The organism is Pseudomonas oryzihabitans (assembly GCF_006384975.1).
GTDB lineage: Bacteria > Pseudomonadota > Gammaproteobacteria > Pseudomonadales > Pseudomonadaceae > Chryseomonas > Chryseomonas psychrotolerans_B.
On record NZ_CP021645.1, the window covers coordinates 1574495 to 1689837 of the forward strand.

The following is a 115343-nucleotide window of genomic DNA, read 5'->3' on the forward strand; positions in this document are numbered from 1 at the left end:
CCGCCAGGGTGGTGCCGGTGCCGGCGGCGAGCCACAGTTGCTGGCAGTCGGGCCAGTCCAAGCCGGCGAGCCCCTGATGCAGCTCAGCGACGATCCCACCGCAGGCATTGGCCGCCGCTGCATCGCAGCCGCCTTCGGGAATGGCCAACAAATCGGGGTAGCGTGCCTGCCAGGGCTGCCAGAAATCCGCGTCATGGCGCCGGCGATAACCGCCGTAACCCAGCCAGTGCAGGGTCATCCCGCAGTCCTGCATATCCTGGACGGTGGGCGTGGCGCAAGGCTCGCCGCGCAACAGGCCGACGGTGGCGAAGCCCTCTTCGCGGCCGGCGGCGGCCAGGGCATGCAGATGATTGGAATGGGCGCCGCCGAGGCTGATGAGCCCCCGGCCTTCGCCGCGGCGCAGGCGCTCGCGCCAAGGCTGCAGCTTGTAGCCCTTGTTGCCGTTCAGGCCCGGCGGACGCTGGTCCAGGCGCAGCACGGCCAGCCGCAGGCCGCGCGCGCCCAGCAGGGGCAGCTGCACCTCCTGGAGCGCGGCGGGTGGAAAGGACGTCATGGAAGTGGCAACGGTGCTCGATCAGAGATTGGCGACGTCGCCATCGGTGTCATCGCCCCGGTGCTCGGCGCAGAGGGTCGAGCGCTGCGGATCGAACTGGGCGGGGTGTTCCACCCGCACCACCGGCCGGCCACAGCGCTCGCCTTCCACCTCGGCCTGGCACACCGGCTGCTGGTGATGCTCCAGCCAACGTTGGTACTGCTCGCGGCTGACCTTGCAGTGGGCGGCGACGAAGCCCAGGGGATCGGCGCTAAAGCGCGGCACGTCCTGGCGGCCGAGGATCAGATGACCCGCGCCGGGCTGGAAGGTGACGAAGAGGATGCCCTGGCGCGCCAGGCGCTCTAGCTGGCCTTCGTTGCTATCGGCGACCAGCTGGGCGCAGCGCTCGCGCAACTGGCGGATGTCTTCCTGGAGTTGGCCATCCAGCTCGTCGCGGTACTTGAGTTCCACCTCGCGGATCGACAGCTGGTTCTTCAGCTCATTCACCGCGGCGGCCACGCGGGCCTCGCTTTCGGCCTCGGCCTGGATGCGCAGCGCCTCGATCTTGTACAGGGCGTTCCTTTCCAGGGTACGCATCTGTTCGTTGAGTTCCTCACGCTGCTGCCGGGCCAGGTCGTTCTGCTGTTCCAGATGCTGGGCGAGCGCCGCGTAGCGCACTTCCAAGTCGGCCTTGGCGGTGCGCAGTTCGTCCGCGTCGCGCTGCAGGCGCGCCAGGTCTTCCTGGTGCTGGCGGGTCAGGGTGAGCAGCCGGGTACGCTGGCCGGCGATCAGCTTGTCCAGTGCCTCCTGGTGTTCTTGGGCGAGGATGCGCCGCACCCGTTCGAGACGCGCCTCGACGTCGATGCCGTCCGCCGCGCTGGGGTGGTACTCCCCGGCCAGTTCCACCTCGCCATCGCGCGGGGCGACCAGGCCCAGGCAGTCGCGAATCGCCTGCCAGTCGTCATGTTCGCCATCGCTGCGCGGGTCCCAGAGATCCCCCTGATGCCAGGAGATGGGACATTGGCCAAGGCTGGCCAGGCGGATCGGCCCGGCGCCCAGGTCGGGGCCGGCGCCCCCGCGCTCGGCCAGCTCCATCAGCGGCAGGTTCCATTCCGGCAAGGGCCGCCCCTGGGCGTCGAAGGCCAGCAGGAAGAACACCGCGGCCTTGACCCGGCGGTGATCGTCCAACAGCAGGTAGACGAAGCGATGACGACGCCCTGCGCAGTCGAGCAACGCCTGCTCACCCTGCCAGAGCGCCTGGAAATCGGGGAACAGCAAGGCGCGATTCACGCCCTGGTCGCCAAACCCCAGGACCACCGGGGTCAGTACTGCCTCTTCGTTCAACATCTCTGCCATCTGTGCCGCGTGCCCTGTCGATCCCACATGAATATCGAGGCCAGCGATCCGCCCCCTGACGCGCCTTTGGCGCTGACAAGCTCTGGGGCGGGGCGACTGGACGTGCATCCTACCCCTAGCGCAGGGCCGGGGGGCAATCCCCCCGTTTCCCTGCCCATCGTCTGGAATGGACCTGGACGCCACCGGGTGCATCAGCACGGCAGCTTAGCCAATCCTGACCGGCAGGATGGAAGAGAGACCGGACATTGGGATGGCGGTCGGTCCGGATAGGATGTTATGTGCAACAGGTCACGTAAATCTTCCCGTCTTGCAACGAAGAGTTACAGCTGCGCGGCAAGTCGCGTGGCTTGGTCGATGGCGCGCTTGGCATCCAGTTCGGCGGCGACGTCCGCCCCACCGACCCGGTGCACCGCGATACCCAGGTCGATCAGGCCGTCTTCCAGCTCGCGCAGGGACTCCTGGCCAGCGCAGAGCACCACGTTGTCCACCTCCAGCACCTGCTCGGCGCCATCGGGCAGCCGCAGATGCAGGCCGGCGTCGTCGATGCGCAGGTATTCCACCCCGCCGAAAGCCTGGACGCCCCGTTGCTGGAGACGGGCGCGATGGATCCAGCCGGTGGTCTTGCCCAGCCCCTTGCCGGGTTTGCCGGGCTTGCGCTGCAACAGCCAGACCTGGCGTTCCACCGGCTGCGGCGCAGCCGGCGCCAGGCCGCCGCGGGTGCTGAAGGTCGGGTCGATGCCCCATTCCGCGTAGAAGGCCGCGATGGGTTCCTCCTCGCGATGGGCATGGGTGAGAAAATCCGCCACGTCGAAGCCGATACCCCCGGCGCCGATCAGGGCCACCCGCCGCCCCACCGGCCGGCGCTCCAGCAGCACGTCCAGATAGCCAAGTACCTTGGGGTGGTCGACACCGGGAATGGCGGGAATCCGTGGGGTGACCCCGGTCGCCAGGATCACCGTCGCGAAGCCCTCGGCCTGCAACTCGGCGGCGCTGATCCGACGGTTGAGGCGCACCTCGACGTCCAGGCGCTCCAGGCGCCGCTGGAAATACCTCAGGGTCTCGCCGAACTCCTCTTTGCCGGGAATGCGCTTGGCGACGTTGAACTGGCCGCCGATGCGGGCGCTGGCCTCGAACAGCACCACCCGATGGCCGCGCTCCGCCAGGGTGCAGGCCGCGGCCAGGCCGGCCGGACCCGCGCCGACCACGGCGAAGGTGCGCGGCGCCGTGGCAGGCAGGATCTGCAATTCGGTCTCGTGGCAGGCGCGCGGATTGACCAGGCAACTGGTCAGCTTGCCGGCGAAGGTATGGTCGAGGCAGGCCTGGTTGCAGGCGATGCAGGTGTTGATCTCATCGGCCCGCCCGGCGGCGGCCTTGGTGACGAAGGCCGGATCGGCCAGCAGTGGCCGCGCCATGGACACCAGGTCGGCCTGGCCGGCGGCGAGGATGGCCTCGGCCACCTCGGGGGTATTGATGCGGTTGGTGGCGATCAGCGGCACCTGGACCCGCCCCTTCAGCTGCGCGGTGACGGCGGCGAAGGCGCCGCGCGGCACCAAGGTGGCGATGGTGGGGATACGCGCCTCGTGCCAGCCGATCCCGGTGTTGATCAAGCTCACCCCGGCGTTTTCCAGCCAGAGCGCCAGTTGCAGGCACTCTTCCGGACTACTGCCCTGCTCCACCAGATCCAGCAGTGAGAGCCGGAAGATGATGAGGAAATCCGGCCCGGTCGCCGCGCGGATGCGCTCGACGATGGCCAGCGGCAAGCGGCAGCGCTGGGCGAAGTCGCCGCCCCAGCGATCCGTGCGGTGGTTGGTCCGCGCGGCGATGAATTGATTGATGAAGTAGCCTTCCGAGCCCATCACCTCGACGCCGTCGTAACCGGCCTGCTGCGCCAGTTGCGCGCAGTGAACGAAGGTCTCGATCTGCGCCTCCACCTCGGTCTCGTCGAGTTCGCGGGGGGTGAAGGGATTGATCGGCGCCTGCAACGCCGAGGGCGCCACCAGCTTCGGGTTGTAGGCGTAGCGACCGGCATGGAGGATCTGCAGGCAGATATGCCCGCCCTCGGCATGTACCGCGGCGGTGATGGCACGGTGCTGTTCGGCCTCTTCGGGCTTGGTCAGCTTGGCGGCGCCCTGATAGACGGCGCCCTCTTCGTTGGGCGCGATACCGCCGGTGACGATCAGGCCCACGCCGCCGCGGGCCCGTTCGGCGAAGAATACCGCCATGCGCGCGAAGCCCCCTGGACGCTCTTCCAGCCCGGTGTGCATGGAACCCATCACCACGCGACTGCGCAAGGTGATCGCCCCCACGCGCAGGGGTTCGAGCAGATGCGGATAAGCAGCTATAGGGGTGGTATTAATGGGGGCAAGCTCAGTCATGGCGATCTCCGGTCGTTGGCCTTTCTGGGAAGGCCTGCCGCAACGATAAGAGCCGCACGCCCCGCTCTCAATCACCGGAAATGACAACCTCTTTACCCAAATGCACAGCCGATGCTTGGCAGTGGCGTCCTGGTCTCCTACCCTGGGCACCTTTATCTCGCCCGGCCAGAGCGTCCGGGCCCGTTTTGGAGTCTGGATGCGCAAGCTCGTGTTCCTGGTGCTGATCGCCCTGTTCGCCGTGCTGGCGGGCTGGGTGGCCCAGCGGCCAGCCTTTCATTACCTGTCGGATCTGCGCAGCAGCCTGGCGGTGGATCTCACCACCACGCCAGCCGCGGCCACCACCGGCAACCTGCTGGGGATCGAGCCCGAGCTGTTCGCCCTGGACTACGGCAATCCCGAGCGGCTACGGCTCAAGCTCGACGCCTACCTAAGCAATGCCCGGCGCCTCGGGCTGATCGGCCCCCGGACGGTGGTGGTGCTGCCCGAGCACCTGGGCACGCCGCTGGTGCTGATGGGGGAAAAGTCCGAGGTCTATGCCGCTACCCAGACCGAAGACGCCTTGCAGTGGTTGGTCCTGGGTAATCCGCTGCGCTTCGCCCGCGCCTGGTTCCAGGCCGAAGGCCAGCAGCGCCTCGTCGAAAGCCTGCTGCGCATGAAGGCCTGGGACATGGCCAGTGCCTATCAACAACTCTTCGCCGGCCTGGCGCGGCGCTACGGCGTCACCCTGGTGGCTGGCTCCATCGTGCTGCCGGGTGCGACCCTGGTCGAGGGGCAACTCGAGGTGGGCAGCGGGCCGCTGCGCAACGTCACCCTGGTGTTCGGCCCCGATGGGCGACCGCTCGGCAAGTTGCTGGTCCGGCCGCTGGCGGGCCAGGCGCAGGGCAAGGATCTGACCTCGCCGCTGTTGCGCCTGGACACCCCGCTCGGCCGCCTGGGCGTGATCCAGGGTAGCGATACCGGTCGGCCCGGCGTGCTGGACGATCCCCAGGTGGAGCTGCTGGCCATCCCGGCACTGGCGGCCGGGGCCACCCCCGCCCCGGCCCCCTTCGACGCCCAGCGCCTGCGCGCGGCCGGCATTCGCGCGGCGCTGGAGGTCCAGCTGCACGGGCGTCTGTGGGAATGGCAGGCCAAGGGCGCCAGCCAGGCCTTCACCCCGGATGCGACCGCCGCCACCGACCCCGCCCGGACCGGTGCCAAGCTGATCAATCTGCGGCTATGAAGCGGCCGGCGCTGCGCCTCGGCGACCTGTCCACCGGTTTCGTGCTGGCCTTGGCGGCGGCGGTCAACAGCCGGGGTGGCGACGCCGATGCCCTGCTCGTCCGCTTCGGCCTGAGTCCCGCGCGCCTAGCCGAACCTGGCGGGCGGTTGTCGATCCCGCACTATATGCGGCTCGGCCATGCCGCCCTGGAAGTGACCGGCGATCCCGCCCTGGGCCTGGCCATGGGTCGGGCGATGCGCCCGGCCTTCCTCGGCCTCGCCGGCGTGACCGTGGCCCAGGCACCGGATGTCCGCCATGCGGCCGAGACGCTGCTGCATCTGGAGCCGCTCTATGGCCGCAATTACCGCGGCCAGTCGCGCTGGGCCGCCCAGGGACGCGACGCCTGGCTGCACTTCTATAGCATCAGCCCCTACAACGACTACAACAGATTCGTGGTCGACGCGGTGCTCGGTGCCTGGCTGGCCCTGCTGGGCGCGGTGGCCGGGCAGGCGCTGCAACCCCGCCGCGTACTGATCGAATACGCCGCTCCGGCAGATCCCGCCCCCTATGAAGCCGCCTTCGGCTGCGCGGTGGAATTCGGCGCGACGGAAAACGCCCTGCTGCTCGACACCGCCACCCTCGCCCTGCCCGGCACCGACCACTGCCCCGCCACCTGGCGCCAGTTGCTGGCGCTAAGCGAGGCCGAACACGGCCGCCTGACCCGCACGCGCGGGCTCACCGAGCGGGTGGTCGAGGTCATGGGCCCCTTGCTGCGCCATGGCGAGCCGACCCTGGAACAGATCGCCACCCGTCTACGGCTGCCGTCCTGGACGCTGAGGAGAAAACTGGCCGAGGAAGGTACCCAGTATCGCGCCCTGCTCAATCTGACCCGGCGGGACCTGGCCCTGGCCTATATTCGCGACACCGAGGCCAGTTTCGGCGAGATCGCCTATCTGCTGGGCTTCGCCTCGCCCGCCGCCTTCCAGCGCGCCTTCAAGCGCTGGACCGAGCAGACCCCGGGCGATTGGCGGCGCAACGCGCGCCTCGCCTGACATCCTCGCCTCCTGCGACCCAGGCGTTACCAATCGCTGCCCTGCCCCAACAAGTCCAGGGCATGGTGGCGCAACTCCAGCAGTCGCGGATCGTCGCGGCGCCGCGGATAGGGCCGGTCCACGACGATCTCGGCCAGCACCCGGGCCGGTCGCGCGGAGAACACCAGCACCCGGTCGCACAGTAGCAAGGCTTCCTCGACATCGTGGGTCACCAGCAAGGCGCTGTAGCGCTGCTGCTGCCAAAGGCGGATCAACTCGCTCTGCATGGCGATGCGGGTGAGGGAATCCAGCTTGCCCAGGGGCTCATCGAGCAGCAGCAGCCGCGGCTCGTTCACCAGCGCTCGGGCCAGGGCCGCGCGCTGGGCCATGCCACCGGACAGTTGGCGCGGATAGGCGTTACGAAATTCCAGCAGGCCGACCCGGCGCAGCGCCTCGTCCACCCGCTCGCGCTGGGTGGCGAGGAGACCGCGCGCCTGCAGGCCGAGGGCAACGTTGTCCCAGACGCTGCGCCAGGGGTAGAGGGTGGGGTCCTGGAACATCAACACCCGCGAATGGTGCGGTCCGGGAATGGCGGCGCCGTCGGCCAGCAGGCTGCCGCTCTGCGTCTGCTCCAGGCCCGCCACCAGTCGCAGCAGGGTCGACTTGCCACAACCCGAGGGCCCCAGCAGCCCCAGACTCTCGCCGGCCGCCAGCTGCAGATCGACGCGATCCAGCACGGGCAGAGGGCCATCCGCCAACTCGAAGGCGTGGCTCAGGCCACGCACCGCCAGGGTCATCCCCTTGGTTTCCGGGACTATCGAAGCTGCTGCACTCACCATTTCATCGTCCCCTTCTGCCAGGACAGTACCCGGTCGCGGATGCCGAACAGCAGGGTGATCAACCCCGAACAGAGCAGCGCCATCACCAGCAGGGCTGCGTACATGTTGGCGTAGGCGGCCCAGCCCTGGGCCCACTGCAGATACCAGCCGAGCCCGGCCTTGACCCCCATCATCTCGGCCACCACCAGCACCGAGAAGGAGGCCCCCAGGCCCATGAACAGCCCGACGAACACCTGGGGCAAGGCCGCCGGGATGGCGACCCTCAGGATCAGGAAGGCATTGCTCGCCCCCAGGGTGCGTGCCACCTCGTAGTAGGCGCGATCGACGCTGGCGACGCCGGACCAGGTCAGTACCGTGACCGGGAACCAGGTGGCCAGAGCGATGAGAAAGACGCTCGCGCTCCAGCTGGTGGGAAAGAAGAAGAAGCAGATCGGCAGCAGCGCGGTGGAGGGAATGGGTCCGAGCAGGCGTAGCAACGGATGCATCCAGTAGCCGATGCGCTGCGACCAGCCGATGGCGAGACCTGCCAGAAAGCCACACAGGGCGCCGGCGACGACCCCGTTGAGCAACAGCCAGAAAGAATGCGCCAGACTCAGGCCCAGTCGCGGCCAGTCGTCGACGAACACCTCGACCAGCGCCTGTGGCGGGGCGAAGAAGGGTACCGGCAGCAGCCGCAACTTGGCGGTCGCCAGGGTCCAGAGCCCCAGCAGCAAGGGTAGCGCGATCAGCCAGGGACCGGCCTGCCGCAGCCTGGTCAGCAACGGCTCGCTACGTCCGGCCAACACCGCCGACAGCGCCAGCAACGCGGCGACCACCGTAGCCGCCACGGCGAGTTCGCGGGTGAAGGGCCAGGGCCGACCGTGCTCGGGATAGAACGGTAGGAACAGCGCCAGGGCCAGCCAGGCGACAGCGGCGAGCAGGCCGCCACGCCAAGGTAGCGCAAGGGTCCGGACCGGTTGGCTGGATTCAAGCGAAGACGTCGGCATGGATGCTCTCCGCGAATTCCAGGGGGTCGGTGCGCGGCCGCAGGACTTCGATCTGCTTGAGGTCACGGGCGTAGACGGCAATTTCCTTGACGAAGGCCTCGCCCACCGAATAGTGGGCATGGGTATGCTCACGGAGAATGGCCAGCAACTCCTCGCGGGAGCTGTTCACCGTCAGCGGCAGGAAGCGCTCGGCCACCGCCTCGGGATGCTGCGCCGCCCAGGCGTGGGCCTGCAGGATGGCGTGGGAAATGGCCGCTGCCACCGGCTTCTCCTGGCGCACCAGGGTGCCGCTGACTCCGATCACGCAGCAACTCAGGTTGGCGTAGTCGTCCGTCAGGTTGTTGGACAGCTCGACGATACCGGGCCGCTGCTTGACCCGGTACATCATGGGGTCCGAGCCGCTGGCCGCCTGGATCTCGCCCTTGTCCAGCGCCGGGCCCAGCAGATCCACCGGATAGACCCGCCAGGTGATGTCGCGGCTAGGATCGACACCGTGGCGCTTGAGCATCATGGCAAAGAAATTCTTGTCCGCCGCGGCCATGTCGGTCACCCCGATGGTGGCGCCCTTGAGCGCTGCCAGGTCGCCCGGGCCACCCTCCCGCGCCAATAGCCGCAGGCAACCGCCGTGGGTGCCACCGGTAAGCTGGACATCGAAGCCCTGCTCCAGCGCCTTGAGCCAGCGCAACGCCATGCCCACCGCGGCGTCGGCCTTGCCGGTGGCCATGGATTCCAGCAACACCTCGGTGGAATTACCGAAGTTGACGAATTCCACGTCCAGGTTGTGCTGCTTGAAGATGCCCTGGGTGTCGGCGACGGTCACCGGTGCCAGGCAGACGGCATTGAGATTGACCGCCAGTCGCACCTTGCGCGGCTCCGGCAAGGCCCAGCGCGCAGTGTCCTGCAGGAAATCCACCGGGCTGGCGGCAGCCACCGCAGCGCCGGAATGACCAGCATGCCCGGCATGGAGATCGCTTGCGTCGGCGGCGTAGCCCAGCCGGCCGAACAGGGCAGCGGCGGTAGCGGTGCCCGCCAGGCCGAGCAGGCGCCGGCGATTGAGGGTGTGGATGGTCATGAAGCCTCCTGAACGTTTCCGGGCAGGCTCCACAGCGTCGGGTGGCATGCCGATAGAGAATGAAGAAAACTGGGCCAGGGCTCTCGGCACCTCGCGGAGCAACGGCTCCCAGGCCTTAAGGTGCGTGGGCGAGGCCCAGGTAAAGTGGTACGGTCGGCTGCCGACCCGGCTGCGCCACAGGCGCAGGTATGGACGGTCAGCAAGGAGCCCAGCGGCCCTCAGCCCGGGCCGGTCGGCAGGCCCCTCTGGGCTGCGTCCGTGCCGACGAACGCTCGCAACGCCCCAGCACCGCGAAGGTAGAGGACCGACCAGACATTAGTGAAATTCAATTTTGAACTAAACTAATATGCCAAAAATTCATTTAGCGCCTTTGGCTGGCGGTGCTTCCCGTAGTATCGGGCCGCCCCTTGCGCGGGACAGTGCGGGAGTCATTCCGCCGGTTGATGAGTCTATGTGGCCAGGTTCGTTTTCCAGCATCGAGTAAGCTTCCCCATGTTCAAAGCGTTGCTAGCCCTGCTTCTGCTCGCTATCGGCACTTCTCTCCAGGCTGCCGAAACGCCCTCCTCGACCCACCTCGATCCGCAACAGGCGCGCCAGGTGGCAGCGCTGCTGCAAGACCCGCAGCGGCGCCAGGAATTGATCCTGACGCTGGAGGCCATCGCCAATCAGACCTCGACCACCCAAGGTGCGGCGCCCGCGGCAGCCACTGCGACCACGCCGGCCAAGACGGCCAGCGCCCCGGCGGCCACCGAGGAGAAGACCCTGGTGCCTCTGGAGGCCAATGGCCTGATCGCCCAGACGCTCAATCGCGTCGGCCGCTGGGGCGACAACCTCGGCAAGGAGCTGGTCCAGGTGCAACGCGCGGTACGGGACCTGCCGGACTGGTCGCGTGCCAGCTTCACGTCCGAAGCCGGTCGGCGCGCCCTGCTGCAGGCCGTGTTGACCCTGGCGGTGCTGTTCACCGTCGGCCTGCTCTGCGAATGGCTGGCGAGACGCCTGCTCACTCGCCCACGGCGGGCCCTGCAGCTGCACGCCGATCACGCTGACAGCCGCGCGCGGCGCCAGGCGCAGCGCGACGCCGCGCAGCAACCCCCGGCACCTCCCGCGCCGGTCGACGAGGACGCAGCCGCCATCCGCCCGGCGGAACCTGCGGTCGCGCTGGTCCAGACCCAGCGCGATGGGGTAGACCGGATCGAGGAGGTGCCCATCGCCCCCTCCGACAGCGCCGCCCCGCCACCCAGCGAACCCGATCCGGAACCGGCCAAGTCCGAATCGACGCGCAGCGACCGCGCGCGACCCAGCGCCGAAGAGCACTGGACTACCCTGCGCCACCTGCCCTATGCCCTGGGCCTGCTGTTCCTGGAACTGCTGCCGCTGCTGGCCTTCTGGACCAGTGCGGCCGTGCTGATCCATTACCTGGTGGCGTCGGATGCCGCTCAACGCGAGTTGGTCGGCGGCTTCATCGGCGCCTATCTGACCACCCGCCTCGCGCTGATCGTGATCCGTCTGCTGATCGATCCCGCCGCCCACGGTATCCGGCTGCTCAAGGTCAAGGCGAGCCTCGCCTGTACCCTGCTGCGCTGGTTGCATGCCTTCGTCGCCCTGGTCACCTTCGGCCTGGCCCTGGCCCAGGCGGCGGACATCCTCGGCGCCACCGAAGCCGGGCGCGAGGCCATCGTCAAGCTGGTGTCGCTGCTGGCGCACCTGCTGGTGGTCGGCCTGATCTTCCAGGTGCGCCGGCCCGTCGCGGCGCTCATCGCCGGTCGCCAGGACGGCAACGGCCTACTGGCCGGCTTGCGCGCCTGGCTCGGCCAGGTCTGGGCGGTGTTCGCCGCGGTGTTCATCATGGGCGGTTGGACCATCTGGGCCCTGGACGTCGAAGACGGCCTGCCGCGGCTGATGGGCTTCATCGCCGCCACGACCGGTATCGTCATCCTCGGCCGCTTGACCGCGGTATTCCTGCTCGGCCTGCTGGGCCGACTGTTCCATCCGGAGCCCCAGGAAGACGGCACCACCCCCGACCTGCACCTGCAGCGCTACTATCCGCTGGCACGTTGGCTGGTGGGCGTGATCGTCACCCTGATCACCGTGCTGGCACTGTTCCAGTCCTGGGGCTGGAACGCCCTGGACTGGTTCGGCGACGGCAGCATCGGGCGCAGTCTGTTGTCCGCCTTCCTCACCATCCTCATCGCCGCGATCATCGCCGTGGCCATCTGGGAAGGCGCCAACGTGGTGGTGAATCGGCGCCTGAATCGCTGGAGCGAACGCGGCGATACCGTGCGCGCAGCGCGTCTGCGCACCCTGCTGCCGATGTTGCGCACCGGGCTGTTCATCCTCGTCGCCCTCATCGTCGGCCTCACCGCCCTGAGCGAACTGGGGGTCAACACCACTCCCCTGCTGGCCAGCGCCAGCATCATCGGCGTCGCCCTGGGCTTCGGCTCGCAAAAGCTGGTACAGGACTTCATCACCGGCATCTTCCTGCTGCTGGAGAATGCCATGCAGGTCGGTGACTGGGTCACGGTGGCCGGGGTCTCCGGGACCGTGGAATACCTGTCGATCCGCACCGTACGCTTGCGCGCCGGTGACGGCTCCCTGCACATCGTGCCCTTCAGCTCGGTGTCGGCGGTCAACAACATCAACCGCGGCCTCGGCAACGCCGCCATGCGCATCAGCGTAGGCTACGGGGAAGACATCGACCGCGTGATCGCCGAGCTCAAGGACATCGGCGCCGAGCTGCGCGCCGACGACGCCTTCAAGGACCTGATCCTGGCCGACCTGGAGATCTGGGGCGTGGATGCCGTCGACGGCGCCATGGTCACCCTTGCCGGCCAGATGAGGTGCATCGACAAAGGCCGTTGGGGCGTGCAGCGCGAACTCAATAGACGCATCCTCGAACGCTTCCGCGAGCGCGGCATCGAGATCGCCAACCCGCGGGCCAGCCTGTTGCTGCCCAGCGAAGCCGTTAGGGTACCGTCTGAGCCCACCCAGCCACGCCCCGCGGAGTAGTCGCCGTGCAGTATCGCCAAGACGCCTTCAATGGCCTGATCATCGACGCCGCCTCGCTACCGTCCACCCGCGAGGCCTTCGCTCCGCAGCTGGCGGAGCTGCTCGACCAGGCCCGCCGCGAGGGCCGCAACCTGATCTGGCTGACCCTGCCGCTGGCCCTCGGCGAGTTGGTGGGCGTCGCCACGGCGGCGGGCTTCGTCTTCCACAACTGTCTCGAACAGGAACTGACCCTGGTCTGGCGTGGCGCGCCCACCGCCTTCGCGCCCTTCGTCCCTACCCATAGCCTGGGCGTGGGCGGCCTGGTGCTCAACGAGCGGGGCGAGCTGTTGGCGATCCGCGAGCGCGGCAGCCAGGGCTACAAGCTGCCGGGTGGCCATGTCGAACTGGGTGAGGACCTGGCGCCCGCGGTGATTCGCGAGGTCTGGGAGGAAACCGGCATCCACAGCGCCTTTCGCGCCATCGTCGGGATGGTGACCACCCACCCCTATCGCTTCGGCAAGTCCAATCTCTATCTGGTCTGCCGGCTCGATCCGCTGAGTGCGGACATCGCCATTCAAGATCCCGAGGAGATCGAGGACGCACTTTGGCTGGCGCTGCCGGACTATCTGACCGACGCCGGCAACAGCGCCTTCAATCGCGAGCTGGTACGCAGCCTGGCGCAGAGCGAAGGCCTGGTACCCAGCGCCCTCAACAGCGAGCGCTATCCCAAAGCCGAAGTCTTTCTCGCTCAGTCGTCGAAAGACTGATCCATGCTTTCGGCCGGATGAGCGTCCCGCGGCCGGCCCACCGGTCGCGCCGGGATGCCGACCACCGTGGTGTGCGGTGCCACCGGGTGCAATACCACGCTGCCCGCGCCGATCTTGGCGCCTTCGCCGATTTCCAGGTTGCCGAGGATCTTCGCGCCGGCACCGATCATCACGCCCTTGCGCACCTTGGGATGGCGGTCGCCCTGCTCCTTGCCGGTACCGCCGAGGGTCACCTGCTGCAGGATGGATACGTCGTCTTCCACCACCGCGGTCTCGCCGATGACGATACCGGTGCCGTGGTCGAGCATGATGCCGCGGCCCAGCTGCGCGGCCGGATGGATGTCGATGGCCAGCAGCCGGTTGCAACGTGCCTGCAGGTGCAGCGCCAGCAGGCGTTCGCCGCAGGTCCAGAGGGCATGGCCCAGGCGATGCGCCTGCAACGTCAGGAAGCCCTTGGAGAACAGGAAGATCTCCAGCAGGCTGGCGTAGGCCGGGTCCCGCGCCAGCACCGCTTCCAGGTCGGCACAGGCGGCCGCCAGGAGCTCCGGCAGCTCGGCGTGCAAGGCCAAGAAGCGCTGGGCGAGTTGTTCGGCCTGCCGCGAATCCTCCGCCAGCGCATCGGCGCAGCGCCGGGCCAGGGCACCGGCCAGATCGTCGGGCTGCAGCAGCGCCCGCGCCAGGCCATCGGCCAGGGCCGGTGCCTCGCGGCGCCCCGCCTCGGCCTGGGCGCGCAGGAGTTGCCAGAGTTCGGTAGCGGAGCGAGGGGGCATGACTAGCAGCTTTCCTGGGGATGAAGGGCGCCAAGCTTAGCGGGCCGGGCGGGCAACGTCTTGTACATCAGGGTAGTGCTGTCGCGTCGCGCGGTCTGCACGGCGTCCAGGGCATAGCCGGGAATCCTGCCGGCCACCGTGTAGCCCAGGGACAGATAGAGCGGCTCGGCATGATCGTCACTGCGGGTATCGAGGGTCAGGAGTTCGCGCCCCTGCGCCCGGGCGGCGTCCTCCAGCGCGAGCATCAAGGCCCGCGCTATGCCCTGGCGGCGCTGCTCCGGATGCACCAGCAGCTTGGCCACCTCCGCCCGGTGCGGCTGATTGGCCGGGGTATCGAGCAGCAGTTGCACGCTGCCGACCACGCGGCCTTGCCGCTTGGCGGCGAACAGCAGCCGGGTGCCCTTCTCCACACCGGGGATCACAGTGTCCGTCCAGAAACCTCGGCTGGCGGCATCAGCCAGCGGCAGGATGAAGCCGATACTCGCGCCCAGGGCCACGCAGTCACTGAGCAAGCCTTGCAGCTCGTCCAGGTGCGCGCTGCAGCCCGGCGCGTCGAGTCGTTCGATGAGCAGCGAAGAAGACAAGGGGCAGATCCTTCAGATGAGAAACAGGAGGTAGCGCGCACCCGCGCTCCCGCTCAGGAAACGACTGCTGCCCCAGAGTCGATAACGCAGGCAATCACCCGCCACCAGCCGATAAGGCTGGTCCTCGACACACAACTCGAGTTCGCCCTCGAGCAGCACCAGATGATGTTCGAGCCCTGGCCGCGGCGAGTGCTCGTAGCGAATGTCGACGCCGGGGCCCAGTTCACTCTCGATCACCTCCCCGGCCAGCGCGCGGGACGGTGGCGACACGGAACGACGCGAGAATGCCTGGTCGGGATCGCGCCATACCTGCTGGCTGTCGCGACCGAGGTGGGCGGGAAAGCCGCTCTCTACGCTGTGCAGCAGGCGTGTCAGGGTCAGTCCGTAGGCCGCGCAGAGCTGACCCAGTACCACGGTGGTCGGGCTGACCTCGGCGTTTTCCAGCCGGGAAAGCGTTGCCCGGCTCACGCCACTGCGGGTCGCCAGTTGCTCCAGCGACCAGCCCTGTTCCAAGCGCAAGGCCTTGAGCCGCAGCGCCAACTCGCTCTCTAGCATGGCTATCTCCCGAAAATGATATTTTTTCCCATATTTGAGAAAAATAAGCAAGACTATCGCTCTGGTCCTGTCAGTCCGGGCTTGTCATCCAGACGTCGAACCGCCGCCGATAGCGCTCTGCAAAAGTCGTTCTGCGCCCAGCGACCCACTGTGGACTTTGCACATCATGGCTAGCGCCTTAAACTTTATCGGAACAGCTATTCGAATTTTCGCGACCGTTAATTCAAAAACTGAAAACCCAATAGATCGGGAAGAGCTCTGGAAACGCCCTTGCGTATGAACCGATAGTCAGGAAACCCCATTATTCGATTTTCCAGGCCGCATGAGACAGGCTCGTACGCCCCATTATGTTCATGGCCTACAGAGAACGGGATGCCGCAAACAACGTCTGATTCGATAGCTCGAAAGCCCAGATCCGACAAGCCTCGCGACGAAGTATTTCAAAAAATTTCCAAATCGACGACTGTTCCAGCACCCTTACCTGATACCTATTGGACGAATTCTTTTACAGTTCCTGTACAACATTTCTCCTGAATGCTCTAATTCGCAACTTTCACTCTCCCGACCTTGTATTGAAGTTCAATACCGTCCAATTAAACACCCCTTCATCGCGCGCCAAGAACTCACTTTATTCAGGGCGACTCTTAATTTTGAATCGCTTAGCCTTTGGGGGGCGCAGCGCGTTCAAAGCTAATAGTCGAAAGTGGGAGAAGTTTGATGGCTAACAAAAGCAGCAATCCAGGTAACTTCGCCAACAACCGGGAGCGTGCGGCCGAAGCCGGGCGCAAGGGTGGTCACGCCAGCGGCGGAAATTTCGCCAACAATCCCGCCCGGGCTTCCGAAGCGGGTCGCAAGGGTGGCCAGAACAGCCACGGTACGCGTAGATCCGAGCCGGCGAACGAAGCCGCAGCGACCTGAAGCGGACTGACCCGCAGGGCAGCCTCCCGGCACCCGCTATCGTTGGCAGGTTGCCCCGCTCTGATAGTCTCCGCGCCGCTCGCCGCCTTCCTCACGCCGCCAGTGCGTTGCAACTCACATAAATGCATGACCGTGCTACTTTTATCGGACAGCCTGAGTGGCCCTTGGGGCTCACTCGTTTCGCCCTCGTCCGCTCGTGCCGGTGCCCATGCTCGATAACGTCCGCATCCAGAACAAATTCTTCGCCGGCTTCGCTGCCATCCTCGCCCTGGTCGTGTTGCTGCTCTGGCAGACCTATGCCGCCCTGCAGAGTCTGGTCCAAGCCAACCATTGGGATCGCCATACCGCCGAGGTGCTGCTGGCGGTCAGCGAATTGGACAACGACGTCCTCGAGACCCGTGCCAAGCTACGCAACTACTGGCTATTCAATACCGCAGAAAACGCCGAGGCGGTCCGGCAGGCGTGGCCGGATCTGGAAGCGACGCTCAAGATTCCTCAGCAACTCACCGCTGACAATGCGAGCCAGCAGCAGCGCTTCACCCGTCTCGAAGCGAGCCTGGCGGAGTGGTACAAGACTACCTTCCAGCCCCTGCTCAAGCTGCGCGAGACGACGGCGCTGACCCCAGAGCAGTTGGCCAATGACCCCTTGATGAACGGCATGTCCAGTCAGGTCGAGGGGCTGCGTCAGCAGATCCGCGCGATTGGCGACGAAGAGCGGCAGTTGGCCGCGCAGCGGGCCGGGCATACCGACATCGTCCACCAGCAGCTGACCTGGACCCTGATCGCCGGCGGCACCCTGTGCGTGCTGCTCGCCGCCCTCATCGCCTGGCTGCTCTCCCATAACCTGCTGCGCTCGATTCGTGGCCTCACCGATACCGTTGCCCGCATTGCGGCGGGCGAGAGCGGCGCCCGTGTCCAGGTCCGGGGGCGTGACGAACTGGGCCAGGTCGGCGTGGCCTTCAATGAGATGGCCCAACAGATCCAGGACGACCATGCCCGCGAGCAGGCGCTGATGCAACGCCTGCGCGACGATGTCGACGATCTGCTCGGGGTGGTCAACAAGGCCGCGGCCGGCGATCTCACCGGGCGCACGGCGGTCAGTGGCGATGACGCCATCGGCCAGTTGGCGCGAGGCCTCGGCAAGATGATCGATGACCTGCGCGGCATGCTCACCAAGGTCCAGCGCGCCGGTATCCAGGTGACCTCCTCCACCACCGAGATCGCCGCCTCCTCCCGTCAGCAGGAAGCCACCAGCATCGAACAGGCGCAGACCAGCGTGGAAGTGCTGAGCACCACGCGGGAAATCGCCGCCAATGCCAACGCCCTGCTCAAGACCATGGAAGAAGCCGTACAGGTGGCCGACGAGACCACCAACGGTGCGGTGCAGGCGCGCAGCAACCTGGCGAGCATGGACGCCACCATGCAGCGCATGGTGGCGGCGACCGACTCCATCAATGCCAAGCTCGCCGCCCTGTCGGAGAAGTCCAGCCACATCAACAAGGTGTTGACCACCATCACCAAGGTGGCCGACCAGACCAACCTGCTGTCGCTCAACGCGGCCATCGAGGCGGAAAAGGCCGGCGAAGCGGGTCGCGGCTTCTCGGTGGTAGCCACCGAGATTCGCCGCCTGTCGGACCAGACCACCGCCGCCACCGACGACATCGAACAGATGCTCAAGGACATGAATTCCGCGGTCTCCGCCAGCGTGATGGGCATGGACAAGTTTTCCGAAGAGATCCGCCGCAGCGTGCAGGAGGTGGCGAGCGTCAGCGACCAGTTGGCCGGGGTCATCGAAGACGTGCAGAAACTGCCGGCGCGCTTCGACATCGTGCTGGAGGGCATGCAGTCCCAGGCGGTGGGCGCCGGCCAGATCGCCGAGACCATCACCCAGCTCAACGACAGCACCCAGCAGACCACCGAGGCACTCAAGGCCATCAGCGAGGCGGTCCAGTATCTGCAACAGGCGGCCCAGGACCTGCAGAGCAGCGTCGCCACCTTCTCGGTCACCCGCTGACGATGCAGATCCTGATCTTCCACCTGGCCGATGAGCCCGCGGCCCTGCCGACGACCGCCATCCGCCAGGTGCTGCCCTTTCTCGAACTCACCCGCTTTCCCGCGGCGCCGCCCGGCGTGGCGGGCCTGATGAACCTGCACGGCGTGGCGATCCCGGTGATCGATGTCACCGCCCTGAGCGGCGGACGGGGTGCCCGGGCGCAGCAGGACACCCGTATCCTGCTGGTGGACTATCCCCTCCCCGGTACGGCCGGTGGCAGTCGACCGCTCGGTCTGGTGGTGGAAGGCGTGCTCGGCGTACGCCGGGTCGCCGCCAGCGCGCCGCGTCCGGCCGGTATCCCGCTGCCCAGCTATCCCTGGCTGGGTGAGGTGCTGGAAACGCCCGAGGGCCTTTGGCTCTGGCTGGAGCCGCAGCGGCTGCTGTCGCCCGCCCTGGCCGACCTGCTGTTCCGGGAGGTCGCGTGAAGCTCGATCCGCGCCTGGCGCCCCTGGTGCGCTCGCGCACCGGTCTCGCCATTGCCGACGACATGCTGGCGCGCGCCATCCGCCAGCGCTTGCGCGAGCGCCAGGAGAGCGAGGCGGATCTCTATATGGCACGCATCCTCGACGACGAAGCCGAGTTCGCCGACCTGCTGGATCTGCTGGTCATCCCCGAGACCTGGTTCTTTCGCGATCCCCAGGCCATCACCCATGCGGCGCGTTTCGCCCAGCAGCGCCACCAAAGCACCGGCCACCCCGTCAGGTTGCTCAGCCTGCCCTGCTCCACGGGCGAGGAACCCTATACCCTGGCCATGGCCCTGTTCGATGCGGGCCTGCCGGCCAAGGCCTTCCAGGTGACCGCGGTGGACATCAACGAGCCGTCCCTGGAGCGGGCCAGACGCGGACTCTACGGCCGCAATTCCTTTCGCGCCCGCGAGCTGGACTTTCGCGAGCGTTACTTCACCGCCGAAGGCGACCGCCATCGTCTGCACGAACGGGTGCGCGCCCAGGTCCGCTTTCGCCAGGGCAATATCCTCCAGCTCGGCAGCCTGCGCGACGGCGCGCCCTTCGATGTGGTGCTCTGCCGCAACCTGCTGATCTATTTCGACGACCAGACCCAGGGCCGCGCCCTGAGCCATCTGGCCGCCCTGCTACACGACGACGGCCTGCTCTGCGTGGGCAGCTCGGAAATGGTGAGCGCCATGCGTCATGGCTTCGCCAGCCTGGGCGTGGCCCAGGCCTCGGCCCTGATCAAGCGCCAGGCCGTCACGCCGGACAGCGAGCGGCCCCAGCCGGTCGCCATGCCGACGAGACGCAAGGCCCCAGTGCGATCCTCGGCGCCCCCCCCGCCACTGGCCGCGCCCGCACGCCCCAGGACAGCGCCGGCTCCGGCAGCGCCGCCACCCGAGCGATCAGCGGCGCCGCTGGAACAGGCGCAACGCCTGGCCGACGCCGGCCGTGTCGCTGAAGCCGAAGCCCTGCTGCGCAACCTGCTCGACCAGGATCGCAGCCAGGCCGGAGCCTATTTCCTGCTGGCGCTGATCCTGCCCGACGTCCGTGCCGCCGAGGCAGAGCGGGCCCTGCGCCAGGCACTCTACCTGGAACCCGGACACTATCCGGCGCTCTGTCGGCTGGCGCTGATCTGCGAAAGAGCCGGTCGCCTCGACGAGGCCGGCCGGCTGCGCGAACGGGCAGCCCGCATCCAGGCGCGTGGCGGTGACGACGCATGAGCCCGATCCACGAACTCGACGCCAGCCAAAGAGCCGACTGGGCCGCGCGCTATGCCGAGCCGCTGGACGACCACCAGGCCCGCTCGGCCAGCGCCCTGGTCTTTCGACTGGGCGCGGAATGGCTGGGGCTACCGGGCAGTTGCCTGGTCACGGCCACCGAACCCACGGCGGTCCACCGCGTCCCGCACCGCCGCTCTCCCTTGCTGCGCGGCATCGTCCCGGTGCGTGGGCAACTCTATCCCTGCATCGCCCTGGATCTCCTGCTCGGGGTGGCACCGGCCAGTCATACCCGCGGCTTTCCCCGCCTGCTGCTGCTGCGCAGCGGTCGCCGCGAGTGGGCGGTGGCGGTGGATGAGGCCTTGGGTCTGCAACGCTATGTCCCAAGCGAGGTACAGCCACCGCCGGCAACCCTGGGAGGCGAGTTGCTCAGCCAGCTGAGCGGTGTCTATCAAGAAGGGGCTTATCAGGTCGGCCTGATCGACCTGGCACGGCTGGAACGGGCCCTGGAAGAGGCCCTGCGATGAGCCAGCCACCGCGCGATGTGCGCGAGATGTCCCTCTATGATCTCTTCGCCAGCGAGGTGCAGAGCCATCTGCAGGCACTGGATGCCGGCCTGCTGCGACTGGAACGGGACCCCGGCAACACCGCGGTGATCGAGCCGATGATGCGCGCGGCCCATTCCATCAAGGGCGCGGCGCGGATCGTCGACCTGGACGGTCTGGTGGAGCTGGCCCATGCCATGGAGGATTGCCTGGTCGCCGTCCAGGCGGGTCAACGCCAGCTCAGTGCCCAGGATCTCGACCGGCTGTTCCGCTGCGTCGACTTCCTCGGTGAAGTCAGCCGCCTGGACGAGGCCGCCAGCCAGCGCTGGCAAGCCGAGCAGCGCGAGGCGCAGCAGGCGCTGGCCCAGGCCCTGAGTGCTGCCGAGAGCGCACCGCCCGCGCCTCTGCCCAGCGCCCCGCTCCCCCTCGCCCCGGAGGCGTCTCCGATTGCCGAGGAGCCCACTTCCGACAGCGAACGCGGTCGCGATCCCCTGCGGGTGGACAGCGGCCGCTTCAACCAGATTCTCGCCCTCAGCAGCGAGGCCCGGGTGATGGGTCTCGGCCTGCACGGGCTGGTACAGGGCTTTCAGGGCTATCGCAGTGAGTTGCAGGCGCTGTTCGGCCAGACTCAGGGCGCCAGCAGCGAGTTGCGCCAGCGCCAGGAGGGCCTGCTCGACCGCTATCAGCAACAGTTGCAGGCCCTGGAGGCCTATGAGCGGCGACTGCTCGGGGTCTGTCAGGGACTGCTGGACGAGGTGCTCGGCGTGCGGATGCGCCCCTTGCGCGACGCCGTACAGGGCTTTCCGCGCCTGGTCCGCGACCTGGCGCGGGGGCTGGACAAGGATGCGACCCTGCACATCGACGGCGCCGACACCCTGATCGACCGCGAGGTGCTGGCGCGCCTGGAAAGCCCGCTCAACCACCTGCTGCGCAACGCCGTGGACCATGGCCTGGAGCCCCCGGCCGAACGCCGCGCCCTGGGCAAGCCGGAGAGCGGCCAGATTCGTCTAGAGGCCCGGCACGTCGCTGGTCGACTGCAAGTGAGTCTGCATGACGACGGCCGCGGCCTGGACCTGGAACGCGTCCGCGCCGCGGTGATCGCCCGCCGCCTGAGTCCGGCAGCGGTCGCCGCCGAACTCAGCCCCGCCGAGTTGCTGGAATTTTTGCTGCTGCCCGGTTTCAGCCTCAAGGAGACGGTGACCGAGTTGTCCGGCCGTGGCGTGGGCCTGGACGTAGTGGCCGATGCCATCCGCGCCCTGGATGGCGAGGTGCGCCTGGAAACGCGGCCGGGTGCCGGTTTCACCACCCACCTGCTGGTTCCGGTCAGCCGCTCCATCGTGCGCGCGCTGGTCGTCGATATCGCCGGCGAAGCCTATGCCCTGCCGGTCAACCGCATCGAGCGGGTCCTGCGCCTGGCGCCGAGCGAGGTCCACTCCCTCGAAGGCAAGGCCTTCTTCCTGCTCGGCGAGGATCGCCTGGGCCTGGTCGCCGCCCATCAGCTGCTCGAACTCGAGGGCGCCCCGCCCAGCGGCGATCTCGCCGTGCTGGTGATCGGCGGCGGCGAGCGCCGCTATGGCCTGGTGGTCGACCGGCTGCGCGGCGAGCAGGGCCTGGCGCTCAAGCCGCTGGACGAGATCTTCGGCAAGCTGCGCTCGGTCACCGCCGGCGCCCTGCTCGACGATGGCAGTGCGGTGCTGCTGCTGGACGTCGCCGACCTGCTGACCGGCATCGAGCGCCTGCTCGGCGAGGGGCGCCTGCGCCAGGTGCAGAGCGGCAAGGTCGCCGATACCCGGCGGATCAAGCGCATCCTGGTGGTGGACGACTCCCTCACCGTACGCGAAATGGAACGCAAGCTGCTGGAAGGCCAGGGCTACCAGGTGGAGGTCGCGGTGGACGGCATGGACGGCTGGAACGCCGTACGTGCCGGGGATTTCGACATGTTGTTGTCGGACATCGACATGCCGCGCATGAATGGCATCGAGCTGGTGGAGCTGGTACGCCGCGATCCCCGCCTGCATGCCCTGCCGGTGATGATCGTGTCCTACAAGGACCGGCCCGAAGATCGGCTCAAGGGGATGCAGGCCGGTGCCGATTACTATCTGACCAAGGGCAGCTTTCACGACGACGCCCTCATCACCGCCGTGCAGGACCTCATCGGAGCGCCATGAGAATCGCCATCGCCAACGACCTGCTGCTGGCTACCGAGGCCTTGCGCCGCCTGCTGGTCAGCGACGGACGCCACACGGTTGCCTGGATCGCCCACGACGGCGAAGAGGCCGTTGCCCGATGCGCGGAAGATCGGCCGGACCTGATCCTCATGGACCTGCAGATGCCGCGGCTCGACGGCATCGAGGCGACCCGGCGGATCATGGCCCAGTCGCCCTGCGCCATCCTGATGGTGACCGCCACGCCCGACGATTGCGAAGGGGTCTTCCGCGCCATGGGCGCTGGCGCCCTGGACGTGACCGCCGCCCCGGCGCTGTCCGGCGGTGCCGACGGCGGCGCCCTGCTGCGCAAGATCGCCCGTATCGAACCCCTGGTGCGCCTGCCGGAGCGTCCTGCCCAACCCCCGCTTCCCGCTCCGGTATCGGCGGCCAGCCCGGCGCCAGCACCGTCGGGCGCGTTGGTGGCCATTGGCGCTTCCACCGGAGGGCCGGCCGCGCTGGTGAGCCTGTTCGAAGGCTGGACCCCGACCGCCCAGGCCAGTGTGGTCCTGGTCCAGCACATCGATCGGCGCTTCGCTCCCAGCTTCATCGGCTGGCTCGGTACCCAGATCGCCTGGCCGGTGCAGGCCGCCATGCCGGGCGCCACGCCACAGCCCGGCCAGGTCAGCGTCGCCCTGGGTGACGACCACCTGCTGCTGGATAGCCGGGGACGTTTCGCCTATACCGCCGAGCCGGCCGATTACCCCTATCGGCCGTCGGTGGATGTGTTCTTCTCCAGCCTCGCCGGCCACCCGCACTTCGCCCGCGACGCCCTCGGCATCCTGCTGACCGGCATGGGCCGCGATGGCGCGAACGGGCTATTCGCCCTGCGCCAGAGCGGTTGCCCCACCCTGGCCCAGGACGAGGCCAGTTGTGCCGTATACGGCATGCCCGCAGCTGCGGTTAGAATGGGGGCGGCAGAACGGGTGCTCAGCCCTGCGCAAATCGGAGCCTGGCTCCAACGGCGCTTCGGTAGCATGCCGCGAAGTTGAACATGACAGGTCGCCGACAGGAACGTCGGACGGCGTAGCGGCAGGGATCGGCCATATAAAGATGCGGGACACTCGCCCGCCCGCACAAGGACTCGCAGTAATGGCCATGCAAGAGGGTAGCGCCCTGGACAGCCTGACCGCCCCCAAGGTGCGGCTGCTGCTGGTGGACGATCAGTTGATCATCATCGAAGCCCTGCGGCGGATGATCGCGGATCAACCCGATATCGAACTGCACTACTGCCTGGACGCGAACCAGGCGGTGAACATGGCCCTGCAACTCAAGCCCACCGTGGTGCTGCAAGACCTGATCATGCCCGAGATCGATGGCCTGGAAACCGTCCGCCGCTTCCGGGCGGAGCCGGCCCTGCGCGACGTGCCCATCGTGGTGCTTTCCTCCAAGGAAGATCCCCAGGTCAAGGCACAGAGCTTCGCCACCGGCGCCAACGACTATCTGGTCAAGCTGCCCGACAAGCTCGAGTTGCTGGCGCGGCTGCGCTACCACTCCGAGGCCCATGTCCTGCGCGCCCAGCGCGACGAGGCCTTCCGCTTCCTGCGCGAGAGTCAGCGGCAGTTGGCCGAGGCCAACATCCAGCTGCAGAAGCTGGTGGCCATCGACAGCCTCACCGGCATCAACAATCGCCGCCATTTCGACCAGACCTACGAAGGCGAATGGCTGCGCGCCCGACGTAGTCGCCAACCGCTCGCCCTGCTGCTGTGCGACGTCGACCATTTCAAGCGCTACAACGATACCTACGGCCATCTCAGCGGGGATCTCTGCCTGAAGAAGGTGGCGGCGGTGCTCACCGAACAGCTCAAGCGTCCGGCGGACCTGGTGGCGCGCTATGGTGGCGAGGAATTCGCCATGGTGCTGCCGGACACCGATGCCGAAGGTGCACTCAAGGTGGCCGAGGCCTGCCGTGCCGGCGTCGAGCGGCTGCAGGTCGCCCACACCGGCAGCGAATTGGGCATCGTCACCATTTCCATCGGGGTCGGCAGCATCCAGCCGCAGAGCGGCGACGACCACGAAGCCTTCATCGAACGCACCGACCAGGCCCTTTACCAGGCCAAGGCCGAGGGGCGCAATCGGGTGCATCTGGTAGTCGGCGCGGCCAAGGACGCCTGACCCGCGTCAACATGCTTAGAGCCTGTTCATAATCTCGCGAGCTAGAGCCAAACAAGGCCTAGGCGGCCCCGCGAAAATGGCTGAGGAAGCGGATCGGACTCGCGCTCGAGTTTACGGGTGGTAAATGAGCATTGCGACGGGGCCGCCCAGGCGGGGCTGGCCACCCAGGCCATTTTCAACGCGGTTTGGCCGACGCGCAGCAGATTATGAACAGGCTCTTAGAAGCCGCGGCTGACCAGACGATTCCGCCCTTCCGCCTTGGCCTGGTAGAGCAAGGTATCGGCGGCCCTGAGCAGCCAATCCGGCGTCTGTTCATGGGTCGGATGACAGCACGCCAGGCCCATGCTCATCGTCAGCCACAGGCGGTCGTCGGCCAGGGGATGGGCGATGCGCAATTCGGCGATGCCCTGGCGGCAACGCTCCAGGACCGCTTCGGCAGCCTCCCGGGGTGCCCCCGGCAGCAGCAGCACGAATTCCTCACCGCCATAGCGCGCCAGGCAATCACGCTCGCGGATACGTTGCTCCAGCACCTGGGCGACCCGGGACAGCGCCTGGTCACCGGCGGCATGGCCATAGGTATCGTTGTACTGTTTGAAATAGTCGATATCGAGCATGGCGATGGCCATGGGCCGGTGCCGGCTGACCGCCAGTTGCCATTCGGCCGCCAATTGCTCGTCGAACCGCCGTCGATTGCCCACCGCGGTCAGCGGATCCAGGTGGGCCAGCTCCTCAAGCAGGCGCCGTTGCCTGGCCAGTTGCAGGTGCAACCGCACGCGCGCCAGCACGGCCAGTGGGTTGAACGGCTTCTGGATGAAGTCGCTGGCGCCCAGCTCGAAGCATTCGACCTCGCGATTGAGGTCATTGGCCGCCGTGATGAAGATGACCGGAATGGCGCTGGTCTCGGCGCGCCGCTTGAACAGTTGGATCAACTGCAGGCCATCGATGCCAGGCATCACCACGTCCAGCAGAATGAGATCCGGATGCTCACGTGCCGCCTTGGTCAGCGCCTGGACCCCGCTCCTGGCCAGCATGATCCGCGCCTCATCGCGCAGCAGATCGGCCAAAACGCGCAGGTTGCTCTTCTGATCGTCGACGATCAGTACCAATGGCAGCTCGATACGGCGGCCTTCCATCCGCACTCAGCCCGATCGCTGGCCGGCCTGCCGCACGCGGCGCAGCAGATCCAGGGTGGCATCGGCGGCATGCTCGAACTCCACGTCGTCCACCCATTCCCTGATCCGCACCAGATCGGCGCTGTGAGGGATACTCCCGCCGGCGTCCATCAATCGGTCCAGGAGCGCCTCGGCGGCGAAGTCGGAGGTTTGCAGCAGGCCGACCAGTTGCTCCAACTGGGTCTCCAGCTTTTCCGGCGCGGCGTCCTGCGTCAGCCTCGGCGAACTCGCCAACACCTCGTCGAGTGTCGCCAGACAACGCCCGACCTCGAATTGCAAGGTACTCACATCCTCGCGGATCGGCTGTGCCAGGCGAATCCTGTGGGTCAGCCGCTGGGCCGCCTCGCGCAGGGCAACGGCCCCGATATAGGCCGCAGTGGATTGCATGGCGTGGGCGCACTCGAACAGCGCCGCGGTATCGTCCGCCGCCCGCCACGCCGCGATCCGGCTCGGCAGATCCCCATGCTGGCGCCGGAAGTCCCTTACCAGTTGCTCGTACAGCTCGGTATTGCCCTGCAGCAGACCGAGCGCCGCCTCCGGCTCGAACAGCCCGGCCGCGTGCGCAAGGCCCAACGGACCGACCGGGTCGGCATCTGCCACCGCCTTGCGCTCGGCGCGCTGCAATTGCTCCAGCGTGGTCCAGGCCGCGATGATGCGGAACAGTTCGGCGGGGTCCAGCGGCTTCACCAGATGATCGTTCATGCCGGCGTCCAGGCAGCGCTCGCGATCGCCGGGCAGGCCATTGGCGGTCATGGCGATGATTGGCAGCCGCGCCAGCGCCGGGCGGGTGCGCAACAGGCGCGTCGCCGACAGGCCATCCAGCCGTGGCATGTGCACGTCCATCAGCACCAGATCGTAGCGCTCGGTCGCCAACCGCTCGACCGCGGCCTGGCCATCCTCGGCCACCTCGATCAGGATGCCAGTTCCCTGCAGGAAGCCGATCACCACCTGCCGATTGATGGCGTTGTCGTCGACCAGCAGCAGGCGGATGCCCTGGAGGTCGACCGGACTCTGCACCGGCGCGGGCGGCAGCGCGGGCGCCAGGCCCAGGCCGGCCAGCAGGCGCTGTAGCGCCGGACTGGTGATGGGTTTGTCCAGCAACTCCAGACCGGGCAGGTCCTCACCCAGGCTCCGCACCTCTTCCGCTTCGTAGGGCGAGGCCAGGATGGCGAGGGCCAGTCCCGGCTGATGGTCGCGCAGGCGCCGCGCCAGGACCAGACCATCCTCGGCTCCCAGCCGCCAATCGACACAGGCCAGCTCGAAGGCCTGGGCACCGCTCGCCACCAGAGCCAGGGCCTGCTCGCTGGATTCCGCCTCCACCACCTGCATGCCCAACTCGCGCAGGCGCTGGCCGAGGATACGCCGGGCCAGGCCATGGTCGTCCACCAACAGCACCCGGCGGGGCGTCTGGCTGGGCAACCGCTCCGGCGCGCCCACCACCGGCAGGGTCACCCTCAGAGTGAAACAGGATCCCCGCCCCGGCTCGCTGTGGACGTCCAGGCTGCCGCCCATGAGTTCGGTGAGCTGGCGCGAGATCGCCAGGCCCAGACCGGTACCCCCATAGCGCCGGCTGATGGAGCCATCCGCCTGGGTGAAGGGCTGGAAGAGTTGCGCCTGCTGCGCCTCGGTGAGACCGATGCCGGTATCCTCGACCGCCAGGCTGAAATGGGCCCGGCCCTTCTCGCAGGTCGCGCCGACGCGGATCAGCACATGCCCATGCTCGGTGAACTTGACCGCGTTGCTCAGCAGATTGACCAGCACCTGCTGCAAGCGCAGCGGATCACCTTCCAGGGCCAGGGGGATGTCCGGTCCGCAGTCCATTACCAGCTCGACACCTTTCTCGTGCGCCTTGAGGGCACACAGGTTCAGCGTCCGTTCGAGCACCTTGCCGAGGTTGAAACCGAGCTGTTCGAGCTGGGTGCCGCCGGCCTCGTTACGCGAATAGTCGAGGACATCGTTGATGACCCCCAGCAGGCTCTCGCCGGAATCGAGGATCTTGCCGACATGACCGCGCTGCTCGCCGGTCAAGCGGGTGCCCAGCGTCAGGCGGCTCAAGCCGATCACCGCATTGAGCGGCGTGCGGATCTCGTGGCTCATGGTCGCCAGGAACAACGACTTGGCCGCCGCGGCTTCCTCGGCACGGATACGCGCCTGGTCCACTTCGCGGGTGCGCTCGGCAACGCGCTGCTCCAGGGTCTCGTAGATCTGCGCATGCTCCAGGGAGATGGCTGCCTGGGTGGCCAGAATGCTGAGCACCTGCAACCGGCCCGGAGTGAACGCCTGGGCCAGCAGGTTGTTTTCCAGATAGAGGATGCCGATCAGGCGACTCTGCCGCAGCACTGGCAGGCAGCAGATGGAACGCGGGCGTCGCGCCCGGATGTAGGCATCCCGGACGAATCCACCGGCGCAAGCCGCGTCATCGAGAATCACCGGCTCGCGGTTGCGGATGACATGGGCGACCAGGGTCAGGGGCACCTGGCTCTCGCTGGCATCCTGCTCGCCAAGTGCCACCGGCAGCTCCTGCAGGACCTTGGGCTCACCGCCGCTGCACACCGAGGCCTGCACCAGCCAGCGACCGCCCTCGGGCAGCAACAGCAGCCCCTGTTGCGCCCCACCCTCCTCCAGGATGATGCGCATCATCCGCGCCAGCAACTGATCCAACGCCAGCTCGTTGGAAATCGTCTGCAGCGACTTGAGCACCGATAGCCAGTCCAGACGCATCATCTCGCCGGTGGAGTGCCCTTGGGTCCGCTGCACCGTGAGAGTGCCGCTGTCTGGCGCTCGCAGCCAGTGCGGGAATTCGTTTTCCAAGGCCTGGGCCTTGGCCGCCGCGCCCCAGTGCAGATAGCTGCGCTGGGCATCCTGCAGATAGGTGCGGGCGATACGCGGGCGATTCTGGTCCAGCCAGAAGCGCCCATAGAGTTCCTCGGTCAGGGCTGCGTCCTGGCGGAAGCCATGCAGGCGCGCGGAAGCCAGGGCCTGCTCATAGAGATCCATGGCGGCGTTGGGGCGCCCCTCGCAGCGGGCCAGTTCGGCATCCACCAGGTCGCGCTTGTGGGCGAAATTTTCCGGGCAGTGTTCGGCCCAGCCGGCCAGGCGCTCACGCGCCGCCTGGACCTTGGCCAGGCGCTCGTCCGCCGGTTCGCCTTCGGCGAGCAGGATCAGCGCCTGATAGAAGGACTGCTCAGCGATGCTGAACCAGCCGAAGGTCGCGGCCAGGGAAGCTTCCATGGCTTCGGCATGCTGCCGCGCCTGGGGGAGCCGGCGGAACAGCAGCGCCGCCTGCATCTTGTTGAAGTCATAGTAGTTGAGGCAGAGGACATGGCCACTGTCCTGCATCTGCCGCACCAACGCGGCTTCGTCCTGCCCCTCTTCGTCCCAGGTCTCCTGCCCCGGCGTCAGGCCCTGCAGGAGGCGCAGCGACTGGCAGAGGATGGTGTAGATTTCGAGGGTGTTGGGATCGCCGATACCGCGCAGGATCCGCTCGATCTCGCCGGCTTCGGCGAGGATGTCGTTCAGCGGCGCCCCGGCATGCTGCAGGTGCTTGAGGATGTGAAAGGCACTGTAGGCGGTGAAGATGATCTCGCCACTGCGCTGACCGGCCGCCAGGGCCTCGCGCAGCAGGGTGACGTTGTCCGCGATCGGGCTCGACCAGGGACTGTTGGTCACCGCGAACATGGTGTAGACCTTGCACTTCAGCGGCAGATTGCCGGTGCGGTCCACCAGATCCACGGCCAGCCGCCCAACCTGGTAGCCCAGCGCGTAGCGCCCGTGGAAGGCCGACAGCAGCGAGCCATAGTTGGCATAGCCGAAGGGCGAGAGATCGCCGTTGCCGTACTGGATCGACAGCTTGACGATGCGCATGACCGCCAGCAGGCTCATGGGCAGGTCGACGTTGATCGCCGGCCCCCAGAGCAGGCCCAGCAGGCGGATCAGCAACTGCGCCCGGGGATCTTCCATGCGCGGCAGGTCGAGCAGCGCAGCCGGCGAGCGCTGGGCCAGCCAGGCCTCGACCTCGGCACTGTCGGTCCCGATGGCCTGCTGGATGTCGGCCGGTGCCTCGGGCCAGGGCTCGCCGAGCACCCGGATACCCGCCACCGCCACCGACAAGGCATCGCTGAAACGGCCCAGACCACTGAACAGATCGATCTGCAGCGCGCGCACCCCGGCTTCCTCGAAGGAGGTGCGCGCCCGCGGCAGCAGGAGTTCGCAGATCCGCAAGGCTTCGCTGGCATCGCCACAGAGGTGGGTGACTTCGGCCCATTCGCGATGCAGTTGGAACAGCAGGAGGTGCCGACTGCCCCAGGCGGCTTCGTCGATCAGTGTGACCGCCGTGCGCAGGAAGCCCAGTGCGGCCGGATAGGCATTGGCCTGGCGCGCCTTGCGCGCGGCCTCCAGATTGAGTTCCAGCAGTTGCAGGCGTTCCGCCGGCGTCTGCATGAGCGCCAATGCCAGATTGAGGTGGGTGACGGCGTCCAGCCGCGCGGCATCGCCCTCGTCCAGGTACAGCTGCCCAGCGCGCAAATGGACCCGCTCGCGGTCGGCCGGTGCCAGCAGCGAATGGGCGGCATGCCGGACCTGGTCGTGCGGAAAGCTATAGGTGGTGGGCGCCTGTTCCGCTGCCGCCTCGGCCTCGGCTTCGATCAGCAAACCGTCCTGGACCAGCGCCTGACAGAGCCTGCGGATATCCGCGGGCGCCTTGGCCATCAGCAGCGCCAGACGCTCGCTGGAAAAATTCGTCCCCAGGCAGGCGGCCCATTGCAGCAACTCAGCGGTGGAATCCGGTAGCTCCTGCAGCTTGCCCACCATGAAATCGACGACGTTGTCGTAGACGTCCAGCGCTTGCAGACGTGACAGTTCCCAGTGCCACTGGCCGCTCTCGCCATCGAACTCCAGCAGGCCTTCCTGCTGCAGGCTGCGCAGCAGTTGCTCGATGAAGAAGGGGTTGCCCAGGGTCTTCTCCAGGCACAACCCGGCCAGCGCGGCCTGGGCTTCGGCCGGGGCGGGAAGGACCTCGGCGATCAACCGCTCGATGTCCGTCCGTGACAGCGGCCCGAGGGCCAGCGTCCGCACCCGCACGGCGGCGCGCAGTCGCTCCAGGTCGCTGTCCGCCAGTTGCTCCTCGCGATGGGTAGCGACCAGCAGCACCGCCCCCTGATCGCCCCGGGACAGCAGGCGCTCGATCAGGCGCAACGAGGCGCTATCGGCCCATTGCAGGTCGTCCAGCCAGAGCAACAGGGGCCGCGCGCCGGAGGCGAAGGCCAGCAACAAGGTGATCATGGCATCGTCGAAGCGCTGCTCGGCCTGCTGCGGCGGCAACTCGGCCACCGGTGGCTGCGGCCCCAGCCAGGCGCTCAGCTCGGGCGAGACGTCGGTGAGCACGACCGCATTGCCATCCAAGGCCTTGACCAGCCGTTCGGCGAAGCCGGCAGCCAGGCTCTGGCCGATCTCGACCAGCTCCTTCAGTGCCTGGCGCAACGCGCCATAGGGAACGCCGCCACCCAGGGTTTCGAACTTGCCGTGCGCCATGACCACGCGGTCGCCCTGGCGGCGGACGAAGGCCTGCACCAGTGCCGACTTGCCCATCCCGGAACTGCCGCTGACGAAGATGGCCTCGATCCGCTCGAGCGCCGTTCGCGCCAGCGCCTCGTCGAGCAGGCGCAAGGCGGCGCTGCGACCCTGGAGCACGCGGGTCGGTACCAGCCGGGCCGATGGGTCGAGCTCGGCCAGGATGAAGTCCGCCTGGGTACCGGCCTGCAGACCGGCCTGGCAGCGCTGCAGGTCGCGCAGGATGCCGAAGCAACCCTGGTAGCGCTCCTCCGCGGCCTTGGCCATCAGCTTGTCCACCAGTAGCGCCAGCATCGGCGGTATCCCCGGCACGCGCTCGACGAGGGACAACGGGCGCATCGCCAGGTGCGCATGCACCAGCTCGAGCGGATCCTGGGCGCGGAACGGCGGCTCGCCGCAGAGCATCTCGTAAAAGGTCACGCCGAGGGCGTAGAAGTCGCTGCGGTAGTCCTGGTGGCGGCCGGTCCGGCCGCTCTGCTCGGGCGCCAGGTAGGTGAGCGATCCCTCCAGGCGGGTATCGCCGCCGCTGACGGTACCGAAGACGGTGGCGATCCCCAGGTCGGTGAGGCGCAGGGTACCCGTGGCCGTATTACAGACGATGTTGCGCGGATTGAGATCGTTGTGGGCGATGCGCAACCGGTGCAGCCGCGCCAGGGCGCTGACGATGGCCAGCGCCCAGTCGAAGAAATCGTCCAGGGCCAAGGGCCCCTTGGCGAGCAAGGCGGCGAGATCGGTACCGCCGATGTCTTCGAGCACCAGCACCTGCCGGCTTTCGTGCTCCAGCAGTTCGAGGGCTGCACTGACCGCGCCACTGGGCGTGGCGCGACGGGTCAGCTCGAACTCCTGGCGCAACGCGGCCTGCGCCTGGGGCGTGGGATAGTCCGCAGCCAACAGTTTGAGGATTACCGGCTGACCATCGGCCAGGCGCGTTCCGCGGTAGATCAGGGCATGGCGGGTTTCACTCACCCGCGCCGTGCAGCTATAGCCTGGAATCCTTACCACCGCGCTCGCCTCGATCCTGGGACGACCACGCCGGGCCGTCACCTCAACTGTTGCCATTGCCTTCTTGGGTTGTATACGAAAAGTAGTCGAGCGATGCGTTCTGCCACGACGCATCGCCGAGCGCAGACACTTTTCGTACCGACCTAAAGTATCCAAGGAACTTTTCGATACAGTGATATTACCTTAGCCATCACTTGGCTTTCGTCCACTCACGCAAGAAATTGCGCACTTCGGAGCAAACGGCATGGATGCATTACCTTCTGTCCGCAAGATAGCCATTCTAGGCGGCGGCGTTTCCGCCATTACCGCCGCATTTCGTCTTACTAGTGAGCCGAAATGGCAGGAGCGTTACCAGATCACCCTGTATCAGCAGGGCTGGCGTCTGGGTGGCAAGGGCGCCAGCGGGCGCAACGCCGATGACCACCAGCGCATCGAAGAGCACGGCATCCACGTCTGGTTCGGCTTCTACTACAACGCCTTCCATAGTCTGAGACACTGCTACGAGGAACTCGGCCGCCCCGCCGGTGCGCCCCTGGCGACCCTCGACGACGCCTTCTTCGCCCATTCCCATACCGCCTTCGCCGATGACTTCCAGAGCCACTGGACCACCTGGCCCATCGACACCCTGGCGCTGCCGGGCAAACCTGGCGAAGGCTGGAATCCCAAGCCCTTCATGACCGCCCTGGGCAACCTGCTGGAATGGCTGCTGCGGTTGGGCGAAGCCGAAGCGGCTACCCCTCAGGCGGTTCCCGCCGGACTGTTCGCCCGCCTGCGTGCGCACTGCCGCGAAGAGGCCCAGGAACTGGCCCTGAGCGAAGCGGAGCGCCAGCTGCACAAGGCGCGCGCCGCCCTGCCCGAGAGCAACGATCATCCCCTGCTGCTCTGGCTGCTGCGCGAAGCCCGCGAACTGTTGGCACGGGTACTGGAGGAGCGTGGCCAGACCAGCATCAGCGCCCACCGACTGTGGCTGCTGATGGACTTCGGCCTCACGGTGCTCATCGGCATGCTCGCCGACGAGGTCTATGACCGGGGCTTCGAAGCCCTCAACGAGGAAACCTTCCTGGCCTGGCTGACCCGCCATGGCGCCAGCGCCGCGACCCAGGACGGCGCGATCGTCAAATCACTGCACGGCGGCATCTTCGCCTACCGGGATGGCGACCTGGAGCAGCCCAACGTCGAAGCCGGCACCGTTCTGCGTGCCGCCCTGCTGGCCCTGACCACCTCCAAGGGCTCCTTCATCTGGCGCATGCAAGCCGGGATGGGCGACGTGGTGTTCGCGCCCTACTACGAGGTGCTGTTCAAGCGCGGGGTGAATTTCCAGTTCTTCCATCAGGTGACCGGCATCGAGGCCGCCGACGACGGCCAGGGACAGGGCCCACGGGTGACCCGCCTGCAGATGCAGCGCCAGGTCCTGCTCAAGCAGGAACCCTATCAGCCGCTGGTGGACGTCAAGGGCCTGCCCTGCTGGCCCTCGGCGCCCCTCTACGAGCAGATCGATGATCAGGTCGCCCAGCAACTCAAGGACGGCCACATCAATCTGGAATCCAGCTGGAGTGGCTGGAAAGGCGTCGAACAACGGGAATTGCGCGTCGATCATGACTTCGACGAGGTGATCCTGGGGATTTCCGTGGCGGGCCTGGCGGATCTCTCGCCCAGCCTCTGCGCCCTGGATCCCGCCTTCGCCCAGATGACCCAGGCGGTCGCCACGGTGGCCACCCAGGCGGTGCAGCTCTGGCAGGACCGGGACGTCTGGCAACTGGGCTGGACCGGCTCGCCCAAGGGTGGCCAGGCACCGGAACTGCTCGGCTTCGCCGCCCAGGCGATGGACTCCTGGGCCGACGTCACCTATCTAGTGGACCGCGAGGATTGGTCGAGTGGCACCCCGCCGCAGGACATCAGCTACTTCTGTGGTGTCTTCGCTGCCACGAGCGCCCCACCGGTCGGCGAATACAGCGACTACCCGCAACAGCAGGCCGCTCAGGTGCACAAGGAGTTCATCGACTTCATGAACGGCAATCTACGCGCCTACTGGCCGAACGCCGGGACCGATCAGGGCTATCACTGGGAGTACCTGCTGGCGCCCGCCGCGGTCAGTGGCCCCGCCCGCTTCGACTATCAGTACTGGCGTGCCAACGTCGACCCCAGCGAGCGTTACGTGCAGAGCGTGGCTGGCAGCAGTCGCCAGCGACTTGCTACCGACGGCACCGTCTGCTGCAACCTCTATCTGACCGGCGATTGGATCGACAACGGCTTCAACATGGGCTGCGTGGAGTCGGCGACCCTATCCGGTCTGCAGACCGCTCGCGCCATCCTCGGCCATGGGGAGGTCCTGCCCGGGGAAGACGCCTTCCAGTGACCCTGCCACCAGGGCCGCCGCGAGGGCTTCGCGGTGGCCCGCGGCGGGCGGATAGGCCGGCTTGTTGCCGTTCAGATAGTTCAGCAGCTCGGGCGCCTGGTTCCAGTCCGCCGCCGCCTGGTACAGCTCGCGCAAAAAATGCCGAATCAAGCCGTCCATCAGGCGCACGGCGGTTTCTTCGAGGCCTTTGCCCTTACCTTCGATGATGGCGCGATCCGCCTCGGTAAGCGGATAATGCGGCGGATAGAAGTCCGCCAGATGCACCAGCAGCGTCACCGAAAATCCGCGCGGGTCGGCCAGCCAAGCGCCAATTTCACCGAAGATCGTCGCATCTTCCACCAGCGCCTGGGCGAACATCAGCCGATAGAGGGTGATGTTGAGGAATTCCTGGCCAACCTCGTTTTCCAGACGGGCGTCGTCCTCATAGAGATGGAAGCCGTCGAGGATGGAAGAGTTGTGGGCGCGATACCAGTGGCTCGGCGTGGGCTCGGCGATGAAATCCAGCCAGCAGCGCGTGGGAAAGGGCGCCTGGTCAGCAGGGATATCGTGCTGCGCCAGGCAGCCGGCCAGCTCCGACAGATAGATGAAGTTCAGGTTGACGTTGCGCCACCAGGGACTGCCGGTTTCCGGGTCCAGCACCCCGGCACGGATTTCCCAATCGAGAAAGGCCAACTCCGAATCGCCGTAGCTCAGGCCGTCGTTGTCGGTGTCACCGAAACGCTCGTAGAAGGACTCGCGCACCCTGCGTCTTTTGCCTGGATCGTTGCGAATGGCTTCGCAGAGGGCTCTGGTCGCGGCGACCGCTTCTTCGTAGGTATTCATGGCATCCCTGTCCTAGGTGGTGGTGCTGGATCATTGCGTGAGGGCGTCCCCCGCTACCACGCGTAGTCGACCGAGCGTGGTGGTCGGCAGGTCCAGCGGCTCGCCTTCGTGTCGCCAGTCGCCCTTCAGCGGATCGCCATTGCGCGCGATGACCACCACCGGGCGTACCCAGCGCTGATCCGAGAGCCGGCGCTGGGGCAGCATGGCGTCGCCATCGTCGAGCCGCACCCGCGTCGGCAGGTCGGCTACCCGCAGGCGCCGCACCGCCAGCGGCGGACCGGACGCCCCCTCGGCCAAGGCCAGGACGAAGACGCTATCCCCAGGCCGTACCCGCTGCGCCACCTCTGGTGCCAGGCTGACCTCCACCTCGATCCCCGGAGCCTTGCCCTGCCCCGCCGCCTGCGCCGCGCGCTCGGCCTGGCCTATGCCTTCCACCAGCGCCTGGCGCAGTGGATCTCCGGGCGCGAGCGCGGCGCTCAAACGCTGCCAGTGGCGGGCGGCCTGGGCGTAATCACCCTGTTCATAGGCCGCGATGCCCAGCAGGCCCAGGGTGGTGGGCTCGACCGGATTGGCCTGCAGGGCCTCGTCGGCCAGCGCCTGGGTCTGGGCATCCAGTTTCCGGCCGGCGGCGAAGAAGCGTGCCTGGGCCAATTGCCCCAGCACCTCGGGTCGCCGACCGTCGCGCTGGATCACCTGTTCGAAGGCCGTCACCGCTTCGCCATAACGACCCAGGCCGGCATAGGCCCGGGCCAGCAGGTACCAGTTGTCGGCCGCCTGGGGTTGCAGCCGCGTCGCCTCCTCCAGGGTGGCGAGCAGCGCCTGGGGCGAACGTGGCGGTTCGGCGAGCCGCTGGCTGAGCTGCAACTCCGGCAGGGCCCCCAGCAGCAGATAGAGCCCCAGCGCCAAAGCGGGCACCACAAAGGCGACGGCGATCCCCAGCCGCCGCCCGCGTCGCGCCGGGGCTCGCTCGACCACCGCGCTATCGGCGAGCAGGTTCCGCGCGGCCTCTGCTTCGGCCAGCTCCACAGCCTGGGCATCCAGTTCACCGCGCTCAACACGCGCTTGGACCTCCGCCAGCCGCTCCCGGTAGAGAGCCCGATTGAGCGCCGCGCGATTCGCCACCTCCGTGCGACCGCCGCGCAGCAGCGGGATCAGCAGGATCAGCAGCGCCAGGATCGACAGCAGGCCCGCCAGGCCCCAGAACGCCAGCATCAGCGCTCCTCCTCCGCCTGCAGGGCGGCCAGGCGCTCGCGCTCGGCCGCGCTCAGGCTCTGTTCCGGGCGACGGCGACGGGTGAGGATCACCAGCAGCCCGGCACCACCCAGCAGTCCGAGCACCGGCAGGGTCCAGAGCAACAGGGTGCGCCCCTCGAAGGGCGGTCGATAGCGGATGAATTCGCCATAGCGCTGCTCCAGGTAGGCGATGATCTGCTCATCGCTCTGCCCGGCCGCCATCAGCCGCTGGATTTCCCGGCGCAGATCGCCGGCGATGGGCGCATTGGAATCGGCCAGGTCCTGGTTCTGGCATTTGGGACAGCGCAGTTCACGGGTCAGCGCCTGGAAGCGCGCCCGCTCGGCGTCGTCGCGAAAGCCATAGGTCTCGATGGCCGCACCAGCCAGGGCCGACCAGAACAACAAGGCGATGCACAGCCACCTGGCCTTCATGGCGCCGCCACCAGGGCCTGGTAGCGTGGCCCGAGTTCTTCATCCCAGACGCGCTGGTCGACCACGCCGACGTGGCGATAGCGCACGATGCCCTGGGCGTCGATCAGAAAGGTCTCCGGCGCGCCATAGACGCCCAGGTCCAGCCCCAGCCGGCCCTCGTCATCGCGGATGTCGAGCCGATAGGGATCGTGGAATTTCGCCAGCCAGCGCCGGGCACTGGCGTTGTCGTCCTTGTAGTTCACCCCGTGGATGACCACGCCCTGGGCCTTGAGTCGATTCAGCAGGGGATGCTCCTCGCGGCAGGCTACGCACCAGGTGCCCCAGACATTGACCAGCGCTGGCCGGCCGAGCAGGTCCTGGCGGCTGATTAGCTGCTCATCCAGCACGCCCGGCAGCGAAAAGGCCGGGAATGGCTGGCCGACCAGTGCCGAGGGCAGGACCTGGGGATCGCGATAGAGCCCACGATAGAGAAAGCCGGCCAACACCAGGAAGGCCAGCAACGGCAGGCAGAGCAACAGGCGACGGCGCATCTAGAGCGACTCCGCAGAGGAAGACAGGGAGGTTCGGCGGCGCTGGCGATAACGCGGATCAGCCAGCGCCAGCAGTCCGCCCAGGGCGGTGAGCAGGCCACCCAGCCAGATCAGCCGGACGAAGGGCTTGATCTGGATACGGACTGCCCAGGCCCCCGCGCCAAGGGGTTCGCCGAGGGCGACATAGAGATCGCGGGTCAGGCCGGCGTCGATGGCGGCCTCGGTCATCACCGCGCCGCTGGCCAGGTAACGACGCTTCTCCGGCGCGAGCAGCGCCACCACCCGACCGTCGCGCTCCACCTGCAGCAGGGCCCGCTCGGCGCTGAAGTTCGGCCCCTCGTAGTGCTGGGTGCCAGCGAAACCGAAGCGATAACCGCCGAGTTCGAGATGTTCGCCCGGTGCCAGGCGCAGGTCGCGCTGCACGTCCAGCTGGCTGGCCAACACCACGCCCAGGGCGAGCACAGCCAGGCCCAGATGCGCCACCTGCATACCCCAGTAGCTGCGCGGCTGGCTGCGCAAGCCGCGCCGCCAGCCCAGCGCCTGCACCTTGCCCAGCACATCGCGCAAGGCGGTCAGCACCACCCAGGCCGCCAACGCCAGCACCGCCAGGATGGCGGCCCTGGGCTGTTCGAGCCACCAGGCGGCCAGTCCGGCCAGGGCCGCGCTGGCCAGCAGGATAGGCGCCAGCAATTTGGCCAGCCAGAGTGTCGGGCTGTGCTTCCAGCGCACCAGCACCCCAACCCCCAGAGCCAGCATCAGCAACGCCATCAGCGGCACGAACAGCAGATCGAAATACGGCGGACCGACCGACAGCTTGGCGCCGGTGAGGCTGTCGATGATCAAGGGATAGAGGGTACCCAGCAGCACCGTGGCGGCGGCCGTCACCAGGATCAGGTTATTGATCAGCAGCAGCGCCTCGCGCGACGCCAGGCCGAAGGCTGCCGACCCGCCGAGCGCCGGCGCGCGCCAGGCGAACAGCGCCAAGGAGCCGCCGACCACCAGCAGCAGGAAGGCCAGGATGAACACCCCGCGGGTCGGATCGCTGGCGAAGGCGTGCACCGAGGTCAGCACCCCGGAGCGCACCAGGAAGGTCCCCAGCAGGCTGAGGGAAAAGGCGGCGATGGCCAGCAGTACCGTCCAGCCCTTGAACAGGCCGCGTTTCTCGGTCACGGCGAGGGAATGCAGCAGCGCCGTACCCACTAGCCAAGGCATGAAGGAGGCGTTCTCCACCGGGTCCCAGAACCACCAGCCGCCCCACCCCAGTTCGTAATAGGCCCACCAGGAACCCAGCACGATGCCGCAGCCGAGGAAGGCCCAGGCGAGCAGCGTCCAGGGCCGCGCCCAGCGCGCCCAGGCGGCATCCAGGCGTCCTTCCAAGAGGGCTGCCAGGGCAAAGGCGAAGGCCACTGAAAAGCCGACATAGCCCATGTAGAGCATGGGCGGATGCAGGATCAGGCCGGGGTCCTGCAGCAGCGGATTGAGATCGTTACCCTCCCGCGGGAACTGCGGCAGCAACCGGGCGAAGGGATTGGAGGTGGCGACCAGGAAGGTCAGGAAGCCCAGGGCCACCAAGCCGAGGATGCCCAGCACCCGCGCCAGTAGCGCCTGGGGTAGTTGGCGCGAACGGACCGCCACCGCCAGGCTCCAGGCCGACAGGGTCAACGCCCAGAGCAGCAGCGAGCCCTCATGGGCGCCCCAGGTGGCGCTGACCTTGTAGTACCAGGGCAGGCGGCTGTTGGAATTGGCGGCCACATAGGCCACCGAGAAGTCATCCTGCAAGAAGGCCCAGGTCAGGGCCGCGAAGGCCAGTGCCAGGAACAGGCACTGGCCGAAAGCTGCCGGCCGCGCCAGGCGCATCCAGTCCGCCTGGCCCCGCCAGGCACCCAGCAAGGGCACCGTGCCCTGCACCAGGGCCATGGCGAGCGCCAGCAACAGGCAGAGCTGACCGAGTTCGGGAATCATGGCGCCGGCCTCGTGCCATCCAGCGGCCGACCGGCCTGGCGCAGGGCCTGGCTCACTTCGGGCGGCATGTATTTCTCGTCGTGCTTGGCGAGGATCTGGTCGGCGACCAGCCGGCCCTGGTCATCGAGCCGTCCCAGGGCGACCACGCCCTGCCCCTCGCGGAATAGGTCCGGCAGGATGCCGGCATAGCTGACCCGCACCTCGCGCTGGAAGTCGGTGATGACGAAGCTCACGGCGAGCGAATCCGCCGCCCGTACCAGGCTGCCCTTTTCCACCATGCCCCCGGCGCGGATGCGCCGGTCGCGGGGCGCCTCGCCCTGGGCGATCTGGCTCGGGGTATAGAAGAGGTTGATGTTCTGCTGCAGGGCGCTGAGGGCCAGCGCCGCGGCGCCACCCACGCCGAGCAGCAACAACAGCACCCACAGCAGCCGGCGCCGCCGGACCGGATTCATAACTGCCGCTCCCGTCGCCAGCGCTGGCGCAGTTCACGCTGCAGGCGATGGCGTGCCAGCCGGCCGTGCCACAGCAGTCCAGTCAGGATCGCCAGGGTCAAACCGAAGGCCGGCCAGACATAGAGGCCGTATCTGCCCATGCCCAGCGCCTGGGCCCAGTCGATGCCGCTCATGGCCGCTCCTCGCCCAGTTCGGCCTGCACCCAGCGACTGCGCCACTCACGGCGCAGCAATTCCAGGCGCATCCGTTGCAGCAGCAGGCCGGCGAAGAACAGATAGAAGCCCAGCACCATCACCAGCAATGGCAACCACATCGCCGGCGGCATCGGCGGGCGCTCCACCAGGCTGAAGGTGGCCGGCTGATGCAGGGTGCTCCACCAGTCCACCGAATACTTGATGATCGGCAGATTCACCGAACCGACCAGGGCCAGGATGGCGCAGGCTCGGGCAGCGCTGTCCCGTTGGGCGATGGCCTGACCGAGGGCGATGATGCCCAGGTAGAGGAACAGTAGGATCAGCATCGAGGTGAGCCGGGCGTCCCAGATCCACCAGGTGCCCCAGGTGGGTATGCCCCACAGCGAGCCGGTCGCCAGGGCGATCACCGTCATCCAGGCGCCAAGAGGCGCGGCGGCGCGCAGGGCCACGTCGGCCAGCTTGAGCCGCCAGACCAGCCCGACGGCCCCAGCGATGGCCAGCAGCAGATAGCAGGACTGCGCCACGAAGGCGGCCGGCACATGGACATAGAGGATGCGGAAGCTGTCGCCCTGCTGATAGTCCGGCGGCGCCAGGAACAGCCCCCACACCAGGCCAACGGCGAGCAACAGCCCGGCCAGCGCCAGGCAGGGTCCCTGCAGGCGACCGGCCAGGCGATAGAAGATGGCGGGCGAGCCCAGTCGATGCAGCCAGGTCCAGTTCATGAGGTTCTCGTCATTGGGCGACCCCGATGCGCAGGCCAGCAGCCACGGCCAGGGGCGCCAGGGTCAGGGCCAACAGCGTCAGGCAGCCCAGCCAGAGCAGCAGTCCCGTCACCGGCAGGCCCAGGCGCGCCGCGTCCAGGATGCTGGTGCCGAGGATGAGGATGGGGATCTGCAGGGGCAGATTAAGCAGCGCCAACAGCAGACCGCCGCGGGCCAGCCCGACGGTAAGGGCCGCGCCGATGGCACCGATCAGGGTCAGGGCCAGGCTGCCCAGCACCAGCGCCGCCAGGGTTGCCGGCAGAGCCGTCACCGGCAGCCCGAGCATCAGCGCCAGCAGGGGCGTCAACGCCACCAGCGCGAGGCCGGCGGAGCACCAGTGCACCAACAGCTTGAGCAGCACCAGCAGCGCCAGGGGCTGAGGCGCCAGCAGCCAGTGTTCGAGAGAACCGTCCTGCCATTCGCTACGGAACAGCGCCTCCTGGCCGAGCAACAGGGCCAGGAGCAGCGCGATCCACAAGAGGCCCGGTGCCAGCGTGGCCAATTGGCGGCTGTCCGGGCCCAGGGCCAGGGGAAATAGCATCACCACCAAGGCGTAAAAGGTCAGCGGCGTGAGCCACTGCGCCGGTCGGCGGCAGGCCAGGCGCCACTCGCGGCGCAGGATGGCCAGGCAGGCGCCGGTCACCGGCCACCGTCCAACGCCAGGCGGCGGTAAGAGGCGGGTACGCTGTCCAATTCGCGGTGACTGCTCAGCACCACGGCGCCGCCGTCCAGGCAATGCGCTTGCAGTCGTTGTTCCAGGCGCTGGCAGGTCGCCGCATCCAGGGCGGTGAAGGGTTCGTCCAGCAACCACAGGGCGGGCGGCTCGGGCAAATGGAGCCGCGCCAGGGCGACCCGGCGGCGCTGACCGGCCGATAACCGCGCGCAGAGCTCATCCGCCAGCTCGGCCAGGCCAAGGGTCGCGAGTGCCGCCGTGCAGGCTTCGGCACTGGCGGGCCGCCACAGGCTCGCCAGGGTGTGCAGATTTTCCCGGGCGGTCAGGCCTTCGGCGATGCCCGGGGCATGGCCCAGCCAGAGCAGCTCAGCCGCCGGGGGTCTGCGCACCGTACCGCTGTCAGCTGGCAACAGCCCTGCCAGGATCCGCAGCAGACTGGTCTTGCCACTGCCATTGACGCCATCGATCTGCCACAACTCCCCCGGACGCACGCTCAGGTTCAGGCCGTCGAACAGCAGGCGATCGCCCCGTTCGCAACGGAGCGCGACGGCGTCGAGCAGGGGCGGGTTCACGGCATGGGGTTCCAGGGATTAAAGTCGATCGAGCAGCGGCCGTTAACCCGGCACACGCCTCGAGGTTCTGTACGAAAACGGCCTGCGCCTCGGTGATGCTTCGTTGAAAAACGCCTGGGCCGCCAGCCCGGTCAGAATGCTCATTTACCCTTCGGAAATGCGCTTCCTCAACGTTCTTCGCCTCGCCTGACCGTCGCTCGGCTGCTTTCGTACAGAATCTGAAAGCGCGTCATTATACACAGGCGACTTTTCCGGACCTGCCCGATGCCTTCCATTCCTACGATCTCGCTCAGTCCTGGCGTCACGCCCACCCTGCCCGTCCGGGCCGCGGCGGCGCAGGCGTCGGACGCCGGTGCGCAGATCCTGCAGGCACTGCAGTCCCTCGACGACCTCATTCCCGCTGGCACCACGGCCACCGCCGAGGTGCTCGCCACCCGTCCGGCCGGGCAGAATTTCCAATTCCTGCTGCAGCTCCAGCTCGCCCAGGGTGGCAGCGTGCTGCTCACCACCCAGAGCCCGACCAACAACCTGCCGGTCGGTAGCCAGTTGCTGGTGAGCACCCTGAGTTCCACCCAGTTGGCCGTGCTGCTGCAGAGCCTGGACGGGGTCGAGGCACCGCCACCACCGCTGCAGCAACTGGACCTGCGCCAGTTGCCGGTGGGCACCACCCTGCAGTTGCGGGTATTGAGCAGCCTGCTGCAACAGACCAGTGGCACCCCCACCTACGAGGTGATCGCCAAGGCGCTGACCTCCAGTCTCGAAGGCAAGCAGCTCAAGCTGGAATCACCCCGCCCGGTACCTGTGGGCAGCCTGCTGACGGTGGTGATCAAGGACAGCCAGGAAGTCACGGTGCTGCCCCTGGCGCAGCGGCTCGACCAGCTCGACATCGATCACCAGCTCCAGAGCCAAGGCCAACGCCAGCTGTCGATGAACGGCTTGCTGCAGTGGCTGCAGGACGCCCTTCCCGAGCAGGAGCTGCCGCCGTCGGTGGGCAGCGCGCTCAAGGCGCTGCTGGCCAACCTGGAAGACACCGAGGCCCTCACCACGCCCCAGGGCTGGACCCGCGCCCTGGCCCGCAGCGGACTGCAACTGGAGCAGCAATTGCTGGACCGTAGCGGCTCCGATATTCAGGAAGACTTCAAGGCCAATCTGCTGCGCCTGGTCGACCGCCTGCTGGCCAGCATGCCAGGCGATCCGCTGCGCAATCCCCAGGTGCTGGCCCAGGCCGCCCAGCAGAATCTACCGGACGCCCTGCGCCGCGCCCTGGGCGGCGTCGCCAGCGCCAACCGCCAACCCACGGCCCTGGACTTTCCCCTGGGCGAGCGCGACGGTCGTGGCCTCAGCGCCGCCAATGCCGAACTCGACGAATTGCTGCAATTGGCCACCGGCGTCATCGCGCGATTGCAGACCCACCAGCTCGCCAGCCTGGCGCAGACCCAGGTCCTGCCGGACGGCTACTACCTGTCCACCTGGCAGACCGAAATCCCCTGGCGCGACGGCGAGCGACTCGGCGCGGTGCAGGTCCGCTTCCAGGAAGAACGACCGCCGCCGGATACCCACGGTGAAACCCGCGACAGCCTGTGGAAAGTGGAACTGGCCTTCGACCTGGCGCCACTCGGCCCCCTGCAGGTCCGTGCCCAACTCGCCAGCGGTCGACTGTCGAGCGAATTCTGGGCGGAAAAAGGCGCCACCGCGGCGCTGATCGATACCGAATTGCCCCATCTGCGCGAGCGCCTGCTGGCGGCCGGCTTCGTGGTCGGCGATCTCAGCAGCCGCCAAGGCCGACCCGCGCGCAATCCGCGTACCTCCCTCGAACAACGCTGGATCGACGATACCGCATGAGCACCTCTTCTCCCCGCCAGGCCATCGCCCTGTCCTACGACGGCAGCAGCGCCCCGATCCTGTCCGCCAAGGGCGACGCCGAACTGGCCGAACTTATCCTGGCCACTGCCCGCGAGCACGAGGTGCCGATCTACGAGAACGCCGACCTGGTGCGCATCCTGGCCCGCCTGGAGCTGGGCTCGGAGATTCCCGAGGCGCTCTATCGCACCCTGGCCGAGATCATCGCCTTCGCCTGGCACCTCAAGGGTAAATGCCCCGCGCACCTGGCCGACCAACCGGATCATTCGCCGGGTTGGGAGCGGATGCCGTAGGTTGCGGTTGAGCGCAGCGAAGCCCAACTGAAGGGCCTCGGCGACACATCGAACACGGTCCAGACCTCGCTAACGTTGGGCTTCGCTACGCTCAGCGCCAACCTCCGCCTGGGTTCAGCGACCCTGCAACGAATGCCCGACGCTGCCCTTCTCTTCCACCTTGGCCGCATCCCACAGGGCATCCATCTCCTCCAGGCTTGCCTCCTGGGGCGTGCGCCCCTGGGCTTTCAGGGCGTCCTCGATATAGCGGAAGCGCCGCTCGAACTTGGCATTGGCCTGGCGCAGGGCGTCCTCGGCATCGACGCGCAGGTGGCGCGCCAGGTTGACCATCACGAACAGCAGGTCACCTACCTCCTCCGCCACCTGTGCGGCCTGGCCGTTGGCCATGGCCTCGCGGACCTCGTCCAGCTCTTCCTGGATTTTGGCCACCACCGGCGTGGCATCGGCCCAATCGAAGCCGACATTGGCCGCACGCTTCTGTAACTTGGCCGCGCGACTCAGGGCCGGCAGCGCGGCCGGCACATCGTCCAGCAGCGACAGTTGTTCGGGCGCCGTGGCTTTTTCCGCACGCTCCTCGGCCTTGATCTCTTCCCAGCGACGCTTGATGGTCGCCTCGTCGAGCCGTGGCAGGTCCAGGGGCCCATGCAGGTCGCCGTCGGGGAAGACATGGGGATGGCGGCGCACCAGCTTGCGGGTGATGCCGTCCACCACCTGGGCGAAGTCGAAGTGACCGTCTTCACGACCCAATTGGCTGTAGTAGACGACCTGGAACAACAGGTCGCCCAGTTCGTCGCGCACCTGGGGGAAATCACGCTTGGCGATGGCATCGGCGACCTCGTAGGCCTCTTCCAGGGTATGGGGCACGATGCTGGCGTAGTCCTGCTGCAGATCCCAGGGGCAGCCATGCTGCGGATCGCGCAGCCGGGCCATGAGGTGCAGCAGGTCGTCGAGCTGGTACATGGTGAATCCTGTCGCCGGAAAAAGAGCGAGGCGCCCGGGGCGCCTCGTGGGGGTCGCGATCACGCCGCTCAGGCGGCGCGATTACGCCGGGCTTCGATGATGTTGGGCAGCTGAGAGATACGCCCGAGCAGGCGCCCGAGGGCATCCAGACCGGGAATCTCGATGGTCAGCAGCATGTTGGCGGTGTTGTCCTCACGATTGCTGCGGGTGTTCACCGCCAGCACATTGATCCGCTCGTTGAGCAGGATCTGCGAGACATCGCGCAACAAGCCCGAACGGTCGAAAGCCTTGATGAGGATATCGACCGGATAGGTCTGTACCGGTACCGGCCCCCAACTCACCTGGATGGTCCGCTCCGGCTCGCGACTGGCCAGCTGCAGGGCGTTGGCACAATCCTGCCGATGGATGGTCACGCCGCGCCCCAGGGTGATGTAGCCGACGATGGGGTCACCCGGCAGTGGCTGGCAGCAGCCGGCGATTTGGGTCAGCAGATTGCCCACCCCCTGGATCTGCACATCGCCGCGTTTGCCCGGCTTGTTGGTGGGCTTGCGCGGAATGAGATCGAGGGTGTCCTGGCCCTTGTCCGGCTCCACCAGTTGCTGGGCCGCGTGCATCACATGGGCCAGCCGCAGATCGCCGGCGCCGAGGGCCGCGAGCATGTCCTCGGAACCCTTGTAGTTGACCTTCTCGGCCAGGGTATCGAAGTCCACCGGCGGCAGCGCCAGGCGCGACAATTCCCGCTCGATCATGGCCTTGCCGGCAGCGACGTTCTGGTCGCGCGCCTGGAACTTGAACCAGTGGACGATCTTGGCCCGCGCCCGCGAGGTATTCACATAGCCCAGGTTGGGGTTGAGCCAATCACGGCTGGGCGAACCCTGCTTGCCGGTGATGATCTCCACCTGCTCACCGGTCTGCAGCTGGTAATTCAGCGGCACGATGCGGCCGTTGATCTTGGCCCCGCGGCAGTTGTGGCCGATCTCGGTATGCACCCGATAGGCGAAGTCCAGCGGCGTCGCGCCCTTGGGCAGGTCGATGGCGTGGCCATCGGGGGTGAAGACATAGACCCGGTCCGGCTCGATGTCGACGCGTAGTTGATCGGCCAGCCCGCCGATGTCGCCCAGCTCCTCGTGCCACTCCAGCACCTGGCGCAGCCAGGAAATCTTCTCTTCGTAGTGGTTGGACGCCGATTTGACGTCGGTGCCCTTGTAGCGCCAGTGGGCGCAGACGCCCAGCTCGGCCTCTTCATGCATGGCGTGGGTGCGGATCTGCACCTCCAACACCTTGCCTTCCGGACCGATCACCGCCGTGTGCAGGGAACGGTAGCCGTTCTCCTTGGGATTGGCGATATAGTCGTCGAACTCGCGGGGAATGTGCCGCCACAGGGTATGCACGATGCCCAGCGCGGTGTAGCAGTCACGCACCTCGGGCACCAGCACCCGTACGGCCCGCACGTCATAGATCTGGCTGAATTCCAGGCCCTTGCGCTGCATCTTCCGCCAGATGGAATAGATGTGCTTGGCTCGCCCGCTGATATCGGACTTGATACCGGTGGCGGTGAGCTCGTCACGCAACTGCTGCATGACGTCGGCGATGTACTGCTCGCGATCCAGCCGCCGCTCGTGGAGCAAGGTGGCGATCTGCTTGTACTGCTGCGGCTCCAGGTAACGGAAGGACAGGTCCTCCAGCTCCCACTTGATGTGACCGATGCCCAGGCGATGGGCCAGGGGCGCATAGATGTCGGCGACCTCGCGGGCCACCCGGTTGCGGCGCTCTTCGGTGGCGTTCTTCACCGCGCGGATGGCGCAGGTCCTCTCGGCCAGCTTGATCAGGGCCACGCGCACGTCATCGACCATGGCCACCAGCATCCGCCGCAGGTTGTCCACCTGGGTCTGGCTGCCCAGGACCATGGACTTGCGCGGATTGAGACTTTCGCTGATCGCCGCCATGCGCAGCACGCCTTCGATCAGCTTGGCCACCACCGGCCCGAAATGCTCGGTGGCCGATTTGAGACTGGCCTTGCCTTCACGGACCGCGCGATAGACGATGGCGGCGATCAGGCTGTCCTGGTCCAACTTGAGGTCGGCGAGGATCTCCGCCATCTCAAGGCCGGTATGGAAACTGGATGTCCCCTCCGCCCAGGAGTGCTCGATCTGTCCGGAATTCTCTTCCGCCGTGCGGGCGAAGCCGCAGGCGTCCAGCAAGGCCTCGCGATCGAGATTAGGATCCACGCTCTGGATGTGATCCAGCCAGGCATGGAGGTTGATGCTGCCATCGACGTTGACTGGCTGATGCGCTCTGACCTGTACCATCTACCCCTTCCTCACGGCGCAGCGTTCTCGCCGGATTGGCTCGCAGCGTTGGCGAGCCGTCGTTAGCCGGGCATCCCGCCCGCTTCGAACAACACCATGGCTTCCACATGGGCAGTCTGGGGGAACATGTCGAGAATCCCCGCCCGCGTCATGCGATAGCCCTGTCGCACCAGTTCACCCGCATCCCGTGCCAGGGTGGACGGATTGCAGGACACATAGACCAGTCGCCCCACCCCCAGTCCCTTGAGCTGCCGGACGACTTCCAACGCACCATCGCGCGGCGGATCCAGCAAGGCCAGCGAATGGGCGCCCAATTCGGTGGGCAGCGGGTTCGACAGGTCCACCTGTAGAAAGTGCGCGTTGCCGATGCCGTTGTCACGTGCATTTTGTATTGCCCGTGATGTCATCGCCGCCACCCCTTCGATCCCGGTCACCGCGGCGGCCCGGCGGGCCAGCGGCAGGGAGAAGTTGCCCAGACCGCAGAACAGATCGAGCACCCGATCACCGGCCCCCGGCGCCAACCAGTCCAAGGCCTGGGCGACCATCGCCACGTTGATGGGCGCATTGACCTGGACGAAATCGCCCGGCTGATAGGCGAGCGTCACGTCCCAGTCCGCCAGCCGATAACCCAGGGTGACATCCGCCTGATCAGGCGTTGGCTCGCCCTTGCCTTGCCACCAGAGCTGAACCTGCCCGGCCGCGCAGAAGTCGCGCAGGCGCGCCTGATCGCCGAGCAACAAGGCCTGGGTATGACGGACCAACAGCGCGGTCGCGGTGCCCTGGAACAACTCCACATGGCCTATGGCCTGGGGGCGCTCCAGGCCAGCCAGCAGCTCCGGCAGGGCCCGTAGCAGCGGCTGCAACTCCGGGACCAGCACCAGGCAGTCGTCCGGTGTGACGATGTCCTGACTGGCCTCGGCGCGAAAGCCCACGTCCAGCCGGCCCTGGCGCTCGTCCCAACGCACGGCGACCCGGGCCCGCCGGCGATAGCCGAATTCGGGACCGACCAAGGGCTCTGCCCAGGCCAGGGGCTGGGTACCGGCCAGGCGCTGGAATTGTTCCGCCAGGGCCTGCTGCTTGAGCGTCAACTGGTCGGCATGGGGCAGGTGCTGCAGCGTACAGCCGCCGCAGCGGTCAGCCACGGTGCAAGGCGGTGTGCGCCGTAGTGGGCTGGCCTCCAGCACCTTGAGGGTACGGGCCTCCACCACCTGGCTGCGGGCACCGAGCACTCGCGCCTCAATACGTTCGCCCGGCAGGGCACCGGTGACGAACCAGGTCCGCCCGCCTTCGTGACCAATGCCACGGCCGTCGTTGGACAGCCGCTCGATACTCAGCACCTGGCGCTTGCCGGTCGGTACCGCGGCCGGACGCGAACCGCCTGCGGGCTGGAAGCGCAGGCCCCCGCCTCGCTTAGCGCGGGTCATAGACGCCAGTCGACAGATAACGATCACCGCGGTCACAGATGATCGCCACGATCACCGCATTCTCGACTTCGCGGGCGATGCGCAGCGCACCGGCCACCGAACCACCGGACGATACGCCGCAGAAGATGCCTTCTTCGCGCGCCAGGCGGCGCATGGTGTCCTCGGCCTCCTGCTGGGACATGTCGATGATGCGATCCACGCGGCTGGCCTCGTAGATCTTCGGCAGATAGGCCTCCGGCCAGCGCCGGATACCGGGAATGGCGGCGCCCTCTGCCGGCTGCAGACCGACGATCTGCACGGCGGGGTTCTGCTCCTTAAGGTAGCGCGAGGTCCCCATGATGGTCCCGGTGGTACCCATGGAGCTGACGAAATGGGTGATGCTGCCGTGGGTCTGGCGCCAGATTTCCGGGCCGGTCCCCAGGTAATGGGCGATCGGATTGTCGCCATTGCCGAACTGATCGAGCACCTTGCCGCGGCCTTCGGCCTGCATGCGGGTGGCCAGGTCGCGCGCGCCTTCCATGCCCTCTTCCTTGCTGACCAGGATGAGTTCGGCGCCATAGGCGGTCATGGCCGCCTTACGTTCGGCGCTGGAGTTGTCGGGCATGATCAGGATCATGCGGTAGCCCATGATGGCGGCGGCCATGGCCAGGGCGATCCCGGTATTGCCAGAGGTGGCCTCAATGAGGGTGTCACCGGGCTGGATGTCGCCGCGGGCCTCGGCCTGGCGGATCATCGACAGCGCCGGCCGGTCCTTCACCGAACCCGCCGGATTGTTGCCTTCCAGCTTGAGCAGCACGGTACTGCGGGTGTCGCCGGCCAGGCGCTGCAGACGCACCAAAGGCGTGTTACCGATGCAATCGGCGATGGTGGGATAGTGCAGACTCATGGATCAGCTCGTTCCGCCTGGGGTGAAAGCCTTCCATGATACCCCCAAACCCGCGCCGACCCCACCCGTCCGGCGCACCGCTACAACCGGGGCGCGGCGACCCCGTCGCTGGCCACCTCCAGCGCCACGGGCAGACTGATCGACAGGATCGCCTCCGGGCCCAGGTTGGGCCTTACCTGGGACGTCACCTGCAAGCCCGGCAGCCCCGCCAGACGTTCGGCCAAGCGCTTGGGTGCATCGGGCGCGACCTTGCGCGTCAGGTCCTCGCTGCCGGAGAACAGCCAGAGCTGCACCGGCCGGGCACCACCCACCCCCTGGAATTGCTCGGCGCGCTTGAGGATATGGCCCTGCTGCCAGCCATAGGCCACGTCGCTCGCCACGTAGCGCTGGAAGGCTTGCGGCTGGCGGTAGAGGGTGTCGAGCACGAACAGGCCGCCGTAGCCATGCCCCCAGAGCGTCTGGCGATTGGGATCCACCGGCACGCTCTGGGTCAGCAGCGGCTTGATGCGCTGCTCGATCAGGTCGAGAAAGGCGCTGGAGCCGCCCGCTGGCCAGTCCTTGCGCACATCGTCGCGGTTGCGTCCGCCACCTATAGCCGGAGTGAAGTCATAGGTGCGCTCCTGCATGGCATCGGCCGCGTCGGCGTAGCCAATCGCCACCAGCGCGGGAGGATTCTTCAGTTTGTGCGGCGACAGCCAGACGTCCTGCAGTTGCGCCAGGGCGGCATCGCCATCGAGCAGGAAGAGCGCGGGATAACCCATCATCGGCGCCGGCTGCTTGGGGATACCGATGTAGACCCGATAGCGCCGCTTGCCGTCCACCGAGTTCAGCAGATGGGTCTCGAAGCTGTAGTACATCGACCCCCGCTCCACCAAGGTGCCTTTCCTGGGCTCCTGGGCCAGGGTCGGTGCCACCCAGCCGACACCCAGCATCAGGGCACCCGCCAGGACCAGACTGCAACTCTTCTTCAAAAGACTTTCCTCGACAGACCACACCGGAGCGACCGGCAATCCCTACCAGACCGCCGTCGGGAGCGATGGTTGTACGCCCCGGAGCGGGTCCGTGGCATCGTTCGCGAATTTTCCCGGATCGCTGCTCTGGGAGGTGCGACCCCTTTCGCAAAGAATCTCTTTACATTCGGCAATGGGGTTAGACTTGCCAATTTGCTCGGGAGATGAGCCGTGCTGGACGAACTCGGACTCAAGGGGCGCATTCTGCTGCTGAGTGTCCTGCCGACCTGCTGCATGGCGGCCTTGCTGGGGGTCTATTTCAGCTGGGTCCAGTTATCGGACATGCGCAGCCAGCTCATCGAGCACGGTCAGCTCGTGGCCCAGCAGATGGCGCCCCTCATCGCCCCGGCCATGCGTGCCGGCGATAACGATCAACTCAATCGCATCGCCCAGCGCGCACTCGACCAGGCCGATGTCCGCGCCATCAGCTTTCTCGACGCCGACGGCAACGTCCTCGCCCACGCCGGTCCCTCGATGACCATCGAACTGAGTGGCCGCGACTTCCAGACCATCAGCATGAGATCCGGGCTGGACATCACCCACTTCAACCTGCCGGTGCAGACCCATGACCTGCGCCTGACCCGCAGCGATGGCAGCACCGCCACCCCCCAGACCCTGGGTTGGATTCAACTCGAACTGTCCCATCACGCCACCCTGCTGCGCGGCTATCGCAACCTGGTGGCCGGCCTGCTGCTGATCCTGCTCGGCCTCGCTTTCACCGCCTTCATCGCGGTGCGCATGGGGCGCCGGATCAATCGCCCACTGCAGGTCATTGCCCAGGGGGTCGGTCAGTTGCAGGAAGGCCGCCTGGAAACGCGCCTGCCCGTGCAGCTCGGCAGCCCGGAATTCGACGAACTGGCGACCGGCATCAATCGCATGGCCGAGTCCATGGAAAATGCCCAGTTCGAGATGCAGAACAACATCGATCAGGCCACCGAAGACGTCCGCCAGAATCTGGAAACCATCGAAATCCAGAACATTGAACTCGACCTGGCCCGCAAGGCCGCGCTGGAGGCCAGCCGCATCAAGTCGGAATTCCTGGCCAACATGAGCCATGAGATCCGCACCCCGCTCAACGGCATCATCGGTTTCACCAACCTGATGCAGAAGAGCGAGCTGACCCCGCGCCAGCAGGACTACCTGAGCACCATCCAGAATTCAGCGGAAAGCCTGCTGGGCATCATCAACGAGATCCTCGACTTCTCGAAGATAGAGGCCGGCAAGCTGGTGCTGGAGAACCTGCCATTCAACCTGCGCGACATGATCCAGGACACCCTGACCATCCTGGCGCCTTCCGCCCACGAGAAGCACCTGGAACTGGTCTGCCTCGTCTATCGCGATACGCCGACCCATCTGGTCGGCGATCCCCAGCGCCTGCGCCAGGTCCTCACCAACCTGGTGAGCAACGCGATCAAGTTCACCCATTCCGGCACCATCGCCGTGCGCGCCATGGTCGAGGAAGAGACCGACGATCACGCCCAACTGCGCATCAGCGTGCAGGACACCGGTGTTGGCTTGACCGAAGAAGATCGGCAGATGCTGTTCCAGGCCTTCTCCCAGGCCGACAACTCCCTGACTCGCCAAGCGGGCGGCACCGGCCTGGGCCTGGTGATCTCCAAGCGCCTGATCGAGCAGATGGGCGGCGAGATCGGCCTGGAAAGCATTCCCGGCGAGGGCTCGGAGTTCTGGATCACCCTCAACCTGCCCAAGGCCCACGGCAGCGTCGAGAGTCACAAGCGCATCGCCCTGGCCGGCCGCCGCGTCGGCCTGATGGAGCCGCATCCCCTCACCCGCCAGGCGCTGCAGCACCAGCTCGAGGAATGCGGCCTGAGCGTCGAACTGTTCGACACCCTCGAGCAACTGAGCGAGGCGGTCGCCCACCCGGCCGCCGGCAAGCTGCCGATCAGCCTGGCGGTGCTCGGCGTCAATGCCCGCAGCATTCCGCCGGACCTGCTCACCGAACGCATCTGGGAGCTGGGCCGGCAGGACTGCAACACCCTGGTCTATTGCCCGACCACCGACCAGGCGGTGTTCCACGCCTCGCTGCCCGATGTCCACTGCCAGCTGCACTCCAAGCCGGCCTGCAGCCGCAAGCTGGAGCAGGCCGTGGCGGAACTGCTCAATCAGCGGCCGCAACGCAACGAGAGTGGCGGCCTGGGCATCACCGATCGCCCGCCCCGCCTGCTCTGCGTGGACGACAATCCGGCCAATCTGCTGCTGGTGGAAACCCTGCTGACCGATCTCGGCGCCCAGGTCATGGCCGTGGAAAGCGGCTATGCCGCGGTCGAGGCCGTGCAGCAGGAGCGCTTCGACCTGGTGTTCATGGATGTGCAGATGCCCGGCATGGACGGTCGCCAGGCCACCGAGGCCATCCGTGACTGGGAAGCCAGCGAAGGCGGTACGCCGGTGCCCATCGTCGCCCTCACCGCCCACGCCATGGCCAATGAAAAGCGCGCCCTGCTGCAGAGCGGCATGGACGACTATCTCACCAAGCCCATCAGTGACCGGCAGTTGGCCCAGGTCATCCTCAAATGGACCGGCCTGCGTCTATTGCACAGCTCGGCGCCCGAGGTCACCAGCCTCAACAGCGGCGGTCAGGACATCTCCATGCTGCCGGTGATGGACCTGGACGAAGGCCTGCGCCTGGCGGCCAACAAGCCGGACCTGGCCAAGGATCTCCTGAGCATGCTGCTCGCCTCCCTGGCAGCGGATCGTCAGGCCATTCGCCAGGCCCGCGAGGACGGCGACCGCATCGCCCTGATCGAGCGCGTCCACCGCCTGCATGGCGCCACCCGCTATTGCGGCGTACCGCAGTTGCGCGCGGCCTGCCAGCATAGCGAGACCCTGCTCAAACAGGGCGCGCCCACGTCCAGCCCGGCACTGGACGAACTGGATGCGGCCATCGTCAACCTCTCCTCCCAGGCGAAGAGCCCGCTCTGAGCGGCGTCAGTCCTCGAACAGCCTGAGCTGGAGAGCGGCCTCGCGCAGATCGATAAGCCGCACGCCCACACCGAGCAGCCGTACCGGCCGATTACCTCGACGGTACGCCTGTTCCAACAGCCGCCGGTAGCTGTCGAGATCCCGACCGGCGCCCTGCTGTTCGAGGGTCGTCTGGGTGAAGTCGTGAAACTTGACCTTTATGAAGGGTCGTTCCGGGCGATAGCGGTCGGCCAGCCGCGTCAACCGCTCTTCGAGCTTCGCCAATAGCTCGGGCAATTCCTGCACACAGGCCGCCGCATCGGGCAGGTCGCGGTCATAGGTGCGCTCCACGCTGGCCGACTGCCGCTGGCTATCCACCTTTACCTGGCGTTCGTCGATACCATGCGCCAGGGACCAGAGACGCTCGCCGAAGCTGCCGAATTCGCGCAGCAGGTCGAAGCGCGACCAGCTCTGCAGATCGCTGCACAGGACGATCCCGCGGCGCTTGAGCTTATCCGCCGTGACCTTGCCCACTCCGTGCAGCTTGGCCACCGGCAGCACGGCAACGAAGTCGGCCACTTCCTGGGGCGCAATGACGAACAGCCCGTTGGGCTTTTTCCAATCGCTGGCGATCTTGGCGAGAAACTTGTTGGGCGCCACCCCGGCGGACACCGTGATGTTCAGCTCTTCCCAGACCCGCCGCCGGATGTCGCGGGCGATGAGGGTGGCGCTGCCGTTGAACAGGTCGCAGCGGGTGACATCCAGGTAGGCCTCGTCCAGCGACAGCGGCTCGATCAGGTCGGTGTAGTCCTGGAAGATCCCATGGATCTGCCGCGAGACCTCCTTGTAGACGTCGAAGCGTGGCTTGACGAACACCAGATCCGGACAGAGCTTCTGCGCCTGGTGGGACGACATGGCAGAGCGCACGCCAAAGGCGCGGGCTTCGTAGTTACAGGTCGCCACCACGCCGCGCCGATCGGGCGTACCGCCTACGGCCAGCGGCTTGCCACCCAGGCGCGGATCGTCGCGCATCTCGATGGACGCATAGAAACAGTCGCAATCGACATGGATGATCTTGCGCTGGCGCTTGGGAGAAAGAGACTCGAGAGAATCGTCCGGGGCCATGGGAAAGGATGCCGAGCCGGGCACTGCAGCTGAATATCCGTACAGTAAGCCAAGACCCGGGGACTTTGTCCATGATGGACGACGAACTGCGATCAGCCAACGTCCTGCAGCAGTCGCTGCCGATGGATGACCTCTTCGCGCAATTCGTCCACCAATGCCTTGAGGTCATGGGCATGGTGCAACTGATCGTAATAGAGGTCACGTTCGGCGATGACGCCATCCGGAGTAGTCACCATCAGACGCGCGAAATGCTCGCTGCGCTCGAAGAATTCGATACGACCGAGACTGCGCAGATGATCGAGTAGGGTTTCCAGCAAGAGATTCATGGTGGCCACTCCGGACTTTCCTGGTCAAACGGCTCGGTCACGCTGCCCGTCGTCGAACGGACCCTCTTCGTCATTGACAGGGACGATCCGCTCTTCGAAATGGCCGGGGCGGACATGGCGGGACGGGGCGTCCAGCAGCTCCTGAGCACAGGCACGGAGCGTCTGCATGTCATCGACCAGTCTTTCGACTTTGTCTACGACCTGAAGTGCCATTTCGCCAGCGCCAACGGCGCTGCTACCGGCCAGTGCCAATGACAGGTTGCACAGCTGCACGACGAGTGCCGGTACGTCCTGCTCCATTACGCGCATGATGCGCTGATCCAGACAGCTCGAGTCCTGAGAAGGGTTCATGGTGTTCTCCATAACAGACGCCAAAGATAGCATATGGCCATTACCCTCCCCCACTCATCTCATGGCGTTTTGCAATCACGTTCTCATTGCATTTGCCGGGCACTCATCGAATTTCCGGACTCTTTCCAGGACAGGCAGGTCGACTGAGCACGTACAACCGGGAGACCTCTCATGAAACGCCCTCTACTCCTTTCCTGTGCCCTGCTCGCTACCCTGGCCCTCGGCGGCTGTTTCGATCGTGATCAGTCGGATCAACAGAACCGCTCCAGTGGTGAAAAAGCCTCGGTCCAGATGCAGAAAAGCGATGCCGACAAGTGACACTCACCCGGCGCGGCCGAATAACTCCTTGATGAATATTAAATTTTTCTTGACGAATTTTTTCTTGGCCCTATACTGAGCCCCATCGGACGCGGGATGGAGCAGTCTGGTAGCTCGTCGGGCTCATAACCCGAAGGTCGTTGGTTCAAATCCAGCTCCCGCAACCAAATTCGAAAAAACCACTCTCTTGAGTGGTTTTTTTTTGCTCGAAATTTGGCCTGATGGCGAGCTTCGAGCGGTGCGAACTCTGTAGCGTGAACTGCTACAAAGATTGGTATAGAGCTTTTTTATCTGTACAAGGCTTGGCAAACCGCGCGCGACCAGTAATCTGACGCGCGTTTCCTGTTAAGAGGAGTTTGCATGACTGCACCTGATCCAGCCAAAGAGGTCTCCTCGAAGCCGGTAGCCCATTCTGAGCACCACGTTTCGCCGCCTCCCGCGCTGCCCTGGCGTCTTCTGGAAAAGCTGACGGCCTACCGGCAGCCCATCGAACTGGGCGTTACGCTGGTGCTGTTCGCAGCCGCCCTGCTGGTATGCTGGCATTTGCTAAGCAGCATCGACGGCGAGGCCCTGCATGATGCCCTGCGCGACATCCCGCACTCCTCCCTGCTCGGCGCCCTGCTAGCGGCGGCAGCCGGCTTTACCATCCTGCTGGGCTACGAGTGGTCGGCGATGCGCTTCGCCGATATCAAACTCCCGGCCAAGACCTGGACCTTTGGTGGTTTCACGGCCTTCGCCATCGGCAATGCGGTCGGCCTGTCGATGCTTTCTGGCGGGTCGGTGCGTTATCGCCTCTATGCCCGTCAGGGTCTCAGCGCGCTGGAAGTCGCGCAGATGACGGTCTTTTCCAGCCTCGCCCTGGGAACCGCACTCCCTCCGCTGGCGGCCATCGCTGCCCTGACCAACCTGGAAGCCGCGACCCAGGCACTGCGTGTACCGGAAAGCGTGATCGTCACCGCGGCCGGCTTGATCCTGGTCGGCTACGCCATCGGCATCCTGGCCCTGCGCCGTTGGCGTGTGGCCGAACAACCCTGCGCTCATGCCCTGCACTTCCGTATTGGCAAGCGGGTCCTGCGGCTACCGACGCTACGCCTGTCCGCCCTGCAGCTGGTGATCACCATCCTCGACGTCATCGCGGCCTCGATGGTGCTCTATCTGCTCCTGCCCACGGCACCGCCGTTTGGCGCCTTCCTGTTGGTCTACCTGCTGGCCCTGGCCGCCGGCGTGCTCAGTCATGTTCCGGGTGGCGTAGGCGTCTTCGAGGCGGTCTTGCTGGCTGCCTTCGCCAACGAACTGGGCGCTGCGCAGCTCGCCGCGGCGCTGGTGGTCTATCGCCTGTTCTATGTGCTGCTGCCCTTCGTGCTCGCCTGCCTGGTGCTGCTGTTCAGCGAAGGCCGCCGCCTGCTGTCGAACAGCCCGGCCGTGCGCGTGGCGTCGGGTCTGGCGGCACCCATCCTGGCCATCCTGGTTTTTTTTTCTGGGGTGGTTTTGCTTTTTTCTGGGGTCACCCCTGAAATAGACACCCGCCTGGAGGGCATGGATTTCCTGCTTCCCCAGCGCTTGATCGACGCCTCCCACCTGGGCGCGAGCCTGATCGGCGTCGTCTGTCTATTGCTGGCGCAAGGACTGCGTCGGCGCCTGTCCGCGGCTTGGGCGGTGACCTTGGTCTTGCTGCTGCTGGGCTGCCTGCTTTCCCTGTTGAAAGGTTTCGACTGGGAGGAAGCCTCCATCCTGGCATTGACGGCTGCGCTGCTTGCCATCTTCCGCAAGTCCTTCTATCGCCGCAGCCGATTGATGGAGCAACCGTTCTCGCCGCTGTACGTGACCGCCAGCATCTGCGTGGTCGCCGCCTCGGTCTGGTTGCTGCTGTTCGCCTATCAGGACGTTCCCTACGAGACGCGCCTCTGGTGGCAATTCGCACTCGATGCCGATGCCCCGCGCGGTCTGCGTGCGGCCCTCGGCAGTTCGGTACTGCTCTTGATCATCGCCCTGGGTTGGCTGCTGCGCGCGGCACCGCCCGCCATCGAGGCCCCGGATAGCGAGGATCTGGAGCGCGCCTTCAGCATCGTACGCAAATCCAGCCAGCCGGATGGCGGCCTGGTCATGACCGGTGACAAGGCTCTGCTCTTCCATGACACCGATCCTGCCTTCCTCATGTATGGACGCCGGGGACGCAGTCTGATCGCCCTGTTCGACCCCATCGGCCGCTCGCAACCGCGTGCCGAGCTGATCTGGAAGTTCCGCGACCTCTGCGATCTGCACCACGCTCGCCCGGTGTTCTATCAGGTACGCGCCGAGAACCTGCCGTTCTACATGGACATCGGTCTTACGGCGCTCAAGCTCGGTGAAGAGGCGCGGGTCGATCTGCATACCTTCGATCTCGACAGCAAGGGCAAGAAGGACCTGCGCTACACCTGGAACCGCGGTCAGCGTGATGGCCTCGCCATCGAGTTCCATGCGCCCGGCGAGGCGCCGCTGGACGAACTCAAGGCCATCTCCGACGTCTGGCTGGAGAGCAAGCAGGTGCGCGAGAAAGGCTTTTCCCTGGGTCGCTTCGATCGGGCCTATCTCAGTCACTTCCGGATCGCCGTGGTTCGCTTTCAGGGCAAGGCGGTGGCCTTCGCCAATCTGCTGGAAACCGAGCGCACCGATCTGGCCAGCATTGACCTGATGCGGGTTACCGCCGATGCGCCCAAGCAGACCATGGAGTTCCTCATGCTTGGCCTGATCCTGCACTTCAAGGCGGCTGGCTTCGCGCGTTTCTCCCTGGGCATGGTGCCGCTGGCGGGATTGCATCCTCGTCGAGGCGCGCCCATCACCCAGCGCCTGGGCGCCATGGTGTTCCGCCGCGGCGAACAGTTCTACAACTTCCAGGGCCTGCGCCGCTTCAAGGACAAGTTCGACCCCGAGTGGGAGCCGCGCTACATGGCGGTTCCCGCGGGGCTAGACCCTCTCGTCGCTTTCGCTGACACTGCCGCCCTCATCGCCGGTGGCTATACCGGCCTGGTCAAACGTTGAGATCCTTATGCTGAAACGCGTACTCGCGGTACTGCTCCTTATCATCCTGATCGCCGGTGGCGCTACTTGGTGGTGGTTTCATCGCTGGCCCTCGGCACCGGTGGTCAAGGTCATCACCCAGTCCGATGGCCGTCTGCTGACCATGGCCGCCCCCAAGGGCGAACCCCATACGCGGGTGCTGCTGGCCACGCCGCCCGACCTGCAACTGTCGGACGCCGATCTGCTGAGCCTGGCGACCAACACCGGCGCCGAACTGGTCCAGTACGAAATCGTCCCACAGCACGACTGCAAGGCCCAGACTGCCGATTTCGACGCCGCCGCCAAGCATCTCAGCGAGCCGCCCACCTTCGTCGGCGGTATCGGCGCGGGCGCCGTACGCGCCTGGCGCTGGCTGGCCAGCCAGGATAACGACAAGGCTGCAGCCCTCAGCGTCGGCTTCGATATCACCAACCTCGACTGCCCCGATCCGTTGCCCGAGAAGGCCGAGCACGGCAAGTGGCACATCGCCTGGAACGATCATCCCACCGATGACTCGGCGATCTTCGTGCGCAAGCAGCCCAACGCCGACCTGACCATCGCCGACTACGGTACCGCCTTGCCGGTGGTCCTGCGCGAACAGCTCAAGACGCGCCTGCTGGGCGAGCACAACGACGTACCGGTGATCGAGATGCCTGCCGATCCGGACGTCAAGCCCGGTCATCCGGACACCGTGACCATCTTCTACTCCGGTGACGGCGGCTGGCGCGACATCGACCGCCTCTCGGCACAATCGATGAACGAAGATGGGTATCCGGTAGTGGGCGTCGACTCGCTGCGCTACTTCTGGCAGCACAAGAGCCCCGAACAGGTAGCGGCTGACCTGGCCAACCTGATGCAGGAGTATCGCGAGAAGTGGCACGCCAAGCACTTCGTGCTGGCCGGCTACTCCTTCGGCGCCGACATCCTGCCGGCGGTGTACAACCGCCTGCCCAAGGCCGATCAAGACCAGATCACCACCCTGCTGTTGCTGGCCTATAGCCGCAAGAGCAATTTCGAGATCGCTGTGGAAGGCTGGCTGGGCAAGCCCGGCGACGAAGCCGACACCCTGCCCGAAGCCAAGCTCATTCCCGCCGCGAAGCTGTTCTGCGTCTATGGCGGTGAAGAGAAGGACGACAGCGGCTGCACCGAGCCCGGCATGTCGGGTGAGAAGCTGGAGCGTCCGGGTGGCCACCATTTCGACGAGAACTACGACAAGCTGGCCGACTTCATGGTCAAGGCCATCCAGGACCGCACGCCGCAATAGCGTGCACCGTCCGGGCCTGCGGGCCCGGACGGACGGGCGGAACAACGTAGCGGTGCCTGGCGGTCTATGGCTGTATCAGCCCCGGAGACCTTCGCCATGAGCACACCGCTTTCCGCCGACGCCGCCAGCAAGATCCTGGTAGATGCCTTTCAACCCCTTGGCTGCGTGGTGTCATCCGGTGCCGATGGCCACGACCTGGCCCTGGGCATCGCCGATGCGCAAGGCAAGACCCTCTACACCGAGGAACAACTGAGCGAAGCGGACTATCGTGATCCGCTTCGTTTGGCGGGTTACATCGGCACGGTTCGTGCCGAACTGGAAGGCCGCGGTCAGCGCCTGGACGGCTGGCAGATGCCCTTCATCACCGATCCCAACGCCCTTCCCCCACCGGCCGTGAACTAGTCATGAAAAAGGCCTCAGAAGAGGCCTTTTCTTTGGCTGAACCGAATCAGATTTCGACCTGGGTACCCAGCTCGATCACCCGGTTCACCGGCAGCTTGAAGAATCTCAGGTTGCCATTGGCGTTCTTCATCAAGAACACGAAGAGATTTTCCCGCCAGGGCGCCATGCCCAGCCGCTTGGTGGCGATCACCGTTTCCCGGCTGAGGAAATAGGTGGTGCGCATCGGGGTGAAGTCCAGGCCGGGATAGGGGCAATGGCTGAGCGCCAGGGGAATGTCCGGCTCATCCATGAAGCCATAGTGCAGCACCACCCGGAAGAAGCCATCACCGAAGTCCTCGACCTCCATGCGCTCTCCGCGCGATACCCGCGGCCGGTCTTCATAGCGCACCGTCAACAGCACCACCTGCTCGTGCAGCACCTGGTTGTGCAGCAGGTTGTGCAGCATGGCGTGGGGCACCACGTCGGTCCGGGCGGTGAGGAATACTGCGGTGCCCTTGGCGCGGAACGGCGGCTGGGCGCGGATGCTGCTGATGAAGATCGGCAGTGGCAGCGCACCGTCGTCCAGGCGCTCGACCACCAGCTTGCGCCCGCGCTTCCAGGTGGTCAGCAGGATGAAGATGATAATGCCCGCGATCACCGGGAAGGAGCCGCCGGAGAAGATTTTTGGCGCATTGGCAGAGAAGTACAGCAGGTCCACCAGCAGGAAGCCGATCAGCAGCGGCACCATGACCCAGCGTGGCCACTTCCATAGCAGCAGGATCACCGCTGACACCAGGCAACTGGTGATCAGCATCGTGCCGGTCACGGCGACGCCGTAGGCTTCGGCCAGGTTGGCGGAGGACTGGAAGGTGAGGATCAGGAAGATCACGCCCAGCATCAGCGTCCAGTTCATCAGCGGAATGTAGATCTGCCCCTGCTCCTGGCTGGAGGTGTGCTGGATCTGCATGCGCGGGATGTAACCCAGCTGGATGGCTTGGCGGGTCATGGAGAAGGCGCCGGTGATCACCGCCTGGGAGGCGATGACGGTCGCCAGGGTCGCCAGGCCGATCAGCGGCAGCAGCAACCATTCCGGCGCCAGCAGGTAGAAGGGATTGCGTACGGCGGACGGATCGGCGAGCAGCAGCGCGCCCTGACCGAAGTAGTTGAGGACCAGCCCCGGCAGCACCAGCAGCAACCAGGCGCGGGCGATGGGCTTGCGGCCGAAGTGGCCCATGTCGGCATAGAGGGCTTCGGCACCGGTCAGGGCCAGGACCGCCGCGCCCAGGACGATGAAGCCCTTCACCGGATTGGCGGCGAAGAACTCCACCGCCCAGTAGGGGTTGAAGGCCTTCAGCACCTCGGGCTGCTGGACGATGCCATAGACACCGAGGGCACCGAGCGAGGTGAACCAGAGCACCATCACCGGACCGAAGAACTTGCCGATGGTCGCGGTACCGCGCTTCTGGATGGCGAAGATGCCCACCAGGATGATCAACGAGATGGGTACTACCCAGGCCTCAAGGCCATCGAAGGCCAGTTCCAGGCCCTCCACCGCCGAGAGCACCGAGACCGCCGGGGTGATCATGCTGTCGCCATAGAACAGCGCGGCGCCGAACAGGCCGAGCAGCACCAGGGTGGTGGCCAAGCGCGGCGAGCCCTGTGCCGCGCGGCGGGCCAGCGCGGTGAGGGCCATGATGCCGCCCTCGCCCTGGTTGTCCGCGCGCATGACGAAGGTGATGTACTTGATGGTCACCACCCAGATCAGTGACCAGAAGATCAGCGAAAGAATGCCTAGCACGCTGTCGTGGTTCAGCGGCAGACCGTAGTGCGGCGAAAAGACTTCCTTGAGCGTATAGAGAGGGCTGGTTCCGATATCGCCATACACCACACCGGTGGCGAGAACGATCATCCCCAGTGCCGACGGGGCTTTACCACCCTGCTCCCTATCGTGTTCCGGACGGCTCATGCAACGCTCCTAGAGTCGAAAAATCGGCGCATCCTGCGCCGAAGCGGCGCTGGGATCAAGTCGAAAGACCGGCACGGCAAGGGGAACAACCCCTCAGCGCAGCGCCTTCCGCAACATAGACTCTTCTGTCGGCAAAAAGCTCTGCGCTATCGATGCGCCGTGCTTTGCTCTTCCAAGCAGGGGCAGAGATGGCTAGAATCGCGCGTTTTTTGATCAAGGCGCCTGCTGAGCGCCCGCCGAGGTTAGCCCATGTCCATCCAAGCGTCCGCCCCCAAGGTCGGTTTCGTCAGCCTCGGCTGCCCCAAGGCCACAGTCGACTCCGAGCGCATCCTCACCCAACTGCGCATGGAAGGCTACGAGATCGTGCCGACCTATGAAGACGCCGATGTGGTGGTGGTCAACACCTGCGGTTTCATCGACAGTGCCAAGGCCGAGTCCCTGGATGCCATCGGTGAGGCCATCGCCGAGAACGGCAAGGTGATCGTCACCGGCTGCATGGGCGTGGACGAGGGCAATATCCGCGGCGTGCATCCCAGCGTGCTGGCGGTGACCGGGCCGCAGCAGTACGAGCAGGTGGTCAATGCCGTACATGAGGTGGTACCGCCGCAGCTCGAGCACAATCCGCTGATCGATCTGGTACCGCCGCAGGGCATCAAGTTGACCCCGCGCCATTACGCCTATCTGAAGATTTCCGAAGGCTGCAACCACAGCTGCAGCTTCTGCATCATCCCCTCCATGCGCGGCAAGCTGGTCAGCCGGCCAGTGGGCGATGTGCTGTCCGAGGCCGAGCGCCTGGTCAAGGCCGGAGTCAAGGAGCTGCTGGTGATCTCCCAGGACACCAGTGCCTACGGCGTGGACCTCAAGTACAAGCTGGACTTCTGGAATGGCCAGCCGGTCAAGACGCGCATGCTGGAGCTATGCGAGGCGCTGTCGGGCATGGGGGTCTGGGTGCGTCTGCACTACGTCTATCCCTACCCCAACGTCGACGACGTCATCCCGCTGATGGCCGCCGGCAAGCTGCTGCCCTACCTGGACATCCCCTTCCAGCACGCCAGCCCCAAGGTGCTCAAGTCGATGAAGCGCCCGGCCTTCGAGGACAAGACTCTGGCCCGCATCAAGCGCTGGCGGGAAATCTGCCCGGAGCTGACCATCCGCTCCACCTTCATCGTAGGCTTCCCCGGCGAGACCGAGGAAGACTTCCAGTACCTGCTGGATTGGCTCACCGAAGCCCAGCTGGATCGTGTCGGCTGCTTCCAGTACTCGCCGGTCGAAGGGGCACCGGCCAACGACCTGGGTCTCGAGCCGGTCCCGGATGACGTCAAGCAGGACCGCTGGGAGCGCTTCATGGCCCACCAGCAGGCCATCTCCGCCGCTCGCCTACAGCTCAAGATCGGGCGCGAGATCGAAGTCCTGATCGACGAAGTCGACGACCAGGGCGCCATCGGCCGCTCCTATGCCGATGCCCCGGAGATCGACGGTAACGTCTACGTCGACAGCGAAACGCCGCTCAAGCCTGGCGACAAGGTCTGGGTGCGGGTCACCGACGCCGACGAATACGATCTCTGGGCGGAAGCGCTCTAATCGTGCAGCCGGTGGGTGCCGGGTACATGGGCGTGCCCGGCAGCGCTACACTGCGCCGTGGTCGGTGAGGGGGCAGCCGGCTGACTGAGTTCGCGAAGGATGCCACAGCGGTCTCCTTCGCCCTCGCCCTGGCACTGGCGGCGCAACGTCACCAGTTGTTCACGCAGTTGGTTCAATTCGCGGATACGGACCTCCACATGGTGGAGGTGGGCACCGATCAAGGCATCTACCTGGTCGCAGCCGGGCTCGGCCGTATCGCGCAGCGTCAGCAGCGCGCGGATTTCTTCCAGCGTCATGTCCAACGACCGGCAGTGGCGCACGAAAACCAGGCGTTCGACATGGCTTTCGTCATAGCGACGGTAATTGCTGCTGCTACGAGCCGCCGGATTCAGTAGCCCCTCACGCTCGTAATAACGAATGGTCTCGACCGCGCAGTCGGTACGCTTGGCCAGCTCACCGATTCTCATCGTCTTGCCTCGGACACCTCGGAGTCATACAGACTGCCGAGCCGAGCGCTCTGGAGCAAGGGTTATCGGCTGGTGCAAAGGCCAGCAGAACGGCTCCACGATAGGGGGAATGGGAACACGACAAGAACGACACCCCAGCGATGAGTGGATCGCCAAGGCGTCGTGACGGGTACCAACCTCAGTTGGTGTTGTTCTGGTAGAGCGCGGAGACCCGAGCCTGATGCTCGGATTGGAACTGTGCCTGGGCATTGGCACGAACGGATTTGCTCGACAGGTCGCGACTGGCCGCAGATGCCGTGCCGGACAGCAGGCTCATGAACACGACGGCAACGAGTGCTTGCATACCTAAAACTTTCATAGCGAATACCTCTTGGCAGTGCTGTTTCAATAGACACAGCGTACTCCTGGTACCAATTCGCTAAAAAGGCGCTTTTAAGATAGGTATATTTACTTAAAAGGTAATTATAGGCAGGGAACCGGACTCGTCCGCAAGCGTACGAGTCCGACTAGGGTGCCTGTCCTACTGCACCAGGCTGAGGTGCTTCTCCAACCCCATGGCGCCGCCTGCCCCCATGCGGATCAGGTGGAAGAAGCCGTAGTCCTCCAGATAGACCCAGCGACTCGCTGGTGCATTGGCGGCTTCGCCGTGTCGACACTCGAGGGTCTTGGCGCGACCGCTCAGGGACGCCAAGATGCGGCGCGCCTCGCTTTCGCCCACCACCTTGCAGGTCACCTTGAGTTCACGCTGCTCGGCGTCCTTCAAGGTACCCGTGAGGGTCTGGCGCGCCTGGTAGCCCACTTGGCTACCCACGGTGAGCGCGCGCCAGTTACCGTTGAAGGTCAATTGTTCGAGGGTGGCCAGTTCTTCGACCGGCAGGCTGCCATTGTCCACCCGGGTCCGCCGTACCAGATCGAACAGACCACGCCAGCTGAGCGCATCCACCCGCGCCACCTTGCCCTGCGCAGTCAGCCGCAAGAGCCCCGGTGCGCTGCCGGGGCTAACCTGCACCTCTTCGCGATAGGGATGGCTCTGCCCCTCGTAGCGACTCTCCCCTTCCTCCACGAAGCGCTGCAGCGGAACGCGGGCAGCCGGCAAGCCAAGTGACTGGATGGCCTGCAGCGGCTGAGGTCGCGCCGTCGGCAGCTCGGCCAGGGGGGCTGGTACGTTTGCCGATGGCGCCTCGGCCGTCAACGCCTGCATCCGCGGCGCTGCCAACAAGGCATCACGCCGATCGCAGGCGGCTTCCAGCAGTGTCCGCCGCTCGAGGGGCGCGCTGGCGAAGGCTTCCTGGGTTGGCGTAGCGAGCTGGCCATCGACGATACGGCCACTGGCATCGAGGCCATAGCGGGCCGCGAGCGTATAGCGCCGCGCCTTACAGTCCGCCGCCAGGGAGTCGCGCCATTGCCGTACCGGTGCGCCATAACGCGGCGTCTGCACCGCCGCGGCCAGCTGCTGCCCACCCCAGAACCGCCGCACACCGTTGACGTCGACCAGGCTGTTGCGATCCAGGACCAGGGTGTCACCACCCGGCGCAATGGCCAGGGCACGCCAATCCGAGCTGAATGGCTGCGCGCAGAGCGCCTGTACCTGGAGATTGTGCTTGAGCGCGGCCACCTTGGGCGGACTCAGGGACAGCGGTGCGGCATAGCCATTCACCCGCCCCGGATAGACTCGCTGCGCACCATCCAGATAGAGCAATTCGCCCTCGTCCTTCGCACAGTCCACCGCCACCAGTGCCGTGCCACCCTCGGGCAGGGCCAGCGCCAGTTGTAGACGGGAACCGTCGCGCAGGACGCTGTCGGCAACCACCGGACGGGCGAAGAGATCCTCGGCGTCGGTAGCGGGCTGCGCGGGCGGCGGCTGCGAGGTGGTACAGCCGGTCAGGATCAGGAACAGGCAGAGGGCGTAATGACGACTGGAGATCATGGATCCTCTCGGTAGAAACCGCGATGAATATCGCGAACAACGAATTGAACCTGAACGAAATGCGTCTGGCGCGGATCAATAGAGGAAGCATGCCGCTTGGCATGACCCTCCCCGTTTCCACAACACGAGGTGCATTCATGAATACCGATCAAATCATAGGCAGTGCCAAGGACGCCACCGGCAAGGTCCAGGATAGCTTCGGCGCCGCGACCGGCAATGCCGACTGGCAGGCCGAGGGCAAAGCCCGCCAACTGGAGGGCAAGGTACAGCAGCAGTATGGCCAGGCCATCGACTGCGCTCGCAACATGACCGCCGACAAGCCCTTCACCGCCCTGGCCGTCGCCGGTGGCATTGGCTTCGTACTCGGCGTACTGCTTTCGCGCTCCTGATCGAGGACGCGGGGCTGGCGAATGCGCCAGCCTCAACACAAAAGGGCCTGTCTAGACAGGCCCTTTTGTGTTGAGGCTGCAACGACCTCAGAGAACGAGGTACTTGCGTACGGTATCCACGATGTCGCCGATGTTGAAAGGCTTCTGGAACACGGCATCGAACAACTCCGCGCTCTCCTGCCCCAGATGAGCCTGGGCGCCACTCATGAGGATGATGGGCAGGTGCTGCAGCCCTTGGCGTTCTCGCAGCGCCTCGGCCAGTTCACGGCCGTTCATCACGGGCATCATGAAATCGGTAATGACCAGTGAGGGTAGCTCGCGATCGAATACGTCCAGCGCACGGCGACCATTGCTCGCCTTGACCACCATGTAGCCTTCGTCTTCGAGGGCGAAGGCCAGGATGTCCGCTATCAGAAATTCGTCGTCGACTACCAGTATCGTCGTCATTTGGAAACTCTCCCATCCGACGCGATCATGGTTGCGCTGAGGGCATGGCTGAACCTGAAAGCACCTTCACCATGTCTTTGAACGCCTTTTTCAATTCGATTCCCGAGTGGCCCATTACCAGTTCACGGAGCGAGGGGTCATAGAGACTGTCGCGCACCTTGAGAATGGACAGGACTCGCTTGATCTCTGCCTCGGCCTCGACGAAACGCAGCAGGATGAGATTGTCCACCATGCTGGAAAGTTCGGGCGCCGGGGCTGCTATGTCCGCGCCGAACACATCGCGCAACTCCCAGGTGGCTAGAACTGTGACGCCTTGGGTACGGAGCTCGTTCAGTAGCGCACTGAAGTATTCGATGAGCCGTCCTTGCGGGATGGCGAAACGGGCGATGGCACCCAGGCTGTCGATCACCAGCCGCTTGATGCCATGCTCCTGGATCAATGCCAGCAGCTTGAGTCCGACTTCGTCGATACGCAGTTCGGTGGTGGGCTGCCAATGTATGTGAACGGCGCCCTCCTTCACCCGACTGGCCAGATCGAGACCGAGCGAGTCCGCCTTGAGATGCAGTCGCTCCAGTGGCTCGTAGAAGCCGAACATCAGGCCCGGCTCTTCCGGCGTACAGGCGGCCAGGAAATTCAGGCTGATGGAGGTCTTGCCGGATCCCGAGGGCCCGATGATCAGGGTCGTCGAACTCTCCGGCAGGCCCTGATCGACCATGGTGTCCAGCGACGTGATACCACTGGTCACCCGCTGGTTGTTGACCCTGTAGCTCGAACCCGCCGAGGGATCGCGATAAAGCGTTTCCAGACGCGGAAACACCGTGATGCCGACGTTGGAGATGGTGAATTCATGAAAGCCCGGTAGCGCGCCGCTACCACGGGTCTTGCGCAGGGCCAGGCGCCGGATGGTGCGACTGCCGATCTCTTCCTCGTGCAGATCCAACACGCCATCGACCATGGTGTGTTCCGGGCTGCCGTCCTCGAGTCGCGCGCTGGTGAGGAAGATCACCGTACACCCGGCGAAGGCCGCGTGGCCCTGGAGTTCGGCGATGAACTTCTTGGTGTCGATGGGTGTTTCCGCACGCGAGCGGGCATTGAGCAGGCCGTCCACCACCAGCAGGCTGGCCTTCTGTCGACTGATCTCTCGGCGCAGCAGACGCACCACCTCATCCAGCCCCTCGCCTTCCATGGTGTCGAAGGCGCTGAGGTACTGGACCTGATCGCCGATGCAGGAGCGATCGAAGAAATCCAGTGTGGAAAAGAACTGGAACATCCGCTCATGCGTTTCCGACAACATGGTCGCGAAGAGCACCCGGCCGCCGTTACGCACGTGGTTGAAGGCGATCTGGTTGGCCATGATCGATTTACCGGAGCCGGGACGACCCTGAATGACATAGGAGGCACCGGCAACCAGGCCTCCCTTCAAGATCTCATCCAGCCCCTGGATACCGGTTACGACGCGCTCAAGTTGATTCAAGAACGATGCCTCAAACTGATGTTGTGTCTGGGACGACCACGACCGTGCTCGTTCAGCCCTTCGCAGGCATGAGCCTATAAGTGTACTGCGCAAATAGCCAGCTAGAGGGCTTTCCCTCAGCTACGTTTGCGGATCAGTCCTTCCTGAGCGACCGAGGCGACCAATTGACCATCGCGCGTGTAGATACTGCCTCGGCACAGGCCGCGGGCACCGCCGGCCCAAGGGCTGTCGATGGCGTACAGCAACCAGTCGTCCAGGCGGAAATCCCGGTGGAACCACACCGCATGGTCTAGGCTGGCGATCTGCAGCGAACGGTCCCAGAAGCTGGTGCCATGGGGTAGCAAGGAACTGGGAAGCAAGTTGAAGTCCGAGGCATAGGCCAGCAGATAGCGATGCAGCGCGGGCTGGTCGGGCAGATCGCCGGTGGCGCGGAACCAGACGTGCCTGACCGGCTCGCTGGTCTCCGGCTTGAAGGGATCGGTGAAGACCACCGGGCGCATCTCGATCGGCCGCGGCCCCAGCAGCTTGTCGCGCAGCGGCGCCGGAATCTGCTCGGCGTAGCGCTGGGCATGGGCGATCTCCGATTGCAGGGCTTCAGGGGCAGGCACTTGCGGCATGTTGGTCTGATGCTCGAAGCCCGGCTCCTCGATATGGAAGGACGCGCTGCAGAAGAAGATCGGCTGCTCGCCCTGGAAGGCGGTGACCCGACGAGTGGAAAAGCTGCCACCGTCGCGGATCCGATCCACCTGATAGGTCACGGCATCCACCGCCGAACCGGCGCGCAGAAAGTAGCCATGCAGGGAGTGAACGCGCCGCTCCATCGGTACCGTTTGACTGGCAGCCGACAAGGCCTGCCCCAGTACCTGTCCGCCGAAGAGCTGCGGAAAGCCCAGATCCTGACTGCCGCCCCGATACAGATCGGGCGCCAGGGATTCGAGACTCAGCAGATCGACCAGGTTTTCCAGTACCTTGCTCATGGGAAGGTTCCTTGACAGAGAGCGGCCATCATACGCAAAACCAGCGATAAGCTGCGCGACCTGCCTCCATCTACGCGACCTACTCATCGTATGACGATGATTGGTGGAGCTAGTCGGCGGAATAATGGTCACAATGAGGTTACCGCTGTCCGATCTCAGGCGTCCTTCCATGACCGAAACCTCACCCGCATCCTCTCCCGTACCGTCCGCGTCGTCGCAGATCGCGGAGCTGGGCAAGGGTCTCGGACACAACGACATCTTCTTCGCCGCGGTGAAGAAGACCCGTATGCCGATGATCGTGACGGACCCGCACCAGCCGGACAACCCCATCATCTTCGCCAACGAGGCCTTCCTGCGGATGACCGGCTACGAGCTCGCCGAGGTGCTGGGCCGCAACTGTCGCTTCCTGCAGGGCCCCGATACCCAGCAGGAGCATATCGCCGAGATTCGCAATGCCCTGCGTGAGCAGCGCGATTGCAACGTCGAGCTGCTCAATTACCGCAAGGACGGTACGACCTTCTGGAACGCGCTGTTCATCTCGCCGGTGCTCGATCCCCAGGGCGAGCTGATCTATTACTTCGCCTCGCAACTGGACGTCTCCCGGCGGCGCGATGCCGAGGACGCCCTGCGCCAGGCGCAGAAGATGGAAGCCCTGGGGCAGCTCACCGGGGGTATCGCCCACGACTTCAACAACCTGCTGCAGGTCATGGTCGGCTATCTGGATATCCTGAGGATCAATCTGGATCGCCCCGAATTGGACCGCGATAAAGCCAAGCGCCATGTCGACAATACCCGCGACGCGGTGAATCGGGCGGCAACCCTGACGCAGCAACTGCTGGCCTTCGCCCGCAAGCAGCGCCTGACCGGACGGGCGGTGGATCTGAACAAGTTGATCACGATGCGCCAGGCGCGCCTGGCCAAGGCGCTCGGCGATCCCTTCCGCTTCATTTTCAGACCGGCCTCGGGGTTGTGGAGTTGCCGTCTCGATCCGATCCAACTGGAAACCGCCCTGCTCAACATCGTCGACAACGCGCGCCTGGCGATGCTGGAGCGTGGGACCGGCACCCTGACGCTGGAAACCCTGAACATCGAGGTCACCGGCCAGGACCTGGCGCACGGTGGGTTATCGCAAGGGCATTACGTCTGCATCGCGCTGACCGACACCGGTTGCGGGATGTCCACCGACATCCTGGGCCGGGCGCTGGATCCGTTCTTCACCACCCGCGAGGAGGGCCAGGGCAGCGGTCTGGGGCTGTCGATGGTCTATGGCTTCCTCAAGCAGTCGGGCGGTCTGGTCCGGCTGTATTCCGAAGTCGGCGTGGGCACCTGCGTGCGACTTTATTTCCCCGTCGCCGAAGAGCAGGTCAGGGAGCATCCCGCTCCGCTGCAGGTCGCCCATGAAGACAAGGGCGGCTCGGAAACCATCCTGGTGGTGGACGACCGACCGGATGTGGCGGCCCTGGCGCAAGCCATTCTGGAGGAAGGCGGCTACCGGGTATTGGTGGCCTATAACGGCCAGCAGGCCCTCGATCTGCTCGCACGTGAGAGCTCCATCGACCTGCTGTTCAGCGACCTGATCATGCCGGGCGGGATGAATGGGGTCATGCTGGCCAAGGAGGCGCAGCGGCGCCAACCGAGTCTGCGCATCCTGCTCACCACGGGCTATGCCAACAACGCCCTCGAACTCGAGGAGGGCAGCAGTGAGCGCTTTCAGATCCTCAACAAGCCCTATGGCCGCCAGGATCTGACCCGCGCCATCCGCCACATGCTGGACAGCGCCCAGCCATGAGGGACGAGGCCCTGGAGCGCGACGCCGCCAGCTGCGACACCGGGCCTGCGGGTCCGGTCGATCTCCAGAGCTTCCTCGCTTGCCTGGAGCGAGTCGGTAACAGTCCAGAGCAAGTGTCGGTGCAGCATCTGATCGACGCCATCGGCAGCCGCTCCTTCGGCCCCATGATCCTGCTGCCGGGGGTGCTGGCCATCTCGCCGCTGACCGGCATCCCCGGTATCGCGACCGCCATCGCGGTCTTCGTGATGCTGGTGAGTGGTCAATTGCTGCTCGGCCGCGACCACTTCTGGCTACCGCGCTGGGTATTGGAACGTAACGTCTCGCGGCGCAAACTGCGCAAGTCGCTCAGGCTGATGCAGAAACCCGCGCGGTGGGTGGACAAGGTGGTCAGGCCGCGCCTGCGAGTGCTGACCTCGCGGCCGGCGCACTTCGTCACCGCCCTGCTCTGCATCCTGATCGCCGCGACCATGCCGGTGCTCGACCTGGTTCCCTTCGCCAACACCACGGCGGGCCTGGCGCTGACCTCCTTCGCGCTGTCGCTGATCGCCCGCGACGGCCTGTTGTTTTTGCTGGCGCTGGGCTTCTGCACCGGCATCGTCTGGTTCATTCTGGAGCTGTTGGTGTTTTGAGCGCCCGCCTGCCGCTGGTCTACCACGAGGACTACAGTCCGCCCTTCCCTGCCGGCCATCGCTTTCCGATGGAGAAGTTTCGGCTGCTACAGGAGCACCTGAGCACCACGGGCATCCTGGGATCGGACAATTGGCATCGGCCCGAACCCTGTCCGGACGACCTGCTCGCCCTGGCTCACGCGCCCTCCTACATCCAGGCCTTCCGAGCGGGCGAACTGGCGCCGCCGCTACAACGCCAACTGGGGTTACCCTGGAGCGAAGCCCTGGTACGTCGCACCATCCGCGCCGTGGGCGGTTCCCTGCTCACCCTCGAACTGGCGTTACGCCATGGCCTGGCCTGCCACCTCGCCGGCGGTACCCACCATGCACACCACGATTACCCGGCGGGATTCTGCATCTTCAACGACCTGGCCATCCTCGCCCTGTCGCTGCTGGAGAGCGGGCGCGCCGGGCGGGTTCTGATCCTGGATTGCGACGTACATCAGGGCGACGGTACGGCCCGCATCCTCGCCGAGGTGCCGGACGCCATCACCGTGTCCTTGCACTGTGCGACCAACTATCCGGCGCGCAAGGCCCAGAGCGACTGGGATATTCCCCTGCCGCGCGGGCTGAACGACGCGGGCTATCTACGGGTGCTCGACGATGCCCTGAGCTACCTGTTGCCCTTCTATCAGCCAGACGTCGTGCTCTATGACGCCGGCGTGGACGTACACCGTGACGACGCCCTGGGTTATCTGGACCTGACCGATGCGGGGCTCGCCGCCCGTGACGGCTTCGTCTTGCGACGCTGCCTGGCGGCGGATATACCGGTGGTAGGGGTGATCGGCGGCGGTTATTGCGCCGATCGCGTGGCCCTGGCCCAGCGCCACGGCATTCTGCACCACACGGCGACCCAGGTCTGGCATGAGCTGGGCCTGAACTGAACAGGAGTTTCCATGAGCAAGACCGCTAAGACCCCCGAATCGAGTCAGGCGCGCCTGGCCGTGCTGATCGACGCCGACAACGCCCCGGCTGCCATCGTCGACGGCCTCATGGCCGAGATCGCCCGCTTCGGCGTGGCCAGCGTCAAGCGTATCTATGGCGACTGGACCCAGCCGCAACTGAACAGCTGGAAGAAGGTACTGCTCGACCATTCCATTCAACCGGTGCAGCAGTTCGGCTACACCAAGGGCAAGAACGCCACCGACAGCGCCCTGATCATCGACGCCATGGACCTGCTCTACACCCGCCGCTTCGACGGCTTCTGCCTGGTCTCCAGCGACAGCGACTTCACCCGTTTGGCCGCGCGGCTGCGTGAAGAAGGGCTGACGGTCTACGGCTTCGGCGAGGAAAAGACGCCGGACCCCTTCGTCTCAGCCTGCGACAGATTCATTTACACCGAGATCCTCAGGTCCAAGCCGCGCGAAGAGTCGCGCGAAGTCAGCAGCACCTCGGACAAGCCGGCTACCACCAATCGCGGCAAGCCCAAGCTGAGCACCATCCTCAAGCTGATCGAGCAGGCCGTGGAAGACGCCTCCGACGAGGGCGGCTGGGCCAACCTGGGCATGGTCGGCGCCAACCTGGGCAAGGTGCGACCCGACTTCGACGCCCGCCTCTACGGTCATCGCAAGTTCAGCGGCCTGGTGAAGGCCCATGGCGATCGCTTCGAGGTCCAGGAACGGGATCCGGCCGATGGCAGTTCCGGCAAGGCGGTGTATATCCGCAATCGTTGAAGCCGCCGCGCTTGCCCGGCTCTAGCGCGCACAACAGCGCCGAAAAGCGGCGAACGGTAGCCATCAAGGTGCCATACCATCGGTCCGACACCGCGGAACCGCTCGGCTGGCGGCGGCCTCCACCCTAGGTGAACGCTACCCAACGGAGACCGCCATGCGAGCCTTGACCTACCACGGTGCCCACGATGTCCGCGTCGATACCGTACCCGATCCGACCATCCAGGACGCCGACGACATCGTCCTGCGGGTGACCGCCACGGCCATCTGCGGCTCGGACCTGCACCTGTATCGCGGCAAGATTCCCACCGTGGAGCACGGCGACATCTTCGGCCATGAGTTCATGGGCATCGTCGAGGAGACCGGACCGGGGGTCACCGCCGTGCAGAAGGGCGACCGGGTGGTGATTCCTTTCGTCATCGCCTGCGGCAGCTGCTTCTTCTGCAACCAGGATCTCTACGCCGCCTGCGAGACCACCAATACCGGGCGTGGCGCCATCCTCAACAAGAAGCAGATTCCGCCGGGCGCTGCGCTGTTCGGCTTCAGCCATCTCTATGGCGGCGTGCCAGGCGGCCAGGCCGAATACGTGCGGGTGCCCAAGGCCAACACAGGTCCCTTCAAGGTGCCGGGCACCCTGGCCGACGAGAAGGTGCTGTTCCTCTCCGACATCCTGCCCACCGCCTGGCAGGCCGTGCTCAATGCCGGCATCGGCCAGGGCTCCAGCATCGCCATCTACGGCGCCGGACCGGTGGGCCTGCTGTCGGCGGCCTGCGCCAAGATGCTCGGCGCCGAGCGCATCTTCATGGTCGATCACCATCCCTATCGCCTGGCCTATGCGCAGCGGACCTATGGCGTGATCCCGATCAATTTCGATGAGGACGACGATCCGGCCGCCACCATCATCGAACAGACGCCGGGCAAGCGCGGGGTGGACGGGGTGGTGGATGCCGTGGGCTTCGAGGCCAAGGGCAGCACCACCGAGACCATTCTCGCCAACCTGAAGTTGGAAGGCAGCAGCGGCAAGGCCCTGCGCCAGTGCATCGCCGCGGTCCGCCGCGGGGGAAGCGTCAGCGTGCCGGGCGTCTATGCCGGCTTCATCCATGGCTTCCTGTTCGGCGATGCTTTCGACAAGGGCCTGACCTTCAAGATGGGCCAGACTCACGTGCAGCGCTATCTACCGGAGCTACTAGAGCACATCGAGCGCGGCGACCTGGCGCCGGAGGCGATCATCACCCACCGGTTATCCCTGGAGCAGGCGGTCGACGGCTATAAGATCTTCGACAAGAAGCAGGAGGACTGCCGCAAGGTGATCCTCACGCCTGGGCGGACCGAGCCGATCATTCCCGAGCGCCTGGAAGAACCCCTGGCGGCGCCGCTGGGTCAGGCCGGCGTGGTCTAGTCGAGTCGCGTACAATGGCGGTTTTCCTCAGCTCCTGGATGCCGCCATGTCTCTCCTTTCCGCCACGCCCGTCGTCGCTGTCATCGGGGGTGGCCCCGCCGGGCTGATGGCGGCCGAGACTCTGGCCGCCGCAGGGGTTCCTGTGGACCTCTTCGATGCCATGCCTTCGGTGGGCCGCAAATTCCTGCTGGCCGGCGTGGGTGGCATGAACATCACCCATGCCGAGGAGCAGGCTGCCTTTCGCCAGCGTTATCGCGAGCGCGAGAGCGGCGTCAGCCCCTGGCTCGACAGCTTCGATAGCGATGCCCTGCGCGCCTGGATTCATGAGCTGGGTATCGAGACCTTTGTCGGCACCTCGGGCCGGGTTTTTCCCACCGACATGAAGGCCGCTCCCCTGCTGCGGGCCTGGCTGCATCGCCTGCGCGACCAGGGCGTACGCATCCACACCCGCAGTCGCTGGCTAGGCTGGGACGCCGAGGGCCGGCTGCGCCTGGCCACGCCCGACGGCGAGCGTAGCGTCCAGGCCCAGGCCTGCGTGCTGGCGCTCGGCGGCGGCAGTTGGCCGCGCCTGGGGTCGGACGGCGCCTGGCAGGCACTGCTGGCCGAGCGGGGTATCGCACTGCGACCGTTGGAGCCGGCCAACTGCGGTTTCGAGGTAGCGGGTTGGAGCGACTTGCTCAAGACCCGCCATGCCGGCGCCCCCATCAAGCCCGCCGCCCTGGCCCTGTCCGGCCAGCCGCCGCGCCAGGGCGAGTTCGTGCTGACCGAAACGGGGATCGAAGGCAGCCTCGTCTATGCGCTGTCGGCGGAGATTCGGGCGGCCATCGCCCGCGATGGTCAGGCCACCCTGACGCTGGACCTCGCCCCGCAACGGGAGCTCGCGGATCTGAGCCGCGCCCTCGCCAAGCCCAGGGGTAATCAATCCCTGGCCAACCACCTGCGCCGCCAGGCCGGGATCGAGGGCGCCCGGGCTGCCCTGCTCCGCGAACTGGCACCGGCCGAAGCCTTCCAAGACATGACCCGGCTGGCCCAGGCCTGCAAGGCCGTACCTCTTACGGTGGTAAGGCCGCGCCCGCTGGCCGAGGCCATCAGCAGCGCTGGCGGCGTCCCCTTGGAGGCGCTGGATGAGGGCCTGATGCTCAGGCAACTGCCCGGCGTCTTTTGCGCGGGCGAGATGCTCGACTGGGAGGCGCCCACCGGTGGCTATCTGCTCACCGCCTGCTTCGCCAGCGGGCGGGCGGCAGGCCAGGGGGTATTGCGCTGGCTAGCGCAACGCTAGGAACGCTCGACGAACTCCGTCGCCGGCGAGCCATCGGCATTGTGCTGGCGGATCACCGCCGGCCGGCCTTCCGCGTCCAGCAGCACCTGGCCCATGCCGGCGCCGTTCCACAGGCGTTCACCGGCGTCACGCCGATCCGGTAGCCGTGGCTGCAGTTCCCAGCGACGCCGCTTGGTGAAGCCATTGAGCGGCGACCAGGGTGCATAGAGCCAGCGGTTGAGCCTATCCAGCGTCGCCAGCAGGCGCGGCGGAAACTCGTTCTTGATGCCGCTGCTGGTGATCTGCCAGAGCCGCGGCTCTCCGCGTCTATCGCGGATGCGGATGTCGTAGACGAAGGAGTAATGCACGTCGCCGGAGAGCACCACGTAGTTGCCCGGGGTGCGCCGGTGGCGAAAGATGTTGAGCATGGTCTTGGCCGCACCGGGATGGGCCATCCAGTTCTCGGCGTCCACCATCAGCGGCTGGCCGAACCAGGTGAAGATGCGCTGTACCGCCTCGATCAACTTGACGCCGAACATGGGCGCTGCCGAGACGATCACCGCCGAGGGATGGTCCAGCAAATCCTGTTGCAGCTCGCATAAGGCCTCCCAATCCATCAAGCCTGAGGGATGTTCGAGCCGGCGCTCACTGCGCCAGCGCCGGGTGCGGGTGTCCAGCACGATCAGCGGCGGTTCGGTCTTGAGGACGTAGTGCCAACCTTGGAAAGCCAGGAGATCATCAATACAGGTGTTCTGCACCGGGCAATCCAGCCGGCCATCGTCCCCCGCCGTGGCCAGCAGTCGCTCCGTGGCCGCCAGGGGCTCGGCCACCGATTCGGGCGCATTGCCCCAGGCCTGGCACAGCAGATAGGCCAGCAGCGCATTGCCGATGATCCGCCGCGAGAAGGGATGGCCGTAGGCGGTTTCCTCCCAGCGCGCGGACAGATTCCAGTCGTCGGTGACATCGTGGTCGTCGAAGATCATCAGCGTCGGCACGCTGGCCAGGGCGCGCGCCGCCTGGGGCAACGTCGCGACGAAGGCCTCGATGCAGCGCGACTCCCGGGCATAGCGCTCGCGGTCCTGCTCGTCCAGCGCCGGCGGTTCGACGTCGATCAGGGTCCAGGGCGTCGGCGACCAGCACAGCAGGTAGAGGGCCAGGACCTCGCTCAGGGTCACCAGGTGATTGTGCGCATTGGTGGAGGTGAAAATAGGTTTCTCCACCCCACCGAAGAAGCGTTCGCGCAGCGCTCGGTTGGACTTGAAGGCCGGCAGCAAGTCCTCGCGATGGTAGAGGTTGGCCGCATGGGCCATCAGTGCCTCGCTGTCCGCCACCACGGCGCCTTCGAGCAACTCGCCATACAGCCCGAGGCGGCGGATCAGCGCCTGCACGGCCAGCAGCATGGGCCCGGCCACGTCGTCGGCGTAGACCTGGTCTCCGGTGAGCAGCAAAGCCGCCGGTCGTTCCTGGGCGGTGTTGCAGCCCTGCACCAGACGATCGACCGCGACCAGCCCATCGGCCGAAGCATGGTGGGGCTTGCGGCAGGAACCGTGCAGCAGATGATCGAAGCGGGCCCGCAAGACGAAGCGCGGCAAGCCCCCGTCGGCCTGTAGCAGATGCGGCGCCCAGTCGCGCATCCCGCCAGCGGGCAGTTGCACGTCGTAGTCGATGAAGACATCCGTTGGCAACGCCGCCTCCGGCCAGACCTCGATCAACTGCAGATAGGCCTGTTCGCCCAGGCGCAGGCAGCGCACCTCGCTACGCAGCGCCAGCTCGATGCCGTCCTGCCACAGCCGCGGACCAGGTGCCTCGGCACCGGTGGTCACCAACCAGAGCAACAGCCGCGACGACTCGACCCGCCGCAGCAGCGGACCAGCCAATACCGGGGGTAAGGCACTCGCGTCGATCATAGGGTCTCCTGTGGCCGCAGAACTGACCACTATGCCGCGCCGGGATTCAGCGTGCAGCCGCCGCCTGGCTACAAAGTTTGAGCGCGCATCACAGTCGGCCTAGAATTCGCTCCCTTTTCGTCGCCATCCAGGCCTGTCATGACCTTTGCCGACCTCGGCCTCATCGAGCCGCTGCTGAGCGCCCTCACCGCACTGGAGCACAGCTCCCCTACTCCCATCCAGCGCCAGGCGATCCCGGCGGTGCTGGCCGGTCGCGACCTGCTGGCTGCGGCCCAGACCGGTACCGGCAAGACCGGCGCCTTCGGCCTGCCGCTGCTGCAGCGGCTGGTGCAGGAAGGTCCGGCGGTATCGCCCAACCACATCCGCGCCCTGATCCTGACCCCTACCCGCGAACTGGCCGAGCAGGTCCACGCCAGCCTGCGTGACTATGCCCAGAACCTGCCGCTGCGTACCGCCGTGGCCTACGGTGGCGTCAGCATCAATCCGCAGATGATGAAGCTGCGCAAAGGCGTGGACGTGCTGGTGGCGACCCCGGGGCGCCTGCTCGACCTGTTCAACCAGAACGCCGTGCGCTTCGACCAGGTGCAGCTGCTGGTGCTGGACGAAGCCGATCGCATGCTCGACCTGGGCTTTTCCCGGCAGTTGGGCGAGTTGTTCGTCATGCTGCCGCGCAAGCGCCAGACCCTGCTGTTCTCGGCGACCTTCTCCGATGCCGTACGCCAGCTGGCCGCCCCGGTGCTGCGCGATCCCCAGACCATCGACGTCAGTCCGCGCAACACCGCCGCCGTCACCGTCAAGCAGTGGGTGATACCGGTCGACAAGAAGCGCAAGACCGAGCTATTCCTGCACCTCTATCGCAGCGGACGCCGTCAGCAGGTGCTGGTATTCGCCAAGACGCGCAAGGGCGTGGAGCAACTGGTGGAAGCCCTGCAGGCCGAAGGCCTGGCGGCGGAATCCATCCATGGCGACAAGCCCCAGCCGGCCCGGCTGCGCGCCCTCGCCCGCTTCAAGGCCGGCGAGGCCGACATCCTGGTGGCCACCGACGTGGCCGCCCGTGGCCTGGATATCCAGGACCTGCCGCTAGTGGTCAACCTGGATCTGCCCATCGTGGCGGAAGACTATGTCCACCGCATCGGCCGGACCGGGCGCGCCGGCAACCAGGGCCAGGCGGTATCGCTGGTGTGCGCGGACGAGGTGGAGCAACTGGCGGCCATCGAGACGCTGATCGGCCAGGTCCTGCCACGCCGCGACGAGCCGGACTTCATCCCCGATCACCGCGTCCCCGAGACCCGCCCCAACGGGCTGGTGGTGAAGAAGCCCAAGAAGCCGAAGAAACCCAAGGTCGGCGCGCCGGTGTCGGACAAACCCCTGGGGCGCTGGGTGGAAGACGGCAAGCCCAAGGTCAAGTCGGTGCGCAAGGCACCCGGCTTCGGCAAGGCGCGCAAGAAGCCCTGAGGCAGGGAGCCCTGTAGCCTGGAAAACCGCGGAGCGTTTTCCGGGGGCGGCCTTGCAACTTATCGAAGGGATGGTGGATGAGGCTAGCGCCGTCATCCATCCTACGATGCTGTTGTAGGAGCAGCTGTCTTATCGCAGACGTGCCCGCGATAGACCGTAGGTTGGGTTGAGCGCAGCGAAGCCCAACATGACCTCGTGGCGCAGGCCATGTTGGGCTTCGACGATGGAGCCGTCTCAACCCAACCTACGGCGGCACGTAGGAGCGGTCGCTATGGCGCACCGGCATGGCCGCGATATGCCAGGCGTCGCTTACTCCGCCAACCGCCAGGTAGTGCCGCCCTTGCCGTCTTCCAGCACAACGCCCAGGGCGGTGAGCTGATCACGGATACGGTCGGACTCCGCCCAGTTCTTCTCGGCACGCGCGGTCAGCCGGGCCTGGATCAGCGCCTCGACCTCGGCCGCATCCACCCGACCCGCCGCATCGGCGCGCAGGAAGGCTTCCGGCTCCAGCTGCAGCACGCCCAGCACCTCGCCCAGCTCGCGCAAACGCCCGGCCAGGCCGGCCGCAGCGGCGGGATCGCTTTCGCGTAGGCGGTTGATCTCGCGCGCCAGCTCGAACAGCACGCCACAGGCACCGGCGGTGTTGAAGTCGTCGTCCATGCACTGGGCGAAGCGCTCGGCATAGCTTTCACCACCCTGGGCCGGTGCCTGGGGCAGGCCCTTGAGCGAATGATAGAAGCGCTCCAGGGCGCCCTTGGCTTCGCGCAGGTTGTCTTCCGAGTAGTTGATCGGACTGCGGTAGTGGCTGGCGATCAGCAGGTAGCGCACCACCTCGGGGTGGTACTTCTCCAGCACCTCGCGCAGGGTGAAGAAGTTGCCCAGCGACTTGGACATCTTCTCGCCATTGATGGTGATCATGCCGCAGTGCAACCAGGCGTTGGCGTAGGTCTTGCCGGTGGCTGCCTCGCTCTGGGCGATCTCGTTCTCGTGGTGCGGGAATTCCAGGTCGTTGCCGCCGCCGTGGATGTCGAAGGTCTCGCCCAGGCAGCAGGTTGACATCACCGAGCACTCGATGTGCCAGCCCGGCCGCCCTTCGCCCCAGGGCGACGACCAGCTCGGCTCGCCTGGCTTGGCGCCCTTCCACAGGACGAAGTCCAGCGGATCTTCCTTGGCCTCGCCCGGCTCGATGCGGGCACCGATGCGCAGGTCCTCGATCCGCCGCCGCGACAGCTTGCCGTAGCCGGCGAAACGGTTGACCCGGTAGTAGACGTCGCCATTGCCCGGGGCATAGGCGTAGCCCTTGTCGATCAGGGTCTGGATCATGGCGTGCATGCCGCCGATATGGTCGGTGGCGCGCGGCTCCTGATCGGGCTTGCGGATATTCAGCCGCGCCTCGTCCTCGTGCATGGCGTCGATCATCCGGCCCACCAGGTCGGTGAAGGGCTCACCGTTGGCATTGGCGCGGTTGATGATCTTGTCGTCGATGTCGGTGATGTTGCGCACGTAGGTGAGGTCGTAGCCGCTATGGCGCAACCAGCGGGTGATGACGTCGAAGGCCACCATGCTGCGACCATGGCCCAGGTGGCAGTAGTCGTAGACGGTCATGCCGCAGACGTACATCCGTACCTGCCCCGGTACCAGCGGCTTGAAGGCTTCCTTGGTCTTGGTCAGGGTGTTGTAGAGATGCAGTGCCATCATTGCCCCCAGGAGTCGCGCAGGGTCACGGTGCGGTTGAACACCGGCTTGCCGGGCGCCGAATCCTTGAGATCGACGCAGAAGTAGCCTTCGCGCTCGAACTGGAAGCGGTCTTCCGGCTGGGCCTGGGCCAGCGACGGCTCGGCGCGGCAGCCCTGGAGCACCACCAGGGACTCGGGATTGATGTTGTCGAGGAAGCTGCCGCCCTCTTCGCTCTTCTCCGGCTGCGGCGAACGGAACAGGCGATCGTAGAGGCGCACCTCGCACTCCACGCTGCCTTCGGCCGGCACCCAGTGGATCACGCCCTTGACCTTGCGACCCTCGGGGTTTTTGCCCAGGGTGTCCGGATCGTAGCTGCAGCGCAGTTCGACGACGTTGCCGTCGGCATCCTTGATGGCCTCGTCGGCGCGGATCACGTAGCTGCCGCGCAGGCGCACCTCGCCACCCGGCTCCAGGCGCTTGTAGCCCTTGGGCGGATTCTCTTCGTAGTCACCCTGGTCGATGTACAGCTCGCGGGTAAAGGGCAGCTGCCGCACGCCCAGGTCCTGCTTGGGATGCCGCGCCAGTTCCAGGTTTTCCACCTGGCCCTCGGGGTAGTTGGTGATCACCACCTTGAGCGGCTTCAGCACGCACATGGCGCGCGGGGCGTTCTGGTCCAGATCCTCGCGGATGGCGAATTCCAGCATGGCCACGTCGACCACGCCGTTGGAGCGGGTCACGCCGATCATCTCGCAGAAGTTGCGGATGGACGCCGGGGTGTAGCCGCGACGGCGATAGCCCGACAGCGTCGACATGCGCGGATCGTCCCAGCCGTTCACATGACCTTCGTCGACCAGTTGCTTGAGCTTGCGCTTGCTGGTGACGGTGTAGTTCAGGTTGAGGCGGGCGAATTCGTACTGGCGCGGCTGGGCCGGCACCGGCAGGTGGGCCAGGAACCATTCGTACAGCGGACGATGATCCTCGAACTCCAGGGTGCAGATGGAGTGGGTCACGCCCTCGATGGCATCGGATTGGCCATGGGTGAAGTCATAGCTCGGGTAGATGCACCAGGCATCGCCGGTCTGGTGGTGATGGGCGTGACGGATGCGATAGAGGATGGGATCGCGCAGGTTCATGTTGGGCGAGGCCATGTCGATCTTGGCGCGCAGCACCTTCTCGCCGTCCTTGAATTCGCCGGCCTTCATGCGGGCGAAGAGGTCCAGGTTCTCGGCCACGGAGCGGTCGCGGAAGGGGCTGTTGCGACCCGGCTCGGTAAGGCTGCCGCGGTATTCGCGGGCCTGCTCGGGGGTCAGGTCGCAGACATAGGCCAGGCCCTGCTCGATCAGGTGGACGGCCCAGGCATAGAGCTGGTCGAAATAGCCGGAGGCGTAGCGCACCTCACCGGCCCAGTCGAATCCCAGCCAGTGCACGTCGCTCTTGATGGCGTCGATGTACTCCTGGTCTTCCTTGGCCGGGTTGGTGTCGTCGAAACGCAGATGGCAGTCGCCGCCGAATTCCTTGGCCAGGCCGAAGTTCACGCAGATCGACTTGGCGTGGCCGATGTGCAGGTAGCCGTTGGGCTCCGGGGGAAAACGGGTGACGATCTTGGCCTGCTTGCCGGCGTCCAGGTCGGCCTGGACGATCTGCCGCAGGAAATGCGCGGGGGCGGCTTTGGCGGCGGTGGACGAGTCGGAAGTCGGCTTGCTCATGGGATCCTTAACTGGGCAGGCGCACGGCCAGGGTAGGCCGGGCAAAGGTAAACCCGTATCATAGCCCAACCCGTCAAGTCCCGGCGAAACCCTTGAGGCCCTCGCCGGGTCTGGATGCTGTCCCCCTTAGCTTACGGATTCGCTGCCATGATCAAGCTGCACACCAACCACGGCGTCATCACCCTGGAACTGTTCGAGGACAAGGCGCCTGAAACCGCGGCCAACTTCAAGGAATACGTCAAGAGCGGTCACTATGACGGCACCATCTTCCACCGCGTGATCGGCAACTTCATGATCCAGGGTGGTGGTTTCGAGCCGGGCATGAAGCAGAAGCCGACCCGCGCCCCGATCAAGAACGAAGCCAATAACGGCGTTTCCAACGAGATCGGCACCGTCGCCATGGCCCGCACCATGGACCCGCACTCCGCCTCGGCGCAGTTCTTCATCAACGTGTCCAACAACACCTTCCTCAACCACACCGCGCCCACCAGCCAGGGCTGGGGCTATGCAGTGTTCGGCAAGGTGGTCGAGGGCATGGACGTGGTCAACGCCATCAAGGGCGTCGCCACCACCAGCAAGGCCGGTCATCAGGACGTGCCGAGCGAAGACGTCATCATCGAGAAGGCCGAGATCGTCCCCGCTGAGTAAGATGAGCATTCTACTGGTCTCCGACCTGCATCTCGAACCGCAACGCCCGGACATCGTCCGGGCGTTTTTGCATCTCCTCGAGACGCGGGCCCGTGGCGCCGAGGCGCTCTACATCCTTGGCGACCTGTTCGAAGCCTGGATCGGCGACGATGCCATGGGGCCTTTCGAGCGAGAGATCGCCACTGCCCTGCGCCGACTAGCCGACAGCGGCACGGCGATCTACCTGATGCACGGCAATCGCGACTTCCTCATCGGCAAGGCCTTCTGCCGCCAGGCCGGCTGTCAGCTGCTGCCGGATCGTCACGTCACTGACTTCCACGGCCAGCGCGTGCTGCTCATGCACGGCGATACCCTCTGCACCCGTGACGAGGGTTACCAGAAGCTGCGCCGTATCCTGCGCAACCCCTTCACCCTCTTCGTCCTGCGCCACCTGCCCCTCACCAGCCGCCAGAAGCTGGCGCGCAAGCTGCGCAGCGAGAGTCGCCAGCAGACCCGCGCCAAGGCCATGGACATCACCGATGTCACCGAGGCCGAGGTCGAACGGGAAATGCAGGCCGCCCAGGTGACGACACTGATCCACGGCCACACCCACCGACCCGCCACTCACGAGTTGCAACTGAACGACCACCCCGCGCGGCGAATCGTGCTGGGCGACTGGGACAGCCTGGGTTGGGTACTGGAAGCCACGCCGGCAGGCCTTATCCAGCGAAATTTCGCCCTCGACGAACGGTAATCGGACGTCCAGACAAGCGTCGCCAACGGCAGGCTAACCCCTTGGTATGAAACGCCTTTTCGAACTATCGAAAACCATTATCAAGGGGCGCTGCGACCGATCGTCACATGCCGATTTCAGAAATCCGTAGGTGCGACCGATGATGAGGGATGTAAAGAGATGTAACCCTCTCGCGGAGCCCGCCTATGCAACTCGACACCCTTTTCGCCCAGCTACACAACCTGCCCAGCGTTCCCGAAGTGGCGCAGGTGCTGATCAAGCAGTTCGACGACCCCAACACCAGCATCGAAACCCTGTCGCGCACCGTCGCGCGTGATCCCGTCATCGCCGCCAAGGTGCTGCGCCTGGCCAACTCGGCGCGCTTCCGTGGCGCCCGCGAATCCACCAGCATCGAAGACGCCGCCCTGCGCCTGGGCTTCAATACCCTGCGCACCCTGGTGCTGGCCTCGGCCTTCACCAGCGGCTTCAAGGCCGCCCCGGGCTTCGACCTGCCCGCCTTCTGGTACAACAGCTTCCTGGTCGCCAGCCTGTGCAAACCGCTGGCCAAGCAGGCCGGTCTGGACCAGGAGACCGCCTTCACCTGCGGCATGCTGCATGACATCGGCGAACTGCTGATTCAAAGCGGTGCTCCGGAACTGGCGCCGAGCCTATCCGGACCAGCCACGGCCAGCAGCCACCGCGCCGCCGATGAAACTCTGCAACTGGGCTTCGGCTATCCGGAAGTGGGCGCTGAGCTCGCGCGCCGCTGGCAGCTACCGCAGGTGCTGCGCGATGCCATCGCCTTCCAGGCTCGCCCGCTGCAGGCACCCGAGGGCAACGGTTATGCCCTGATCGTGGCCCAGGCGGTCGCCGTGGCCGAGGTGCTGCATGAGAACGCCGGCGACAGCAAGATCCTGGACCTGAGCGGTCCCCTGTTCGCCGACATCGATCTCGAACAACTGACCCTGGTACTGCCCAACGCCCGCGATACCGCCGCCACCTTCAGCCAGGCTGCCTGAAGCGGGCCCTGGCCAAACGGCGGACAAGAAAAAACCCCTGGAGCCAAGCTCTCAGGGGTTTTCTTAATCTGGCGGTGAGGGAGGGATTCGAACCCTCGATAAGATTTCTCCTATACACACTTTCCAGGCGTGCTCCTTCAACCGCTCGGACACCTCACCAGATTTGCTCGGCGTCTGCGTCTGCATCACCGAGGCGCGCAACTATAGGCAAAGGCGATTTCGATGGCAAGCTTTTTCTTCAATCGATTCATACATTTGCACGAAGGAGCCGAGAGAGCTGCTGCCAGGCGGCGTTCACGGGATGACCGGCCAGTCGCCTGGGAAGCCACGATAACCGCCCATACCTCCGACAAACGGTAGAGTCGCACGTGATTTTGTAATCGGTTGAAAGTTATGAAGAATTCGGCCAGAGCGACACTTTTGATAACCGCCTGGTCGGCAGCCGCCACAAAACTGAAATTTATGTTCTATAGCTACTGGATAGTGCTCAAGCCTGCGGGTATCAGTAGCTGCATGCCATCCTTGCGCAAGCGCTTCCCGTCCAAGACGTAAAGGCTTCAAACAGCTAACAATAAAGGCCCAGAGTCATGTTCAAGAATCCCGTCCCCAAGTGGCGCCAGGCGAGTTTCGTGCTCATCGTCACCACCGTCGTGCTGGTAATACCCAACCTGTCCCGATTCTTTGGTTAGTGTGGTGTTTCAGGAGTTCGCGCAAGAATTGGCGAGTGATTTTTTGACGGTTCGGCGCTCCGACGGTTCGGCGCTCCGACGCTGCAGCGCCCCGATTGGCCGGGCGCCAGGACGAGTCATAGCAGGGCTATGGCGAGGAGTGGCAACGCCGGCAAGGAGGTACGCCTCTGCGGCGAAAAAGCGCCGCCAAAATTGCGCAGTTAACTTCTGAACAGCGCACTAACGCCAATAATCGGCGGGTGGTGCCGGCAAGGCGCCCACCAGGTCACGCAGCCCCTCCCCCCAGCCTCGGCGCAGGCTCTGGAAGTAGTCGTCATGCTCATCGATCCGGTGGCTCTTGACCTGGTCGAGGCGATCACGCGGATAGACCACCAGATCCAGCGGCAAGCCCACCGAGAGATTGCTGCGGATCGTCGAGTCGAAGGACAGCAAGGCGCAACGCAGCGCCTCTTCGAGCGGCGTGTCGAAGCTCAGCGCCCGATCCAGGATGGGTTTGCCGTACTTGCTCTCGCCGATCTGAAAATAAGGCGTGTCCTCGGTGGCACTGATGAAATTGCCATGGGGATAGATGTTGAACAGCTCAGGCTCGGTGTCCTTGATCTGGCCACCCAGCAGGAAGGAACAGCTCAGGTCGAGGCCGTGGCCGCTGGGCGCATCCTGGGCATCGCGGTGGATGATCTCGCGCAGGGTCTGTCCCAGCAGGATGGCGGCATGATTGAGCGTGGGGACGTCGTGCAGATTGGGGTGCTCGCTGTCCAGACGTTGGCGCAGCAGGCTGATGACCGCCTGGGAGGTGGCCAGGTTGCCTGCCGACTGGATGGCGATGAGGCGTTCACCGGGTACTCGGAACAGATGCAGCTTGCGAAAGGTGGCGATGTTGTCGACCCCGGCATTGGTACGGGAATCGGCGACGAACACCAGGCCGTCGTGCAGCTTCATGGCGACGCAGTAGGTCATGCGAACCTCGGGTAGAAAAGACGGATTGCCCTAGCACTGACGGCGGCGAGACGCGCCGCCAGACGACGAGGCCGCACAGTGGCGGCCTCGTTCCCTCGGGTGACTGTCGCAGATTATTGTTGCTGTTGCTGCACCTGCTGCAAGGGCTCCACCAGCACCTTGGCTTCCATTTGCTCCACGCCACCGCCACGACGCATGCCACGCACCGGGCAGGCGTCGAGGTAGTCCAGGCCGACGGCCAGGCGCAGGTGCCGCTCCGGACGGGCCAGGCGGTTGGTGACGTCGTAGCTGTACCAGGCGCCGTCGTGCCAGGCCTCGGCCCAGGCATGGCTGGACAGGTGTTCGCTGTCGTCGGTGCAGAGGTAGCCCGAGACATAGCGAGCCGGAATGCCCAGGCTGCGCGCGCAGGCCAGGAAGGCATGGGCATGGTCTTGGCACACCCCTGCCCCCTTGGCGAAGGCCTGGGCGGCGTTGCCGTCCACCTCGGTGGAACCGGGGATATAGGCCATCCGCTCGTGCAGTCGCTCCATGAGTTGGATGAGGGTGGCGCGATCGCGATGGCCATCGCAGACCTCGCGGGCGAAATCCGCCAGGGCCGCGTCGGCCTCGGTCAGCCGCGTCTGGCGCAGGAAGGGAAAGGGCGAGGCCTGGCAGGGCTCGGACTCGAAGTCCTCGTCGATCTCCACCTGGCCGCTGGCGGTGATGGTGATGGCGTCGTGCGGGGTATCCAGGGTCAGGACATGCAGGATGTTGCCGAACGGATCGCGCTGGGCACGGGCCGGGCGCGGCAGCGCCAGTTCCCAGTCGAGGATCCTCTGGTGGGCGTCGCCCTGAGGCGTGAGCCGCAGGTACTGGATGCTGGCGCGGACCTGGTCGGCGTAGCGATACAGCGTTTCGTGATGGATCGCGAGTCTCATACGGTCTCCAGGTATGCGGTATTGATGGCGCTGCCGAGCTGGCGGATATGGACGATGAAATCGCCGATCCAGGGATGCAGGCCTTCGCCCAGCACCTCGTCGATGCTGGTGTAGCGCAGTCGGGCCTCGAGGCCGGCTGCCAGGCGCTTGGCCTCGCGGCCGTTCTCGCCCGGCAGGCTGGCCAGCACCCGGTGCAGTTCGATCACGCAGGACAGCAGCGAGCGCGGCAGGTCTTCCTTCAGCAACAGCAGCTCGGCACCGTTGCGTACGTTAAGGGCATCGCGATAGAGCTCGGTGTAGGCCTCGAAGGCGCTCAGGGCGCGCAACAGGGCGCTCCACTGATAGAAGCCACGGGCGGAGGAGTCACTGATGGCCTCGGCTTCTTCCTCACCCAGCACCTGATAGCGGGCATCGAGCATGCGCAGGGTGTTGTCGGCCCGCTCGACGAAGGTCCCCAGGCGGATGAAGCGATAGGCGTCGTTCCTCATGATGGTGCCGACGGTGGCACCGCGGAACAGGTGGGATCTTTCCTTGACCCATTCACAGAACCGGCTGATGCCGAAGCGGATCAGCCCGGTGACGGCGATCTCGCGCATCTCCAGCCAGGTGGCGTTGACGTTCTCCCACATGTCGGCGGTGATGCGTCCGCGCACCGCGTGGGCATTGCTGCGCGCCGCCTGCAGGCAGCAATAGATGCTGCCGGGATTGCGCTCGTCGAGGGCGAAGAAGTGCAGCAGGCGCTCGGGGTGCAAGGCGCCGTGCTTGTCACGGTAGTCATCCAGGGTGCCGGTGATGAGCAGCGGCATGGCCAGTTCGTCCAGGCCTCCGCCCTGCCCGCTCTGCGGCATCATGGAAAGGGAATAGCTGACGTCCAGCATCCGCGCGAGATTCTCGGCGCGCTCCAGGTTGCGGGACATCCAATACAGATCGGCAGCGGTACGACTCAACATGGTGGGGTCGCCTTTCAAAAGTCCTTGCGGGGCCGCCGAAGCGGCCTGATGTTCACGGCGTCCGGTCCTAGTCCTGGACCACCCAGGTGTCCTTGGTGCCGCCACCTTGCGACGAATTCACCACCAGGGAGCCTTCGCGCAGCGCTACCCGGGTCAGGCCGCCGGGCACCAGGCGCGTCTTGCGGCCGGACAGCACGAAGGGCCGCAGATCGATATGGCGCGGCGCGATGCCGTTCTCGACGAAGGTCGGGCAGGTGGACAACGACAGGGTCGGCTGGGCGATGTAGGCGCTGGGGTTGGCCTTGAGCCGCGCGCGGAAGACTTCGATCTCGGCGCTGGTGGCGGCAGGGCCGACCAGCATGCCGTAGCCGCCGGAACCATGGACTTCCTTGACCACCAGCTCGGGCAGGTTGGCCAGGACGTGGGACAGCTCTTCCGGCTTGCGGCACTGCCAGGTGGGCACGTTGTAGAGGATCGGCTCCTCGCTGAGGTAGAAACGGATCATCTCCGGCACATAGGGGTAGATGGACTTGTCGTCGGCCACCCCGGTGCCTATGGCGTTGGCCAGGATGACGTTGCCCGCGCGATAGGCGGCCAGCAGTCCGGGGACGCCGAGCATGGAGTCCGGATTGAAGGCCAGGGGATCGAGGAAGGCGTCGTCCAGCCGGCGATAGATGACGTCGACCTTCTGGAAACCCGAGGTGGTGCGCATGAACACCTGCTCGTCGCGCACCAGCAGGTCGGCGCCTTCGACCAGTTCCACGCCCATCTCCCGGGCCAGGAAGGCGTGTTCGAAGTAGGCGCTGTTGAAGCGTCCCGGGGTGAGCACCGCTACCGTGGGGTTGTTGACCGGGGTGGAGCTGCGCAGGGTGTCGAGCAGCAGGTTCGGATAGTGGTCGATGGGCGCGATGCGCTCGAGGGTGAACAGCTCGGGAAACAACCGCATCATCATCTTGCGGTTCTCGAGCATGTAGGACACCCCGCTCGGGGTGCGCAGGTTGTCTTCCAGCACGTAGTAGGCACCATCGCCGTCACGCACCAGGTCGACCCCGGCGATGTGGGCATAGATGCCATTAGGCAGATCCAACCCCTGCATCGCCAGCTGGTATTGGTCGTTGGCCAGCACCTGCTCGGCAGGGATGACGCCGGCCTTGATGATGCGCTGGTCGTGGTAGAGGTCGTGGAGAAACATGTTCAGCGCCTGGACGCGCTGGATGCAGCCACGCTCGATGATCTGCCATTCGCTGGCCGGAATCGCCCGGGGCAGCGCATCGAAGGGAATCAGGCGCTCCGTGCCCTGCTCGTCGCCATAGAGGGTGAAGGTGATACCGGCCCGGTGAAACAGCAGGTCGGCTTCGCGGCGGCGCTGGGCCAGCAGCTCGGGGGGTGTCTCACTCAGCCATTTGGCATAGCGACCATAATGCGGCCGACACTGCGCCTGGACGTCATACATCTCGTTATACAGTGGGCGGCTCATGCCGATCTCCTTATCACTCGCATGTGCAGCGTCGCAAGCCGCGTGCCAGGGCGCAAGCCATCAAACCCCGGCCTTTAAAAGGCAAATGGGCAGGCGATGCACCAAAATCAGGCGCGCGGAGCGGTTCGTGCACCGTAACCTTTCTGCGTTGTGGCTAAGACGGTGCGCGCAAGGGAAAGTGCGACGACAGCTGCGAGGAGAAGGTGCAAAAAGAAACCGGCAATGCCCTCTGGCATGCCGGTTCCTGGTAACGCCGGTCAGGCGTGGGTTCGGGCGATCTCCTGGGTAACGCCCCAGCCATCCAACTGGCCGCCGAGTGGAACCACCACCGCCTCGAGATCGCTCTCGAAATCATCGATGGTGGCGTGGGTCGCGAACATCACCTTGCTGACCTGTAGATGCCAGCCGCCGTCCTCATGGGGCATCACCTGAGCGTTGAGGGACTCACCGTGGAACTGGTCCGCCGCCTGGCGGGCCGTGCGTTCGTCGGTGAAGATGGCGAAGAAGTCGATCGGATGGAAGCGGGCGAAATCGAAACCGCCCTCCTTCATCCGTTGCAGCAGGTTCAAGCTCACATCATCAGCAAACGACAAGGACATAGGACTTCCCTCCTCTGGTTCGGATGATTCGCTCGAACGGGCGTCGACACCGACCCCCGCCGAGTCGCGGCTGACTGCTCGAAGGGTGCAGCGACCGCCGTGGCTTACGCCTTGCCGATGGCCTCCAACACGTATCGAGGTAGAGCAAAGGCAGCGGCATGCAACTCCGGTGTGTAGTACCGGGTGTGAATGCCTTTTTCACTGTAGCGTTGCGCTAGGGTTTCGGCACGCTGTGTGCGTAACGAAATGTCCTTGCTCCCCCAAGCCAAGGTCATGACGCCCCCTATGTAGGTAGGCACCGCCGACAGGTAAAAGTGCCAGTCGGCGAACAGTCCGGCCATCCGGCTGGCGGTGGTCTTGACCTCTTCCAGCTGCAGGAAGGGCGTGCCGTTCTGGGCCACCATCACGCCGCCGTCGCTCAGGCAACGATGGCAGGCCTGGTAGAAGTTCTCGGAGAAGAGCACCTCGGCTGGCCCGATGGGATCGGTGGAATCGGAGATGATGACGTCGTAGCGCTCGGTGGTGTTGGCGACGAAGTTCATGCCATCGTCGATCACCAGATTCAGCCGCGGATCGTCGAAGGCGCCGGCGGAATGGCTGGGAAAGAATTGCTTACACATCTCCACCACCGAACCGTCGATCTCGACCATGGTGATGTGCTCGATCCCCTGGTGCTTGGCCACCTCGCGCAGGATGCCGCCGTCCCCACCGCCGATGATGAGTACCCGCTTCGGCGCCGAATGGGCCAACAGGGGCACATGGGTAAGCATCTCGTGGTAGATGAATTCATCGGCCTCGGTGGTCTGGATGACGCCATCCAGGGCCATTACCTTGCCCAGCACGGCATTCTCGAAGATCACCAGGTGCTGATGCTCGGTACGCACCTCGTGGAGCAGGCGCTCGACGGTGAATCGCTGGCCATAGCCGTCATAGAGGGTTTCCAGGTAGTCGCTCATGTCGATCTCCGCAGGTGGCAGGCCGAGACGAGCAATGCCCGGCCAAAAGCCGGGCATTGTAAGAGCTGGATGTGACAGGCTCCAGCGTTGTGCTGGCTAACCCTTGTGGGTGGGCGCGGTGGCCGAGCGATTGCCGCGTGGACCGGCGGCGGCCCAGGCGATCAGGCCGATCACCGGCAGCACGACGATCAGGATCGTCCAACCGATCTTGGCGTTGTTGGTGCTATCGCTGCGGATGACGTTGACGATGGCCCAGATGTCGAGCAGGAAGACGATGAAGCCTAGTACACCGCCGATGGTGGAATTGATCATGTCGCGACTCCCGTTACGAGGACACAGGTCTCGTCAATTGGGACTGGCGAGGGCGGCGCCGAGTTCGGCCGGCTCGCTTGGCAGCGGCGCCGGCCAGGGGCGTTCAGAGCCAGGGCAAAGGCTCGCGAGCTAGAGACAAACAAGGCGAAAATGGCTGAGGAAGCGGAGTTTACAAGCGGTAAATGAGCATTCCGAAGCCATTTTTAACGCCGTTTGGCCGACGCGCAGCAGTCTTTGCCCTGGCTCTCAGGCGAAACGGACCAGATCGATGTCGGCGAAGGAAGAGACGCAAGGATGATCGCCCAACTGGCCACCGGCGCGGACCAGGCCACAGGTCGGCAGACCCGCCTGCCGCGCGGCATCCAGCTCTTCCACCACATCGGAAAGAAACAGCAGTTCCGCCGGCACATGGGTAGTAGCCGAGGCGATCCGCGCATAGGACTCGGCCTCGCGCTTGCCGCCGGTCAGGGTATCGAAGTAACCGGAGAACAAAGGGGTGAGATCGCCGTGCTCGGAGCAGCCGAAGATCAGCTTCTGCGCCTGCACCGAACCGGAGGAATAGACATACAGCGGCAGACCCGCCGCGTGCCACTGGCGCAGCGCCTGGACGGCATCGGGGTAGACGTGGCCCTTGAGCGTGCCAGCGCGGTAACCCTCCTCCCACACCTGACCCTGCAGGGCCTTGAGCGGGGTGGCCTTGCGGTCGGCGGCGATCCACTCAAGCAGGATGGCGATCACCCGCTCCACGTCGGCATTCAATTCGCCGGCTTCGGCGCGCACCGCGTCGAGTTGCTCGGCCACCGCCGGCGTCCCGGCATGGGCCCGCACGAAGGCTGGCAGGTGCTCGCGGGCATAGGGGAAGAGCACGTCGAAGACGAAGCTCACGGCGCTGGTAGTGCCCTCGATGTCGGTGAGGATGCCCTTGATGGTCACGCCTCGACCTCCAGCCGTGGGAAGCGCTGGGCAATGTCCACGCCGGTGAAGTGGGCGACCCAGCCTTCAGGGTTATCGAACAGGCGGATGGCGACGAAGGACGGCGACTCGCTCATGTCGAACCAGTGCGGCGTGCCGGCCGGCACCGAGATGAGGTCGTCCTTCTCGCAGAGCACGGCATAGACGTGGTCGGCGATGTGCAGGGTGAAGAGGCCCTGGCCGGCGACGAAGAAGCGTACCTCGTCCTCATTGTGGCGATGCTCTTCGAGGAACTTGGCGCGCAGCGCCTCCTTCTGAGGATGCTCCGGACTCATGCTGATGACGTCCACGGTCTGGTAGCCACGTTCTTCGATCAGGCGGTCGATCTCGGGCCGGTAGGCGGCGATCACCTCCTCCTGGCTGGCACCGGGCGCCACCGGGGCGGTGGCCTGCCAGCGCTCGAAACGCACCCCGACTTCGGCCAGGGTAGCGGCTATGTGTTCGCCATCGCTGATCACCTTCAGCGGCTGGTTGGGTTCGGCATCGTGGTAGACGGTCAGTCGGCTCATGGGCGCAGGCTCCGGGTCTTGAGTTCGCATTCGAAGAGGAATTCGAAGGCTTCCACGTGACGCAAGGCATCGGCCATGCGGGGGGCCCAAGTATAGAGGCCGTGGCCGCGGATCAGGTACCCCACGCAGTCGGGATGGACGTCGAGCCAGGTCTGCACCTTGTCGGCCAGGCGCGGGATGTCCTGATCATTGTCGAACACCGGTACCTCAACCCGCACCTCATGGGTGGTGACGCCGTGCAGCGCCTTTTGCAGCTCGTAGCCTTCCAACAGCAGGCGGTCACCTTGGAGTTCGCGGGACAGCACCGTGGAATTCACCGAATGGGTGTGCAGCACCGCGCCGATCTCCGGCTGCCAGCGATAGAGCTGGGTGTGCAGCGCCGTCTCCGCGGAGGGCTTCTTCGGCTCCAGCGGGGTACCGTCGAGATCGGTGGCAAGGATATCGTCCGGTTCGAGCTGGCCTTTGTGCTTACCGGAGACGGTCAGCAGCAGGCGGCTGTCGGACAGCCGCACCGAATAGTTGCTGCTGGTGGCTGGGGACCAACCGCGGCCATAGAGGAAGCGACCGGCGTCGATGATTTCCCGGGCCAGTTGCTCACGCTGCTGGATCATGGAGGGTTCTCCTAGGTTCTGTACGAAAAGTCGCCGAGCGACGGTCAGGCGAGGCGAAAAACGCTGAGGAAGCGGAGTTTACGAGAGGTAAATGAGCATTCCGAGGCGTTTTTCAACGAAGCATCACCGAGCGCAGGCACTTTTCGTACGGGACCTAACGGACAAGAGGATGAGGAAGGCGCCTACCAAGGCCGCCAGGGTGGCGCCCAAAAAGGCGGCGAAGGCGCCGGACACCTGCCAGGCATAGCCAGCATACAGGGCACCGAGCGCACCGCCAGCCCCGGACAGCGCTGCATAGAGCGACTGGGCCTGGCCCTGGCGACGGCGGTCGAAATGCGCCTGGATGAACTGGATGGCGGCGGCGTGGAAACAGGCGAAGGTGGCCGCATGCAGCAGCTGGGCGAACAGCAGTATCCCGAGCTGGTCGGCCAGGGCGCCCAACAGCAGCCAACGCCCGGCGGCGATCAGGAAGGCGGTGACCAGCAGGGTGGTCAAGGCGATCCGCGCCAACAGCTGGGGCATCACCAGAAAGACCAGCACCTCGGCGATCACGCCCAGGGACCAGAGCTGGCCGATGACGCCCCGGCTGTAGCCCAGCTCTTCCAGGTGCAGGGTGAAGACCGTGTAGTAGGGGCCATGGGACAGCTGCATCAGCGCCGCGGCGACGAAGAAGGCCAATACCGGCGGCTGGCGCAGGGTGGTCAGGAAGGGCTCGGCCGGGGCCTCGATCCGCTGGCCGGGATCCACCTTCACCCCCGGTACCGCCAGGGAAGCCAGCAGGATGATGGCCATCACCAGCAGCAGATAGGCGGGATAGAGATCCAGGCTGACGTATTCGAAGGCCCAACCGAGGCCCGCTACCGCAGCGATGAAGCCGATGGAGCCCCAGAGGCGAATACGGGCGTAACGCTGCGGCTGGTCACGCAGGTGGGCCAGGGTGATGGCCTCGAATTGCGGTAGCACGGCGTGCCAGAAGAAGGCGTGGGTCGCCATGATCAATGCCAGCCAGACGAAACCCTGGCCGAGGTAGATGCCGGCGAAACACAGCAGGGTGCAGGCGGCGCCGAGGCGGACGATGCTCAGGCGGCGGCCGGTGCGATCGGCCAGCCAACCCCAGAGGTTGGGCGCCAACACCCGCATCACCATGGGAATGGCCACCAGTTGCCCGATGGCCGTGCCGGAGAAGCCCAGGTGGTGGAAATACAGCCCCAGGTAGGGCGCCGTGGCGCCCAGCAGCGCGAAATAGGCGAAATAGAAGCCCGACAGGCGCCAATAGGGAACCGGCATCGTCCGCCCGGTGCTTGGCGCCTGTTCGGGATCTCGCGAGCTAGAGACAAACAAGGCGAAAGTGCCTGAGGAAGCAACGTTTGCGAAGGTTAAGGAGCATTTCGACGGGGCTGGCCTTCCAGGGCATTTTCAACGCCGTTTGGCCGACGCGCAGCTGATCATGAACAGGTGCTCAGAGCTGCGGCAGAACGGGCGTGCCCACCCGCACCTCGGCATTCTGCGCGCGGTGACGCAGCAGGTGATCCATCAGCACCAGGGCCATCATGGCCTCGGCGATGGGCGTGGCGCGGATGCCCACGCAGGGATCGTGGCGCCCCTTGGTGATGACGTCGACCGGATTGCCGTGCACGTCGATGGAGCGACCGGGAGTGGTGATGCTGGAGGTGGGCTTGAGTGCCAGGTGAGCGACGATGGGCTGGCCGGAGGAGATGCCGCCCAGCACGCCACCGGCGTTGTTGGAGAGGAAGCCCTCCGGGGTCAGTTCGTCACGGTGCTCGGTGCCGCGCTGGGCGACACTGGCGAAGCCGGAGCCTATCTCCACGCCCTTCACCGCGTTGATGCTCATCAGCGCATAGGCCAATTCGGCGTCGAGACGGTCGAAGATCGGCTCGCCCAGGCCCGGCGGTACGCCTTCCGCGACCACGCTGATCCGCGCGCCCACCGAATCCTGGTCGCGGCGCAGCTGGTCCATGTAGGCCTCGAGCTCGGGAACCTTGTTCGGGTCCGGGCTGAAGAAGGCGTTCTCTTCCACGCTGTCCCAGGTCTTGAAGGGGATCTCGATGGGCCCCAGCTGGCTCATGTAGCCACGCACGCGGATGCCCTGGGTGGCCAGGTATTTCTTGGCGATGGCGCCGGCCGCCACGCGCATGGCGGTCTCCCGCGCCGAGCTGCGACCGCCGCCGCGGTAGTCACGCAGGCCATACTTGTGGTGGTAGGCGTAGTCGGCATGGGCCGGCCGGAAGAGGTCCTTGATCGCCGAGTAGTCCTTGGACTTCTGGTCGGTGTTGCGGATCAAGAGGCCGATGGGCGTGCCGGTGGTGACGCCTTCGAAGACCCCGGAAAGAATCTCCACCTCGTCCGCTTCCTGACGCTGGGTGGTGTGGCGACTGGTACCGGGCTTGCGCCGGTCCAGGTCGCGCTGCAGGTCGGCGGTATCCAGGGGCAGTCCGGGTGGGCAACCGTCGACGATGGCGACCAGCGCCGGGCCATGGCTTTCGCCGGCAGTGGTGACGGTGAACAGCGTGCCGAGGGTATTGCCGGACATGCGAGGGCTCCGCGCTACGGGTGAAAGGTATAGATTCAACTGGAAGTGGGCGATTTTACACGCGCCGTGGTCTTTTACACGGATTGTGTGCGGGATAGGCCCCACACCCAGGTCTCAGGTGGCCCGTTTCGTCATGCGTCTGCTGCTTTCCCTGCTGCTGTGCTTCGCCCTTCCCTCTTTCGCCAAGGCGGTCGATCCCGTGTTCCATGGTCCGATCCAACTCGACACCGGCACTGGCGTGCTCAAGGGCAGCCTGATCCTGCCCCTTAGCGAGCGCCCGCAACCGGTGGTGCTCTTCGTCTCCGGCTCGGGACCGACCGACCGCAACGGCAATGGCCCTGGCGCGCGCAATGCCGCCCTGCAGCGGCTGGCCGAAGCCCTGGGCAATCGGGGGATCGCCAGCGTGCGCTTCGATAAGCGCGGCGTGGCCGCCAGCCGCCCTGCCGAACCGGACGAGAGCCGGCTGAGCGTGGAGCGTTATGTCGACGACCTGGTCGCCTGGATCCGGCTGCTGGAGGCCGATCCGCGCTTTTCCAAGGTGATCCTGCTCGGCCACAGCGAAGGCGCCCTGATCGCCAGCCTAGCCGCCGACCGGATACCGGTCGCTGGCGTGGTGACCCTGGCCGGCAGCGGTCGCCCCATCGACGTGGTGCTGCGCGAACAGTTGGCCGGCAAGCTGTCCCCGGCTGAGTTGGCCAGCGCCCAGTGGATCATCGACCAGTTGTTGCGCGGCACGCCGGTGCCCGAGGTACCGCGCGAGTTGCTGGTGCTCCTGCGTCCCAGCGTGCAGCCCTATCTGATCTCGCTGTTCCGCCAGCAGCCGGCCAAAGCCTTCGCCGGCATCCAGGCGCCGGCGCTGATCGTCCAGGGTACCCACGACGTCCAGGTGGAGGTCGCCGATGCCCAGGCGCTGCACCGGGCCAAGCCCGACGCCGAGCTGGCCATCATCCCCGGCATGAACCATGTCCTGCGCATCGCTCCAGCGAGTTTGCGGGCGCAGTTGCCCACCTACGATGACCCCAACCTGCCGCTGGCCCGCGAATTGGTACAGCGCGTCGCCGCCTTCGTCGAACACTCAGGTTCCTCAGCCGCCAGCCGATAAGCCGGCAAAGGCGCCCAGGAGGTGCCCCGCCTGGAGTCTGCTTGTGGAAGCCCCCGATCACGAAGCCCCGGCCGTCGAGGCCGCCCCTCATGAGCCCCATCCCTGGGCCAGCCTGCCACCCGAGCGCTTCCAGCTGCTGCGGCTGATGCCCCAGCCGGTGGATCGCCGGGTCGGTGCACGCCCCCTGCGCTTCGTGCAACTCGGCCTGGTCGAGCGGCACGGCGAAGAGGAAAGCCTGCTGCGGCTGTCGGTACAGATCCCGGGGCAGGTATTGCACCGCGAAGTGAACGTGTTGGAGGTCTGGGTCGACCACCATCTCGGCGAGATCCGCCTGGGACCGGAGCGCGGCCTGCAGGTCGAACCGGAGGAACGCGGCCTGGGTCGCTTCCTGTTGGCCCGCGCCGCGGCCTGGGCGCGCCTGCGCTGGAGCCACTACCGGGTGCAGGACCTGCCGCTCGCGCGCCGCGATGCGCTCGACGAAGACAGCCGCATCCGGCGCGATCATGTCCTCACCGCCCAGGGCTTCGTCGTGGAGACGGCCGAAGACAACGAGCGCCAGTTGCTCTGCCGGGCCGCGCGGGTTAGCCAGTTGCGCGAAGACTGGAACGCCGACAAGGTGCAACTGCTGTCGCTGCTCGACGGCGCCACCCTGCTGGAACAGTGCGACCGGGTCATCGACGAGCGCGATGCCAGCCTGCGGCAGCTGGAGGACCGTATCGCCCTCTATCGCCGCGATGACGTCTCCATGCGCTTCGCCATCGGCTGCCTGGCGGTGTTCTGCCTGTTCCAGGCCGCGCTGCTGATCTGGATGGCGCTGCGCTAGGCGGCCCAATCCGGATGGCCGTCACCTTGCGCTTACGCCTCTCGGCAGCGCCCAACCGCCATCCCTCCGCGGAGGCTTGCTCCCCCGCCGGACCCTGCTAACGTAGCGCCCCGTTCGCATCCATCCGCTCGGAGTGCCCGCTGTTCATGGTCTCGCCTCTTTCGCTTCGCCGGCGCGCGCCCCTGCGCCTCGCTACCCTCGGCCTGCTCACCGCCCTCGCCGGTTGCCAATACTTCGCCGAGGAGCAGCCGACCCGCAGCCAGCCACAACTCAAGGGCAGCCTGCCACTACGCGGCCTGGCGCAGACCGTCTCGGTGCGCCGCAACGCCGAAGGCCAGCCGCTGATCGAGACCACCACCTTCCACGATGCCTTGTTCGCCCTGGGCTACGTGCACGCCAGCGAGCGCCTGGCGCAGATGGTGGAGTTGCGCCTGCTGGCCCAGGGCCGGCTGGCCGAGGCCTATGGCGCAAGCCGGCTGGACACAGATAGATTCATGCGGGCGGTGGACCTGCGCAAGGCGGCCCAGGTGGCCTATACCAATGCCTCGCCCCGCCTGAAGACCTTCTTCGAGGTCTATGCGCGGGGCGTCAATGCCTATCTCTATCGCGCGGGCGAACGGGTCGAGCTGGATGGCCACGACTATCGCGTCGACTACTGGAAGCCGGAAGACAGCGCCCTGCTCTACGAACTCCTGAACTTCGCCCAGGCGGTGGACCTGCGCAAGGAGACCGCCGCCCTGGCCCTGGCCACCCAGGTCAGCCCCGAGCGCCTGGCCTGGCTGCTGCCCACCTACCCGGACGAACCCCTGCCCGAAGAGGAGACGGCCAAGCTACGCGGCCTGAACCTGCGCGGCCAGGTACCGGGCCTCGAGGCCCTGCTGGAGGTCCAGCGGCGACTGGCGCAGCAGGCCCCCTTCGGCGGTCCTACCGGCACCGCCTGGGCCGCCACGCCCAATCACACCCGCAGCGGTCGCAGCCTGCTGGGGGTGGACGAGGTCAGCGCCTTCGACGGCCAGTCGCCCTTCACCCTGGTGACCATCAGGGCCCCGCGCTTCGAGGCCGTGGGCACCACCCTCCCCGGCCTGCCGCTGCTGCTCGATGGCTACAACGGGAACTTGGCCTGGGCCGGCACGACGCTGATGGGCGACAGTCAGGATCTCTACCTGGAGCGGCTGCAACGCCAGGGCGGACGCCTGCAGGTGCAGAGCGGCGGCCAATGGCAACCCGCCAGCCAACGAGTGGAAACCTTCTTCGTGCGCGGCGAAAAACCCCGGCGCGAAACCCTCTATGCCAGTCCGCGCGGCCCCTTGCTGAATCTGGCCCTGGCCCCGGAAGCCGATGGCTACGGACTGGCCCTGCGCAGCGGCCGCCTGGAAGCCGACAAGAGCCTGGATGCGCTCTTCGATCTCTCCCGGGCCAAGGACGTGGAGCGTGCCTTCGAGCTGGCACGGGATATTCGCGCCAGCGATTGGAATCTGATGTTCGCCGATGCCCAGCACATCGGCTGGCAGGTGACCGGTCGCTACCCCAACCGCCGCAGCGGCCTGGGTCTCTTGCCCGCGCCCGGCTGGGACGAGCGTTACGCCTGGGATGGCTATGCCGATACCATGCTGCATCCCTACGACCAGGACCCGGCGCAAGGCTGGCTCGGCACCGCCAACCAGCGCGTGGTGCCCCGTGGCTACGGCATGCAGCTCTCCAGCAGTTGGTCGGGGCCCGAGCGCCTGGAGCGTCTGGCGCAACTGATGAGCCGCTCGCCGCGCCTGGATAGCCGCGACGCCATCGCCCTGCAGCAGGACCAGACCACCACCCTGGCCGCCAAACTGAAGACGCAACTTGGCGCTCCCGGCTTTGCCGCACCGCTGCGCCAGGCCATCGCCGCCTTGCCCGCCGAGCAGCGCCGTGCCGCGGAAGAGGCCCTGAGTCGCCTGCTGGCCTTCGATGGCCGCCTGGCTGCCAGCTCCGCCGAGGCAGCGGTCTATGAAGCCTTCCTCCAGGTCCTGGCCGAGCAGACCTTCGCCAAGGCGCTCGGCGGCACTGATAGCCCGGCCTGGCATGCCTTCACCACCCTCAGCGATACCGGCTACAACCCCGTCGTCGACCACCTGCTGGCCCGCGACGACAGCCCCTATTGGGGCGATGCCGGCATCCAGGCGAACAAGCCCGCCGTCTTCGCCTGGGCGCTGGCGGGGGCCATCGACCGTTGCGTGACGCAACTGGGCAATGATCGAGCGAGCTGGCAGTGGGGACGGCTGCATCGGCTGGCTGGCGCGGCCAGCGGCGGCGACATGTCCACCCTGGACCTGACCGCCAGCCACTGGGGCGGCGACTCGAAGGTCTGGCTGGCTCCGGCGCTGCGTCTGGTGGTGGACTTCGGCCTGACCGAGCCGCTGCTGGCGAGCCAGGCCGGCACCCCGGGCAATGGCTGGGCCAGGGGCCAATACCAGAGTCTGCCGCTGCAACCGCAGAACCTGGAGCGCGTCTATGGGCGTGACCGTTTGCTACTGATCCCGCAGAAGTAAGGGCCTCAAGGGCGAACCCGCGACTTGGCGCGGGTTTTGCCCCGACCCCAGCAGACCCCACGCGACATCGAGCGACGTTACCTCTGACCGGACCCCGGCCCGGCAATTAGCTGCTTGACCGTCGGGTGGAGGCTGCGCCCCTGTCACCATAATGGTGCGTAGCTTTTCAAAGACGCCCACCAAGGGTGCACGAAAGGTCGCCTGAGCACCTTCGTCCGTTGCTGGAGACACCATGCCTGCCTCGCCTTCCCTGTCCGCCGCGCACCTTTGGGTCGCCGGCTCCGACGCCCCGGAAAAACCCGAACTCAACCTGGGCTTCCTGCCGCTAAGCGATGCCGCTTCGCTGATCGTGGCGGCGACCCAAGGCTTCGGTGAACCCCATGGCCTGACCCTGAATCTGCACCGCCAGCCGTCCTGGTCGGCGCTGCGCGACAACCTGCTCGGCGGTCGGCTCGATGCCGCCCATTGCCTCTACGGCCTGGTCTATGGCATCCACCTCGGCCTCGGTGGCGCTCCGGCGACCGACATGGCGGTGCTCATGGGGCTCGCGCAGAACGGCCAGAGCATCAACCTGGCGCGCAGCCTGGCCCTGGAAGGCGTGCACGACACCGCTTCCTTCGTCGCCCGGGTCCGCCAACCGGGTGCCCAGCCGCTGACCCTGGCGCATACCTTTCCCACCGGCACCCATATCTTCTGGCTCTACTACTGGCTGGCCGCCCAGGGCATCCATCCCTTGCACGACGTGCGCACCGTGCTGGTACCGCCGCCGCAGATGCCCGAGCACCTGGCCGCCGGCCGGGTGGACGGCTATTGCGTGGGCGAGCCCTGGGGCGCCGCTGCCGTGGCGCGTGGCCAGGGCTTCACCCTGACCACTACTCAGGCCATCTGGCCGGACCATCCGGAAAAGGTCCTGACCTGCACCCGCGCCTTCGCCGAGCGCTATCCCAACACCGCCCGGGCGCTGATCCGCACCCTGCTCGACGCCAGCCGCTTCATCGAGGACAACCGGGAGAATCGCCTGAGCACCGCGCAACTGATCAGTGATCCCGCCTATGTGAACGCCGATCCAGCCCTGCTCGCCGACCGCTTCCTCGGTCACTACGAAGACGGACTCGACCACCGCTGGGACGATGCCCATCCCCTGGCCTTCCATCGCCGAGGCGAGGTCAATCCGCCCTATCTCTCCGATGGCCTCTGGTTCCTCACCCAATTCCGCCGCTGGGGGTTGCTGCGCGAGGATCCCGACTACCTGGCCATCGCCCGCGCCGTACAATGCACCGAGCTATACAGCGAGGCTGCCGCGGGCCTCGGGCTGGAGCGACCGGCCACCCAGCGCAGCAGCACCCTGCTCGATGGCCGCACCTGGGACGGTAGCGATCCGGCCGGCTACGCCCGCAGCTTCGCCCTCCATGCCCTCACCGACCACTAGGGAGAACGACCTTGCGCATCTTGCTCATCGACGACACCCCCAAGCAGGTCGGCAGGCTCAAGGCCGCCTTGATCGAGGCGGGCTTCGACGTCATCGAAGACTCGGGCCTGACCATCGACCTGCCCGCGCGCATCGAGGCGTTGCGGCCGGATGTCATCCTGTTCGACACCCAGTCGCCCAGCCGCGACGTGATGGAGCAGGTCGGCCTGGTCAACCGTGACCTGCCCCGTCCCATCGTCATGTTCACCGACGAACACGACCCGGCGGTGATGCGCCGCGCCATCCAGTCCGGGGTGAGCGCCTACATCGTCGAGGGCATCCAGACCAGCCGCCTACACGCCATCATCGATGTCGCCCGGGCGCGCTTCGAGACCGACCAGGCGCTGCGCGCCGAACTCCAGGCCCGTGAGCAACAACTGCTGGAACGCAAGAAGGTCGACCAGGCCAAGGGCCTGCTGATGAAGATGCGCGGCTGCAGCGAGGACGAGGCCTACACCCTGATGCGGCGCCAGGCCATGAGCAAGCAACAGAAGCTGATCCAAGTGGCCGACCAGATCATCGCCATGAGCGAATTGCTCGGCTGAAACACCTTGTAACATCCTGGTAATCAGCACGCTCGAAACTGGCGGTCACCTTCAACCGGAGACCGCCCATGCGCGCCGTCACTGCCAGCTTCATCTGCGGATTGCTGCTCACTCCACTGGCCCAGGCGGCCAGCCCTCAGCCCGAAGCCTTGCTCACCAGTCTGGAACAGGCTGGCAAGAGCCCGGCCTTCGCCAAGCTGGAACAGCGCCAGCGTGAGTTGCTGGTACAGCGCCTGCGCCAGGCTGCCCAGCCGTTCGACCAGAGCGGCATCGAGCACGTCCGCCAGGGCGCTCCCCTGGCCGACGAGGCGTGGCTGACCGCCCAAGGCTACGACTTCGCCAAGGAAAAACTGCAACAGGACGACATCCAGGTACTCGAAGGCTTCCGCACGCTGCCGGCGAGCCTGTTGGCGGCCAGTACCGCCACCGTCGTCCGGATCAATCACAGCGCTTCGCCGGCGCTGCAAAACCGCGCGGTGCTCGATGCCGATGGCATTGCCTTCCTCTACTACACCGCCGACGCCCTGGGGCCGCGCCTGGGCCAGGCCTTCCTGGACGCCTATGAGCGTGGCGAGCTGGGCAAGGCCGCAGCCCTGATCAAGGCCTCGGAGGTGAGCACCGCGCCAGCCAAGAAGTATTTCGATTACCCGCGCCCCTTCCTGCGCCCGGAAAAACCTGTGACCCTGGTGCCAGATCGCGTGGTGGTGGGCGATGGCAAACCCTATGTCGCCTCGGCTGGTGCCTTCCCCAGCGGCCATAGCACCGTGGGCTACACCGATACCCTGCTGCTCGCTGCCATGCTGCCCGAACGGGCCCCAGCGCTGATCGCCCGAGGGGCCGGCTACGGCTACTCGCGGCAGGTACTCGGCGTGCACTATCCGCTGGACGTCATCGGCGGGCGCATGATCGCCCAGTACAACGTCGCTCACTACCTGGCCGACCCGGCCTATCGCCGCCTGTTCGACGAGGCCCGCGAGCAGTTGCGCAGCGCCCTGACCAAAGCCTGCGGCATGGCCCTGGCCCAGTGCGCGGCGGGCGCCCCAGCCGACCAGGATCCCTGGAACAGCCGCGCGGCCTTCTCCTTCAACCACTACACCCTGACCTACGGACTGCCGGCTGCCGGCTCCGCCACGCAGCCGGTCCAGGTCCCGGAGAACGCCCCCGTTCTGGCCCAGTCACTGGCCCCGGCGCTCAACGCCACCACCGCGCAGAAACGCCTGGCCAAGCCCTATGGTGTCGCCGAACTGGGCCTGGATCCGGCGCATGCGCAGTGGCAGCGGCTGGATCTGTTGGATGCCATTCATCAGCACTGAGCAACCAGTGATCTGAACCTCAGGGACTACCGGCAGGGACGCCGGTTCAAGCGCGTGGAAGAGACGGGAAAAGAATGCCAACATAACTCTTCCACGGACTCGCTCAATCAAAAGGACTTATGCCCATGAGCTCGCTGCAAGCCGAAATGCTGGTCGAACAAAAAGTCGCCAACGCCCGCAAATCCACCGGCGCCGCCTACGTCATCTGGTTCTTCCTCGGCATACTTGGCGGTCATCGTTTCTACCTCGGCCGCACCGGATCCGGCGCTGCCATGCTGGTGCTCTGGCTGATCGGCTGGGTCACCTTCTTCATTCCCTGGATCGTGACCGGCATCTGGTGCCTGGTCGATGCCTTCCTCATCCCTGGCATGATCCAGGAGCATCAAGACAAGGTGCGTCAGCAAGCACGCCTGGAAGTGGCCGTGCTGCAGGGTAGCAACTCGCTCTGATGATTCCCGGGGCGCTCTGCAAGAGCCGAGCGCTTCACGCGATTTTTCCTCGAAGAGCATAGCGGCTTACGATTGCGGTACGCCGCCGATCACCTACCCTGTCCCGGATCGCCCGAAAGGGTGTGGACGTTGGCGTACGTCACTCGACCACTTCCAGTCCCAGGCGTCGCCCCGCGCGCTTCTATCCGTCGCTTCCTGCGCCTTCAAACTCACTGCCGAGCTCAAAAGAACCGCTCGCCGTCGTGACGACTGCACGATGGCCCTGTGAAAATCGCTGGGCCGAGCGACGAAGCGCCCCACCCTGGGGCGAGTGAGCGAGGCCGGTGCAGCGAAGGCCCAGGCTCGCCACCCGCAGCCTGGGCCAATGCGGCCTGCCAAGCTCTGGCAAAGCTATTGCTTGGGATGATCGGCCCGGCCAGCCGCTCTTGCGTGGCCGCTCACGGATACCGCGCCTGTTGGAGTCGTCATGGCCGCATCATCCCTCGCTAGCGCTTCACGCTCATCTGCCACACGCCACTCAGCGCCGTTGCCAGGTCTATCCTCAAGTCTTGGACTGGTGGGTGGCGTCCTGCTGGCAATCCTGGCCACCCTGCTGGCAGCCAACGACCAGATCTTCGCCGCGGTCGGCGTCCTCGGTCTATTGTTGCTGCTGGCCTGGCGTTGCCAACTGGCACTGAACCAGCGCCACCGTCAGCACCTGTTCTGGCATGCCGAACTTGCCCGGCTGCTGGAGACACCGGCCGACGTCGATCCCGCCAACCTGCTGGTCGCCGCCGCCGAACGACTGGAGCGCAGCGAACGCATTCGCAGCGAAACGGCCTACGCCAGCCAGGCCCTGGGGCGACTGAGCGAGCTGTCCCATCGACAGGGCAACGAGCAGGAGCGTGGCATCGCCATGATCGCCGCGGCAGCCGAGGAAATCGAACGCACCCTGGCCAGCATTCGATCCCTGGCCGACGCCGCTGGCGAGGCCTTCGCCGACAGCCACGGGCAGAGCCTCGCCGGCCATGCCAGCGCCTGCCAACTGGGCGAAGGGATGGCATCCATCCGGCATAGCCTGGATGCCACCTCGACCACGGTGAACACCCTGCTCAGCGGTACCCAACACGTGGAGCAGGCCGTGGTGGCCATTCAGCAACTGGCGCGACAAACCCAGCTGCTGGCGCTGAACGCCTCGATAGAGGCGGCGCGCGCCGGCGAACAGGGCCGGGGCTTCGCCGTGGTCGCCGAGGAAGTACGCCATCTCGCCCAGGCCACCGATCAGGCGACCCGCAGTATCACCGAGGTTACCGGCACCATCGTGACCGCGATCCGCCAGGTCGCCAGCCAAGTCGGCGAACACGACGGTCTGCTCGGCCACGAACACAGCCGTTGCGGGCGTCTGGCCGGCGAGCTGGACGCCATCGCCCAACGCAGCCAGAGCAACCTCGAGCAACTCGGCCAGATGCGCCAGGCCCTGACCGAACATGGCCAGGCCAATCACGCCTTGAGCGAACAATTGCAGCAGTTGCACCTTGGTGCTCAGGCCTACGCCGAGCAGCGCGAAGCCCTGCACGAGCTTACCGACTATCTGCGCAAGCTGACCGGGAGGGTGCGGCCATGACGCTGCTGACCACGCTGCTTACCGCCGCCAGTCTGTCCGCCGGCCTGGTGATTGGCTGGAATCGATTGGAGCGCCGTCGGACCCAGGATTCCAGCCTGGAGCTCATCCTGCGCCTGCAGGTGGGTCTCGACCTGCTGCAGGGTGTCCAGCAGCATCGTGGACTCGGCGGCCAGGATGGTCGCGAAGCCCAGGAGCGCCGCGCGATGCTGCAACAGCGACTGGAGCCGCTGTGGCAGCAGTGGGCACATGAGGCGCAATACCAGGGCTGGCAACAGCTGCGCCAGGCGCCGGCTGATCTGGACGCCCATTGCCAACTGATCGAAGCCTTGCTGCAGCGTTGGCGATTGTTGGAATTACACCTGCGCTCGCTGCATCCCGCCCGACCATCCCTGGTGGAGCGCTGCCAAGCCATCGAAAACCTGGGACTGATTCGAGGCCTGAGTGTGCGCGCAGCGCGTCATCCACGTTGTCCGTTGGAATTCCAGGTACGCCTGAAATACCTCTGCGAGCAACTGCACAATGGTCAGGTCGAACCCGCGCTGGCCCAGGCGTTGGAAAAGCTGCGGAACGACCTGTTGGAAGCGCCCCGCACTACCCTCAGTCCGGAAGCCTGCTACGCCCTGCTCACCCCCTTGATCGACGCCCGCCTGGAGGCGTTGCGCCCCCTGGTGCGTCTCGACATGACAAAGGGCTCGACAAGCGCAGCGACCTGCGGCTAATGTCCGCTGCAGGTCACATGCCGTGACCCACGTCGCTCGGACGGTTCCGGGCGCTTACGTACTTCGAGGAACGCATGACTGATTCCAGTCCCGTGCGCCGCTTTGCGCGCATCGATCGCCTGCCCCCCTACGTCTTCAATATCACCGCCGAACTCAAGATGGCCGCTCGCCGGCGTGGCGAGGACATCATCGACCTGTCCATGGGCAACCCCGACGGGCCGACGCCGCCGCATATCGTCGAGAAGCTCTGCCAGGTCGCCCAGCGCGAAGACACCCACGGTTACTCCAGCTCCAAGGGCATTCCCCGGCTGCGGCGCGCCATCTCCCATTGGTATCGCGACCGCTACCAGGTAGAGATCGATGCCGACAGCGAAGCCATCGTCACCATCGGCTCCAAGGAAGGCCTGGCACACCTGATGCTGGCCACCCTGGATGCCGGCGATACCGTGCTGGTGCCCAATCCGAGCTATCCGATCCACATCTACGGCGCGGTGATCGCCGGCGCCCAGGTGCGTTCGGTGCCCCTGGTGCAGGGCATGGACTTCTTCGCCGAACTGGAGCGGGCCATCCGCGAGAGCATTCCCAAGCCGAAGATGATGATCCTCGGCTTCCCCTCCAACCCCACCGCCCAGTGCGTGGAGCTGGACTTCTTCGAGCGCGTGGTGGAACTGGCCAAGCGCTACAACGTGCTGGTGGTGCACGACCTGGCCTATGCCGACATCGTCTTCGACGGCTGGCAGGCGCCCTCCATCATGCAGGTGCCCGGCGCCAAGGACATCGCGGTGGAGTTCTTCACCCTGTCCAAGAGCTACAACATGGCCGGCTGGCGGATCGGCTTCATGGTCGGCAATCCCGAGCTGGTCGCGGCCCTGGCGCGGATCAAGAGCTATCACGACTACGGCACCTTCACCCCGCTGCAGGTGGCCGCCATCGCCGCCCTCGAAGGTGACCAGCAGTGCGTGCGCGACATCGCCCAGCAGTACCAGCAGCGCCGTGACGTGCTGGTACGTGGCCTGCACGAGGCCGGTTGGATGGTGGAGAATCCCAAGGCGTCCATGTATGTCTGGGCCAAGATTCCCGAGCCCTATGCCCACCTGGGTTCGCTGGAATTCGCTAAGAAGCTCCTGGCCGAGGCCAAGGTCTGCGTCTCGCCCGGCCTGGGCTTCGGCGACTATGGCGATGACCATGTGAGATTCGCCCTGATCGAGAATCAGGACCGCATCCGCCAGGCGGTGCGCGGCATCAAGCAGATGTTCCGCGCCGACGGCCTGCTGCCTCGCGCGCCTGCGCGCAAGTCCGGCGTCGAGCCCGCCTGAGATGAGGTAGGGCGCCACCGTGCCGCCGACCGGCGGCGCGGCTGGCGCTTGCCAGGAACCTGGGTCCAGGCTATAAGCAGACTATTCGTCTCCAGGGCACCGCCATGCTGAAAGGCCTGTTCAACCTGCTCAAATCGCCCTCCGCGGACGAGCTCAAGCTGGCCGCGAGCATCAACAACTCCTACAAGTCCATGCGTGTGGTCGGTCGCGGCACGGTGCGCATCGATCCGGCGGAAGTCTTCGACTCCCCCGAATTCAAGGAAGACCTGGACCGCGCCCGGCGGCTCATCAACAGCTGATGTTCCTGCTGCTGCTCCTGCCGATCCTGGTCAGCGGCTTTCTCGTCTGTCACAAGCACCCGCTGTACTTCTATCGCCTGCACCGCTACGAGGGGCAGTATCTCTATCTGCAAAGCGCCCGCTTCGGGCTGTTCTGCACCCTCCTCGCCGTGATCCTGCACCTGGGCCTCGCCCAGCTCGTCCAAGAGCGTGCCTGGTCGCTTGGGGGCAGGACCTTCTCGCTGGACTATTTCGCCGGCCTCGCCGAGCTGCTGCGCCGGACCGGCACCCTGGAAGATACGTTGCAAGCCGCCTGGATCCTGCTGGTGACGGTGACCGCCCTGCTGGTCCCCAGCGCCTGGGCGGCGCTGGCGCGCGGCACCATCAAGCGCAAGTACGGCCTCAGCGAGGACAATTACCGCACCTTCATCCTCGCCGGCATCCTCAAGGACAGCCCGCTGGACGACCTGCTGATGACCGCCTCCATCAACAAGGAGACGCTGATGCTGACCCTGGAGGAGCGCAAGGTGTACGTCGGCCGCATTACCACCCTCGGTGAGCCGAGCGAAACCCAGGGCGCGGACCAGGACGTCTGCATCAAGCCGATCATGAGTGGCTACCGCGACAAGGACAAACTCTGGGTGACCTTCACCACCCATTATGCGGACAAGGGCAAGGACATCTACCTGACCCTGAAACAAAGCCAGATCGTCTCGGCGACGCGCTTCGATTTCGACGCCTATGAGGCGTTTCGCTCAAGCGTAAGCCGCAATTGACGCGGCTTCCGCAGATATCCACGGGGAACGTATGACTTTTTAGGCGGGTCCCATTTGCAGGGCGGCCACCACAGCGGTGCCGCCTTCTCATTCTGCCTAGGAAATCAGGAGCACCCTCATGACGCCCATGCTGAAGAAAGCTTCCAGCCTGTCCCTCGCCATCCTGTTCGCCGCCGGTGTCGGTCTGGCCCAGGCCGCCGACCAGCTGTTGCCGGCGCAATTCGTCGACGACGCCTCGGCCAAGGGCATCGCCGAGATCGAAGCGGGCAAGCTGGCGCTGGAAAAGAGCCAGTCGCAGGACATCAAGAGTTTCGCCCAGCAGATGATCGATGACCACACCAAGGCCAACGCGCAATTGAAGAGTCTGGCCCAGCAGAAGAAGCTGGAAGTCTCCAGCGACGCCGAGCTGATGGACAAGGCCAAGGCCATGATCCTGCAGGTGCGTGACGACTCCTTCGATCGCTCCTACGCCAACAACCAGGTCGTGGCCCACGAGCAGACCATCGCGATCTTCCGCACCGAAGCCGAGACCAGCAAGGACGCCGAACTGAAGGCCTTCGCCCAGAAGACTCTGCCGACGCTGGAGCACCACCTCCAGGAAGCCAAGGCGCTGCAGAGCAAGTACGCGAAGTAGCTGCAAGCCTATTATCGCGGCCATGGGCCGCTTGTGTCTTGGCTTGCCGTTAGGATGAAGGTGAGAGCAGCAGGGGGCAGGCTGTAGGGCCGCAGTGTTCGAGCACGTGTAGGAGCCGGTCCCGCCCCCTGCTGACCTCTGACGTCCTAGCCCGAACAGTTGATCGAGCTTCTACCTCGAACCGCACAAGCGTGGGCCTTCGTCAGAGGCGCTCTCCTCACCAGTATAGGAGGACCTGACGATGAAGGCAGCCTAGGTAGGAATCGATGTGTCCAAGGACATCTTGGCCGTTTGTGTATTGCCGGATAAACGGCAACGCGACTATGCCAATACCCTCGAAGGCTGGACCGAGCTGCTCGATGAGCTCAGCGGGTATGAGGTCCAGCGGGTGCTGCTCGAAGCCACCGGGGGCTACGAGGCTGGAGTGTTGCGTTACCTGGCGGCGGTAAACCTACCCGTGGTGCGGATCAATCCGCGCCAGGCCCGGGCTTTTGCCCAGGCCATGGGTCGCCAGGCCAAGACCGACCGGATCGACGCGGCTCTGTTGGCCCATCAGGCCCAGGTGATCGAGGGGACGGCGTATCAGCCGCAGAGCGCACAAGCCTTGGCGCTCCAGGAGCTGGTCAAGCGTCGTACCCACTTGGTCGCCCAACGTGACGACGACCGGCGTCGCCTCGCTAAAGCGTCACTTCCCGCCGTACAGGCCAATATTCGCCAATGCCTGGACTTCCTCAACCAACAGATCGCTTCGTTGAACCAAGCCATCGCCCAGGCCTGCAAGGCACTGGACGGCAGCCGTGCCCAGCGTCTGGCCAGTGTGAGCGGGATCGGTCCGGTCAGCGTGGCGAATCTCTTGGCTTACCTACCAGAGTTGGGCCACCTGGACCGCCGCCAGATAGCCGCCCTGGTGGGCGTGGCGCCCTACAATGTCGACAGTGGCGCCAAGAAAGGCATAAGACGCATCTCGGGCGGTCGCTCTGCGATCAGGCGCGTGCTGTACATGGCGGCCTGGTCGGTGGTGCGGCACCAGGCTGATTTCAACCGCCGCTACCAAGAGCTGCTTCAGCGTGGAAAGCCCGCCAAGGTCGCCCTGATCGCCTGTTTGCGCGTCCTGCTGATACGGCTCAATGCCATGCTGAGGGACGGCACGCCTTGGCGATCAGAACCGGTGTGAGAAGACAGTTGCTCCTACAGCGAGTGATGATTTTGTAGGAGCAGCCGTATCGGCGGATCGCCATGGCCACGATAAGCAGGAGCAGCGCCGTAGCGTGGAAAACGGCGCAGCCTTTTCCACTGGGAACCTGCGGAGACACGCGCCCTCACCCCAACCCTCTCCCAAAGGGAGAGGGAGCTGTCCGAGCAGGCGTTAGTTTCCTTCTGTTTAATCACCGCGCCTCAGGCTTGGTAATAGCTGCCCGTTTCTATAGCACTATGAAGCGCCAATAAAGGGCAACTCTCGACAACAGCGCCCGATCATTGTGCAGCACCTGGCCTAGATTTTCCGCCACGATGCCCTCAAGGCGGGTCAACACCGGGCTTGTCCGACTTGGCGTCGCTCTTGCAATGCCTTGGGTAGCGGTGGCCAACGGCGGTCACCCCAACCGACAAAGGCGTCAGTTCACCTCCCGGCAACGGGTAAGGGTGACTGGCGCTTTTTTTATGTCCGTGACGTGCCCGAGGTGCCCCATGAGTCCCAGTTTCTGGAAAGCCGGCCATGCGCCGACCCTGTTCGCCGCCTTCCTCTACTTCGACCTGAGCTTCATGGTCTGGTACGTGCTCGGCCCAATGGCCGTGCAGATCGCCACCGACCTGCAGCTGACCACCCAGCAACGCAGCATGATGGTCGCCACCCCCATCCTCGCCGGCGCGGTCCTCCGCCTGATCCTCGGTTTCGTCGCCGATCGGCTGTCGCCCAAGACCGCGGGCATCATCGGCCAGGTGGTGGTGATCCTGGCACTGCTGGTCGCCTGGCAACTTGGCGTGCACAGCTATGAGCAGTCTCTGTTGCTGGGTCTGTTCCTCGGCTTCGCCGGTGCGTCCTTCGCCGTGGCCCTGCCGCTGGCCTCCCAGTGGTATCCGCCGCAGCACCAGGGCAAGGCCTTGGGCATCGCCGGCGCCGGCAACTCAGGCACGGTGTTCGCCGCCCTCTTCGCCCCGGCGCTGGCCAAGGCCTTCGGCTGGACCAACGTGTTCGGCTTCGCGCTGATCCCGCTGGTACTGACCTTGGCGGTCTTCGTGCTCTGCGCCCGCAATGCCCCGGAGCGTCCGGCCCCCAAGAAGCTGGCGGACTATGCCCGCGCCCTGGGTGATCGTGACAGCTGGTGGTTCATGTTCTTCTACAGCGTGACCTTCGGCGGCTTCCTCGGCCTGGCCAGCACCCTGCCCGGCTACTTCCACGACCAGTACGGTCTGGACCCGGTGACCGCTGGCTACTACACCGCAGCCTGTGTGTTCGGCGGTAGCCTGATGCGTCCGCTGGGCGGCGCCCTGGCCGACCGTATCGGCGGTATCCGTGCCCTGCTCGGCATGTACACCGTGGCCGCCATCTGCATCGCCGCCGTGGGCTTCCACCTGCCCAGCGCCATGGCCGCCCTGGCCCTGTTCGTGGTCGCCATGCTCAGCCTGGGCGCCGGCAACGGCTCGGTGTTCCAACTGGTACCGCAGCGCTTCCGCAAGGAGATTGGCGTCATGACCGGGCTGATCGGCATGGCCGGCGGCATCGGTGGCTTCGCCCTCACCGCCGGCCTGGGCGCGGTCAAGCAGGCCACCGGCGACTACCAGCTCGGCCTCTGGCTGTTCGCCGGCCTGGGTATCCTCGCCTGGTTCGGCCTGCTGAGCGTCAAGCGTCGCTGGCGCACCACCTGGGGCTCGGCTGCCGTTACCGCAGCGCGGGTCTGAAGTGGCACCGAGCCGCACCTGATAGCCTTCGAAATCACTAGGCGGGCGCTGTTATCCGACACTTCATCGGCTAATAGCGTCCGCTTGTTAACGTGATCATTCGACTATCTAGTAAGAGTCCCTCCGCGGTGCGACCCTGAGTAAAAGAACAATTAAAGGGAAGAAATCCTCATGCTATTGCACCCGGTCTTGTGGTTGATGAACCGTAGTCGTTACGCGACGAAGTTCACCCTCATATTGCTGGTATTCATGCTGCCCTATTGCTGGCTGTCACTCGATAAGCTGGCAATCCTGTCCGAAGAGCGGCGCATCGCCTTGCATGAGCGCGAAGGCGTCTCCTTGATCGAGCAGGCTATCGTCACCTATGAAGCCGCGCTGAAGCGGGCGGCTCTGAACCTGATCGCCGGGGGCGGCGCCAATAATGAACAGCTGGGAATCAACCAGGCCAGACAGGAAAATCAGGCGGAGTTCGTGACCGCTCTGGCCCGTCTGACTCAGTTGCGTGATGCCGGCGGTTACTCCGACATCGTTTTGCCCCCCGCTGAGCCCAAGGCCTACGAGTCCAATCCGGCGGATCCGATGGACGCGCTGTACAGTGATTTCAACGATGCTGGACGTACGCTGCGTAGCGCTCTGGGACAACTGGCGACCCGCAGCCAACTGAACACCGATGCCGACCCGGCCGTGGCCCGGCCAATCGCCTTGGTGCTGGGGCCTTTGCTGGACGGCCAGGAAAAGACTTCCCGCGCCCAGGCCTATAACGGCTACGTCAAGATCCTCGGCATGCTATTCGCCACGTCCAAGCCTGCCGTGCACAACCTCGCTGAGGAGCTGCAGCAACTGTCCCAACTGCTCGCCAGCAACCAGAGCGAAGCCGGAGTCCAGGCGACCCGGGTACTCGAAGGCCTGACGGCACTCTATGAACACGAGGTGATAGGCCCCTATTACGACGGTAGCCTGTCGCCCGAAGGCGGTGCCGAAGGGTGGCGCGAGAACTTCGCCGCCTACCAGGTCCAGGCCCAGGCGCTCCAGGACCAAACCAAGGCGCTGCTCAGGCTGGTCGACCAGGCGCTGGCCCAGCGGGACGCTGAGAAACAACGGGCCCTCACGCTCCACACGGTGCTGGCCGCTACCCTGATCTTCGTGCTGCTCTACCTCTTCGCTGGCTTCTACTGGTCGGTGACCGGTACTTTGAAAGATCTGCGCAAGGGGACCCAACGACTGTCCGAAGGCGATTTGCGCGAAGACATCATCACGCGCTCCCGTGATGAATTAGGCGATCTGGTGAGCGATTTCAACCAGATGCAGCATCGCGTACGCGCGCTGATCGGTGACGTCACGCGCCTGACCACCGCCGCCACCGAGCAGGCCAGCCAACTCAACGCCAGCGCCGAATCAGGCAGTGAGCGGTCGGGTCGCCAAGCGGAATCCATGGAAGAGGTCACCACGGCCATGAGCCAATTGACCCTGAGCGTGCATGAGATCAGCCGCAGTGCTCTGGTATCGTCGGATTCGGCGCG

The 115343-nt window shown here is 65.8% G+C and carries 98 protein-coding genes, 2 tRNA genes and 2 pseudogenes (2 of these 102 running past the window's edge); 50 read left to right on the top strand and 52 right to left on the bottom strand.

All coding sequences use genetic code 11. From position 1 onward, the window contains the following. The 3 genes from CCZ28_RS06860 to CCZ28_RS06870 form a co-directional block, all read right to left on the bottom strand. On the bottom strand, positions 1-553 hold the 5' portion of the coding sequence (locus CCZ28_RS06860) for a 1-aminocyclopropane-1-carboxylate deaminase/D-cysteine desulfhydrase (RefSeq protein WP_140217068.1). It extends 371 nt beyond the left edge of the window; 553 of the gene's 924 nt are visible here — the first part of the coding sequence; the start codon lies at positions 551-553; its stop codon lies beyond the left edge, outside the window. Between the two features lie 21 nt (positions 554-574). Then, positions 575-1888 (bottom strand): chromosome partitioning protein ParA, encoded by a 1314-nt coding sequence (locus CCZ28_RS06865; protein WP_205894640.1) that lies wholly within the window; start codon positions 1886-1888, stop codon positions 575-577. Between the two features lie 320 nt (positions 1889-2208). Beyond that, positions 2209-4263, bottom strand: coding sequence for an NADPH-dependent 2,4-dienoyl-CoA reductase (locus tag CCZ28_RS06870; RefSeq protein ID WP_140217070.1), 2055 nt, complete (start codon positions 4261-4263; stop codon positions 2209-2211). Between the two features lie 196 nt (positions 4264-4459). On the opposite strand from CCZ28_RS06870, the gene CCZ28_RS06875 reads away from it, so the two are divergent. Together CCZ28_RS06875 and CCZ28_RS06880 are read left to right on the top strand one after the other, a co-directional pair. Next, entirely contained in the window at positions 4460-5482 is a 1023-nt protein-coding gene (locus CCZ28_RS06875) for a hypothetical protein (RefSeq protein ID WP_140217072.1), read from the top strand. After that, positions 5479-6513, top strand: a complete 1035-nt coding sequence (locus CCZ28_RS06880) for an AraC family transcriptional regulator (RefSeq protein WP_140217074.1) — start codon at positions 5479-5481, stop codon at positions 6511-6513. The genes CCZ28_RS06875 and CCZ28_RS06880 overlap by 4 nt, the downstream gene beginning before the upstream one ends. Positions 6514-6539: 26 nt before the next feature. On the opposite strand, the gene CCZ28_RS06885 is transcribed toward CCZ28_RS06880, so the two are convergent. The 3 genes from CCZ28_RS06885 to CCZ28_RS06895 are packed head-to-tail and all read right to left on the bottom strand — an operon-like array spanning position 6540 to position 9389. Next, positions 6540-7289, bottom strand: coding sequence for an ABC transporter ATP-binding protein (locus CCZ28_RS06885; protein WP_437179194.1), 750 nt, complete (start codon positions 7287-7289; stop codon positions 6540-6542). Between the two features lie 35 nt (positions 7290-7324). Continuing rightward, a complete protein-coding gene (locus tag CCZ28_RS06890) occupies positions 7325-8317 on the bottom strand; it encodes an ABC transporter permease (protein WP_140217077.1) in 993 nt (330 codons plus the stop codon). Beyond that, on the bottom strand, positions 8298-9389 hold the full coding sequence (locus CCZ28_RS06895) for an ABC transporter substrate-binding protein (RefSeq protein ID WP_140217079.1): 1092 nt from the start codon (positions 9387-9389) through the stop codon (positions 8298-8300). The genes CCZ28_RS06890 and CCZ28_RS06895 overlap by 20 nt, the downstream gene beginning before the upstream one ends. A 492-nt stretch (positions 9390-9881) precedes the next feature. On the opposite strand from CCZ28_RS06895, the gene CCZ28_RS06900 reads away from it, so the two are divergent. Both CCZ28_RS06900 and CCZ28_RS06905 read left to right on the top strand, forming a co-directional pair. Next, entirely contained in the window at positions 9882-12395 is a 2514-nt protein-coding gene (locus CCZ28_RS06900; RefSeq protein ID WP_140217081.1) for a mechanosensitive ion channel family protein, read from the top strand. Positions 12396-12400: 5 nt separating this feature from the next. Continuing rightward, the gene (locus tag CCZ28_RS06905; RefSeq protein ID WP_140217083.1) at positions 12401-13141 is read left to right on the top strand and encodes an NUDIX domain-containing protein; all 741 of its coding nucleotides are present in this window, start codon (positions 12401-12403) and stop codon (positions 13139-13141) included. On the opposite strand, the gene cysE is transcribed toward CCZ28_RS06905, so the two are convergent. From cysE to CCZ28_RS06920, 3 genes are read right to left on the bottom strand one after another with little or no spacing between them, the layout of a single operon-like run. Continuing rightward, complete coding sequence (gene cysE, locus CCZ28_RS06910) at positions 13123-13911, bottom strand: serine O-acetyltransferase (RefSeq protein WP_140217085.1); 789 nt, start codon at positions 13909-13911, stop codon at positions 13123-13125. The two genes, CCZ28_RS06905 and cysE, sit on opposite strands and share 19 nt — an antisense overlap. Positions 13912-13913: 2 nt before the next feature. Further along, positions 13914-14495 (bottom strand): GNAT family N-acetyltransferase, encoded by a 582-nt coding sequence (locus CCZ28_RS06915; RefSeq protein ID WP_140217087.1) that lies wholly within the window; start codon positions 14493-14495, stop codon positions 13914-13916. A 12-nt stretch (positions 14496-14507) separates the two neighbouring features. Then, positions 14508-15050: a helix-turn-helix domain-containing protein gene (locus CCZ28_RS06920; protein WP_140217089.1), complete on the bottom strand. Its 543-nt coding sequence runs from the start codon at positions 15048-15050 to the stop codon at positions 14508-14510. Positions 15051-15791: 741 nt separating this feature from the next. On the opposite strand from CCZ28_RS06920, the pseudogene CCZ28_RS06925 reads away from it, so the two are divergent. The 8 genes and pseudogenes from CCZ28_RS06925 to CCZ28_RS06960 form a co-directional block, all read left to right on the top strand. Next, a pseudogene (locus CCZ28_RS06925) lies at positions 15792-15968 on the top strand (general stress protein); the annotation flags it as partial. 208 nt (positions 15969-16176) lie between these two features. After that, on the top strand, positions 16177-17982 hold the full coding sequence (locus CCZ28_RS06930; RefSeq protein ID WP_140217093.1) for a methyl-accepting chemotaxis protein: 1806 nt from the start codon (positions 16177-16179) through the stop codon (positions 17980-17982). Between the two features lie 2 nt (positions 17983-17984). Beyond that, a complete protein-coding gene (locus CCZ28_RS06935) occupies positions 17985-18446 on the top strand; it encodes a chemotaxis protein CheW (RefSeq protein ID WP_140217095.1) in 462 nt (153 codons plus the stop codon). After that, positions 18443-19690, top strand: coding sequence for a CheR family methyltransferase (locus CCZ28_RS06940; protein WP_140217097.1), 1248 nt, complete (start codon positions 18443-18445; stop codon positions 19688-19690). The genes CCZ28_RS06935 and CCZ28_RS06940 overlap by 4 nt, the downstream gene beginning before the upstream one ends. Further along, positions 19687-20214 (top strand): chemotaxis protein CheW, encoded by a 528-nt coding sequence (locus CCZ28_RS06945; protein WP_140217099.1) that lies wholly within the window; start codon positions 19687-19689, stop codon positions 20212-20214. The genes CCZ28_RS06940 and CCZ28_RS06945 overlap by 4 nt, the downstream gene beginning before the upstream one ends. Beyond that, positions 20211-22400, top strand: coding sequence for a hybrid sensor histidine kinase/response regulator (locus CCZ28_RS06950; RefSeq protein WP_140217101.1), 2190 nt, complete (start codon positions 20211-20213; stop codon positions 22398-22400). The genes CCZ28_RS06945 and CCZ28_RS06950 overlap by 4 nt, the downstream gene beginning before the upstream one ends. Beyond that, positions 22397-23428: a chemotaxis-specific protein-glutamate methyltransferase CheB gene (gene cheB / locus CCZ28_RS06955; RefSeq protein WP_140217103.1), complete on the top strand. Its 1032-nt coding sequence runs from the start codon at positions 22397-22399 to the stop codon at positions 23426-23428. Before CCZ28_RS06950 ends, cheB begins: the two co-directional genes overlap by 4 nt. Positions 23429-23528: 100 nt before the next feature. Further along, positions 23529-24551 carry a GGDEF domain-containing response regulator gene (locus CCZ28_RS06960; protein ID WP_140217105.1) on the top strand — a complete coding sequence of 341 codons (1023 nt, stop codon included), beginning with the start codon at positions 23529-23531 and terminating at the stop codon, positions 24549-24551. A gap of 218 nt (positions 24552-24769) precedes the next feature. Here the strand turns inward: CCZ28_RS06960 and CCZ28_RS06965 are convergent, their stop codons facing one another. Both CCZ28_RS06965 and CCZ28_RS06970 read right to left on the bottom strand, forming a co-directional pair. Beyond that, on the bottom strand, positions 24770-25684 hold the full coding sequence (locus CCZ28_RS06965; RefSeq protein WP_140217107.1) for a diguanylate cyclase domain-containing protein: 915 nt from the start codon (positions 25682-25684) through the stop codon (positions 24770-24772). Positions 25685-25690: 6 nt separating this feature from the next. Beyond that, complete coding sequence (locus tag CCZ28_RS06970; RefSeq protein WP_240795246.1) at positions 25691-32257, bottom strand: response regulator; 6567 nt, start codon at positions 32255-32257, stop codon at positions 25691-25693. 280 nt (positions 32258-32537) lie between these two features. Here CCZ28_RS06970 and CCZ28_RS06975 point away from each other — a divergent pair, with 280 nt between their 5' ends. Then, the gene (locus CCZ28_RS06975) at positions 32538-34649 is read left to right on the top strand and encodes an NAD(P)-binding protein (RefSeq protein ID WP_140217111.1); all 2112 of its coding nucleotides are present in this window, start codon (positions 32538-32540) and stop codon (positions 34647-34649) included. Here the strand turns inward: CCZ28_RS06975 and CCZ28_RS06980 are convergent. From CCZ28_RS06980 to ccmA, 10 genes are read right to left on the bottom strand one after another with little or no spacing between them, the layout of a single operon-like run. Next, complete coding sequence (locus CCZ28_RS06980; RefSeq protein ID WP_140217113.1) at positions 34575-35471, bottom strand: hypothetical protein; 897 nt, start codon at positions 35469-35471, stop codon at positions 34575-34577. The genes CCZ28_RS06975 and CCZ28_RS06980 overlap by 75 nt on opposite strands. A 30-nt stretch (positions 35472-35501) precedes the next feature. Further along, positions 35502-36683, bottom strand: a complete 1182-nt coding sequence (gene ccmI, locus CCZ28_RS06985; protein ID WP_140217115.1) for a c-type cytochrome biogenesis protein CcmI — start codon at positions 36681-36683, stop codon at positions 35502-35504. Next, positions 36683-37135, bottom strand: coding sequence for a cytochrome c-type biogenesis protein (locus CCZ28_RS06990; protein WP_140217117.1), 453 nt, complete (start codon positions 37133-37135; stop codon positions 36683-36685). The genes ccmI and CCZ28_RS06990 overlap by 1 nt, the downstream gene beginning before the upstream one ends. Beyond that, positions 37132-37665 (bottom strand): DsbE family thiol:disulfide interchange protein, encoded by a 534-nt coding sequence (locus CCZ28_RS06995; protein WP_140217119.1) that lies wholly within the window; start codon positions 37663-37665, stop codon positions 37132-37134. Before CCZ28_RS06995 ends, CCZ28_RS06990 begins: the two co-directional genes overlap by 4 nt. Further along, a complete protein-coding gene (locus tag CCZ28_RS07000) occupies positions 37666-39627 on the bottom strand; it encodes a heme lyase CcmF/NrfE family subunit (protein WP_140217121.1) in 1962 nt (653 codons plus the stop codon). Next, the gene (ccmE, locus tag CCZ28_RS07005) at positions 39624-40079 is read right to left on the bottom strand and encodes a cytochrome c maturation protein CcmE (RefSeq protein ID WP_058772678.1); all 456 of its coding nucleotides are present in this window, start codon (positions 40077-40079) and stop codon (positions 39624-39626) included. Before ccmE ends, CCZ28_RS07000 begins: the two co-directional genes overlap by 4 nt. Beyond that, the gene (gene ccmD / locus CCZ28_RS07010; protein ID WP_140217123.1) at positions 40076-40252 is read right to left on the bottom strand and encodes a heme exporter protein CcmD; all 177 of its coding nucleotides are present in this window, start codon (positions 40250-40252) and stop codon (positions 40076-40078) included. The genes ccmE and ccmD overlap by 4 nt, the downstream gene beginning before the upstream one ends. Beyond that, a complete protein-coding gene (locus CCZ28_RS07015) occupies positions 40249-40995 on the bottom strand; it encodes a heme ABC transporter permease (RefSeq protein WP_140217125.1) in 747 nt (248 codons plus the stop codon). The genes ccmD and CCZ28_RS07015 overlap by 4 nt, the downstream gene beginning before the upstream one ends. A 10-nt stretch (positions 40996-41005) precedes the next feature. Then, complete coding sequence (ccmB, locus tag CCZ28_RS07020; protein WP_140217127.1) at positions 41006-41677, bottom strand: heme exporter protein CcmB; 672 nt, start codon at positions 41675-41677, stop codon at positions 41006-41008. Continuing rightward, positions 41674-42279, bottom strand: coding sequence for a cytochrome c biogenesis heme-transporting ATPase CcmA (gene ccmA, locus CCZ28_RS07025; RefSeq protein WP_140217129.1), 606 nt, complete (start codon positions 42277-42279; stop codon positions 41674-41676). Before ccmA ends, ccmB begins: the two co-directional genes overlap by 4 nt. A gap of 264 nt (positions 42280-42543) precedes the next feature. Here ccmA and CCZ28_RS07030 point away from each other — a divergent pair, with 264 nt between their 5' ends. After that, entirely contained in the window at positions 42544-44121 is a 1578-nt protein-coding gene (locus CCZ28_RS07030; RefSeq protein ID WP_140217131.1) for a flagellar hook-length control protein FliK, read from the top strand. Then, entirely contained in the window at positions 44118-44432 is a 315-nt protein-coding gene (locus CCZ28_RS07035; protein WP_058761118.1) for an EscU/YscU/HrcU family type III secretion system export apparatus switch protein, read from the top strand. The genes CCZ28_RS07030 and CCZ28_RS07035 overlap by 4 nt, the downstream gene beginning before the upstream one ends. A 114-nt stretch (positions 44433-44546) precedes the next feature. Here CCZ28_RS07035 and mazG read toward each other — a convergent pair whose 3' ends face one another. From mazG to CCZ28_RS07060, 5 genes are all read right to left on the bottom strand, one after another. After that, positions 44547-45392: a nucleoside triphosphate pyrophosphohydrolase gene (gene mazG / locus CCZ28_RS07040; RefSeq protein WP_140217133.1), complete on the bottom strand. Its 846-nt coding sequence runs from the start codon at positions 45390-45392 to the stop codon at positions 44547-44549. Between the two features lie 68 nt (positions 45393-45460). Then, positions 45461-47701 carry a GTP diphosphokinase gene (gene relA / locus CCZ28_RS07045; protein ID WP_140217135.1) on the bottom strand — a complete coding sequence of 747 codons (2241 nt, stop codon included), beginning with the start codon at positions 47699-47701 and terminating at the stop codon, positions 45461-45463. A gap of 62 nt (positions 47702-47763) precedes the next feature. Further along, a complete protein-coding gene (gene rlmD / locus CCZ28_RS07050) occupies positions 47764-49125 on the bottom strand; it encodes a 23S rRNA (uracil(1939)-C(5))-methyltransferase RlmD (protein WP_140217137.1) in 1362 nt (453 codons plus the stop codon). Further along, entirely contained in the window at positions 49112-50011 is a 900-nt protein-coding gene (gene cysM / locus CCZ28_RS07055; protein WP_140217139.1) for a cysteine synthase CysM, read from the bottom strand. Before cysM ends, rlmD begins: the two co-directional genes overlap by 14 nt. Before the next feature lie 80 nt (positions 50012-50091). After that, the gene (locus tag CCZ28_RS07060) at positions 50092-50982 is read right to left on the bottom strand and encodes an alpha/beta hydrolase (RefSeq protein WP_205894641.1); all 891 of its coding nucleotides are present in this window, start codon (positions 50980-50982) and stop codon (positions 50092-50094) included. A gap of 210 nt (positions 50983-51192) precedes the next feature. On the opposite strand from CCZ28_RS07060, the gene CCZ28_RS07065 reads away from it, so the two are divergent. After that, complete coding sequence (locus CCZ28_RS07065; protein ID WP_140217141.1) at positions 51193-53961, top strand: ATP-binding protein; 2769 nt, start codon at positions 51193-51195, stop codon at positions 53959-53961. A 6-nt stretch (positions 53962-53967) separates the two neighbouring features. Here CCZ28_RS07065 and dinB read toward each other — a convergent pair whose 3' ends face one another. The 3 genes from dinB to CCZ28_RS07080 all read right to left on the bottom strand — a co-directional run bounded on the left by dinB (position 53968) and on the right by CCZ28_RS07080 (position 55742). Then, positions 53968-55065 (bottom strand): DNA polymerase IV, encoded by a 1098-nt coding sequence (gene dinB / locus CCZ28_RS07070; protein ID WP_140217143.1) that lies wholly within the window; start codon positions 55063-55065, stop codon positions 53968-53970. A gap of 92 nt (positions 55066-55157) precedes the next feature. Beyond that, the gene (locus CCZ28_RS07075) at positions 55158-55391 is read right to left on the bottom strand and encodes a hypothetical protein (protein WP_140217145.1); all 234 of its coding nucleotides are present in this window, start codon (positions 55389-55391) and stop codon (positions 55158-55160) included. A 24-nt stretch (positions 55392-55415) separates the two neighbouring features. After that, positions 55416-55742, bottom strand: coding sequence for a hypothetical protein (locus CCZ28_RS07080; RefSeq protein WP_140217147.1), 327 nt, complete (start codon positions 55740-55742; stop codon positions 55416-55418). A 171-nt stretch (positions 55743-55913) separates the two neighbouring features. Here CCZ28_RS07080 and CCZ28_RS24410 point away from each other — a divergent pair, with 171 nt between their 5' ends. The 5 genes from CCZ28_RS24410 (at position 55914) to CCZ28_RS07100 (ending at position 60762) form a co-directional block, all read left to right on the top strand. Beyond that, the gene (locus CCZ28_RS24410; RefSeq protein WP_167371442.1) at positions 55914-56060 is read left to right on the top strand and encodes a hypothetical protein; all 147 of its coding nucleotides are present in this window, start codon (positions 55914-55916) and stop codon (positions 56058-56060) included. Between the two features lie 90 nt (positions 56061-56150). After that, a tRNA-Met gene (locus tag CCZ28_RS07085) sits at positions 56151-56227 on the top strand. Between the two features lie 193 nt (positions 56228-56420). Beyond that, on the top strand, positions 56421-59078 hold the full coding sequence (gene mprF / locus CCZ28_RS07090) for a bifunctional lysylphosphatidylglycerol flippase/synthetase MprF (protein WP_140217148.1): 2658 nt from the start codon (positions 56421-56423) through the stop codon (positions 59076-59078). A 7-nt stretch (positions 59079-59085) separates the two neighbouring features. Next, positions 59086-60360 carry a virulence factor family protein gene (locus CCZ28_RS07095; protein WP_140217150.1) on the top strand — a complete coding sequence of 425 codons (1275 nt, stop codon included), beginning with the start codon at positions 59086-59088 and terminating at the stop codon, positions 60358-60360. Between the two features lie 96 nt (positions 60361-60456). Next, complete coding sequence (locus CCZ28_RS07100; RefSeq protein ID WP_140217152.1) at positions 60457-60762, top strand: hypothetical protein; 306 nt, start codon at positions 60457-60459, stop codon at positions 60760-60762. Between the two features lie 46 nt (positions 60763-60808). Here CCZ28_RS07100 and CCZ28_RS07105 read toward each other — a convergent pair whose 3' ends face one another. After that, on the bottom strand, positions 60809-62650 hold the full coding sequence (locus tag CCZ28_RS07105) for a potassium transporter Kup (RefSeq protein WP_140221298.1): 1842 nt from the start codon (positions 62648-62650) through the stop codon (positions 60809-60811). A 306-nt stretch (positions 62651-62956) separates the two neighbouring features. On the opposite strand from CCZ28_RS07105, the gene rimO reads away from it, so the two are divergent. Further along, on the top strand, positions 62957-64288 hold the full coding sequence (rimO, locus tag CCZ28_RS07110) for a 30S ribosomal protein S12 methylthiotransferase RimO (RefSeq protein WP_140217154.1): 1332 nt from the start codon (positions 62957-62959) through the stop codon (positions 64286-64288). Here rimO and cadR read toward each other — a convergent pair. The 3 genes from cadR to CCZ28_RS07125 form a co-directional block, all read right to left on the bottom strand. Next, complete coding sequence (cadR, locus tag CCZ28_RS07115) at positions 64285-64755, bottom strand: Cd(II)/Pb(II)-responsive transcriptional regulator (protein ID WP_058761130.1); 471 nt, start codon at positions 64753-64755, stop codon at positions 64285-64287. The genes rimO and cadR overlap by 4 nt on opposite strands. A gap of 178 nt (positions 64756-64933) precedes the next feature. After that, positions 64934-65098 (bottom strand): hypothetical protein, encoded by a 165-nt coding sequence (locus tag CCZ28_RS07120; protein ID WP_205894642.1) that lies wholly within the window; start codon positions 65096-65098, stop codon positions 64934-64936. A gap of 177 nt (positions 65099-65275) precedes the next feature. Continuing rightward, positions 65276-66682 (bottom strand): hypothetical protein, encoded by a 1407-nt coding sequence (locus tag CCZ28_RS07125; RefSeq protein WP_140217158.1) that lies wholly within the window; start codon positions 66680-66682, stop codon positions 65276-65278. 137 nt (positions 66683-66819) lie between these two features. Between CCZ28_RS07125 and CCZ28_RS07130 the strand changes: the two genes are divergently transcribed. Beyond that, complete coding sequence (locus CCZ28_RS07130; protein WP_058761133.1) at positions 66820-67071, top strand: CsbD family protein; 252 nt, start codon at positions 66820-66822, stop codon at positions 67069-67071. 87 nt (positions 67072-67158) lie between these two features. Here CCZ28_RS07130 and CCZ28_RS07135 read toward each other — a convergent pair whose 3' ends face one another. The 3 genes from CCZ28_RS07135 to tesB all read right to left on the bottom strand — a co-directional run bounded on the left by CCZ28_RS07135 (position 67159) and on the right by tesB (position 69969). Further along, entirely contained in the window at positions 67159-67518 is a 360-nt protein-coding gene (locus CCZ28_RS07135; RefSeq protein ID WP_140217160.1) for a response regulator, read from the bottom strand. Positions 67519-67543: 25 nt separating this feature from the next. Beyond that, positions 67544-68992 (bottom strand): ATPase domain-containing protein, encoded by a 1449-nt coding sequence (locus CCZ28_RS07140; RefSeq protein ID WP_140217162.1) that lies wholly within the window; start codon positions 68990-68992, stop codon positions 67544-67546. 116 nt (positions 68993-69108) lie between these two features. Next, positions 69109-69969 carry an acyl-CoA thioesterase II gene (gene tesB, locus CCZ28_RS07145; RefSeq protein WP_140217164.1) on the bottom strand — a complete coding sequence of 287 codons (861 nt, stop codon included), beginning with the start codon at positions 69967-69969 and terminating at the stop codon, positions 69109-69111. A gap of 169 nt (positions 69970-70138) precedes the next feature. Here tesB and CCZ28_RS07150 point away from each other — a divergent pair, with 169 nt between their 5' ends. The 6 genes from CCZ28_RS07150 to CCZ28_RS07175 all read left to right on the top strand — a co-directional run bounded on the left by CCZ28_RS07150 (position 70139) and on the right by CCZ28_RS07175 (position 76774). Next, positions 70139-71758 carry a histidine kinase famiy protein gene (locus CCZ28_RS07150; RefSeq protein ID WP_140217165.1) on the top strand — a complete coding sequence of 540 codons (1620 nt, stop codon included), beginning with the start codon at positions 70139-70141 and terminating at the stop codon, positions 71756-71758. Further along, positions 71755-72387 (top strand): exopolysaccharide biosynthesis protein, encoded by a 633-nt coding sequence (locus CCZ28_RS07155; protein WP_140217167.1) that lies wholly within the window; start codon positions 71755-71757, stop codon positions 72385-72387. The genes CCZ28_RS07150 and CCZ28_RS07155 overlap by 4 nt, the downstream gene beginning before the upstream one ends. Continuing rightward, entirely contained in the window at positions 72384-73310 is a 927-nt protein-coding gene (locus CCZ28_RS07160) for a histone deacetylase family protein (protein ID WP_140217169.1), read from the top strand. The genes CCZ28_RS07155 and CCZ28_RS07160 overlap by 4 nt, the downstream gene beginning before the upstream one ends. A gap of 12 nt (positions 73311-73322) precedes the next feature. Beyond that, complete coding sequence (locus CCZ28_RS07165; protein ID WP_140217171.1) at positions 73323-74099, top strand: NYN domain-containing protein; 777 nt, start codon at positions 73323-73325, stop codon at positions 74097-74099. Positions 74100-74253: 154 nt separating this feature from the next. Next, positions 74254-75495, top strand: coding sequence for a zinc-dependent alcohol dehydrogenase (locus tag CCZ28_RS07170; RefSeq protein WP_140217173.1), 1242 nt, complete (start codon positions 74254-74256; stop codon positions 75493-75495). 46 nt (positions 75496-75541) lie between these two features. Then, the gene (locus CCZ28_RS07175) at positions 75542-76774 is read left to right on the top strand and encodes a TIGR03862 family flavoprotein (protein WP_140217175.1); all 1233 of its coding nucleotides are present in this window, start codon (positions 75542-75544) and stop codon (positions 76772-76774) included. On the opposite strand, the gene CCZ28_RS07180 is transcribed toward CCZ28_RS07175, so the two are convergent. Further along, on the bottom strand, positions 76771-78660 hold the full coding sequence (locus CCZ28_RS07180) for an alkaline phosphatase family protein (protein ID WP_140217177.1): 1890 nt from the start codon (positions 78658-78660) through the stop codon (positions 76771-76773). The genes CCZ28_RS07175 and CCZ28_RS07180 overlap by 4 nt on opposite strands. 138 nt (positions 78661-78798) lie before the next feature. On the opposite strand from CCZ28_RS07180, the gene CCZ28_RS07185 reads away from it, so the two are divergent. After that, entirely contained in the window at positions 78799-80115 is a 1317-nt protein-coding gene (locus CCZ28_RS07185) for a DEAD/DEAH box helicase (protein WP_140217179.1), read from the top strand. Positions 80116-80424: 309 nt separating this feature from the next. Here the strand turns inward: CCZ28_RS07185 and cysS are convergent, their stop codons facing one another. Then, the gene (gene cysS, locus CCZ28_RS07190) at positions 80425-81810 is read right to left on the bottom strand and encodes a cysteine--tRNA ligase (RefSeq protein WP_205894643.1); all 1386 of its coding nucleotides are present in this window, start codon (positions 81808-81810) and stop codon (positions 80425-80427) included. Then, on the bottom strand, positions 81810-83498 hold the full coding sequence (locus CCZ28_RS07195; RefSeq protein ID WP_140217183.1) for a glutamine--tRNA ligase/YqeY domain fusion protein: 1689 nt from the start codon (positions 83496-83498) through the stop codon (positions 81810-81812). The genes cysS and CCZ28_RS07195 overlap by 1 nt, the downstream gene beginning before the upstream one ends. Before the next feature lie 147 nt (positions 83499-83645). Here CCZ28_RS07195 and CCZ28_RS07200 point away from each other — a divergent pair, with 147 nt between their 5' ends. From CCZ28_RS07200 to CCZ28_RS07210, 3 genes are all read left to right on the top strand, one after another. Next, the gene (locus tag CCZ28_RS07200; RefSeq protein ID WP_140217185.1) at positions 83646-84146 is read left to right on the top strand and encodes a peptidylprolyl isomerase; all 501 of its coding nucleotides are present in this window, start codon (positions 83646-83648) and stop codon (positions 84144-84146) included. Between the two features lies 1 nt (position 84147). Beyond that, positions 84148-84879 (top strand): UDP-2,3-diacylglucosamine diphosphatase, encoded by a 732-nt coding sequence (gene lpxH / locus CCZ28_RS07205; protein WP_140217187.1) that lies wholly within the window; start codon positions 84148-84150, stop codon positions 84877-84879. 185 nt (positions 84880-85064) lie between these two features. Further along, a complete protein-coding gene (locus tag CCZ28_RS07210) occupies positions 85065-85877 on the top strand; it encodes an HDOD domain-containing protein (RefSeq protein WP_140217189.1) in 813 nt (270 codons plus the stop codon). Positions 85878-85946: 69 nt separating this feature from the next. On the opposite strand, the gene CCZ28_RS07215 is transcribed toward CCZ28_RS07210, so the two are convergent. From CCZ28_RS07215 to aroC, 13 genes are all read right to left on the bottom strand, one after another. Continuing rightward, positions 85947-86036 (bottom strand) — tRNA-Ser (locus tag CCZ28_RS07215). Between the two features lie 749 nt (positions 86037-86785). Continuing rightward, positions 86786-87523 carry a proteasome-type protease gene (locus tag CCZ28_RS07220; protein ID WP_140217191.1) on the bottom strand — a complete coding sequence of 246 codons (738 nt, stop codon included), beginning with the start codon at positions 87521-87523 and terminating at the stop codon, positions 86786-86788. A 113-nt stretch (positions 87524-87636) separates the two neighbouring features. Next, positions 87637-88440, bottom strand: coding sequence for a transglutaminase family protein (locus CCZ28_RS07225; RefSeq protein ID WP_058788454.1), 804 nt, complete (start codon positions 88438-88440; stop codon positions 87637-87639). Further along, complete coding sequence (locus tag CCZ28_RS07230; RefSeq protein ID WP_058779340.1) at positions 88437-89390, bottom strand: alpha-E domain-containing protein; 954 nt, start codon at positions 89388-89390, stop codon at positions 88437-88439. Before CCZ28_RS07230 ends, CCZ28_RS07225 begins: the two co-directional genes overlap by 4 nt. Positions 89391-89457: 67 nt before the next feature. Beyond that, positions 89458-90867, bottom strand: coding sequence for a circularly permuted type 2 ATP-grasp protein (locus CCZ28_RS07235; protein ID WP_058761157.1), 1410 nt, complete (start codon positions 90865-90867; stop codon positions 89458-89460). Between the two features lie 257 nt (positions 90868-91124). Continuing rightward, positions 91125-91466: a ribonuclease E inhibitor RraB gene (locus CCZ28_RS07240; protein ID WP_140217193.1), complete on the bottom strand. Its 342-nt coding sequence runs from the start codon at positions 91464-91466 to the stop codon at positions 91125-91127. 104 nt (positions 91467-91570) lie between these two features. Then, positions 91571-92422, bottom strand: a complete 852-nt coding sequence (speE, locus tag CCZ28_RS07245) for a polyamine aminopropyltransferase (RefSeq protein WP_140217195.1) — start codon at positions 92420-92422, stop codon at positions 91571-91573. Positions 92423-92518: 96 nt separating this feature from the next. Beyond that, a complete protein-coding gene (locus tag CCZ28_RS07250; RefSeq protein ID WP_058761160.1) occupies positions 92519-92734 on the bottom strand; it encodes a PLD nuclease N-terminal domain-containing protein in 216 nt (71 codons plus the stop codon). 246 nt (positions 92735-92980) lie between these two features. Then, positions 92981-93667: an acireductone synthase gene (mtnC, locus tag CCZ28_RS07255; protein ID WP_140217197.1), complete on the bottom strand. Its 687-nt coding sequence runs from the start codon at positions 93665-93667 to the stop codon at positions 92981-92983. Then, positions 93664-94215, bottom strand: a complete 552-nt coding sequence (locus CCZ28_RS07260) for a 1,2-dihydroxy-3-keto-5-methylthiopentene dioxygenase (protein WP_140217199.1) — start codon at positions 94213-94215, stop codon at positions 93664-93666. The genes mtnC and CCZ28_RS07260 overlap by 4 nt, the downstream gene beginning before the upstream one ends. Further along, complete coding sequence (locus CCZ28_RS07265; RefSeq protein ID WP_058761163.1) at positions 94212-94826, bottom strand: methylthioribulose 1-phosphate dehydratase; 615 nt, start codon at positions 94824-94826, stop codon at positions 94212-94214. The genes CCZ28_RS07260 and CCZ28_RS07265 overlap by 4 nt, the downstream gene beginning before the upstream one ends. A 123-nt stretch (positions 94827-94949) precedes the next feature. Next, positions 94950-96113: an MFS transporter gene (locus tag CCZ28_RS07270; RefSeq protein WP_140217201.1), complete on the bottom strand. Its 1164-nt coding sequence runs from the start codon at positions 96111-96113 to the stop codon at positions 94950-94952. Between the two features lie 172 nt (positions 96114-96285). Beyond that, the gene (gene aroC, locus CCZ28_RS07275) at positions 96286-97377 is read right to left on the bottom strand and encodes a chorismate synthase (RefSeq protein WP_140217203.1); all 1092 of its coding nucleotides are present in this window, start codon (positions 97375-97377) and stop codon (positions 96286-96288) included. A 133-nt stretch (positions 97378-97510) separates the two neighbouring features. Here aroC and CCZ28_RS07280 point away from each other — a divergent pair, with 133 nt between their 5' ends. The 17 genes and pseudogenes from CCZ28_RS07280 to CCZ28_RS25070 form a co-directional block, all read left to right on the top strand. After that, entirely contained in the window at positions 97511-98479 is a 969-nt protein-coding gene (locus CCZ28_RS07280) for an alpha/beta hydrolase (RefSeq protein WP_140217205.1), read from the top strand. Between the two features lie 43 nt (positions 98480-98522). After that, positions 98523-99302, top strand: coding sequence for a hypothetical protein (locus CCZ28_RS07285; protein ID WP_140217207.1), 780 nt, complete (start codon positions 98523-98525; stop codon positions 99300-99302). 146 nt (positions 99303-99448) lie between these two features. After that, a complete protein-coding gene (locus CCZ28_RS07290) occupies positions 99449-101824 on the top strand; it encodes a penicillin acylase family protein (RefSeq protein WP_140217208.1) in 2376 nt (791 codons plus the stop codon). 232 nt (positions 101825-102056) lie between these two features. Beyond that, a complete protein-coding gene (locus tag CCZ28_RS07295) occupies positions 102057-103253 on the top strand; it encodes a CmpA/NrtA family ABC transporter substrate-binding protein (protein WP_140217210.1) in 1197 nt (398 codons plus the stop codon). Positions 103254-103264: 11 nt separating this feature from the next. Then, the gene (locus tag CCZ28_RS07300; RefSeq protein ID WP_058788810.1) at positions 103265-103837 is read left to right on the top strand and encodes an ANTAR domain-containing response regulator; all 573 of its coding nucleotides are present in this window, start codon (positions 103265-103267) and stop codon (positions 103835-103837) included. Positions 103838-103905: 68 nt separating this feature from the next. After that, entirely contained in the window at positions 103906-105150 is a 1245-nt protein-coding gene (locus CCZ28_RS07305; protein WP_140217212.1) for an acid phosphatase, read from the top strand. A 125-nt stretch (positions 105151-105275) separates the two neighbouring features. After that, a complete protein-coding gene (locus tag CCZ28_RS07310; RefSeq protein WP_140217214.1) occupies positions 105276-105599 on the top strand; it encodes a TM2 domain-containing protein in 324 nt (107 codons plus the stop codon). 1036 nt (positions 105600-106635) lie between these two features. After that, positions 106636-107202 (top strand): methyl-accepting chemotaxis protein, encoded by a 567-nt coding sequence (locus tag CCZ28_RS25060; protein WP_437179210.1) that lies wholly within the window; start codon positions 106636-106638, stop codon positions 107200-107202. Next, on the top strand, positions 107199-107921 hold the full coding sequence (locus CCZ28_RS07320; RefSeq protein WP_140217218.1) for a hypothetical protein: 723 nt from the start codon (positions 107199-107201) through the stop codon (positions 107919-107921). Before CCZ28_RS25060 ends, CCZ28_RS07320 begins: the two co-directional genes overlap by 4 nt. A gap of 74 nt (positions 107922-107995) precedes the next feature. Then, positions 107996-109237, top strand: a complete 1242-nt coding sequence (gene alaC, locus CCZ28_RS07325; protein WP_140217220.1) for an alanine transaminase — start codon at positions 107996-107998, stop codon at positions 109235-109237. 104 nt (positions 109238-109341) lie between these two features. Further along, entirely contained in the window at positions 109342-109536 is a 195-nt protein-coding gene (locus tag CCZ28_RS07330; RefSeq protein ID WP_058761175.1) for a hypothetical protein, read from the top strand. After that, positions 109536-110291 (top strand): hypothetical protein, encoded by a 756-nt coding sequence (locus CCZ28_RS07335; protein WP_140217222.1) that lies wholly within the window; start codon positions 109536-109538, stop codon positions 110289-110291. Before CCZ28_RS07330 ends, CCZ28_RS07335 begins: the two co-directional genes overlap by 1 nt. Positions 110292-110409: 118 nt before the next feature. Continuing rightward, a complete protein-coding gene (locus tag CCZ28_RS07340; protein WP_140217224.1) occupies positions 110410-110925 on the top strand; it encodes a DUF4142 domain-containing protein in 516 nt (171 codons plus the stop codon). A 268-nt stretch (positions 110926-111193) separates the two neighbouring features. Continuing rightward, positions 111194-112099: an IS110 family transposase gene (locus tag CCZ28_RS07345; protein WP_240795247.1), complete on the top strand. Its 906-nt coding sequence runs from the start codon at positions 111194-111196 to the stop codon at positions 112097-112099. Positions 112100-112611: 512 nt separating this feature from the next. Then, the gene (locus CCZ28_RS07350; protein WP_140217226.1) at positions 112612-113823 is read left to right on the top strand and encodes an MFS transporter; all 1212 of its coding nucleotides are present in this window, start codon (positions 112612-112614) and stop codon (positions 113821-113823) included. Between the two features lie 783 nt (positions 113824-114606). After that, positions 114607-115131: pseudogene (locus CCZ28_RS25065) on the top strand (HAMP domain-containing protein); the annotation flags it as partial. Positions 115132-115254: 123 nt separating this feature from the next. Continuing rightward, positions 115255-115343 carry the 5' end (the start) of a methyl-accepting chemotaxis protein gene (locus tag CCZ28_RS25070; protein WP_437179211.1) on the top strand. Its footprint extends 646 nt past the window's final position, so 89 of the gene's 735 nt are visible here — the first part of the coding sequence; its start codon is at positions 115255-115257; its stop codon lies off the right edge, out of view.

Excerpts from the sequence above, each read along its gene's own strand:
- CCZ28_RS06930 (WP_140217093.1), top strand. The coding sequence starts at position 16,177 with ATGCTCGATAACGTCCGCATCCAGAACAAATTCTTCGCCGGCTTCGCT.
- CCZ28_RS07250 (WP_058761160.1), bottom strand. The coding sequence starts at position 92,734 with ATGATCAATTCCACCATCGGCGGTGTACTAGGCTTCATCGTCTTCCTG.
- CCZ28_RS07130 (WP_058761133.1), top strand. The coding sequence starts at position 66,820 with ATGAATACCGATCAAATCATAGGCAGTGCCAAGGACGCCACCGGCAAG.
- CCZ28_RS07035 (WP_058761118.1), top strand. The coding sequence starts at position 44,118 with ATGAGCACCTCTTCTCCCCGCCAGGCCATCGCCCTGTCCTACGACGGC.
- mprF (WP_140217148.1), top strand. The coding sequence starts at position 56,421 with ATGACTGCACCTGATCCAGCCAAAGAGGTCTCCTCGAAGCCGGTAGCC.
- cysS (WP_205894643.1), bottom strand. The coding sequence starts at position 81,810 with ATGGCACTGCATCTCTACAACACCCTGACCAAGACCAAGGAAGCCTTC.
- CCZ28_RS07310 (WP_140217214.1), top strand. The coding sequence starts at position 105,276 with ATGAGCTCGCTGCAAGCCGAAATGCTGGTCGAACAAAAAGTCGCCAAC.
- CCZ28_RS07230 (WP_058779340.1), bottom strand. The coding sequence starts at position 89,390 with ATGTTGAGTCGTACCGCTGCCGATCTGTATTGGATGTCCCGCAACCTG.
- cysM (WP_140217139.1), bottom strand. The coding sequence starts at position 50,011 with ATGAGTCTGCACTATCCCACCATCGCCGATTGCATCGGTAACACGCCT.
- CCZ28_RS07220 (WP_140217191.1), bottom strand. The coding sequence starts at position 87,523 with ATGACCTACTGCGTCGCCATGAAGCTGCACGACGGCCTGGTGTTCGTC.
- CCZ28_RS06990 (WP_140217117.1), bottom strand. The coding sequence starts at position 37,135 with ATGAAGGCCAGGTGGCTGTGCATCGCCTTGTTGTTCTGGTCGGCCCTG.
- CCZ28_RS06885 (WP_437179194.1), bottom strand. The coding sequence starts at position 7,289 with ATGACCCTGGCGGTGCGTGGCCTGAGCCACGCCTTCGAGTTGGCGGAT.
- ccmD (WP_140217123.1), bottom strand. The coding sequence starts at position 40,252 with ATGAGCGGCATCGACTGGGCCCAGGCGCTGGGCATGGGCAGATACGGC.
- CCZ28_RS07080 (WP_140217147.1), bottom strand. The coding sequence starts at position 55,742 with ATGAACCCTTCTCAGGACTCGAGCTGTCTGGATCAGCGCATCATGCGC.
- CCZ28_RS07225 (WP_058788454.1), bottom strand. The coding sequence starts at position 88,440 with ATGAGACTCGCGATCCATCACGAAACGCTGTATCGCTACGCCGACCAG.
- CCZ28_RS06895 (WP_140217079.1), bottom strand. The coding sequence starts at position 9,389 with ATGACCATCCACACCCTCAATCGCCGGCGCCTGCTCGGCCTGGCGGGC.
- rlmD (WP_140217137.1), bottom strand. The coding sequence starts at position 49,125 with ATGACCCGCGCTAAGCGAGGCGGGGGCCTGCGCTTCCAGCCCGCAGGC.
- CCZ28_RS07175 (WP_140217175.1), top strand. The coding sequence starts at position 75,542 with ATGTCTCTCCTTTCCGCCACGCCCGTCGTCGCTGTCATCGGGGGTGGC.
- CCZ28_RS07100 (WP_140217152.1), top strand. The coding sequence starts at position 60,457 with ATGAGCACACCGCTTTCCGCCGACGCCGCCAGCAAGATCCTGGTAGAT.
- CCZ28_RS07320 (WP_140217218.1), top strand. The coding sequence starts at position 107,199 with ATGACGCTGCTGACCACGCTGCTTACCGCCGCCAGTCTGTCCGCCGGC.
- CCZ28_RS07265 (WP_058761163.1), bottom strand. The coding sequence starts at position 94,826 with ATGATCCAGCAGCGTGAGCAACTGGCCCGGGAAATCATCGACGCCGGT.
- CCZ28_RS06950 (WP_140217101.1), top strand. The coding sequence starts at position 20,211 with ATGAGCCAGCCACCGCGCGATGTGCGCGAGATGTCCCTCTATGATCTC.
- CCZ28_RS07180 (WP_140217177.1), bottom strand. The coding sequence starts at position 78,660 with ATGATCGACGCGAGTGCCTTACCCCCGGTATTGGCTGGTCCGCTGCTG.
- CCZ28_RS06945 (WP_140217099.1), top strand. The coding sequence starts at position 19,687 with ATGAGCCCGATCCACGAACTCGACGCCAGCCAAAGAGCCGACTGGGCC.
- alaC (WP_140217220.1), top strand. The coding sequence starts at position 107,996 with ATGACTGATTCCAGTCCCGTGCGCCGCTTTGCGCGCATCGATCGCCTG.
- aroC (WP_140217203.1), bottom strand. The coding sequence starts at position 97,377 with ATGTCCGGCAATACCCTCGGCACGCTGTTCACCGTCACCACTGCCGGC.
- CCZ28_RS07015 (WP_140217125.1), bottom strand. The coding sequence starts at position 40,995 with ATGAACTGGACCTGGCTGCATCGACTGGGCTCGCCCGCCATCTTCTAT.
- CCZ28_RS07290 (WP_140217208.1), top strand. The coding sequence starts at position 99,449 with ATGGTCTCGCCTCTTTCGCTTCGCCGGCGCGCGCCCCTGCGCCTCGCT.
- CCZ28_RS07350 (WP_140217226.1), top strand. The coding sequence starts at position 112,612 with ATGAGTCCCAGTTTCTGGAAAGCCGGCCATGCGCCGACCCTGTTCGCC.
- CCZ28_RS07210 (WP_140217189.1), top strand. The coding sequence starts at position 85,065 with ATGCAACTCGACACCCTTTTCGCCCAGCTACACAACCTGCCCAGCGTT.
- CCZ28_RS07155 (WP_140217167.1), top strand. The coding sequence starts at position 71,755 with ATGAGGGACGAGGCCCTGGAGCGCGACGCCGCCAGCTGCGACACCGGG.
- CCZ28_RS07270 (WP_140217201.1), bottom strand. The coding sequence starts at position 96,113 with ATGCCGGTTCCCTATTGGCGCCTGTCGGGCTTCTATTTCGCCTATTTC.
- CCZ28_RS06960 (WP_140217105.1), top strand. The coding sequence starts at position 23,529 with ATGGCCATGCAAGAGGGTAGCGCCCTGGACAGCCTGACCGCCCCCAAG.
- CCZ28_RS07135 (WP_140217160.1), bottom strand. The coding sequence starts at position 67,518 with ATGACGACGATACTGGTAGTCGACGACGAATTTCTGATAGCGGACATC.
- CCZ28_RS07340 (WP_140217224.1), top strand. The coding sequence starts at position 110,410 with ATGACGCCCATGCTGAAGAAAGCTTCCAGCCTGTCCCTCGCCATCCTG.
- ccmI (WP_140217115.1), bottom strand. The coding sequence starts at position 36,683 with ATGCTGGCGTTCTGGGGCCTGGCGGGCCTGCTGTCGATCCTGGCGCTG.
- CCZ28_RS07235 (WP_058761157.1), bottom strand. The coding sequence starts at position 90,867 with ATGAGCCGCCCACTGTATAACGAGATGTATGACGTCCAGGCGCAGTGT.
- tesB (WP_140217164.1), bottom strand. The coding sequence starts at position 69,969 with ATGAGCAAGGTACTGGAAAACCTGGTCGATCTGCTGAGTCTCGAATCC.
- CCZ28_RS07125 (WP_140217158.1), bottom strand. The coding sequence starts at position 66,682 with ATGATCTCCAGTCGTCATTACGCCCTCTGCCTGTTCCTGATCCTGACC.
- lpxH (WP_140217187.1), top strand. The coding sequence starts at position 84,148 with ATGAGCATTCTACTGGTCTCCGACCTGCATCTCGAACCGCAACGCCCG.
- CCZ28_RS06965 (WP_140217107.1), bottom strand. The coding sequence starts at position 25,684 with ATGGAAGGCCGCCGTATCGAGCTGCCATTGGTACTGATCGTCGACGAT.
- CCZ28_RS25060 (WP_437179210.1), top strand. The coding sequence starts at position 106,636 with ATGGCATCCATCCGGCATAGCCTGGATGCCACCTCGACCACGGTGAAC.
- CCZ28_RS07305 (WP_140217212.1), top strand. The coding sequence starts at position 103,906 with ATGCGCGCCGTCACTGCCAGCTTCATCTGCGGATTGCTGCTCACTCCA.
- CCZ28_RS06880 (WP_140217074.1), top strand. The coding sequence starts at position 5,479 with ATGAAGCGGCCGGCGCTGCGCCTCGGCGACCTGTCCACCGGTTTCGTG.
- dinB (WP_140217143.1), bottom strand. The coding sequence starts at position 55,065 with ATGGCCCCGGACGATTCTCTCGAGTCTCTTTCTCCCAAGCGCCAGCGC.
- CCZ28_RS07335 (WP_140217222.1), top strand. The coding sequence starts at position 109,536 with ATGTTCCTGCTGCTGCTCCTGCCGATCCTGGTCAGCGGCTTTCTCGTC.
- mazG (WP_140217133.1), bottom strand. The coding sequence starts at position 45,392 with ATGTACCAGCTCGACGACCTGCTGCACCTCATGGCCCGGCTGCGCGAT.
- CCZ28_RS07170 (WP_140217173.1), top strand. The coding sequence starts at position 74,254 with ATGCGAGCCTTGACCTACCACGGTGCCCACGATGTCCGCGTCGATACC.
- CCZ28_RS06875 (WP_140217072.1), top strand. The coding sequence starts at position 4,460 with ATGCGCAAGCTCGTGTTCCTGGTGCTGATCGCCCTGTTCGCCGTGCTG.
- ccmE (WP_058772678.1), bottom strand. The coding sequence starts at position 40,079 with ATGAATCCGGTCCGGCGGCGCCGGCTGCTGTGGGTGCTGTTGTTGCTG.
- CCZ28_RS07185 (WP_140217179.1), top strand. The coding sequence starts at position 78,799 with ATGACCTTTGCCGACCTCGGCCTCATCGAGCCGCTGCTGAGCGCCCTC.
- CCZ28_RS07200 (WP_140217185.1), top strand. The coding sequence starts at position 83,646 with ATGATCAAGCTGCACACCAACCACGGCGTCATCACCCTGGAACTGTTC.
- cheB (WP_140217103.1), top strand. The coding sequence starts at position 22,397 with ATGAGAATCGCCATCGCCAACGACCTGCTGCTGGCTACCGAGGCCTTG.
- CCZ28_RS06870 (WP_140217070.1), bottom strand. The coding sequence starts at position 4,263 with ATGACTGAGCTTGCCCCCATTAATACCACCCCTATAGCTGCTTATCCG.
- CCZ28_RS07030 (WP_140217131.1), top strand. The coding sequence starts at position 42,544 with ATGCCTTCCATTCCTACGATCTCGCTCAGTCCTGGCGTCACGCCCACC.
- relA (WP_140217135.1), bottom strand. The coding sequence starts at position 47,701 with ATGGTACAGGTCAGAGCGCATCAGCCAGTCAACGTCGATGGCAGCATC.
- CCZ28_RS07280 (WP_140217205.1), top strand. The coding sequence starts at position 97,511 with ATGCGTCTGCTGCTTTCCCTGCTGCTGTGCTTCGCCCTTCCCTCTTTC.
- CCZ28_RS06865 (WP_205894640.1), bottom strand. The coding sequence starts at position 1,888 with ATGGCAGAGATGTTGAACGAAGAGGCAGTACTGACCCCGGTGGTCCTG.
- CCZ28_RS24410 (WP_167371442.1), top strand. The coding sequence starts at position 55,914 with ATGAAACGCCCTCTACTCCTTTCCTGTGCCCTGCTCGCTACCCTGGCC.
- CCZ28_RS06935 (WP_140217095.1), top strand. The coding sequence starts at position 17,985 with ATGCAGATCCTGATCTTCCACCTGGCCGATGAGCCCGCGGCCCTGCCG.
- CCZ28_RS07260 (WP_140217199.1), bottom strand. The coding sequence starts at position 94,215 with ATGAGCCGACTGACCGTCTACCACGATGCCGAACCCAACCAGCCGCTG.
- CCZ28_RS07330 (WP_058761175.1), top strand. The coding sequence starts at position 109,342 with ATGCTGAAAGGCCTGTTCAACCTGCTCAAATCGCCCTCCGCGGACGAG.
- rimO (WP_140217154.1), top strand. The coding sequence starts at position 62,957 with ATGTCCATCCAAGCGTCCGCCCCCAAGGTCGGTTTCGTCAGCCTCGGC.
- CCZ28_RS06995 (WP_140217119.1), bottom strand. The coding sequence starts at position 37,665 with ATGCGCCGTCGCCTGTTGCTCTGCCTGCCGTTGCTGGCCTTCCTGGTG.
- CCZ28_RS06900 (WP_140217081.1), top strand. The coding sequence starts at position 9,882 with ATGTTCAAAGCGTTGCTAGCCCTGCTTCTGCTCGCTATCGGCACTTCT.
- CCZ28_RS06980 (WP_140217113.1), bottom strand. The coding sequence starts at position 35,471 with ATGAATACCTACGAAGAAGCGGTCGCCGCGACCAGAGCCCTCTGCGAA.
- CCZ28_RS07165 (WP_140217171.1), top strand. The coding sequence starts at position 73,323 with ATGAGCAAGACCGCTAAGACCCCCGAATCGAGTCAGGCGCGCCTGGCC.
- cysE (WP_140217085.1), bottom strand. The coding sequence starts at position 13,911 with ATGCCCCCTCGCTCCGCTACCGAACTCTGGCAACTCCTGCGCGCCCAG.
- CCZ28_RS07150 (WP_140217165.1), top strand. The coding sequence starts at position 70,139 with ATGACCGAAACCTCACCCGCATCCTCTCCCGTACCGTCCGCGTCGTCG.
- speE (WP_140217195.1), bottom strand. The coding sequence starts at position 92,422 with ATGAGCGACTACCTGGAAACCCTCTATGACGGCTATGGCCAGCGATTC.
- CCZ28_RS07240 (WP_140217193.1), bottom strand. The coding sequence starts at position 91,466 with ATGTCCTTGTCGTTTGCTGATGATGTGAGCTTGAACCTGCTGCAACGG.
- CCZ28_RS07120 (WP_205894642.1), bottom strand. The coding sequence starts at position 65,098 with ATGCAAGCACTCGTTGCCGTCGTGTTCATGAGCCTGCTGTCCGGCACG.
- CCZ28_RS06890 (WP_140217077.1), bottom strand. The coding sequence starts at position 8,317 with ATGCCGACGTCTTCGCTTGAATCCAGCCAACCGGTCCGGACCCTTGCG.
- CCZ28_RS06975 (WP_140217111.1), top strand. The coding sequence starts at position 32,538 with ATGGATGCATTACCTTCTGTCCGCAAGATAGCCATTCTAGGCGGCGGC.
- cadR (WP_058761130.1), bottom strand. The coding sequence starts at position 64,755 with ATGAGAATCGGTGAGCTGGCCAAGCGTACCGACTGCGCGGTCGAGACC.
- CCZ28_RS07105 (WP_140221298.1), bottom strand. The coding sequence starts at position 62,650 with ATGATCGTTCTCGCCACCGGTGTGGTGTATGGCGATATCGGAACCAGC.
- CCZ28_RS07295 (WP_140217210.1), top strand. The coding sequence starts at position 102,057 with ATGCCTGCCTCGCCTTCCCTGTCCGCCGCGCACCTTTGGGTCGCCGGC.
- CCZ28_RS07000 (WP_140217121.1), bottom strand. The coding sequence starts at position 39,627 with ATGATTCCCGAACTCGGTCAGCTCTGCCTGTTGCTGGCGCTCGCCATG.
- CCZ28_RS07095 (WP_140217150.1), top strand. The coding sequence starts at position 59,086 with ATGCTGAAACGCGTACTCGCGGTACTGCTCCTTATCATCCTGATCGCC.
- CCZ28_RS07195 (WP_140217183.1), bottom strand. The coding sequence starts at position 83,498 with ATGAGCAAGCCGACTTCCGACTCGTCCACCGCCGCCAAAGCCGCCCCC.
- CCZ28_RS07075 (WP_140217145.1), bottom strand. The coding sequence starts at position 55,391 with ATGAATCTCTTGCTGGAAACCCTACTCGATCATCTGCGCAGTCTCGGT.
- CCZ28_RS06920 (WP_140217089.1), bottom strand. The coding sequence starts at position 15,050 with ATGCTAGAGAGCGAGTTGGCGCTGCGGCTCAAGGCCTTGCGCTTGGAA.